Origin of the sequence: Bradyrhizobium sp. RT6a (genome assembly GCF_040547675.1) — a bacterium.
Classification (GTDB): Bacteria; Pseudomonadota; Alphaproteobacteria; order Rhizobiales; family Xanthobacteraceae; genus Bradyrhizobium.
In genome coordinates this window covers 1-114,875 of record NZ_JBEPQC010000007.1, presented here as the reverse complement: position 1 = coordinate 114,875, position 114,875 = coordinate 1, and the positions used below count along the sequence as shown (strand labels likewise).

At 64.1% G+C, this 114,875-nt stretch carries 98 protein-coding genes, 1 tRNA gene and 2 pseudogenes (1 of these 101 running past the window's edge); 47 read left to right on the top strand and 54 right to left on the bottom strand.

The window, feature by feature from the left end:
- The 4 genes from ABIC03_RS29850 to ABIC03_RS29835 all read right to left on the bottom strand — a co-directional run.
- Positions 1-582 carry the 5' portion of an EamA family transporter gene (locus ABIC03_RS29850; protein WP_354063386.1) on the bottom strand. Its footprint begins 318 nt before the window's first position, so only the first 582 of its 900 coding nucleotides appear in the window; the start codon lies at positions 580-582; its stop codon lies off the left edge, out of view.
- A gap of 268 nt (positions 583-850) precedes the next feature.
- Positions 851-1,132 (bottom strand): GIY-YIG nuclease family protein, encoded by a 282-nt coding sequence (locus tag ABIC03_RS29845; protein ID WP_354063384.1) that lies wholly within the window; start codon positions 1,130-1,132, stop codon positions 851-853.
- Between the two features lie 105 nt (positions 1,133-1,237).
- On the bottom strand, positions 1,238-2,011 hold the full coding sequence (gene ubiG / locus ABIC03_RS29840; protein WP_354063382.1) for a bifunctional 2-polyprenyl-6-hydroxyphenol methylase/3-demethylubiquinol 3-O-methyltransferase UbiG: 774 nt from the start codon (positions 2,009-2,011) through the stop codon (positions 1,238-1,240).
- Positions 2,012-2,026: 15 nt separating this feature from the next.
- Positions 2,027-2,494 (bottom strand): PH domain-containing protein, encoded by a 468-nt coding sequence (locus ABIC03_RS29835; protein WP_035973495.1) that lies wholly within the window; start codon positions 2,492-2,494, stop codon positions 2,027-2,029.
- A gap of 149 nt (positions 2,495-2,643) precedes the next feature.
- Here ABIC03_RS29835 and ABIC03_RS29830 point away from each other — a divergent pair, with 149 nt between their 5' ends.
- The 5 genes from ABIC03_RS29830 to ABIC03_RS29810 all read left to right on the top strand — a co-directional run bounded on the left by ABIC03_RS29830 (position 2,644) and on the right by ABIC03_RS29810 (position 9,724).
- Positions 2,644-3,900, top strand: a complete 1,257-nt coding sequence (locus tag ABIC03_RS29830; RefSeq protein ID WP_035973494.1) for an aspartate kinase — start codon at positions 2,644-2,646, stop codon at positions 3,898-3,900.
- Positions 3,901-4,169: 269 nt separating this feature from the next.
- Complete coding sequence (gene ptsP, locus ABIC03_RS29825; protein WP_275172707.1) at positions 4,170-6,437, top strand: phosphoenolpyruvate--protein phosphotransferase; 2,268 nt, start codon at positions 4,170-4,172, stop codon at positions 6,435-6,437.
- A 58-nt stretch (positions 6,438-6,495) separates the two neighbouring features.
- Positions 6,496-7,581 carry a peptide chain release factor 1 gene (gene prfA / locus ABIC03_RS29820; RefSeq protein WP_354063379.1) on the top strand — a complete coding sequence of 362 codons (1,086 nt, stop codon included), beginning with the start codon at positions 6,496-6,498 and terminating at the stop codon, positions 7,579-7,581.
- A 7-nt stretch (positions 7,582-7,588) separates the two neighbouring features.
- Complete coding sequence (gene prmC, locus ABIC03_RS29815; protein WP_354063377.1) at positions 7,589-8,470, top strand: peptide chain release factor N(5)-glutamine methyltransferase; 882 nt, start codon at positions 7,589-7,591, stop codon at positions 8,468-8,470.
- Positions 8,471-8,932: 462 nt separating this feature from the next.
- Positions 8,933-9,724, top strand: a complete 792-nt coding sequence (locus tag ABIC03_RS29810; RefSeq protein WP_063992452.1) for a DUF4167 domain-containing protein — start codon at positions 8,933-8,935, stop codon at positions 9,722-9,724.
- Positions 9,725-9,816: 92 nt separating this feature from the next.
- Here ABIC03_RS29810 and ABIC03_RS29805 read toward each other — a convergent pair whose 3' ends face one another.
- Positions 9,817-10,563, bottom strand: coding sequence for a class I SAM-dependent methyltransferase (locus ABIC03_RS29805; protein ID WP_354063374.1), 747 nt, complete (start codon positions 10,561-10,563; stop codon positions 9,817-9,819).
- Between the two features lie 108 nt (positions 10,564-10,671).
- Here ABIC03_RS29805 and gloB point away from each other — a divergent pair, with 108 nt between their 5' ends.
- Positions 10,672-11,439: a hydroxyacylglutathione hydrolase gene (gloB, locus tag ABIC03_RS29800; protein WP_354063372.1), complete on the top strand. Its 768-nt coding sequence runs from the start codon at positions 10,672-10,674 to the stop codon at positions 11,437-11,439.
- Between the two features lie 37 nt (positions 11,440-11,476).
- Positions 11,477-11,899 carry a cupin domain-containing protein gene (locus tag ABIC03_RS29795; RefSeq protein ID WP_275172702.1) on the top strand — a complete coding sequence of 141 codons (423 nt, stop codon included), beginning with the start codon at positions 11,477-11,479 and terminating at the stop codon, positions 11,897-11,899.
- Between the two features lie 34 nt (positions 11,900-11,933).
- Here ABIC03_RS29795 and yddG read toward each other — a convergent pair whose 3' ends face one another.
- The 3 genes from yddG to ABIC03_RS29780 all read right to left on the bottom strand — a co-directional run bounded on the left by yddG (position 11,934) and on the right by ABIC03_RS29780 (position 15,077).
- Positions 11,934-12,803 carry an aromatic amino acid exporter YddG gene (yddG, locus tag ABIC03_RS29790; protein WP_354063370.1) on the bottom strand — a complete coding sequence of 290 codons (870 nt, stop codon included), beginning with the start codon at positions 12,801-12,803 and terminating at the stop codon, positions 11,934-11,936.
- Between the two features lie 129 nt (positions 12,804-12,932).
- A complete protein-coding gene (gene phbB, locus ABIC03_RS29785) occupies positions 12,933-13,658 on the bottom strand; it encodes an acetoacetyl-CoA reductase (RefSeq protein ID WP_275172699.1) in 726 nt (241 codons plus the stop codon).
- Positions 13,659-13,898: 240 nt separating this feature from the next.
- Positions 13,899-15,077, bottom strand: a complete 1,179-nt coding sequence (locus ABIC03_RS29780) for an acetyl-CoA C-acetyltransferase (RefSeq protein ID WP_275172698.1) — start codon at positions 15,075-15,077, stop codon at positions 13,899-13,901.
- A gap of 304 nt (positions 15,078-15,381) precedes the next feature.
- On the opposite strand from ABIC03_RS29780, the gene phaR reads away from it, so the two are divergent.
- Entirely contained in the window at positions 15,382-15,978 is a 597-nt protein-coding gene (gene phaR, locus ABIC03_RS29775; RefSeq protein ID WP_354063367.1) for a polyhydroxyalkanoate synthesis repressor PhaR, read from the top strand.
- 42 nt (positions 15,979-16,020) lie between these two features.
- Positions 16,021-16,638, top strand: coding sequence for a class I SAM-dependent methyltransferase (locus ABIC03_RS29770; protein ID WP_275172696.1), 618 nt, complete (start codon positions 16,021-16,023; stop codon positions 16,636-16,638).
- 12 nt (positions 16,639-16,650) lie between these two features.
- On the opposite strand, the gene ABIC03_RS29765 is transcribed toward ABIC03_RS29770, so the two are convergent.
- Positions 16,651-17,538 carry a branched-chain amino acid aminotransferase gene (locus ABIC03_RS29765; RefSeq protein ID WP_354063365.1) on the bottom strand — a complete coding sequence of 296 codons (888 nt, stop codon included), beginning with the start codon at positions 17,536-17,538 and terminating at the stop codon, positions 16,651-16,653.
- Between the two features lie 117 nt (positions 17,539-17,655).
- Between ABIC03_RS29765 and ABIC03_RS29760 the strand changes: the two genes are divergently transcribed.
- On the top strand, positions 17,656-18,591 hold the full coding sequence (locus tag ABIC03_RS29760) for an alpha/beta hydrolase (RefSeq protein ID WP_354063363.1): 936 nt from the start codon (positions 17,656-17,658) through the stop codon (positions 18,589-18,591).
- A gap of 48 nt (positions 18,592-18,639) precedes the next feature.
- On the opposite strand, the gene ABIC03_RS29755 is transcribed toward ABIC03_RS29760, so the two are convergent.
- On the bottom strand, positions 18,640-18,885 hold the full coding sequence (locus ABIC03_RS29755) for a hypothetical protein (protein ID WP_354063361.1): 246 nt from the start codon (positions 18,883-18,885) through the stop codon (positions 18,640-18,642).
- A 311-nt stretch (positions 18,886-19,196) separates the two neighbouring features.
- Here ABIC03_RS29755 and ABIC03_RS29750 point away from each other — a divergent pair, with 311 nt between their 5' ends.
- Complete coding sequence (locus ABIC03_RS29750; RefSeq protein ID WP_354063359.1) at positions 19,197-20,780, top strand: sensor domain-containing diguanylate cyclase; 1,584 nt, start codon at positions 19,197-19,199, stop codon at positions 20,778-20,780.
- A gap of 13 nt (positions 20,781-20,793) precedes the next feature.
- Here ABIC03_RS29750 and ABIC03_RS29745 read toward each other — a convergent pair whose 3' ends face one another.
- The 3 genes from ABIC03_RS29745 to ABIC03_RS29735 all read right to left on the bottom strand — a co-directional run bounded on the left by ABIC03_RS29745 (position 20,794) and on the right by ABIC03_RS29735 (position 23,135).
- Positions 20,794-21,354 (bottom strand): carboxymuconolactone decarboxylase family protein, encoded by a 561-nt coding sequence (locus tag ABIC03_RS29745; RefSeq protein WP_354063357.1) that lies wholly within the window; start codon positions 21,352-21,354, stop codon positions 20,794-20,796.
- 107 nt (positions 21,355-21,461) lie between these two features.
- Positions 21,462-22,625, bottom strand: coding sequence for a PLP-dependent cysteine synthase family protein (locus ABIC03_RS29740; protein ID WP_354063355.1), 1,164 nt, complete (start codon positions 22,623-22,625; stop codon positions 21,462-21,464).
- A gap of 45 nt (positions 22,626-22,670) precedes the next feature.
- The gene (locus tag ABIC03_RS29735; protein WP_007599137.1) at positions 22,671-23,135 is read right to left on the bottom strand and encodes an Lrp/AsnC family transcriptional regulator; all 465 of its coding nucleotides are present in this window, start codon (positions 23,133-23,135) and stop codon (positions 22,671-22,673) included.
- Between the two features lie 163 nt (positions 23,136-23,298).
- Here ABIC03_RS29735 and ABIC03_RS29730 point away from each other — a divergent pair, with 163 nt between their 5' ends.
- The gene (locus ABIC03_RS29730; protein WP_354063352.1) at positions 23,299-24,312 is read left to right on the top strand and encodes a 1-aminocyclopropane-1-carboxylate deaminase; all 1,014 of its coding nucleotides are present in this window, start codon (positions 23,299-23,301) and stop codon (positions 24,310-24,312) included.
- Between the two features lie 226 nt (positions 24,313-24,538).
- On the opposite strand, the gene recQ is transcribed toward ABIC03_RS29730, so the two are convergent.
- The 6 genes from recQ to ABIC03_RS29700 form a co-directional block, all read right to left on the bottom strand.
- The gene (gene recQ, locus ABIC03_RS29725) at positions 24,539-26,404 is read right to left on the bottom strand and encodes a DNA helicase RecQ (protein ID WP_354063350.1); all 1,866 of its coding nucleotides are present in this window, start codon (positions 26,402-26,404) and stop codon (positions 24,539-24,541) included.
- Positions 26,405-26,653: 249 nt separating this feature from the next.
- Entirely contained in the window at positions 26,654-27,397 is a 744-nt protein-coding gene (locus ABIC03_RS29720) for a polysaccharide deacetylase family protein (RefSeq protein ID WP_354063348.1), read from the bottom strand.
- 104 nt (positions 27,398-27,501) lie between these two features.
- Positions 27,502-28,503 (bottom strand): homoserine O-succinyltransferase MetA, encoded by a 1,002-nt coding sequence (gene metA, locus ABIC03_RS29715; protein WP_354063346.1) that lies wholly within the window; start codon positions 28,501-28,503, stop codon positions 27,502-27,504.
- A 12-nt stretch (positions 28,504-28,515) separates the two neighbouring features.
- Positions 28,516-29,817 (bottom strand): O-acetylhomoserine aminocarboxypropyltransferase/cysteine synthase family protein, encoded by a 1,302-nt coding sequence (locus ABIC03_RS29710; RefSeq protein WP_275172685.1) that lies wholly within the window; start codon positions 29,815-29,817, stop codon positions 28,516-28,518.
- 363 nt (positions 29,818-30,180) lie between these two features.
- Complete coding sequence (locus tag ABIC03_RS29705) at positions 30,181-31,743, bottom strand: amidase family protein (protein ID WP_354063344.1); 1,563 nt, start codon at positions 31,741-31,743, stop codon at positions 30,181-30,183.
- A gap of 349 nt (positions 31,744-32,092) precedes the next feature.
- Positions 32,093-32,182 (bottom strand) — tRNA-Ser (locus ABIC03_RS29700).
- A 196-nt stretch (positions 32,183-32,378) separates the two neighbouring features.
- Between ABIC03_RS29700 and ABIC03_RS29695 the strand changes: the two genes are divergently transcribed.
- The gene (locus ABIC03_RS29695) at positions 32,379-32,720 is read left to right on the top strand and encodes a hypothetical protein (protein WP_354063342.1); all 342 of its coding nucleotides are present in this window, start codon (positions 32,379-32,381) and stop codon (positions 32,718-32,720) included.
- A 49-nt stretch (positions 32,721-32,769) separates the two neighbouring features.
- Here the strand turns inward: ABIC03_RS29695 and ABIC03_RS29690 are convergent, their stop codons facing one another.
- From ABIC03_RS29690 to ABIC03_RS29680, 3 genes are all read right to left on the bottom strand, one after another.
- The gene (locus tag ABIC03_RS29690; RefSeq protein ID WP_275172682.1) at positions 32,770-34,233 is read right to left on the bottom strand and encodes a trehalose-6-phosphate synthase; all 1,464 of its coding nucleotides are present in this window, start codon (positions 34,231-34,233) and stop codon (positions 32,770-32,772) included.
- Between the two features lie 238 nt (positions 34,234-34,471).
- Positions 34,472-35,293: a trehalose-phosphatase gene (gene otsB, locus ABIC03_RS29685; protein ID WP_354063339.1), complete on the bottom strand. Its 822-nt coding sequence runs from the start codon at positions 35,291-35,293 to the stop codon at positions 34,472-34,474.
- A gap of 3 nt (positions 35,294-35,296) precedes the next feature.
- Positions 35,297-36,796: an MFS transporter gene (locus ABIC03_RS29680; protein ID WP_275172680.1), complete on the bottom strand. Its 1,500-nt coding sequence runs from the start codon at positions 36,794-36,796 to the stop codon at positions 35,297-35,299.
- 182 nt (positions 36,797-36,978) lie between these two features.
- Here ABIC03_RS29680 and ABIC03_RS29675 point away from each other — a divergent pair, with 182 nt between their 5' ends.
- The gene (locus tag ABIC03_RS29675) at positions 36,979-37,317 is read left to right on the top strand and encodes a DUF3175 domain-containing protein (RefSeq protein WP_354063337.1); all 339 of its coding nucleotides are present in this window, start codon (positions 36,979-36,981) and stop codon (positions 37,315-37,317) included.
- Between the two features lie 155 nt (positions 37,318-37,472).
- Here ABIC03_RS29675 and ABIC03_RS29670 read toward each other — a convergent pair whose 3' ends face one another.
- Together ABIC03_RS29670 and ABIC03_RS29665 are read right to left on the bottom strand one after the other, a co-directional pair.
- Complete coding sequence (locus ABIC03_RS29670) at positions 37,473-39,506, bottom strand: methyl-accepting chemotaxis protein (RefSeq protein WP_354063335.1); 2,034 nt, start codon at positions 39,504-39,506, stop codon at positions 37,473-37,475.
- Between the two features lie 302 nt (positions 39,507-39,808).
- The gene (locus ABIC03_RS29665; protein ID WP_354063333.1) at positions 39,809-41,848 is read right to left on the bottom strand and encodes a methyl-accepting chemotaxis protein; all 2,040 of its coding nucleotides are present in this window, start codon (positions 41,846-41,848) and stop codon (positions 39,809-39,811) included.
- A 342-nt stretch (positions 41,849-42,190) separates the two neighbouring features.
- Here ABIC03_RS29665 and ABIC03_RS29660 point away from each other — a divergent pair, with 342 nt between their 5' ends.
- The 4 genes from ABIC03_RS29660 to ABIC03_RS29645 all read left to right on the top strand — a co-directional run bounded on the left by ABIC03_RS29660 (position 42,191) and on the right by ABIC03_RS29645 (position 47,223).
- Positions 42,191-42,676 (top strand): (2Fe-2S)-binding protein, encoded by a 486-nt coding sequence (locus ABIC03_RS29660; protein WP_354063331.1) that lies wholly within the window; start codon positions 42,191-42,193, stop codon positions 42,674-42,676.
- A gap of 84 nt (positions 42,677-42,760) precedes the next feature.
- Entirely contained in the window at positions 42,761-45,103 is a 2,343-nt protein-coding gene (locus ABIC03_RS29655) for a xanthine dehydrogenase family protein molybdopterin-binding subunit (protein WP_275172675.1), read from the top strand.
- A gap of 14 nt (positions 45,104-45,117) precedes the next feature.
- Positions 45,118-45,918: an FAD binding domain-containing protein gene (locus ABIC03_RS29650; RefSeq protein WP_354063328.1), complete on the top strand. Its 801-nt coding sequence runs from the start codon at positions 45,118-45,120 to the stop codon at positions 45,916-45,918.
- Positions 45,919-46,113: 195 nt separating this feature from the next.
- On the top strand, positions 46,114-47,223 hold the full coding sequence (locus ABIC03_RS29645; RefSeq protein WP_354063326.1) for a CaiB/BaiF CoA transferase family protein: 1,110 nt from the start codon (positions 46,114-46,116) through the stop codon (positions 47,221-47,223).
- Positions 47,224-47,419: 196 nt separating this feature from the next.
- On the opposite strand, the gene hppD is transcribed toward ABIC03_RS29645, so the two are convergent.
- Positions 47,420-48,535: a 4-hydroxyphenylpyruvate dioxygenase gene (hppD, locus tag ABIC03_RS29640; RefSeq protein ID WP_354063691.1), complete on the bottom strand. Its 1,116-nt coding sequence runs from the start codon at positions 48,533-48,535 to the stop codon at positions 47,420-47,422.
- Between the two features lie 121 nt (positions 48,536-48,656).
- Between hppD and ABIC03_RS29635 the strand changes: the two genes are divergently transcribed.
- Together ABIC03_RS29635 and ABIC03_RS29630 are read left to right on the top strand one after the other, a co-directional pair.
- Positions 48,657-49,136, top strand: a complete 480-nt coding sequence (locus tag ABIC03_RS29635; protein ID WP_007599049.1) for an Lrp/AsnC family transcriptional regulator — start codon at positions 48,657-48,659, stop codon at positions 49,134-49,136.
- 73 nt (positions 49,137-49,209) lie between these two features.
- A complete protein-coding gene (locus ABIC03_RS29630; protein ID WP_354063324.1) occupies positions 49,210-49,521 on the top strand; it encodes a DUF1272 domain-containing protein in 312 nt (103 codons plus the stop codon).
- 94 nt (positions 49,522-49,615) lie between these two features.
- On the opposite strand, the gene fahA is transcribed toward ABIC03_RS29630, so the two are convergent.
- The 5 genes from fahA to ABIC03_RS29605 all read right to left on the bottom strand — a co-directional run bounded on the left by fahA (position 49,616) and on the right by ABIC03_RS29605 (position 55,249).
- Positions 49,616-50,890, bottom strand: a complete 1,275-nt coding sequence (gene fahA, locus ABIC03_RS29625; RefSeq protein ID WP_354063322.1) for a fumarylacetoacetase — start codon at positions 50,888-50,890, stop codon at positions 49,616-49,618.
- A gap of 178 nt (positions 50,891-51,068) precedes the next feature.
- On the bottom strand, positions 51,069-52,415 hold the full coding sequence (gene hmgA / locus ABIC03_RS29620; RefSeq protein WP_354063320.1) for a homogentisate 1,2-dioxygenase: 1,347 nt from the start codon (positions 52,413-52,415) through the stop codon (positions 51,069-51,071).
- Between the two features lie 2 nt (positions 52,416-52,417).
- The gene (locus ABIC03_RS29615; RefSeq protein WP_275172669.1) at positions 52,418-53,374 is read right to left on the bottom strand and encodes an MBL fold metallo-hydrolase; all 957 of its coding nucleotides are present in this window, start codon (positions 53,372-53,374) and stop codon (positions 52,418-52,420) included.
- 19 nt (positions 53,375-53,393) lie between these two features.
- Positions 53,394-53,612 carry a DUF2783 domain-containing protein gene (locus ABIC03_RS29610; RefSeq protein WP_354063318.1) on the bottom strand — a complete coding sequence of 73 codons (219 nt, stop codon included), beginning with the start codon at positions 53,610-53,612 and terminating at the stop codon, positions 53,394-53,396.
- A gap of 8 nt (positions 53,613-53,620) precedes the next feature.
- Positions 53,621-55,249, bottom strand: coding sequence for an FAD-dependent oxidoreductase (locus ABIC03_RS29605; RefSeq protein WP_354063316.1), 1,629 nt, complete (start codon positions 55,247-55,249; stop codon positions 53,621-53,623).
- Positions 55,250-55,358: 109 nt separating this feature from the next.
- Between ABIC03_RS29605 and ABIC03_RS29600 the strand changes: the two genes are divergently transcribed.
- A complete protein-coding gene (locus ABIC03_RS29600) occupies positions 55,359-55,901 on the top strand; it encodes a MarR family winged helix-turn-helix transcriptional regulator (RefSeq protein ID WP_275172666.1) in 543 nt (180 codons plus the stop codon).
- On the opposite strand, the gene ABIC03_RS29595 is transcribed toward ABIC03_RS29600, so the two are convergent.
- Complete coding sequence (locus tag ABIC03_RS29595; protein ID WP_354063314.1) at positions 55,902-56,708, bottom strand: N-acyl homoserine lactonase family protein; 807 nt, start codon at positions 56,706-56,708, stop codon at positions 55,902-55,904.
- A 373-nt stretch (positions 56,709-57,081) separates the two neighbouring features.
- Between ABIC03_RS29595 and ABIC03_RS29590 the strand changes: the two genes are divergently transcribed.
- From ABIC03_RS29590 to ABIC03_RS29565, 6 genes are all read left to right on the top strand, one after another.
- Entirely contained in the window at positions 57,082-58,593 is a 1,512-nt protein-coding gene (locus ABIC03_RS29590; RefSeq protein WP_354063312.1) for a caspase family protein, read from the top strand.
- A 146-nt stretch (positions 58,594-58,739) separates the two neighbouring features.
- Positions 58,740-59,411 carry an OmpA family protein gene (locus ABIC03_RS29585; RefSeq protein ID WP_354063310.1) on the top strand — a complete coding sequence of 224 codons (672 nt, stop codon included), beginning with the start codon at positions 58,740-58,742 and terminating at the stop codon, positions 59,409-59,411.
- A gap of 158 nt (positions 59,412-59,569) precedes the next feature.
- Entirely contained in the window at positions 59,570-60,499 is a 930-nt protein-coding gene (locus tag ABIC03_RS29580; protein ID WP_275174385.1) for an RND family efflux transporter, read from the top strand.
- On the top strand, positions 60,499-63,648 hold the full coding sequence (locus tag ABIC03_RS29575) for an efflux RND transporter permease subunit (RefSeq protein WP_354063307.1): 3,150 nt from the start codon (positions 60,499-60,501) through the stop codon (positions 63,646-63,648). Before ABIC03_RS29580 ends, ABIC03_RS29575 begins: the two co-directional genes overlap by 1 nt.
- A 35-nt stretch (positions 63,649-63,683) precedes the next feature.
- Complete coding sequence (locus ABIC03_RS29570) at positions 63,684-63,992, top strand: hypothetical protein (RefSeq protein ID WP_354063305.1); 309 nt, start codon at positions 63,684-63,686, stop codon at positions 63,990-63,992.
- On the top strand, positions 63,989-64,273 hold the full coding sequence (locus tag ABIC03_RS29565) for a type II toxin-antitoxin system RelE/ParE family toxin (protein ID WP_354063303.1): 285 nt from the start codon (positions 63,989-63,991) through the stop codon (positions 64,271-64,273). Before ABIC03_RS29570 ends, ABIC03_RS29565 begins: the two co-directional genes overlap by 4 nt.
- A gap of 5 nt (positions 64,274-64,278) precedes the next feature.
- On the opposite strand, the gene ABIC03_RS29560 is transcribed toward ABIC03_RS29565, so the two are convergent.
- Positions 64,279-64,953 (bottom strand): Crp/Fnr family transcriptional regulator, encoded by a 675-nt coding sequence (locus tag ABIC03_RS29560; protein WP_007599026.1) that lies wholly within the window; start codon positions 64,951-64,953, stop codon positions 64,279-64,281.
- A 235-nt stretch (positions 64,954-65,188) separates the two neighbouring features.
- Between ABIC03_RS29560 and ABIC03_RS29555 the strand changes: the two genes are divergently transcribed.
- Both ABIC03_RS29555 and ABIC03_RS29550 read left to right on the top strand, forming a co-directional pair.
- Positions 65,189-67,291, top strand: a complete 2,103-nt coding sequence (locus tag ABIC03_RS29555; RefSeq protein ID WP_354063301.1) for an AsmA family protein — start codon at positions 65,189-65,191, stop codon at positions 67,289-67,291.
- A 273-nt stretch (positions 67,292-67,564) separates the two neighbouring features.
- Positions 67,565-70,012, top strand: coding sequence for an adenylate/guanylate cyclase domain-containing protein (locus ABIC03_RS29550; RefSeq protein ID WP_354063299.1), 2,448 nt, complete (start codon positions 67,565-67,567; stop codon positions 70,010-70,012).
- Between the two features lie 193 nt (positions 70,013-70,205).
- On the opposite strand, the gene ABIC03_RS29545 is transcribed toward ABIC03_RS29550, so the two are convergent.
- The 6 genes and pseudogenes from ABIC03_RS29545 to ABIC03_RS29510 all read right to left on the bottom strand — a co-directional run bounded on the left by ABIC03_RS29545 (position 70,206) and on the right by ABIC03_RS29510 (position 79,161).
- Positions 70,206-71,423 carry a GIY-YIG nuclease family protein gene (locus ABIC03_RS29545; protein WP_354063297.1) on the bottom strand — a complete coding sequence of 406 codons (1,218 nt, stop codon included), beginning with the start codon at positions 71,421-71,423 and terminating at the stop codon, positions 70,206-70,208.
- On the bottom strand, positions 71,416-73,593 hold the full coding sequence (locus tag ABIC03_RS29540) for a DEAD/DEAH box helicase (RefSeq protein ID WP_354063295.1): 2,178 nt from the start codon (positions 73,591-73,593) through the stop codon (positions 71,416-71,418). The genes ABIC03_RS29545 and ABIC03_RS29540 overlap by 8 nt, the downstream gene beginning before the upstream one ends.
- Positions 73,565-73,849: a BrnT family toxin gene (locus ABIC03_RS29535; protein WP_354063293.1), complete on the bottom strand. Its 285-nt coding sequence runs from the start codon at positions 73,847-73,849 to the stop codon at positions 73,565-73,567. The genes ABIC03_RS29540 and ABIC03_RS29535 overlap by 29 nt, the downstream gene beginning before the upstream one ends.
- An 85-nt stretch (positions 73,850-73,934) precedes the next feature.
- A pseudogene (locus ABIC03_RS39320) lies at positions 73,935-76,641 on the bottom strand (class I SAM-dependent DNA methyltransferase).
- Positions 76,642-76,751: 110 nt separating this feature from the next.
- Positions 76,752-78,071 (bottom strand): Spy/CpxP family protein refolding chaperone, encoded by a 1,320-nt coding sequence (locus ABIC03_RS29515; protein WP_354063289.1) that lies wholly within the window; start codon positions 78,069-78,071, stop codon positions 76,752-76,754.
- Between the two features lie 94 nt (positions 78,072-78,165).
- The gene (locus ABIC03_RS29510; RefSeq protein ID WP_354063287.1) at positions 78,166-79,161 is read right to left on the bottom strand and encodes a LysM peptidoglycan-binding domain-containing protein; all 996 of its coding nucleotides are present in this window, start codon (positions 79,159-79,161) and stop codon (positions 78,166-78,168) included.
- 180 nt (positions 79,162-79,341) lie between these two features.
- On the opposite strand from ABIC03_RS29510, the gene ABIC03_RS29505 reads away from it, so the two are divergent.
- The 7 genes from ABIC03_RS29505 (at position 79,342) to ABIC03_RS29475 (ending at position 87,259) form a co-directional block, all read left to right on the top strand.
- Positions 79,342-80,043 (top strand): hypothetical protein, encoded by a 702-nt coding sequence (locus ABIC03_RS29505; protein ID WP_354063285.1) that lies wholly within the window; start codon positions 79,342-79,344, stop codon positions 80,041-80,043.
- A gap of 104 nt (positions 80,044-80,147) precedes the next feature.
- Positions 80,148-82,811 (top strand): bifunctional diguanylate cyclase/phosphodiesterase, encoded by a 2,664-nt coding sequence (locus tag ABIC03_RS29500; protein WP_354063283.1) that lies wholly within the window; start codon positions 80,148-80,150, stop codon positions 82,809-82,811.
- Positions 82,812-83,024: 213 nt separating this feature from the next.
- A complete protein-coding gene (locus ABIC03_RS29495; protein ID WP_354063281.1) occupies positions 83,025-83,984 on the top strand; it encodes a helix-turn-helix domain-containing protein in 960 nt (319 codons plus the stop codon).
- A 98-nt stretch (positions 83,985-84,082) separates the two neighbouring features.
- Positions 84,083-84,373, top strand: a complete 291-nt coding sequence (locus tag ABIC03_RS29490; RefSeq protein WP_354063279.1) for a hypothetical protein — start codon at positions 84,083-84,085, stop codon at positions 84,371-84,373.
- Between the two features lie 102 nt (positions 84,374-84,475).
- Complete coding sequence (locus ABIC03_RS29485; protein ID WP_354063277.1) at positions 84,476-85,681, top strand: NAD(P)/FAD-dependent oxidoreductase; 1,206 nt, start codon at positions 84,476-84,478, stop codon at positions 85,679-85,681.
- 93 nt (positions 85,682-85,774) lie between these two features.
- Positions 85,775-86,692 (top strand): MBL fold metallo-hydrolase, encoded by a 918-nt coding sequence (locus tag ABIC03_RS29480; RefSeq protein WP_354063275.1) that lies wholly within the window; start codon positions 85,775-85,777, stop codon positions 86,690-86,692.
- A gap of 207 nt (positions 86,693-86,899) precedes the next feature.
- A complete protein-coding gene (locus tag ABIC03_RS29475) occupies positions 86,900-87,259 on the top strand; it encodes a hypothetical protein (RefSeq protein WP_473302867.1) in 360 nt (119 codons plus the stop codon).
- A gap of 72 nt (positions 87,260-87,331) precedes the next feature.
- Here ABIC03_RS29475 and ABIC03_RS29470 read toward each other — a convergent pair whose 3' ends face one another.
- Together ABIC03_RS29470 and ABIC03_RS29465 are read right to left on the bottom strand one after the other, a co-directional pair.
- Positions 87,332-87,454 (bottom strand): hypothetical protein, encoded by a 123-nt coding sequence (locus ABIC03_RS29470; RefSeq protein WP_354063273.1) that lies wholly within the window; start codon positions 87,452-87,454, stop codon positions 87,332-87,334.
- A 96-nt stretch (positions 87,455-87,550) separates the two neighbouring features.
- Entirely contained in the window at positions 87,551-87,727 is a 177-nt protein-coding gene (locus ABIC03_RS29465) for a hypothetical protein (protein WP_157233960.1), read from the bottom strand.
- 140 nt (positions 87,728-87,867) lie between these two features.
- On the opposite strand from ABIC03_RS29465, the gene ABIC03_RS29460 reads away from it, so the two are divergent.
- From ABIC03_RS29460 to ABIC03_RS29450, 3 genes are all read left to right on the top strand, one after another.
- Positions 87,868-87,999, top strand: a complete 132-nt coding sequence (locus ABIC03_RS29460) for a hypothetical protein (RefSeq protein ID WP_354063270.1) — start codon at positions 87,868-87,870, stop codon at positions 87,997-87,999.
- Between the two features lie 121 nt (positions 88,000-88,120).
- Positions 88,121-89,245, top strand: a complete 1,125-nt coding sequence (locus tag ABIC03_RS29455) for a lactonase family protein (protein ID WP_354063268.1) — start codon at positions 88,121-88,123, stop codon at positions 89,243-89,245.
- Between the two features lie 218 nt (positions 89,246-89,463).
- Positions 89,464-90,351, top strand: coding sequence for an efflux RND transporter periplasmic adaptor subunit (locus tag ABIC03_RS29450; protein ID WP_354063266.1), 888 nt, complete (start codon positions 89,464-89,466; stop codon positions 90,349-90,351).
- A gap of 238 nt (positions 90,352-90,589) precedes the next feature.
- On the opposite strand, the gene ABIC03_RS29445 is transcribed toward ABIC03_RS29450, so the two are convergent.
- Complete coding sequence (locus ABIC03_RS29445; protein WP_354063264.1) at positions 90,590-91,438, bottom strand: caspase family protein; 849 nt, start codon at positions 91,436-91,438, stop codon at positions 90,590-90,592.
- Positions 91,439-91,864: 426 nt separating this feature from the next.
- Between ABIC03_RS29445 and ABIC03_RS29440 the strand changes: the two genes are divergently transcribed.
- From ABIC03_RS29440 to ABIC03_RS29430, 3 genes are all read left to right on the top strand, one after another.
- Complete coding sequence (locus ABIC03_RS29440; RefSeq protein WP_354063262.1) at positions 91,865-93,592, top strand: hypothetical protein; 1,728 nt, start codon at positions 91,865-91,867, stop codon at positions 93,590-93,592.
- Positions 93,593-93,802: 210 nt separating this feature from the next.
- Positions 93,803-94,543, top strand: a complete 741-nt coding sequence (locus ABIC03_RS29435; RefSeq protein WP_354063260.1) for a thermonuclease family protein — start codon at positions 93,803-93,805, stop codon at positions 94,541-94,543.
- A 108-nt stretch (positions 94,544-94,651) separates the two neighbouring features.
- On the top strand, positions 94,652-95,839 hold the full coding sequence (locus tag ABIC03_RS29430) for a pyridoxal-phosphate-dependent aminotransferase family protein (RefSeq protein ID WP_354063258.1): 1,188 nt from the start codon (positions 94,652-94,654) through the stop codon (positions 95,837-95,839).
- Between the two features lie 112 nt (positions 95,840-95,951).
- On the opposite strand, the gene ABIC03_RS29425 is transcribed toward ABIC03_RS29430, so the two are convergent.
- Together ABIC03_RS29425 and ABIC03_RS29420 are read right to left on the bottom strand one after the other, a co-directional pair.
- Positions 95,952-97,088, bottom strand: coding sequence for a hypothetical protein (locus ABIC03_RS29425; protein WP_354063256.1), 1,137 nt, complete (start codon positions 97,086-97,088; stop codon positions 95,952-95,954).
- A complete protein-coding gene (locus ABIC03_RS29420) occupies positions 97,088-98,524 on the bottom strand; it encodes an MBOAT family O-acyltransferase (protein WP_354063254.1) in 1,437 nt (478 codons plus the stop codon). Before ABIC03_RS29420 ends, ABIC03_RS29425 begins: the two co-directional genes overlap by 1 nt.
- A 138-nt stretch (positions 98,525-98,662) precedes the next feature.
- On the opposite strand from ABIC03_RS29420, the gene ABIC03_RS29415 reads away from it, so the two are divergent.
- Positions 98,663-100,768, top strand: coding sequence for a S9 family peptidase (locus ABIC03_RS29415; protein WP_354063252.1), 2,106 nt, complete (start codon positions 98,663-98,665; stop codon positions 100,766-100,768).
- A gap of 192 nt (positions 100,769-100,960) precedes the next feature.
- On the opposite strand, the gene ABIC03_RS29410 is transcribed toward ABIC03_RS29415, so the two are convergent.
- The 5 genes from ABIC03_RS29410 to ABIC03_RS29390 all read right to left on the bottom strand — a co-directional run bounded on the left by ABIC03_RS29410 (position 100,961) and on the right by ABIC03_RS29390 (position 106,172).
- Complete coding sequence (locus ABIC03_RS29410) at positions 100,961-101,680, bottom strand: ribonuclease activity regulator RraA (protein ID WP_354063250.1); 720 nt, start codon at positions 101,678-101,680, stop codon at positions 100,961-100,963.
- Positions 101,681-101,785: 105 nt separating this feature from the next.
- The gene (araD, locus tag ABIC03_RS29405; RefSeq protein ID WP_354063248.1) at positions 101,786-103,525 is read right to left on the bottom strand and encodes an L-arabinonate dehydratase; all 1,740 of its coding nucleotides are present in this window, start codon (positions 103,523-103,525) and stop codon (positions 101,786-101,788) included.
- The gene (locus ABIC03_RS29400) at positions 103,522-104,379 is read right to left on the bottom strand and encodes an ABC transporter permease (protein WP_027515055.1); all 858 of its coding nucleotides are present in this window, start codon (positions 104,377-104,379) and stop codon (positions 103,522-103,524) included. The genes araD and ABIC03_RS29400 overlap by 4 nt, the downstream gene beginning before the upstream one ends.
- Positions 104,380-104,391: 12 nt before the next feature.
- Positions 104,392-105,153 (bottom strand): ABC transporter ATP-binding protein, encoded by a 762-nt coding sequence (locus ABIC03_RS29395; protein WP_354063246.1) that lies wholly within the window; start codon positions 105,151-105,153, stop codon positions 104,392-104,394.
- Positions 105,153-106,172, bottom strand: coding sequence for an ABC transporter substrate-binding protein (locus tag ABIC03_RS29390; protein ID WP_354063244.1), 1,020 nt, complete (start codon positions 106,170-106,172; stop codon positions 105,153-105,155). The genes ABIC03_RS29395 and ABIC03_RS29390 overlap by 1 nt, the downstream gene beginning before the upstream one ends.
- Positions 106,173-106,267: 95 nt before the next feature.
- Here ABIC03_RS29390 and ABIC03_RS29385 point away from each other — a divergent pair, with 95 nt between their 5' ends.
- The 3 genes from ABIC03_RS29385 (at position 106,268) to ABIC03_RS29375 (ending at position 111,189) form a co-directional block, all read left to right on the top strand.
- Positions 106,268-106,984 (top strand): GntR family transcriptional regulator, encoded by a 717-nt coding sequence (locus ABIC03_RS29385; protein WP_354063242.1) that lies wholly within the window; start codon positions 106,268-106,270, stop codon positions 106,982-106,984.
- Between the two features lie 202 nt (positions 106,985-107,186).
- Positions 107,187-107,615: a response regulator gene (locus ABIC03_RS29380; RefSeq protein WP_354063240.1), complete on the top strand. Its 429-nt coding sequence runs from the start codon at positions 107,187-107,189 to the stop codon at positions 107,613-107,615.
- On the top strand, positions 107,593-111,189 hold the full coding sequence (locus tag ABIC03_RS29375) for a PAS domain S-box protein (RefSeq protein ID WP_354063238.1): 3,597 nt from the start codon (positions 107,593-107,595) through the stop codon (positions 111,187-111,189). Before ABIC03_RS29380 ends, ABIC03_RS29375 begins: the two co-directional genes overlap by 23 nt.
- 110 nt (positions 111,190-111,299) lie before the next feature.
- Here the strand turns inward: ABIC03_RS29375 and ABIC03_RS29370 are convergent, their stop codons facing one another.
- Complete coding sequence (locus ABIC03_RS29370) at positions 111,300-111,935, bottom strand: response regulator transcription factor (protein WP_007604420.1); 636 nt, start codon at positions 111,933-111,935, stop codon at positions 111,300-111,302.
- A gap of 229 nt (positions 111,936-112,164) precedes the next feature.
- On the opposite strand from ABIC03_RS29370, the gene ABIC03_RS29365 reads away from it, so the two are divergent.
- Positions 112,165-112,374 carry a hypothetical protein gene (locus ABIC03_RS29365; protein WP_354063235.1) on the top strand — a complete coding sequence of 70 codons (210 nt, stop codon included), beginning with the start codon at positions 112,165-112,167 and terminating at the stop codon, positions 112,372-112,374.
- A gap of 56 nt (positions 112,375-112,430) precedes the next feature.
- Here ABIC03_RS29365 and ABIC03_RS29360 read toward each other — a convergent pair whose 3' ends face one another.
- The 5 genes and pseudogenes from ABIC03_RS29360 to ABIC03_RS29340 all read right to left on the bottom strand — a co-directional run.
- Positions 112,431-112,934, bottom strand: coding sequence for a response regulator (locus tag ABIC03_RS29360; protein ID WP_354063232.1), 504 nt, complete (start codon positions 112,932-112,934; stop codon positions 112,431-112,433).
- A gap of 141 nt (positions 112,935-113,075) precedes the next feature.
- Positions 113,076-113,393, bottom strand: coding sequence for a PilZ domain-containing protein (locus tag ABIC03_RS29355; RefSeq protein WP_275174420.1), 318 nt, complete (start codon positions 113,391-113,393; stop codon positions 113,076-113,078).
- A gap of 2 nt (positions 113,394-113,395) precedes the next feature.
- Positions 113,396-114,277, bottom strand: coding sequence for a CheR family methyltransferase (locus ABIC03_RS29350; RefSeq protein ID WP_275174421.1), 882 nt, complete (start codon positions 114,275-114,277; stop codon positions 113,396-113,398).
- 60 nt (positions 114,278-114,337) lie between these two features.
- Positions 114,338-114,724: a response regulator gene (locus tag ABIC03_RS29345; RefSeq protein ID WP_007598955.1), complete on the bottom strand. Its 387-nt coding sequence runs from the start codon at positions 114,722-114,724 to the stop codon at positions 114,338-114,340.
- Between the two features lie 29 nt (positions 114,725-114,753).
- Positions 114,754-114,875 (bottom strand): annotated as a pseudogene (locus ABIC03_RS29340) (chemotaxis protein CheW); the annotation flags it as partial.

Genomic DNA, 114,875 nt, shown 5'->3' with positions numbered 1-114,875 from the left:
GAATGATGCCGCCGTCACGAACGAGACATCAGGCACGTTGATGATGGCGCCGCGGAAGCCGACCGCTGACAAAGCGAACGCTGCCGCCGCGACCAGACCGGTGATGGTCGGCTTCAGTTCGGCAAAGCTCTTCTCGCCGCCGGGCCGCAGCGCGGTGATGACGACGCCGATTGTCGCGATCACGATCGCCAGCACCTTGAGCCATGTCAGATGATCGCCGAGGAAGACGAAGCCGAAGATGGCGGTCTGGATCGCCTCGGTTTTCAAATAGGCCGTCGTCACCACGAAGGAGCGGTCGTTCATGGCGAGCAGCATCAGACCAGTCGCGACGATCTGGCTGAGCGCGCCGAGCAGCAGCCACGGCCAGAACACGCCAGGCGGCATGCCGAGATGATCGCCGGTGGCGACCAGCACCACCGCCAGGAAAAGAAGCGAGAACGGAAAGCCGAACAGAAAGCGGATATTGGTCGCGCCCCAGGTCCCCAGCGGCTTTGTCAGCGACCGCTGCATCGCATTGCGCGCGACCTGGCCGAGCGCGGCAATGACGGTGAAGGGAATCCAGAGGCTGGCGATGGTGAACATGGGTGGGATGGCAGTGGGAGGAAGAGGACGTTGATGTCAACGTGCCGCTCGCGCTCAAGCAGGTCAATCACGCGGATGTCATGGGTGCGATGCTCTCGCAACAAGCACCCTGTCGTCCCTGCGAACGCAGGGACCCATAACCCCAGGGAGCAGTTTTGCGAAAGGTGACAACCCGCGCATCTAACACCATCCTCCTCCGATAGATTCCGCTGTATGGGTCCCTGCGTTCGCAGGGACGACAGTGGGAGGCTTGACCGCGTCCTTCCCTTCAAATCAGGAGATCGCTCAGATCGCGCCATTCCAGGTTTTCGCGCTCTATCAACTCGATCTTCCAGTCGCGCTTCCAGCGCTTCAACTGCTTTTCACGGGCGATCGCGTCTTCTGCCCGCTCAAAGGTCTCGGTGTAGACGAGCCGGTGCACCCCGTAGCGCTTGACGAATTTCGAGCCCTTGCCGCTCCGGTGCTCTTCCAAGCGCCTCTGGAGCGAGTTGGTGATCCCGATATAGAGTGTTCCGTGATGACCGCTGGCGAGGATGTAGACGTAATACATGCTCGGAACGCCTGTCTTGGCTAACGGCTCAGCCTGTGGTTATGGGTCCCTGCGTTCGCAGGGACGACACCGTTCGAAGGGCACGAGCTCGCACTTTACTCCCCCTCACACCATGCCTTCCGCCACCACCATGTAGTTCACGTCCATGTCTGACGAGAGGGTCCATTTGTCGGCGAAGGGGCTGTAGACGACGCCGGTCTGCTCGGTGATGACGAGGCGGTTGTCGAGCAGGTATTTCGTCAGCTCGTCGGGGGTGACGAACTTGTTCCATTCGTGAGTGCCGCGCGGCAGCCAGCGCAGGACGTATTCGGCGCCGACGATGGCGAGCGCAAAGCTCTTCCAATTCCTGTTCAGGGTCGAGACCACCATCAACCCGTTCGGCTTCAGCATCGCGGCGCAGCGCTTCAGGAAAACGCCGACGTCGACGACGTGCTCGACCACCTCCATCGCCAGCACGATGTCGAAACGCTCGCGCGGGTCGATCTCCTCAACCGTCGTGCAGCGATAGTCGATCGCGAGATGCGCCTTGTCGGCATGCAGCTTCGCGGCCGCGATGTTGCTGACCGACGGATCGACGCCGATGACTTGCGCGCCCAGGCGCGACAGCGGCTCGCAGAGCAGGCCGGCGCCGCAGCCGATGTCGAGCACGCGCAGACCGCCGAGGCAGTTGAGGCTGCGCACATTGCGCTCGAACTTGCGGCAGGCGGCATCGCGGATATAGCCGAGCCGCAGCGGGTTGATCCGGTGCAGCGGCGCCATCTTGCCGTTGGGGTCCCACCACTCGGCCGAAAGTTTTGAGAACTTTGCGATCTCGGCGGCGTCGACGGTCGAGCCCGGCTGCGGGCTTGCGGTGCCGGAAGTATTTTGCTGCATGCTCATGGGTTGCGCGCGGTCCTACCGCGTGGTGATCGAACTGCGGAAGGCGAGCGGCGAGGCGATGGTCCGGATGGTTTCGCGGCCTTCCCCCACGCCATTGATGGTGACGTCGCCATAGTTGAGAATACGTCCAAGAATGGTCTGATTCACATCGACGCTCTCGACCTTGTCCAGCGCCATCTCGAAGGTGCGGCGCTTGATGAAGCCGGTCTTGTGCACGATCCGCAAATTGGTCACGTCGGTCTCGGTGGTAAAGCGATGGAACCAGCCCTTCACGGTCCAGTACAGCGCCGCCAGAGCCACCAGGCCGGCCGCGACGAGGCAGAGCAGCACGAGCCCCTCGACGATGGTTTGCCGGGACAGGACGAACAGGGCCAGCGCCACGATCCAGGCCAGGATCGCCGGCAAATAGAAGATCCAGTGCGCATTGGTCGAATACAGCACCCGCTCGCCCGGTTGCAGGATCTCGTCGATATAACGCGCCATGACCTCGATTAACCCATTGCCCGGATTGGCCTGCGCAGGAACCCGCTTGCCCCCGGCCCCGCCCGTCTGTATACGCGCGGTCGGTATCGCAGGCACCCGTCCAGCGCGGGTCACCATACTTATCCTTATGAGGGAATGCACGCGTCGTCATGAGCCGCCTCGTGATGAAATTCGGCGGCACATCCGTCGCCAACATCGAACGTATCCGCAACGTCGCACGCCATGTGAAGCGTGAGGTCGACGCCGGCCATGAAGTGGCCGTGGTCGTCTCGGCGATGTCGGGGAAAACCAACGAGCTGGTGGCCTGGTGCACCGAGGCCTCGCCGATGCACGACGCGCGCGAATACGACGCCGTCGTCGCCTCGGGCGAACAGGTGACGTCCGGCCTGCTTGCCATCGTGCTTCAGGGCATGGGCATCCAGGCCCGCTCCTGGCAGGGCTGGCAGATCCCGATCAAGACCAGCGACGCCCATGCCTCGGCCCGGATCGAGGGCATCGACGGCAGCGAGATCATCAAGCGCTTCAGGGAGCGCAAGGAAGTCGCCGTGATCGCCGGCTTCCAGGGCATCAACCCCGAGACCAACCGCATCACCACGCTCGGCCGCGGCGGCTCCGACACCTCGGCCGTGGCGATCGCCGCCGCCGTCAAGGCGGACCGCTGCGACATCTACACCGACGTCGACGGTGTCTACACCACCGATCCGCGAATCGTGCCGAAGGCGCGCCGGCTCGACAAGATCGCGTTCGAAGACATGCTGGAGCTGGCCTCCCAGGGCGCCAAGGTGCTCCAGGTCCGCTCGGTGGAACTCGGCATGGTCCACAACATGCCGATTTTCGTCCGCTCGAGCTTCGACAAGCCCGAGGATATCGACCCGCATGCCAACCAGCCGCCCGGCACGCTGATCTGCAGCGAGGAGGAGATCATGGAAAGCCACGTCGTCACCGGCATCGCCTTTTCGAAGGACGAGGCCCAGATCTCGGTACGCCAAATCGAGGACAAGCCCGGCGTGGCGGCGTCGATCTTCGGCCCGCTCGCGGATGCCAACATCAACGTCGACATGATCGTGCAGAACGTCTCCGAGGACGGCAAGACCACCGACCTCACCTTCACGGTCCCGGCCGCCGACTACACCAGGGCCAAGGAGACCATCACCGCGGCCAAGAGCCAGATCAATTATGCCCGGCTCGACACCGCGACCGACGTCGCCAAGATCTCGGTGATCGGCAGCGGCATGCGCAGCCATGCCGGCGTTGCCGCCCAGGCGTTCTCGGCCCTCGCAGGACGGAATATCAACATCCGGGCCATTACAACCTCCGAGATTAAATTCTCGGTTCTGATCGACACCGCCTATACCGAGCTTGCGGTGCGCACGCTGCACACGCTCTACGGTCTCGATCAGGCTTAGGCTAATTTTCTCTTAGCGGTCGCAGCAAACGCTAAGGTCTCCACACTTTCGCGTTTGGCAGGCGTTTTGCTTGGCAAAACAAGCCCCAATTCGCTATACGGCGAACAGGGTGGGCTGCCGGAAACTGTGCCCCAGTTGAGGCGGCGCTGATTCGGCCCAGGCAACCGCCGGGGCCGGGGCCGGACGAGCAAATTTGTTGTTTTTCTGGATTTCTGGGCGAGCCGCCGCGGGTCCTTTCGGCCCCGGCAGACGGAGGAGATTGACGGTTCATGCGGAGCGCGTCGGGAGGTCCCCGCGTCTTGTTGAGACGGCTCCGCGAAACCATGGCGGAGCAGGTCTCGGCCCAGGAGCGGCTCGACAAGATCGTGGTGCTGATCGCGGCCAACATGGTGGCCGAGGTGTGCTCGGTCTATGTGCTGCGCGTCGACAACACGCTCGAACTCTATGCCACCGAAGGCCTCAACCGCGAGGCGGTGCATCACACCGTGCTCAGCGCTCATGAGGGCCTTGTCGGCCTGGTCGCCAGCGAAGCAACCCCTCTCAACTTAAGCGATGCGCAGAGCCATCCGGCCTTCTCGTTCCGCCCGGAGACCGGCGAAGAGATCTATCACTCCTTCCTCGGCGTGCCGATCCTGCGCGCCGGCAACACGCTCGGCGTGCTGGTGGTGCAGAACCGCGCCAAGCGCAACTATGTCGAGGAGGAGCTCGAGGCGCTTCAGACCACCGCGATGGTGCTGGCGGAGCTGATCGCCTCCGGCGAGCTGTCCGCGCTGGCCCAGCCGGGCCATGAGCCCGCGGCGCGTCATTCGGCCCAGAAGGTCGGCGCCATCCTGTCGGAAGGCATCGCGCTCGGCCATGTCGTGCTGCACGAGCCGCGCGTCGTCATCAAGGACTACATCGCCGAGGACCTGCCGAAGGAGATCAAGCGGCTCGACACCGCGCTCGCCAAGCTGCGCGCCGATCTCGACCGCATGCTGGAGCGCGGCGACGTCGCCGAGGGCGGCGAGCATCGCGAGGTGCTGGAAGCCTACCGCATGTTCGCCAACGACCAGGGCTGGTCGCACAAGCTGCACGAGGCGGTCGCCACCGGCCTGACGGCGGAAGCCGCCGTCGAGCGTGTGCAATCCGACACCCGCGCGCGCATGCTGCGCTCGACCGATCCCTATTTGCGTGACCGGCTGCATGATCTCGAGGATCTCGGCTATCGCCTGATGCGGCAGCTGGTCGGCCAGGATCACGCGCCTTCACGCGAACAATTGCCCGACAACGCCATCGTCATCGCGCGCGCGATGGGCCCGGCGGCGCTGCTCGACTATGACCGCAAGCGCCTGCGCGGCATCATCTTGGAGGAAGGCACCGCCAACTCCCACGTCTCGATCGTGGCGCGCGCGCTCGGCATTCCCGCGGTCGGCGAGGTCCCGAACGCGCCTGGTATTGCTGATCCCGGCGACGCCGTCATCGTCGACGGCACCTCCGGCATGATCTATGTGCGCCCATCGCAGGAGGTCGAGGCGGCCTTTGCGGAGCGCGTGCGCTTCCGCGCCCGCCGCCAGGCGCAGTATCTGGCGCTGCGCGACCTGCCCTGCGTCACCAAAGACGGCCAGAAGGTCGAGCTGATGATCAATGCGGGTCTCGCGATCGACCTGCCGCACATCGAAGACACCGGCAGCGCCGGCATCGGCCTGTTCCGCACCGAGCTGCAATTCATGGTCGGCCAGAGCCTGCCGCGTACCAGCGACCAGCTCGCACTTTATCGCACCGTGCTGGATGCCGCCGGCACGAAGCCCGTCACCTTCCGCACCCTCGACATCGGCGGCGACAAGGCGCTGCCTTATATGGAAGCGGTGATCGAGGAGAATCCCGCGCTCGGATGGCGCGCGATCCGGCTCGGGCTCGACCGTCCCGGCCTGCTGCGCGGCCAGATCCGCGCATTGCTGCGTGCCGGCGGCGGCCGCGCCCTGCGCATCATGTTCCCGATGATCTCCGAGGTGGGTGAATTCGATTCGGCGAAGGCGCTGGTCGAACGCGAGCTGACCTATCTGCGCCAGCACGGCCACACGCTGCCGGAAAGAATCGACATCGGCACCATGGTCGAGGTGCCGGCGCTGCTTTATCAGCTCGACGAGCTCCTGAAGAAGGTCGACTTCATCTCGGTCGGCTCCAACGATCTGTTCCAGTTCCTGTTCGCGGTCGACCGCGGCAACGCAAAAGTCTCCGAGCGCTTTGACACCATGTCGGCGCCGATCCTGCGCGCGCTTCGCGACATTGCGCGCAAGACGCAAGCCGCGAAGAAATCGCTGTCGCTCTGCGGCGAGATGGCCTCGAAGCCGATCGGCGCACTCGCCCTGATCGCGATGGGCTATCGCTCGCTGTCGCTCTCGGCCACCGCGCTCGGCCCGGTCAAGGCGATGGTGATCGATCTCGACGCCAAGAAGGCCGAAGCGATGCTCGGTCCGTTGCTGGACGCGCCCGCCGGCAGCGTCTCGATCCGGCAGAAGCTGACGGAATTTGCCGAGGCCGAAGGCCTGGCGTTGTAGCGGGCCTGTCGCCCCTTCCCGCCGCCTCGCCCTTTTCCGCATTTTTGAGACTGAACCGATGTCGTCACTCCCCGAAGCCAAACTGGACGTCCTGCTCGCGCATCACGCCTCGCTGGAGGCCGAATCGCTCGGTCAGCTCGCCTCCGAACGCTATGTGCAGATCACCCGTGAGCTCGCCGAGCTCACGCCGCTGATCGAAGCGGTCAAAGCCTATCGCTCGGCCGTCAAGGAGCTCGCCGACACCGAGGCGCTGATCGCCGACCCCGCGACCGATGCGGAGATGCGCGGCATGGCGGAAGCCGAGCGCGACGAGCTGACGCCCAAGATCGAGGAGCTGGTCCAGAAGATCCGCGTCGCGCTGCTGCCGAAGGACGCCATGGACGACCGCAACGTGGTGCTGGAAATCCGCGCCGGAACCGGCGGCGACGAGGCTTCGCTGTTCGCCGGCGATTTGTTCCGGATGTACGAGCGCTTCGCGGCCCTGCAGGGCTGGAAGGTCGAGGTGATCTCGGCGAGCGAGGGCAGCGTCGGCGGCTATAAGGAAATCATCGCCGAGGTGCAGGGCCGCGGCGCGTTCTCGAAGCTGAAATTCGAGTCCGGCGTACACCGGGTGCAGCGCGTACCGGACACCGAGACGCAGGGGCGCATCCACACATCCGCCGCCACCGTCGCCGTGATGCCCGAGGTCGAGGAGGTCGACGTCGAGATCAGGAACGATGATTTGCGTATCGAGACGATGCGCGCCGGAGGCGCCGGCGGCCAGCACGTCAACAAGACGGAATCGGCGATCCGCATCACCCACATCCCGACCGGCATCGTGGTGATGATGCAGGACAGCCGCTCGCAGCACAAGAATCGCGCTTCCGCCATGAACATCCTGCGTTCGCGCATCTACGACGCCGAGCAGCAGCGCCTCGACGCGGCGCGCTCGGCCGAGCGCAAGGAGAAGGTCGGCTCCGGCGATCGCAGCGAGCGCATCCGCACCTATAATTTCCCGCAAGGACGCGTCACCGATCACCGCATCAATTTGACGCTCTACAAGCTGCCGCAGGTGATGGCGGGCGAAGCGCTGGGCGAACTGACGGACGCGCTGACCACCGAGCACCAGGCCGCGCAGCTCGCCGCCCAGGGCGCGGCGGCGTGACCGGCGCGTGAGCAATCCCTTCACCGGATTATCCGTTGAGAGCGCGCGGCGCGCGCTGGCCGCGCAACTGAGATCGGCGCAGCTCGAAGAAGCCGAGCTCGACGCGCGTATCCTGCTCGGCGCGGCACTCGGCCTCGATCTCACAGGCCTCATCGCACAGGCCGCCCGCCTGCTCGCGGAAGTCGAGACGTCGCGGCTCGCGCAATATGGCGGGCGCCGCATCGCCGGCGAGCCGGTCGCCCGCATTCTCGGCACACGTGAATTCTGGGGCCTGCCGTTTCGTCTGTCGGAAGCAACGCTGGTGCCGCGTCCCGATACCGAGACCGTGGTCGAACTCGCGCTCGAAATCTTTCGCGAGCGGCAAGCCTCCCATCAGATCCGCATCGCCGATATCGGCACCGGATCCGGCGCCATCCTGCTCGCGTTGCTGCACGAAATTCCCGGCGCCTTCGGCGTCGGCACCGATCTCAGTCTGACCGCGCTCAAGACCGCCAGAGACAACGCCGCGGCTCTGGGGCTCGCCGACCGCGCCAGCTTCGTCGCGTGCTCCTACGCAGCCGCGCTCCGCGGCCCGTTCGATCTCATCGTGTCGAACCCGCCCTACATCCCGTCGGCCGAGATTCCGAAACTGAGCATCGAGGTGCGCGAGCACGATCCGCATCTGGCCCTCGACGGCGGCAATGACGGTTACGACGCCTATCGGGCCCTGATCCCGCAGGCGGCAGAACGTCTCGCCCCCGGCGGAGCACTGATCGTCGAGGCCGGACAGGGCCAGGCCCGGAATATTGAAACCTTGATGACGGCTGCCGCGTTGGTCGTGGACAAGCCGCCCAAGGCCGATCTGGCGGGCATCCCGCGGGCGGTTTCGGCCCGGAAAATACCCCCATAAAAGCCGGATTGGGCTGCAAAAAACCTCTTGGAATATCCCTTGGGAACGACTACCTTCCGATCAACACATCGGTGCCGGCCCCGTAGACCTACGGGCGAAAGCCGGGCTCTCGGGCGAGAGCTTACTGATAATGGTTCCAAGCCGCAGGTCCTGTTGAGCGCGATGGCCATTTGAGCTGCGCTGCTTACCGACCGCAACGTGAACGAAAGCCTGATATTGCGCTTGAAGACTTACGCAACAAAGCAGGGCTTGTTTCGGCAGGCGATATGAATGGGTTCGCTGGCGATGGATGCTGGCGGTGGGGAACGCGTCTTTTGTTGAACGCGACGGTCGACGAACATCGGCAGGGATCAATCCGCTCTTGCGTGCGGTTGCGCGCAAGCGATGTGAACCGCTGTCACCAGGTCACTCTCGGCAATCAGTAATGCGTGCAACCTTTAGGGCTGGAATTAAAGGCAGGACATGAGAAACGGTCAGAACAAGCAGCGGATGCGCAACCGCAACAATAATAATAACAATAACAACAATAATAACCGGCGCGGCCAGAACCCGATGACCCGGGTCTACGAGTCCAACGGACCCGACATCAAGATCCGCGGCACGGCTTCGCATATTGCTGAAAAGTATCTCCAGCTCGCGCGCGACGCGCGCTCCTCCGGAGACCCCGTTGCGGCCGAGAACTACTACCAGCATGCCGAGCATTATTTTCGCCTGATCGCGACGGCTCAGGAACAGTTCCGGCAGAACCAGCAGCCGCGCGGCGATGAGCCCATCAGCAATAGCAGCGGCGACGACGGCGAGGACGACGGCGAGAATTTCTCGAATTTCGGCCAGGAGCCGGGCTTTGTCCCACAGCCGCCGCCGCAGCCCTTCACGCGCGACCGCGACGGCCCGCGCGATCATCAACCGCGTGATCATCAGCCCCGCGACAACCACTATCAGCGCGACAACCAGCAGCCGCGCGAGCATCGCGAACGCGACCATCGTCCGCAGCCGCAATATCAGCCCCAGCCGCAACCGCTGCCGCTGAATCAGCCCCAGCCCGTCGTCGCCGACGCTGTCAGCGTCGATCGGCTGCCCTCTTTCATCACCGGCCCGCAACCGCAGGTGAGCGGTGGCGCGCCCGGCCAGGCCGGCTTCGAGGGTGGTGGTGGCGAGCGCTTTCCGCGGCGGCGCCGCCGGCCGAATGGCCCGCGCCCCGAGCGCGAAGCCGCTCCGGCCGCCTCGAGCGACGAAGTGGCCCCCGGCGAGTAAGCCTCAACGCTTTCGCAAGCTAACTTGCACAGGCTCTCTTGCGCCAGATACCCTGACCTGAATCGTCCCGGCATGTCCGGGACGATTTGTTTTTAGCTGCGCGTCGCCGTCGTCGAGGACGGTACCAGCACCGGCTTCGCCAGCGAGGGAATCAGCCGCGCCCGCTCGCGCTTGGCGGGGATCGCGCGGTAGACCTGCTTGGTCGCCTCGACGATGTGCACGCCGGCAAAGGGCAGCGACAGCGCGGCGCCGGCGCGCTCCCACATCTGCGCGGATTTCAGCACCCAGCCGCCGGCATAGGGCGGCATGAACAGCGCCTCGCCCCAGGTGGTCGGGGTGAACCAGGTCTGGCGCAACAGGTCGGTGATCTGCGAGCGCGAATAGGGCCGGCCGTGACCGAACGGCGTGCTGTCGGTGCGGGTCCACACCCCGCGCCGGTTCGGGATGACCGCAATCATGCGGCCGGACGGCGACAGCACGCGCCACACCTCGCGCAGCAGCGCGGCGGGATCGTCCGACATTTCCAATGCATGGACCAGCAGGATGCGATCGACCGCGGCGTCGGGAAGCGGCAGCGAGAACTCATCCACCAGCGAGGCGAGCGCCGGCCGTCCCGTCGGCCATTTCAGGACGCCCTGGGCCGACGGCATGAAGGCAATGCAGCGCTCCGCGTCCTCGCGGAACAACCCGAGATAGGGTGTGGGATAACCGAAGCCGAGCACCCGCTGGCCGTCGACGCGTGGCCAGCGCTCCCGAATGCCGCGATTGATCATTTGCCGCGCCACAATCCCGAGGCGACGGGAGTAGAACTCGCGGAGGTCGACGACATCAATGGTCATGATCGCAATGTAACATGCACGAGGCGGCCCCCGCGCGCGGAATATTGCATTGCCTGCGCAACGTTAACGCCATATTTGTCTGACGGAGCTGAGCGCGATGGAGATGACATGGCCGCCGAAATTCGTACTTTCACCTGTTTAAACGACAATTTCGGCTATCTGATCCACGATGTGGAAACCAAGGCGACGGCGTCGATCGACGCGCCGGAGGCCGGCCCCATCCTGAAGGCGCTCGAGCGCGAGGGCTGGCAGCTCACGGACATCCTGATCACCCATCATCATGGCGATCATGTCGGCGGGGTCGCCGAGCTCAAGCAGAAATACAATTGCCGCGTCGTCGCGCCGCATGACAAGACGACTAGGATCGCAGACGTCGACCTGCGCGTCGCCAATGCCGAAATCGTCAAGGTCGGCAGCTTGCTGGGACGCGTACTGGAGACGCCCGGCCACACGCTCGACCACATCTCCTACGTGTTCGACACCGAGAAAGCGCTGTTCGCCGCCGACACCCTGTTCTCGATCGGCTGCGGCCGCGTGTTCGAGGGCACCTATCCGATGATGTGGGATTCGCTTCTGAAGCTGCGTGCCCTGCCCGACGACTTCAATCTCTATTGCGGCCATGAATATACGGCGTCCAACGTCAAATTCGCGTTGACCGTCGACCCCGACAATGCGGCGCTGCAGGCGCGCGCGGCGGAGGTGGCGAAGCTGCGGGCCGAGAACAAGCCGACCATTCCCTCGCTGCTTGGCGACGAGAAGCGGACAAACGTGTTCCTGCGCGCCGACGAACCGTCGATCGCAGCCAGGCTGCACATGAAGGGCGCGGATGCCACCGCGGTGTTCGGCGAGCTGCGAGAGCGCAAGAACAAATCTTGAAGAACAAGTCCTGAAGAACAAATCCTGACGGGAATCGATGCCGACCGCAGCCGAGATCATCGCGCGCCTCGAACTCCGCCCACATCCCGAAGGCGGGCATTACCGCGAGACGTTTCGCGACCAAACCACGGACCTCAACGGCCGCGCGCGCTCGACGCTCATCTACTTCCTGCTGGCGCGCGGCGAGCGCTCGCACTGGCATCGCATCGATGCTGTCGAGAGCTGGCACTATTACGCCGGCAGCCCGCTGACGCTGCGCATCGCGCACGACGGCTGCTCGCAGCACGAGGTGCGGCTCGGCACGGATCTGTTGAACGGCGAGCGGCCACAGGCGATCGTGCCGGCCGATGCGTGGCAGACGGCGGAGACCACCGGCGAGTGGACCCTGGTCGGCTGCACCGTGGCACCCGCCTTCGAGTTCGCCAAGTTCGAGCTCGCGCCGAAGGGCTGGGAGCCGTGAGGCACCCTCGTTCCAGCCTGCGCCGGCAATGACGCTATCGCTTCCGCAGCACCATGTCCTTCGCGGCGATCAGGCCGCCGCCGGCGATCAGGATCGCGGCGATGGTGATGTTGGCACTCGCCTTCGCAAAGCCAGCGGCGATGAGGAAGCCGGTCGAGAGCAGCGGCGTCGCATAGGAGGCGGCGCCGAGCACGCGGATGTCGCCGCGCTTCATGCCGATGTCCCAGGCGTAGAACGCCGCACCGACGGGACCGATGCCGAGCGCGATGACGGAAAGCCATTGCAGTGTCGTGTCCGGCCATACCGTGGTTTCAAGCAAACCATGCATCAGCGCGGCAAGCACCGCGGTGGCGAGGCAGAATCCGGCGACCGCATCGGTCGGCACTGCCTTCAAGCGCCGCGACAGCACCGAATAGGTTGCCCAAACGAACGCTGCGATGAAGGCCGCGGCCAATCCCGGCAATTGCTCCGGCGTGAAGCCCAAGGTGTTGCCGGCGAACAGCAGCACGGTGCCGAAGAGGCCGAGCATGGCGCCGACGATGTGATGCGCGGCCAGCCGCTCGCCCGGCAGAAACGACGAGAACAGCACGATCAGGAGTGGCCACAGATAATTCAGCAGGCCGGCTTCAGCCGGTGGCGCAAAGCGCAACGCGAGGAAATACAGCGCGTGATAGCCGAACAGTCCGCCGACGCCGACGGTCCACACGACCAGCGGCTGACGCAGGCTTTTGGCCGCCTCGCCGCGGCCGATCCAAGTGAGCAGGCCGACCAGACCGCCGATCGCGAACGTCATCGCGGCCAGCTGGAACGCCGGGATTTTTCCGGTCGCCACCGTCATTACTGACAGCAGCGACCACATCAGGATCGCGGTCAATCCGATCAGCGTTGCCGTGCGGGGAGTCATCGATCAAAAGGCTCTGAGGACGTTTATGCCCGGCACAAGGCCGGGCATTTTCGTCTTCACTATCGCCTTGTCGCGCCTGAAGCTACAGGCATTTGGCTCAGCGACGTCCAGCCGAGAGAATTGGCGTCATCAGGCTTGGTATTGGCCGCCGTTGATGGTCAGCGTCGAGCCGGTCATGAAGCCGGCCTCGTCCGCCGCCAGGAACACGACCGCGCGCGCGATCTCTTCCGGTTCACCGAGCCGGTTCACCGGGATCTGCGGGATCACGTTCTTTTCCAGGACGTCCTTTGGCACGGCCTGCACCATTTCGGTGTTGATGTAGCCGGGACAGATCGCGTTGACGGTGATGCCGCCCTTGGCGTTCTCGAGCGCGAGCGCCTTGGTGAAGCCGATGTCACCGGCCTTCGCCGCGGAATAGTTGACCTGGCCGAACTGTCCCTTTTGGCCGTTGATCGACGAGATCGAGATGATGCGACCGAACTTGCGCGCACGCATGCCTTCAATGATTGGACGCGTCATGTTGAACAGCGAACCGAGGTTGGTATTGATGACGGCGTTCCACTGCTCGAGGGTCATCTTGTGGAAGGCGGTGTCGCGGGTGATGCCGGCATTGTTGACGAGCACGTCGATCGGGCCGACCTCGGCCTCGACCTTCTTCACGCCCTCGGCGCAGGCATCGAAATTGCTGACGTCCCATTTGTAGACCGCGATGCCGGTCTCGGCCTTGAACTTCTCCGCCGCCGCATCGTTGCCGGCATAGCTCGCCGCAACCTTGTAGCCAGCCGCCTTCAGCGCCTTGCTGATTGCAGCTCCGATGCCCCGCGTACCACCCGTCACCAATGCAACACGTGCCATATCGTATTTCCTTCCCTTGGACTCTTCGGACGTTTCTGAGTGATCGTTTTTAAGTATGGATTATGGGGGACGTTTGACGGACATCAAGAACAAAACGCCCGGCGTCGAGCCGGGCGTTTCTCTTTAGTCGAGGCTTGTACGGTTGCGAAGAATATTTGATTTGCAACCGCTGCCTTTTTAATCGCGTGCAACGCACTCAGCAACGCGTGCAGCGCACGCGCAAATGATGCGTCAACTATCTCAGTCGCGCGCCACACACATCGCGATACCCATGCCGCCGCCGATGCACAGCGTGGCGAGACCCTTCTTCGAATCGCGCTTCTGCATTTCGTGCAGCAGCGTCACCAGCACGCGCGCGCCGGAGGCGCCGACCGGATGGCCGATCGCGATCGCGCCGCCGTTGACGTTGACCTTTGAAGTATCCCAGCCGAGGTCCTTGTTGACCGCACAGGCCTGCGCCGCGAAGGCTTCGTTGGCCTCGATCAGGTCGAGATCGCCGACATTCCAGCCGGCCTTCTTCAGCGCGGCGCGCGAGGCCGGGATCGGGCCCGAGCCCATGATCTTCGGATCGACGCCCGCCTGCGCCCAGGACACGATGCGCGCGAGCGGCTTCTTGCCTTCTTTGGCGGCTTGCCTGGCGGTCATCAGCACCACGGCGGCAGCGCCGTCATTGATGCCGGAAGCAGAGCCCGCGGTGACCGTGCCGTCCTTCTCGAAGGCGGGACGGAGCTTCGCCATCGCGTCGACCGTTGCGCCATGGCGCGGATATTCGTCGGCGCTGACAACGACATCGCCCTTGCGTCCCTTGATGGTGACGGGAACGATTTCGTCGTTGAATTTTCCGGCCTTCTGCGCGGCCTCGGCCTTCTGCTGCGAGGCGACCGCGAACTCGTCCTGCTGGGCGCGGGTGATCTGCCACTGCCGCGCGACGTTCTCGGCGGTGTTGCCCATGTGATAGCCGTTGAAGGCGTCCCACAGGCCGTCCTTGATCATGGTGTCGATGAATTCGACTGCACCCATCTTGACGCCGCCACGCAGATACTGGGCGTGCGGAGCCATGCTCATGGATTCCTGCCCGCCGGCGACCACGATCTCGGAATCGCCGTTGAGCAGCGCCTGATAGCCGAGCGCAACGGTGCGCAGACCCGAGCCGCAGAGCTGGTTGACGCCCCAGGCCGGGCTCTCGACCGGAATGCCGGCATTGATCGAAGCCTGACGGGCCGGGTTCTGGCCTTGGGCGGCGGTCAGGATCTGGCCCATGATGACTTCGGAGACCCGGCCGGGCTCGATGCCGCCGCGCTCCAGCGCGGCCTTGATGGCGATGGCCCCGAGATCATGGGCGGGAAGGGTTGCGAACGCTCCGTTGAAGCTTCCGACCGGGGTGCGGGCGGCGCTGACGATGACGACATCGTCTGACATGGGCATCTCCTGGGTTGTATGGGGGCAGACGGGGCTGGGGAAACGGCTCGCCAGTCTCGGACGGCATCCTGTTAACGTCGTTGAGGCATGTCAATCGGCCGGCGGCCGAATTCATCCCGCAGCGCATTCAAAATAGCGTTCTTGGCGCTTTCGCAAGCACGTTTTTGCTGCCCGATTAACCGTGGCGCACAAAACGGTAGCGTGACCCCTTTGAAAATGCTTATTTTGTTGCGTTGCGTACTCTTCCCGCCCTGCGGCATAGCCCGACAGGTTCCCGTTCTCCGCGTCTTGCAAGTGAGAGCCCATGGCGAAATCAGACCAACCCACCACCATCAAGAAATACGCGAACCGCCGGCTCTATAACACCGGAACGAGCACTTACGTGACGCTGGAAGACCTCGCCGCCATGGTCAAGGACGGCGAAGATTTCCTGGTCTACGACGCCAAGACCGGCGACGACATCACCCGCTCCGTGCTTGCCCAGATCATCTTCGAGCAGGAGAACAAGGCCGGCCAGAACCTGCTCCCGACCACCTTCCTGCGCCAGCTCATCCGCTTCTACGGCGACAGCATGCAGATGGTGGTGCCGAAATATCTGGAGCAGGCCATCGCGTCGCTCACTCAGGAGCAGGAGAAGTTCCGCAAGCAGATCGCCACCTCCCTGTCCGGAACCCCGTTTGCGCCGCTGGAGGAACAGGTCCGCCGCAACATGGAGCTGTTCCAGCAGACCTTCTCGATGTTCAAGCCTTTCGCGCCCGGCGCGGCACGCCCCGCAGGCTCCGCGGAGCCGGCCCCGGAGGCGACCGCCGAGGCGCCGAAGGACAGCAACATCGACGATCTGCGCCAGCAGATGAAGGACATGCAGGAACGCCTCGAGCGGATGTCGAAGAAGGACGAGTAGATCGTCCCTCTGCGCCGGCTCCCGGCAAGCCGGAGGACGCGCATGTCCGACCGAAGCACCCATTGGGACAATGTTTACGCCACCAAGGGCGAAGCCGAGGTCAGCTGGTTTCAGAACAGTCCGGCGACTTCGCTCGCGATGATCCGGGCGGCCAATCCGGACCGCGCGGCCGCGATCATCGACATCGGCGGCGGCGCATCGCGACTTGTCGATGCTCTCCTGCTGGACGGATATCGCGACGTCGCCGTGCTGGATCTCTCAGCCAATGCGCTTGATGCTGCAAAGAAGCGAATCGGCGCAGCCGCTTCGAGGGTCGACTGGATCGTTGCCGACGCCACGACATGGCGCCCGACAAAGGCATACGATCTATGGCACGATCGCGCGGCGTTTCACTTCCTGACCGATTCCGGCGACAGGACCGCTTACATCGAGCGGCTGCGGTCGGCGGTTGCGCCCGGCGGCCACGTCATCATTGCGACGTTTGCACTCGACGGCCCCGAGAAATGCAGCGGCCTGCCGGTGCAGCGTCATGACAGCGCGAGTCTTGCGGCGGAGCTCGGGCCGGGGTTCGAGCTGGTCGAAACGCGCAACGAGGCGCACCACACGCCGTGGAATTCGACGCAGGCGTTTCAGTTCAGCCGGTTCAAGCGACACAGCTAAGGGCAGCGCGAATCAGGCCGCCAGCTTCACCGCGTGGGCAAAGTCCCAATAGAGCTTGCGCGCGCGAATGTAGAGCGGGCCCGGCTTCAGCTCGCGGTCGTCGATGCGGATCACCGGCGCGACTTTTGCGAAATTGCCGGTCGAAAAGATCTCGTCGGCGGCGAGGAAGTCGGCATAGCGTAGCGTCTTCTCGACCACGGTGACGCCGTCGGCGCGAAGCAGGCTGATGACGCGCTGGCGGGTGATGCCATTGAGGAACGTGCCGTTCGGCACCGGCGTGTAGACCAGGCCGTCCTTGGCCATGAACACGTTGGAATTGCCGAACTCCGCGACGTTGCCGAGCATGTCGAGCATCAGCGCGTTCTGGAAGCCGCGCGAGGCGGCCTCGGCAAGCGCGCGCGAATTGTTCGGATAGAGACAGGCGGCCTTGGCCTCGACCGGGGCGCATTCGGCGGTGGGCCTGCGGAACGGCGACAGCGTGATCGCGCTGCCGACGGGTTTTGGCATCGGCGCCTCGTAGATGCACAGGCACCAATCGGTAGTCTCGGGATCGAACAGCACGCCGCCGCCCGAGCCGTTCCGCGCCCAGTACATCGGACGGACGTAGAGCTCGGCATTCGGCGCGAAGCGTGCGATGCCCTCGTTTGCGAGCGTCATCCAGGTTCCGGTATCGACCACCGGCTTCAGGCCAAAGTTGATCGCGGATTGATTGGCGCGGGCGACGTGGCGGTCGAGATCGGGCGCGACGCCTTCGAACGCACGCGCGCCGTCGAACACGACCGAGCCGAGCCAGGCCGCATGCGTGCGCGGACCCATGATCGGCACATTGCCGTCATGCCATTTGCCCTCGAAGAAGGTCCAGCTCGGCGAATATGCGATGGGCTTTTTGATCTCGGCCATGACCGGCCTCCCCCTTGGCGTGGTGCCGCATTATAGCGCCACTATTGGGCGCAATTTCTAAATGATTCCCTGCGGGAAAATGGTGAGTTACCCTCCCGGAAGGGGAAAGGAAGCACCATGCCGCTCGATCCGCTCGCAAAGCGTTTGTTGACCATGATGGCTGCGGCTGCGCCGCAGGCACGGAGCCGGCCCAGCGTGGAGGCACGGCGGCAATCATTGGCAAAGCTGATGCAGTTTGCGCGCGCCGATGCGCCTGACGTGACGACGTCCGACGGCATGCTGCCTGGCCCCGGCGGCGCGCTGCCCTATCGCCTCTATTCACCGGCAAGCGCGGCTGATCGCGCGCCCGGCTTCGTGTTCTTTCACGGCGGCGGGCTCGTTGCGGGCAGCATTGCCACGCATGACCGCATCGCGGCGGCGCTGGCACATGCGACCGGCTGCCGTCTCGTCTCGGTCGATTACCGGCTGGCGCCCGAGCACAAATTCCCCGCCGCCGTGGACGATGCGATCGCAGCCACCGAATGGGTGGCGCGCGAGGCCGCATCGCTCGGCATCGACGCCGGGCGTCTGGTGCTCGGCGGCGATTCCGCGGGTGCAACGCTCGCTGCGATCGTGTGCCAGGAGGCGGCGCAGAGCGCAGGCCTTTCCATCGTCGCGCAATGCCTGATCTGTCCGGTGCTGGATTTCGAGGAGGCCTCACCTTCGCGCGAGGCGTTCGCCGAGGGCCACCTGATCGATCGTATCACGATCGAAGCCGATCTCGCCGACTATCTGCCCGAAGCCCTGGATGCCGCCGATCCCCGCATCTCGCCCTTGCGCGCGACACGGCTTGCGGGCCTGCCGACCGCCATCATCCACACCGCCGAGTTCGACCCGATGCGCGACGAGGGCAATGCCTATGCCCGCAAGCTGCTCGCCGCGGGCGTTGCCGTCGAGCACGTCTGCCACGAGGGCATGGTCCACAATTTCCACGCCATGGGCGCAATTCTGCCGCAGGCGCAGCTCGTGCTGTCGCAGATCGGTGAGCAGGTCAGGCGGGCGGTGGGGACGTGAAGCACCTCGTTTTGCCATCTCCAAAGACAGGAGAGGGAAGAGAACGCCTCACGCTCTCGCCTCGATGACGGAACGCGCTGCCGCGACGTAGTTTGGCCAATGCGCGTCCGCGTAGCGCTCGGCCTGTCGCGCGCAGGTGACGTCGGGCGCATGCGCAGCCGCAATCATGCGCGCAAAGCGCTCTTCAGCGACCGTCACATCGTCGGACGCGGCCGACGGCGCGGCTCCTGCGGCGGTCGGCGCAACGGCGAGTCCCGCCAGTCCGGCGAGCAGGATGCGGCGTGACGTGTCCATGGCTGTCGTTCTCCATTGTCCGGCCTGCACTCTGGCGGGGGACTGTGTCGGTGCGGTCACGGCAAGGTACCTGCGTGCATTCGCACCGTCCACCGATTGCGGACACCGCGTGACCACACGGGCGATCACAATCCAGCAGGCAGTTCCGCCATCAGACGCGTCGGATTGTCACGACAGCGGCCGCTCCCCTCATCAGACGACGGCCGAATGCGTGAACCAATTATTAGCCCTCTCGCAAAATCGCGCACCAGCTTACCCTTCTGCAAGTAAGCTTCGGGCAAACTGGGCCGCTTTCGCCTGGGAGGTTGGGAATGCCCCGCTTGGTATCGGAACGAACGTTCCTCGCCGGCCAGATCTTCTTCAACTTCGGCCAGTCGACGATCGATTGCGTCGTGCGCCGGATGTCCGAAGACGGCGCGATGCTGGAGATGCAGAGCAGCCTCGGCGTGCCCGATCGGTTCCAGCTCCGGCTCGCAGGCCAGGAGGTCCTCTCCTGCCGTGTGCTCTGGCGGTCGGACCGTCAGGTCGGGGTTGCGCTCGGAGCGGAAAATCATATCGAGCCGAAGGCCGTCGACGAGCAGGAGCGGCGAACCGATTCGCTGATACGCGGACAGATGCTAGCGCTTCGCGCGGCTCTCGATTTCGTTCCGCTGGGCATCGTGCTGCTGGACGCCAATCTCCGCGCGCAGTTGATCAATCGGGCGTTCCGGCAGATGTGGCTCCTGCCGGAGGAAGTCGCCAACAGCAACCCGTCATTTGCGACGCTGATGCATCATGGCCGCGATACGCTCGCCTACGAGATTCCGCCGGCCGAGCTGGAGGCTTATGTCGCCGAGCGCGTCCGTCAAATACAGGCAGGCGATGCGTCTCCGCGCGACCTGCGCCGTACCGGCGGCGACGTCGTTCGGATGCAATGCACGCCTCTGCCCGACGGCGGGCGGATGCTGACCTATACGCCGGTCACCGACATCGTGCGCTATTCCGACGAGCTGAAATTGCTGCGCGACGCCCTCGAGAATGTCGAGGACGGCGTGCTGCTGCTCGACCGCGATCTCAATGCCAGCTTCATGAACCGGCGCATGCGACGATTCTGGGAGGTAAGCGAACAGGATGCCGCCGCCCGCCCGACCTATGCATCGTTGGTGAGCCGGGTGCACCGTGCGAGCGCGCCGGATCTGCCGGCTAACGAACTGGCGAAATTTCCCGTCAAGCGCGTCGCCGAGGTCAAGGCGGGCGATCATGTGCGCGACCTCCAGACACCGGATGCTCGGCGGATCAGGGCCCACTGCACCACGATGTCGAACGGCGGCCGCATGCTGACCTATGTCGACATTACCGATCTCACCAACAAGGCCAACATGCTGGAGCGTCTGGCCACCACCGACCCGCTCACGGGCCTCTATAACCGCCGCCATTTGCTCGGCTCGCTCGAGGCCGAATGGAGCCGCTTCCAGCGCTACTATCGCTCTGTTTCGGTCCTGATGCTCGACATCGACCATTTCAAGTCGGTCAACGATCGCTATGGTCACGCGGTCGGAGACGAGGCGATCAAGGCCGTGTCGGCCGCATGCCTCGATGGCAAGCGCAAATCGGACGTCGTCGGCCGCTTCGGTGGCGAGGAGTTCGCGATTCTGCTGCCGGAGACCAGCCTGTCGCGTGCAAGGATCGTCGCCGAGAGAATCCGCAAGCGCGTAATGAGCTCGCAGATCGTTGCCAATCAGGTTCAGTTCGGCGTCACCGTGAGCATCGGCATTGCGGAAGCCAGTGTCAGCATGTCCGGCATCGACGCCTTGATGAGTGCGGCCGATCACGCGCTCTACCAGGCGAAGGCCGAAGGTCGCAACCGCTGCATGGCCTGGTCGCCCCCGCCGCCCATGAACAAGGCGGCGGAGTGATCGCACCGCGGATCTATTCCGGCACCGGCACGTCGAACGTGTTCAGCGTGACCGACACCATGCAGTAAACGCCAACGAGATAGGACAGTTCGGCCGCGCCGTGCTCGCCGAATTCCTTGACCGCGGCCCGATAAGTCAGTTCCGGCAGCACGCCGCCGCTGACCAATGCGGACGCCACGTCGTAGGCGACGGCCTCCTGCTTTGTGAGATCCACCGGGCGCTGTCCGGCGACGATGGTCGCGAGCTTCTCGTCGGAGAGGCCGCGCTGCTCGGCGACCAGCACATGCGCATAGAGTTCGTAGCCGGAGCGGAAATGCGAGCCGGTGACGAGTATCGCGACCTCACGCACCGGCGCCGGCAGCAGCGGGTTCGCCGCGATCGCCTTGACCAGCTCCCACACGGGCTTGCCGAAGCGCGGCTCACGGATCCAGGGATTCCAGGGACCGAGCAGCGCGCCATCATCGCGCATGTTCACAAAGCCCTTGAAGTGGTCCTTGATGCCGGCTCGCATGTCATCATAGAGCGGCTTCTGTTCGGCACTCAGGTCTTTCGGATCGAGAATGGGAAGGCGCACGGCAGGTCTCCTCGTTGAGAGGCGCGAGGCTCGCCCGCGCGACGGCGCAAGGCAAGTGAAGTTGCCGTGACGGCCGTGCAATTTTGTAAATGGCAGGGAGGCGCCAGCTATAAGGCCTCAGGATTTCGCAAGTTCTGCGGATTCGTTACGTCTTCGACCTCAAGCGCCAGTGGCTCCGCTGTATCGAGGAATGACGACAGGGCCGCCTCGAACGGCTCTGGATCGAGACCGCGCGCTTTCAGCCAGGCGGGCTCATAATAGGTCTGCCGGTAGCGCTCGCCGGAATCGCAGATCAGCGTCACCAGCGACCCCGTCTGATTCGTCTTTCGCATCTCCGAGGCGAGCCGGCACAGCGCCAGGAAATTGGTGCCCGTAGAGCCTCCCACCGGGCGGCGCAGCCGGCGCGACAGCACGTTCATCGCCGCGATCGTCGCCGCATCGGGGATCTTCATCATGCGGTCGACCACGCCCGGCACGAAGGAGGGCTCGCAGCGCGGCCGGCCGACACCTTCAATCAGCGAGGGGCGGTCGCAAACATGGGAGCGGTCCTGCGAGCTGAAGCAGTCGAAGAAAGCGGAATGCTCGACATCGGCGACGCATAGCCGTGTCGGGTATTGGCGATAGCGCAAATAGCGTCCGATGGTGGCCGAGGTGCCGCCGGTGCCCGCGCCCATCACGATCCAGTCCGGCAGCGGGCGCGGCTCTCCCTGCAATTGGGTGAAGATGGACTCGGCGATGTTGTTGTTGCCGCGCCAGTCGGTGGCGCGCTCGGCGAAGGTGAACTGGTCCATGTAGTGGCCGCCCAGCCGCTCGGCCAGCGCGCCGGCCTCGGCATACAGCGCACGGCCGTCGTCGATCAGATGGCAGTTACCGCCGTAATGCTCGATCGCGGCGATCTTCTCCGCCGAGGTCGTGCGCGGCATCACGGCATAGAAGGGCACGCCGATCATCTGCGCGAAATAGGCTTCCGATACCGCGGTCGATCCCGACGAGGCCTCGACGACAGGCGTACCTTCGCGGATGTGGCCGTTGCAGAGCGCGTAAAGGAAGAGCGAGCGCGCGAGCCGGTGCTTCAGGCTGCCGGTCGGATGCGTCGACTCATCCTTCAGGTAGATGTCGATGCCCGATAGCGCCGGCACGATCAGCCGGATCAGATGCGTGTCGGCCGTGCGGCACTGGTCGGCCTCGATCGCGGCGACGGCTTCGTCGACCCATCCGCGCCGATAGGCCGGCCCGGCCGGATTGAGGTGGCGGAAGGGGAATGACTGCATCAGCTGAATCTCTCATGATGCGGATCGCGCATCAATAGCTCCCGCTCAAAACTCCAGCGGCGCGTTGTCGACGACTTCCTTCATCACGAAGAAGGTGCGGGTCTGGCGCACGCCGGGCAGCGCGATCAGTTGCTCGCCGTGGATACGGTTGAAATCCTCCATGTCGCCGACGCGGATCTTGAGGAAATAGTCGAAGTCGCCGGCGACGAGGTGACAGTCGAGCACGAATTTCAGCCTGGTGATCGCCTGCTCGAAGATCGCAAAGCTCTCCGGCGTCGAACGGTCGAGCACGACGCCGACCATCACCAGCGTGCCCTTTGCCACCTTCTTCGGCGCGACCATGGCGCGGACGGCGGCGATGAAGCCGTGCTCGAACAAGCGCTGGGTGCGGCGATGGCAGGTGGCCGGACTGATGGCGACGGTTTCGGCCAGCTCCGCATTGCTGAGCCGGCCGTTATTTTGCAGCAATCGCAACATCTTAAGGTCGATACGATCGAGACGGGCGGACATGGAAGAAGCTTCCGTAAATGACATCTACTGCGAAAGGAATAGCACGCATTGGCCTCAATATCGCAAGATCGGCCGCAATAGAGGCGCAATATTTGAAAGCACCTTTTGGCAGCCTGATGCTAGCGTTTTCGCAGACATTAACGCCAATCAGGATGACCTGACGATGCTCGAAAAATTCGCGCGCTATCCGCTTACCTTTGGTCCGACACCCATCGAGAAGCTGGAGCGGCTGTCAAAGCATCTCGGCGGCAATGTCGAGGTCTATGCCAAGCGCGAGGACTGCAATTCCGGCCTCGCCTATGGCGGCAACAAGCTGCGCAAGCTCGAATACATCATCCCCGACGCGATCGCCTCGAACGCCGACACGCTGGTCTCGATCGGCGGCGTGCAGTCCAACCACACCCGCATGATCGCGGCGGTCGCGGCCAAGATCGGCATGAAGTGCCGCCTGGTGCAGGAGGCCTGGGTGCCGCACGAGGACGCCGTCTATGACCGCGTCGGCAACATCATGCTGTCGCGCATTATGGGCGCCGACGTGCGCCTGGTCGACGACGGCTTCGACATCGGCATCCGCAAGAGCTGGGAGGAGGCGATCGAGGAGGTGAAGGCGGCGGGCGGCAAGCCTTATGCGATTCCCGCCGGCGCCTCCGTGCACAAATTTGGCGGGCTCGGCTATGTCGGCTTCGCCGAGGAAGTGCGCAAGCAGGAAGCCGAGCTCGGCTTCAAGTTCGACTACATCGTGGTCTGCACCGTCACCGGCTCGACCCATGCCGGCATGCTGGTCGGCTTCGCCGCCGATGGCCGCGCGCGAAAGGTGATCGGCATCGACGCGTCCTTCACCCCGGCGCAGACCAAGGCGCAGGTGCTCTCGATCGCACAGAACACGGCCAAGCTCGTCGAGCTCGGCAAGGATCTCGTCGCCGACGACGTCGTGCTGATCGAGGATTACGCCTATCCCGCCTATGGCGTGCCGTCGGAAGAGACCAAGGAGGCGATCCGCCTCACCGCGCGTCTCGAAGCCATGATCACCGATCCCGTCTACGAGGGCAAGTCGATGCAGGGCCTGATCGACCTCACGCAGAAGGGCTATTTCGAGAAGGGCGCAAAGATCCTCTACGCCCATCTCGGCGGCGCGCCGGCGCTGAACGGCTATGGGTATGCGTTCCGGAACGGGTGAGGTTGCCCGCCTCGCGCCTCATTTACCGCTGTCGTCCCGGCCTAGTGCGCAATTGCGCACGGGGCCGGGACCCATAACCCCAGGGAGCAGTTTGGCGAGGAGCGCCGTCGCGCGTGCCCCAAGACAGATCACGCGGTATGGATCCCGGATCTGCGCTCCGCTTCGCTGCGCTTGTCCGGGATGACGATGTGGAGAGAGTTGGGGCGCTAACAACCGCCACCGCGCCCTACCGCGTCCTGACGATCTGCAGCAGCTCGTCGCCGTAATGCTCGAGCTTCTTGTCGCCGATGCCGGGCACGTTGCGCAGCTCGTCCAGCGTGGTCGGCCATGCGCGAACGATGCCGTCGATGGTGGCGTCATGCAGCACGACGTAGGCCGGCACGCCACGTTCGCGGGCAATGTCCGAGCGCCACGCTCGTAGCCGCGTGCGCAATTCAGGATCGACATCGCCCTGCGGCGCGCCGGGCGCCGGCGCCAGATCACCGCGGCGGGACTTGGCGCGGCTCGAACGGATCCGGGCGCCGGGCGCTTCCTCGCGCAGCCACACTTCCGTTTCGCCTCGCAGCACGCCGCGCGACGAATCCGTCAGCTTCAGCGCGCCGAAAGCTTCGCTGTCACTCAACAAATGTCCCATCGCCACGAGCTGCCGCAGCACCGTGCGCCACTGCTTCTCGTTGAGCTCGCGTCCAATGCCGAACACCGTCAGCTTGTCGTGGCCGAACTGCGTCACCTTCTCGGTCAGGCGTCCGATCAGCACGTCGATGAGATGCATCGCGCCGAAACGCTGCCCGGTGCGATAGGCACAGGATAGCAGTTTTTGCGCCAGCACCTTGCCGTCGCGCATTTTCGGCGGCGTCAGGCAATTGTCGCAATTGCCGCAGCCCTCGCCCATCACGATCTCGCCGAAATAGGCGAGCAGCCGCCGACGCCGGCAGTGCGGCGTTTCGGCAAGGCCAACGAGCGCATCGAGCTTGCCGATCGAGACCCGCTTGAATTCCTCGGAGCCGCTCGACTCGTCGATCATGCGGCGCTGCTGCACGATGTCCGAGAGACCGTAGGCCATCCAGGCCGCCGACGGCTTGCCGTCACGGCCGGCGCGTCCTGTCTCCTGGTAATAGGCCTCGATGCTCTTGGGCAGATCGAGATGCGCGACGAAGCGCACGTCGGGCTTGTCGATGCCCATGCCGAAGGCAATGGTCGCGACGATGACAATGCCGTCCTCGTTGAGGAAGCGGTCCTGGTTGCGCGAGCGCACGCTGCTGTCGAGCCCGGCGTGATAGGGCAACGCCGCAATGCCGGCGTCGTCGAGCGCGGCAGCGACCTCCTCCACGCGTTTGCGGGACAGGCAATAGACGACGCCCGCATCGCCCGCGTGACGATCCCGAATGAAATCCTTGAGCTGCGACACCGCATTGCGCTTGTCGACGATCTCATAACGGATGTTGGGACGATCGAAGCTGGAGACGAAGTGCGGACTGTCTGCAAGCTGAAGCCGCTCGACGATTTCCTTGCGGGTCAACTCGTCGGCCGTCGCAGTCAGCGCGATGCGCGGCACGTCGGGAAAGCGCTCGGCGATGATCGACAGGCCGACATATTCGGGGCGGAAATCATGCCCCCATTGCGAGACGCAATGCGCCTCGTCGATCGCGAACAGCGCCACCTTCGCCCGCGCCAGCAGCGCCAGGCAGCGCGGCGTCACCAGTCTCTCCGGCGCGACATAGAGCAGGTCTAGATCACCCGCGATCAGGCGCCGCTCGATATCGGAGGCTTCCTGCGGGGTCAGCGACGAGTTCAGCGCGGCGGCGTTGACGCCTGCTTCGAGCATGGCGGCGACCTGGTCGCGCATCAGTGCAATCAAGGGCGACACTACGACACCGCAGCCTTCGCGCAGCAGCGCCGGCAGTTGATAGCACAGCGACTTGCCTCCGCCGGTCGGCATCAGCACCAGGCAATTGCCGCCGTCGGTGACGTGCCGGATGATCTCGCCCTGCGCGCCGCGGAACCCGGGCAGGCCGAACACCGAACGCAGCACCGACAGCGCATCGCGGCCGTTTTGGAGCGCAGGAAGCGGAGCGGTGGAAGGAGGGGACATGGAGTGGCGGACCTGGGATTCGTCCCAAGGCCAGTCGCATGACCGCGCAGGCGTGGCAAGACTGTTTGCGGAGCGAGACGCGAGTCTTCCCCTCTCCCCCTGTGGGAGAGGGTGGCTCGTCGCGTAGCGGCGAGACGGGTGAGGGGTACCTCTCCGCGCGTGAGCCTGCTGCAGTTGAATTCGCGGAAACAACCCCTCATCCGGCGCTTCGCGCCACCTTCTCCCACAAGGGGAGAAGGGAAGAAGTCGCTACGCCCCTATCCTTCGCAACGCTTCCGCGACCGTCACGATTGGCATGTCGCGCTTCCCGGCGGCCTGCAGCGCATGGCGCATCAGGTGCGGCGTGCAGCCATACGGGCTCGCCGCGTTGGCGACGTCATGACCGTAGAAGATCAGCCATCCGCCGCTCTCGACCGCCTCGTCGAAATAGCGATCGACACCGGCAATATCGATCTCGCAATCGACCAGGGGCGAGGCCCTCAGGAACTGGAGATCGATGACGTCGCGATTGACGCCGGGAAGGATGCCGCGCGCCGAGCGGAAGGTCTTGGCGAGCTGCGGCTTGCGCCACACCGACGCGATGCCATAGGGGTAAGCGAAATTTTCCAGCGTGATCGAGGAATCGATGGCGCGAAAATGGCTGCGGTTTCGCTCGATCTCGCGGGCCATGGCGGCCTCGTCGAGATTGACCGCACTCAGGTGCGAGAAAGTATGGCAGGCAATCTCGTGTCCGGCCCGGTGAAGCCGCACCACGGCGTCGTTTGACAGCCCGTGCCAGTGGTCCGAGGGACGATCGACCAGGCTGCCGGCGAGATAGAACGTGCCGCGGCCGCCATGCTGCTCCAGAAGCCCGGCCCCCTCGCCTGCGGCGCTATCGGGGGCATCGTCGAAGGTAAAGCTCACCATGGGCGCATGCGCGGGCAGCCGGTGCGGCGCGGCGCGGAAATGCCGGGCCAGCCGATTGCTCACGCGTCCCTGGAGTGCCGACCACACGACTCGCATTTCCTGTCTGCCCCGCCCCTCACTGAAGCATTCGTGCGCTGCTCGAGGCAAGCTTCACACTTCGTTAGTCCTAACATCGACCCCGCCGTCCTGACCTATCGTGCAAGCACCGACGCGTCGGTCTCCGCACCGAGATATTGCAGCCAGTTCCGGAACAATGCCGCCGCGGCGCTGCCCGCGGCGATATCGGCACGCAAATTCAGCGCCGGCAGTTCGTTGCTGAGCGCGGGGTGGCGCTGGTGCCTTGCCTGCTTCTCGAAGCGCACCAGCTTCTCTTCGCTCGCAGCGTCAAAATAGCTCACGGGCAAATGCGGATAATTGTCGCGCTCACGCGCGAGGTAACGGCCGACGTCGCGCAGATATTCACGCTGAAGCGACAGCGCGTCATATTCCGGATGGCCCTGGAAGAACACGAAGCGGCTGGCATATTGCCGGACGAAGATGTCGACGCCGGCCTTTGCCGAGCGCGTCAGCACCTGGTAGCCGGCCTGCGCGAGGTCGCTCTCGGCGATCTCGTTGAGACGCGAATGCGGGACCTTGAGCGGCGCAGGCGCGGCCCGCGTCAGCGGATCGCTGGTCACGGCCTCGCAGTCGAAAATGCCGTGACATTTGGCCGACAGCGGCCGCCTTTCGATGCGGTCGAGATGCAGCACCGCGGCATGGGCAGCGAGGCACGACCAGATCGTGGAGCGCGTGTTGACCTTGGCCCAGTCGATCAGCTCGGTGAGGTCGCGCCAGTACGGTTCCTGGTCGAGCTCGGGCGCGATCGGCTCGGCGCCGGTCACGATCAGACCGTCGAACTTGTGGCGCCTGAGTTCGGTGAGTTCCGAATATTCGCTCTCGACATGCCATCTCGCTTCCGGCGAGCGCTTGACCGAGGGCAGCGAGAAGCATTGAAAGCGGACGCGGCGCGGACCTGCTGCGGCTTGCAGCAGCTTCATGAACTGCCGCTCGGTCGCCTTCAGCGCGGGATCCGGCATGTTGTTGATCAGGCCAATGGTGAGCTCGGTGCCGCCGGGCTCGCGCGCCAGATCACCCGCTCGCGGCACCAGCGTCGGGCTCGATATGGCTTGATCCCTGTCGATCAGGATCGTCATCGGCGCGGCCGCCTACTCCGCGGCCTGGAGGCGCGCGGACGGGCAGGCCTTTTCCAGCGCCTGGTCGAGGTCCTCGATGATGTCCTGGCAATGCTCGATACCGATCGACAAGCGGATCGTTTCCGGCAAAACACCGGCGACCCGCTGCTGCTCCGCCGACATCTGCCGGTGCGTCGTCGAGGCCGGATGGCAGGCCAGCGACTTGGCATCGCCGATATTGACGAGACGCGTGATCAGCTTCAGCGCATCATAGAAGGACTTGCCGGCTTCCATGCCGCCCTTGATGCCGAAGGTGAACAGCGACGACGCGTTGCCGTCGAGATATTTCTGCACCAGCGGATAATAGGGGCTATGCGGGAAACCGGTGTAGTTGACCCAGGCGACGCGCGGATCCTTGCGCAGGAATTCGGCGACCTTGCGGGCATTCTCGCAGTGGCGCTCCATGCGCAGCGCGACGGTCTCGATGCCCTGGAGCAGCAGGAAGGCGTTGAACGGCGACAGCACCGAACCCATGGTGCGCTGATAGATGCTGCGCGCGCGTTCGATATAGGCCGTCTTGCCGAAGCGCTCGGCATAGACCAGGCCATGGTAGGAGGCGTCCGGCTTGTTGTAGCCCGGGAAGCGATCGGCGTGCTTGGCCCAGGGGAAATTTCCGGAATCGACGATGGCGCCGCCGAGCGTGGTGCCGTGGCCGCCCAAAAACTTGGTCAGCGAATGCACGGCGATGTCGGCGCCGTAATCGAACGGCTTGAGCAGGATGGGGGTTGCAACGGTATTGTCGACGATCAGCGGCACGCCATGCGCATGCGCGATCTTCGCCAGTGCTTCGATGTCGCAGACATTGCCGGCGGGATTGCCGATGGTTTCGGCGAACACGGCGCGGGTGTTCTCGTCGATCAGCTTTTCGATCGCCTCGGGCTTGTCGCTCTCGGCGAAGCGGCCGGTGATGCCCTGCCGCGGCAGGATGTGCGAGAGCAGCGTGTGCGTGGTGCCGTAGAGCTGCGGCACGGAAACGATGTTGCCGCCGTGATCGGCGACATTGACGAAGGCGAAATGCAGCGCGGCCTGCCCGGTCGCGACCGCAAGCGCGCCGACGCCGCCCTCGAGCTCGGCGATACGTTTCTCCAGCACCGCGCTGGTCGGATTGGCGATGCGGCTATAGCGATAGCCTTCGGTCTCGAGATTGAAGAGCGCCGCGCCGTGATCGGCGCTATCGAAGGCGTAGGCCGCGGTCTGGTAGATCGGCACGGCAACCGCGTGCGTGGTGGCTTCGGGCTCGTAGCCGGCGTGAATAGCGATCGTCTCGTTGCGCATCGTGCCACCTCCGCGTGGAGCGGGCCGCACTTATTGGCCTGTATGAGGCATGTGCGTTGTCCGCCGTCCCTCTGTTAGAGGCGGGTGGTAAAGCGGACAATAATTCGTCTAGAGATCGAGGAAGTAACCCTAACACTTGTTGGGGAATTGGCTAAAATTCAAGTCAAATTGTTAATGAAGGCAGCGACCACGCTGCACTCCCTTCTCCCCTTGTGGGAGAAGGTGGCGCGAAGCGCCGGATGAGGGGTCTCTATCCATACGGCCAAGCTTGCGTTAGCGGAGAGAGACCCCTCACCCGTCTCGCCGCTGCGCGGCGAGCCACCCTCTCCCACAAGGGGAGAGGGAAACAACTTCGCTGCCCTGTCAGTCCATCTGTTCCCACAGCCGATGGGCGAGCACGCCGGCGCGTTTCTCGATCGCGGTCGCCGCATCGAGCGCGAGGTCCTCGCGATAGCGCCCGGCAATGAGCTGCACGCCGATCGGCTTGCCGTCGTGCAGCGCCACCGGCACCACGGCGCCGGGCAAGCCCAGCACGTTGATCGCGGAGATGAAGCGGATTTCGCCCCAGAAAATCTCGCGCACGCGCTCGGGGCTGACAGTATCCTCGCGCGGGCCCGGAATCGGCTTCACCGTGGTCGGTGCCAGCACCACCGGATACTCCTCGAAGAACAGCTGCCAGGCGCGGATATGGCCGTTGCGCGCGGCGGTCGCCTGCATCCAGGCTTTGAGGTCGAGCACGTTGGCCTTGGCTTTCATGCCGCCCCACGCCTTGTGAAAGTCTTCGGACGTCACCTTCAACATGCCCGCTTCCTGCATCACCATCGTCTCGTTGGTGATGATGTCGCACCAGGTCTGCCAGACGCCGTCGATGTCGGGCACCTCGACCTCGCTGACCCGATAGCCGGAACGCTCCAGATGATCGGCGGCCTGGCGCAACGCCGCCGCGACGTGCGGATCGACGTCCATGTCTTCAGGAATCCTGGCGAGCGCGACCTTGATCGGCCCCTTCGGCTTCGGTCCGACCAGCGGCGCCGGCACCCACCAGGGATCGCGTGGATCGCGCTGGCTCATCACCTCCAGCCCGAGCCTGACGTCGGCGACGTGGCGGGCGAGCGGCCCCTGCGCCGACATCAGATGCGCCAGCATCGGCCGTTCGGCGGTTGCGCTTGCGTTGAACGCCGGGATACGCCCCTGCGTCGGCTTGATGGTCGCAACCCCGTTGCAATGCGCCGGCCAGCGCAGCGAGCCGCCGATGTCGTTGCCGTGCGCGATGGTGCCGATGCCGGCGGCGACCGCCGAACCCGCACCGCCCGAGGAGCCACCGCAGGTGATATCCGGATCCCAGGGATTGAGCGTCAGCCCGTGCAATGGATTGTCGGTGAACCCGCGGAAGGAGAATTCCGGCGTGTTGGTGAGGCCGATGACAATCGCGCCAGCTCTCTTCAGGTTGCGCACCACCGGCGAATCCGACGGCGCGATGAGGTCCTTGTTCGCCGGCACGCCGTTGAAATTCGGACGGCCTTCGTAATCGACATTCTCCTTGATCGTGATCGGTACGCCATGCAGAAGGCCGAGCTCGCCGCCCTTCGCGCGCCGCTTGTCGGCCGCATGCGCCGCAGCCAGCGCCTCCTCCGAGAGATCGACGACGACGGCGTTCAGCCTCGGGTTGACGGCACGCATCCGATCGAGATGCGCCTCGACGGTCTCGACCGCGGAGATGGCGCCGGAGCGGATTGCGGCTGCGGTCTCGACCGCCGACCATTGCCAGGGGCGGCGCGGTGCGGACGATTTGCGCGGGGCTGCCTGCTTGACCGGCTTCGTTGCAGCCTTCGCAACCTTGCCCTTGCGAACGGCGCTTGTCTTGGTGGAGGTCTTCGCTGCTTTCTTCGCAGCAGTTTTCTGCCTGGTCGCCGTCTTATTCGCCACGTCGCATCTCCTCACATTGCGCCGCGGAAGTTATGGAGGTCACGCGACCGTGTACAGGCGCGTTTCTGCATGGCGAGCCGTCGCGACGCATTGTGGCGGCCGAAGCACGCGGCAGCGCTCATGCACCTTTGGTTCTTTTCCAACGACGCATGTACTGGTTGAATGATGGAATAAACTGCCGCCAGATTGCCGCATCGCGCCCGGGTTTTGACGCCGCCATTTGGACAGCGACAATTGGAGCATTTGCCTGCAGCTGCATAGCATCGCCATGTCAGCAGCGATCGCCGATGGAAGGGTGTTGCGGACGGGCGAGAGGGACGCAAGGTATAGATTGGCCGGATTGGGCTGATGGCGGAGAGAGTGGGATTCGAACCCACGGTACGGTTTCCCGCACACACGCTTTCCAAGCGTGCGCCTTAAGCCACTCGGCCATCTCTCCGGAGCGCACTCTCTTGAAGGGGCGCCGATGATTTTGCAAGGGATCGCGGGGAAATCGGGTGATTTTTCCGTAAGATGTTGTATTTTATAGATAATATCAGGCGCGGCGCCACCGCTCGGAACCGCCCGCCAACTGAACCGGTGGCGGGTTTGGCGCGACGATTCACTCAAGACCGTCAAACACGTCCGGGGGCACCATGACCATCCGCAACACCATCGCTGCGCTGAGCCTGATTTCGGCCCTTGCCGCCGCCTTCGCCGGACCGGCCGCCGCACAGGTCTGCACCCGGCAAGGGCTCGACGTCAGCTGCGACGACGGACGGCGCGGGATGCTTTCGGGAGACTCCATCCTCTGGCCGGACGGCACGCGTTCGAGCTCGACGCCGCATCAAAGCGTCATCATCGGCAACAAGAGGTCGGTGCATGTCGGGCCAGGCGTGTTCGGCGGCCAAGGCAAGGGCATGGTGCCGCTCGACGATCCGAACGCGCCGAACAAGCGGCAGTGCGCGATTCTGGAGGGCGTGTCGTATTGCTATTGAGGTTCTCGTGTTCGCCCCTGCCCTCCCCGAAAAAACGGGGAGAAGAAGACTAGATCAACCGCACACCTGATATCGCCGACTTGAGCCAGCGCAGCGCTTGCGGCGGCTGGTTGGCGAGCGGCGCGACCGCGGCCTTCTCGGTCCGGCACTTCTCCAGCTCAGCGACGAAATCCGCAGACCATTGCTGGATGGTGTGGCCGCGCAGCTTCTTCATCATCGCATCCCAGCGCATCTTGCGCTCGGTGAGCGGCATCGCGGCAGCGACCGCGATCGCGCGCGCCATGCCGTCGATGTCGTGCGGATTGACCAGCAGCGCGGCGTCGAGTTCGTTGGCCGCGCCGGCGAATTTCGACAGAACCAGCACGCCGGGATCGGCCGGGTTTTGCGCGGCGACGTATTCCTTGGCGACAAGGTTCATGCCGTCGTGCAGCGGGGTCACGACGCCGATCTGCGCGGTGCGGTAGAGACCCGCCAGCACGGCCTGGCTAAAACCCTTGTTGAGATAGCGGATCGGTGTCCAGTCGGCCTCGCCGTGGCGGCCGTTGACGTCGGACACGAGCCGCGCGACTTCGTTCTGCAAATTGCCATAGGCTTCGATGGCACCGCGCGAGGGATTTGCGATCTGCAACAGCGAAATGCTGCGCGCAAATTGCGGATGATCGGTCCAGAGTCGATCGAACGCGCTGATGCGGTTGACGAGGCCCTTGGAATAATCGAGCCGGTCGACGCCGATCGCGAGCCGCTCACCGTTGAGGCTGCGGCGCAGCCGCGACACGTCCGGATGCGACGCCGATTTCGCCGCGTATTGCGCGAACTTCTCGGCGTCGATGCCGATCGGAAACACCTCGCAGCGCGTTCGGCCATGCTGCGAGATCGCAACACCGTCTTCGACGGCGAGGCCGAGTTCGCTCGCGACATAGCCGAGAAAATTCTGGCAATCGTCATGGGTCTGGAAGCCGATCAGATCGTAGGCCAGCATCGCCGTGATCAGCTCGCGATGATTGGGCACGCCCTGCATCACCGCGGCGACCGGCCATGGCGTATGGAGGAAGAAGCCGATCGGATCGTCGACGCCGAGGTCGCGCAGCTCCGCGCCGAGCGCGAGGAAATGATAATCCTGCACCCAGAACGCGGTTTGTGCTTTCCGGAAACGCATCAAGGCGCGCGCCATGAAGGCGTTGACCTCGCGATAGCTGACGTAGTCGTCGCGCGAGACGCGGATCAGATCGCTGCGCGAATGCAGCGCCGGCCACAGAGCCGAATTGGCAAAGCCTTCGTAATAGCCGCCATAGTGCGCCGCCGGCAGATCCAACGTCGCGATCGCGCCCGAACCCAGTGCTTCGATCTCGGCGAACGGCTCCTTTTGATGACCGTCACGCACACGGCCCGAGGAACCTACCCAGATCGCGCCCGAATGTTCTACGACAGGTAACAAGGCCGCCGCGAGACCGCCCGTCATGGGCTCGTTGGGTTTGCCGCGCGCGACGCGATTCGAAACGACGACTAAGTTCACAGGTCGTCCCCTCCTGTTTCATTCCACCCCATTTAACTGCCGTTCATCAATATGGTTCCTGATCATCCTTTGCACCAATTGAAACCAAAATCGGGCGAGCGCGTTGGAACCGGTTTACCTCCAGGGAACCTGACGTTTTCGCTGCACAAACTCGGTTTCGGAACCGTCGGCGCGCAGCACGAAGCGAGCGCGCCAGGGGATTGCGCGCGCGATAATGTGGCTTCGCGATGTCGGCGCCTTATTCCAACCGTGAGTCGTCGAGCAGCTGCGCAAGGAACGCGCGCACATCGTTCGGCGCGTCGAAGTGCCCGTTGACACCCCTGGCGCGGCGACCGACCGAGAAGGCGAGCCCGTCCATGTCGGGCATGATCGCGAACACGGTTTCGTCGGTGACGTCGTCGCCGATGAAGATCGGACGGCGTCCCTTAAAAGGCTCGTGCTTCATCAACTCGCGCACCCCGGTCGCCTTGGTGAAACCGGAATGCTTGATCTCGCAAACGAACTTGCCGGGCAGCACCTCGATCGGCGCATTGGGCAGGTCGGCGCGGATCAGCGAAACGGCTTCATAGATCGCCTTCTCCGCATGCGGCGCAAGGCGGTAGTGCAGCGCCAGCGAATAGCCCTTGTCTTCGAGCAGAATGCCGGGACTGAGCTTGGCAACCGCCGCGAGCCGCCGCTTCAGCTCCTTGTCCAGCGGCGGCGCACCGATGGCATCGGCTTCATTGTCAATGGAAAGCCGCATTTCCGCGCCGTGGCCGGCGACGGCGCGAAAGACATCGGGCGCGAAGATCAGATCGATGTCATTGAGCGAACGGCCGCTGACCATCGCCAGCGCGCCCGAGGTGCGCTCCGTCAACCGGTTCAGTGTTTCCGACAGGCCTGGCGGCACCCACACCTCACGCGGCGTCGGCATCAGGTCGAGCAGCGTCCCGTCGATGTCGAGCAGGATCGCTGTTTCATTGAGATGCGGCACGAGCGCGTGAGGCACCGGCACCGCATCGGGCGCTTCATCGTCGACCATGGTGCGCTTTTGATCCAATTCAGCCAGTTCCGATTTCATAGTCTACTCCATGGAAGCAAGCGGCCGTGCGATTTCTTCGAGCGATCTGCGTTCCGCCGAGACGGCATAGCGCCACGCCACGATCGCGGCCGCGATCATCAGGAATGCCCCCAGCAGATAGCCTGCGAACACGCTCGTGCGTGATCCCGTGTCGATCAGCGCACCGAACAACGCGGGGCCGATCACGCCGCCGATGCCGGTGCCGACCGCATAGAACACGGCGATCGCGAGCGCGCGGACTTCCAAGGGAAAGGTCTCGCTGACGGTGAGATAGGCGGCGCTCGCAGCGGGCGAGGCGAAGAAGAAGATCACCATCCAGGCGATGGTCTGCCCCTGCGCGCTCAAGGCGCCGATCGAGAACAGATAGCCCGACAGCGCCAGCAACAGGCCCGACGTCCCATAGGTGAACATGATCATGGTACGGCGGCCGAGCGTATCGAACAGGCGACCGAGCAGCAGCGGACCGAGGAAGTTGCCGGCCGCGAAGGGGAGCAGATACCAGCCGACGTGATCGGCGCTGATCCCGTAAAAGTCGGTCAACACCAGCGCAAAGGTGAAGAAGATAGCGTTGTAGAAGAAAGCCTGTGCGATCATCAGCACCAGGCCGACCATCGCCCGCTGTCGATAGACCGAGAACAGCGTGTGCACGACCTCGCGGATCGGCGTGTGACTCCGCATTTTCAGGCGAATCTTGGCGAAGCGCGCCTCGCTCGTATCCTGGTCGTGTCCGATCACCGAGCGTTCGATCTCGTCGACGATGGCGTGGGCCTGGTCGGGACGCCCGTGGATCATCAGCCAGCGCGGACTCTCCGGAATCCACATCCGCATCAAGAGCACGACGAGGCCGATGGCCGCGCCGATGAGATAAGCGAGACGCCAGCCGAGATCGGGGCCGATCACCGCGGGATCGAGCAGCACGATAGCCGCCACCGCGCCCATCGCGGCACCGATCCAGAAGCTGCCGTTGATGACGAGATCGGTCCAGCCGCGATAGCGCGCGGGCACCAGTTCCTGGATGGTCGAATTGATCGCGGTATATTCGCCGCCAATGCCGGCACCTGTGAGAAAGCGAAACAGCGCGTAGCTCGCGACATCCCATGACAGAGCGGTCGCGGCCGTCGCCGAGAGATAGAGCGCCAGCGTGATGAAGAACAGCTTCTTGCGGCCGATGCGGTCGGTCAGCCAGCCGAAACCGAGCGCGCCGAGCACCGCGCCCGCAAGATAGGCGGAATTGGCAATGCCGAGATCGAGATTGGAGAAATGCAGGGTGGGACTCTGCTTCAGCGCGCCGGAGAGCGCGCCGGCCAGCGTCACCTCGAGGCCATCCAGAATCCAGGTGATGCCGAGCGCGAGCACGACGCGGGTGTGAAAGCCGCTCCACGGCAGCGCGTCAAGTCGTGCGGGAATGCTGGTTTCGATGATGCGATCGGCCGCGGCCGCCTTCGCGACCGCCTTGGAGACCACAGGTCCATCGTTCGGCGCTGGGCTTCGCTGCAATTCCATCGCGTTGTTGCATCTGACCAATGGACATGGCCCCGGTTCACATGACGTGGACGGGGGCGATCCGATCAAGGGGGTGCGGCATTCCGCCTGCCACCTGCGACAACGTCTGCGGTTAGGGCAGGTTCCCCGTGGAACGACTGTTCGCGCCGCCGGTTTTCGCCGGAGCCGCAAGGAGTTGACGCATGGCTCATGCCAGAAAGACGACACATTCTCGCAGAACAGCGGCGCGCAAGAGCACCAAACGCACCGCACCGAAGCGCTGGTCACAGCGCGTGACGAAGGACAGCGACGCGCTCGACCTCAAACAAGGCGTGTTCAAGCTGACCAGCGCAAAGAAGATCGCGGCTTCGCTGAAGCGCTCGGCCGAGCACAGCGCGCGCCGCAAGACCGGCGCTTACCGCTCAGCGCTGTCGATGCTGACGTTCTACATCAACCGCGCCGGCAAGACGCTGCCGCAGACGCAGCGCACGCTGCTGGAGCGGGCAAAGGTGGAGCTGAAGCGGGCGTTCGGGAGGGAGTGAGCGCTAGGTCGTCCTGGACAAGCGAAGCGCTGATCCAGGACCCATGACCCCAGGAAGCAGTTGGGCGATGACTCGGAGTGGGCAGTTCGCCCGACAACTCCGCCTTGGGGTCATGGGTCCTGGCTTTCGCCAGGACGACATTGGCGGGATTGCCCCTACGCCGCCCGGATATTCCCCATGAAGCGGTCGAGCTCAGCGCGCAGGCGGGTGCTTTCGGACGACAGCGTCTTGGCCGAATGCAGCACCTCTTCCGAGGCCGAGCCAGTTTCGGCAGCGCCGCGGTTGACCTGACCGATGTCGGTGGCGGCGGTCTGAGTACCCTGTGCGACGGTCTGGACACTGCGTGCGATTTCCTGCGTCGCCGCGCCTTGCTGCTCTACTGCGCTCGCAATCGATGTCGAGATCGACGAGATCTGGCCGATGGTCGCGCCGATCTCCTTGATCGCCGCAACCGACTCGGCGGTGGCGCCCTGCATGCCCGTGATGTGCGAGGAGATCTCGTCGGTGGCCTTCGCGGTCTGGCTCGCAAGCGACTTCACTTCGCTGGCGACCACTGCAAAGCCGCGGCCGGCTTCGCCGGCGCGTGCCGCCTCGATGGTCGCGTTCAGCGCCAGAAGATTGGTCTGCTCGGCGATCGCGGTGATGAGCTTGACGACTTCGCCGATCTGCTGGGCGGCATGCGAAAGCTTGCCAATGCGATTGTCGGTCTCCTTTGCCTGCACCACGGCAGCTTCGGCAATGCGGCTGGAATCGCGCACCTGGCGCCCGATCTCCTCGACCGAGGCTGAAAGCTCTTCGGTCGCGGTCGCGACCGACTGCATGTTGCTGGAGGCCTGCTCGGAGACGTCGGCGACCTGGCTCGACAGGCTCTGCGTGGTCTCGGCGGTGCGGGTCAGCGTCGAGGCCGCCGATTCCAGCTGCACGGCGGAGGCCGAGACGTTGGAGACGATGGCGCCAACCGCGCTCTCGAAATCGTCGGCGAAACGGATCAGCTCGGAACGACGGCTTGCGGCCTGCTCCCTGTTCTGGAGTTCGTTGGCGGCAGCATCGCTCTCGGCCTTGGCCACGGCCTGGACCTTGAATTCTTCGACGGCGCCGGCCATCTCGCCGATCTCGTCCTTGCGGCCCAGGCCCGGCAGCACGACGTCGAAATTGCCCGAGGCAAGCTCGCGCATCGCCTTGCACATCGCGATCATCGGACGTGAAATGCCATTGCCCAGCATCCAGGCCAACGCGGCACCAATGGCGAGGCCGCCGAGCGCCATCATCAGCATCGTCCGCTCGGTGTCGCCAATGGTGGCATTGGCGCTCACTTCGATGCGCTGCTGATCCGCCGTCAGCTCCGACCGCAGCTCACCCGAGAGCTTGAGAATGGACGCGGCCGTCTTGGTCATCTCGCCGTTCAGCTTGACGATGACCTTCACGTTCTCGGTCAGCTTTGAAAAGGAGGTGCGGTACTGCTTGAGGAGATTGCTGATCTCGGTAACGCGGTCGGTGATCTTCTGGTCGTTGGCATAGATCGAGACCAGCAAGGTCTCCAGGAATTTGATGCGGGCGATCACGCCGTCGGCGGTCTTCGGCTCCGGCTTGGCGACGAAGGCGCTGACCGAGGTGGAGACCGCCAGATATTGCGATGTGATGTCCTTGGCCGTGCTCTGAACCGAATTCAGGCCCGCCAGTGCCGCGGTATCGGCGAGGTCGTCGAACTTGAACCGGATCTTGTTGCCGACGCTGTTGAGCTCATCGGTCGCGATCTTGCCGTTCTCGCGCGTCAAACCGATGATCTCGCCGAACACCTTGGTAAAGCTCTTGAAGTCGGCCTCGAGCTTGCCGACCTGCTCGCGGCGCGCCGCGCCCGTGGTGGCCGCCGCCGACTTGGCGATCGCGGCCCTCAAATTCTCTTCGGCTGCTTTGGCAGCGGTCTCATCATCGGCCGCGCCGGTCAGCGTGTAGGCCCGCGCCAGCCCCTGGTAAGCGATCAGCTCGCGATCGACCGTCCGCGCAAGGTCCGCTTCGGCGACGCTAGTGCGGTAGGAGGCCACGGCGGCCTGAATCCGCTCGAAGCCGAAATACGCGAAAGCCATGCTGACGGCGAGGATGGCGAGCACCGCCACGAAGCCGAGGATGATTTTTGCGCGAAAACGCAAGGTGAGCAGCTTCGATGTGGTCGGCTTCGACTTGACGGGCATTCCCCCACCCCATTCCATTCGCGGAAAAACCAGGCGCAGCCCGGAAGCAGCCCGCTTCCTGACGCGTGAGCACGGTAAATGGCAAAGGATAAGCGGCGGTAAATTTGTGGCGCCGCAACCGACGGTTAGGTGACGCAGGGTCTGGTCGTCCTGGACAAGCGAAGCGCTGATCCAGGACCTGTTACCCCGGGGAGCAGTTTGGCGATGACTCGGAGTTAGCAGTTCGCCCGACAACTCCGCCTTGGGGTCATGGGTCCTGGCTTTCGCCAGGACGACGGCGGAGTGCGTGACGCGCTTCGAGCTTACGCTGCCCGGATATTCCCCATGAAGCGGTCGAGTTCGGCGCGCAGGCGGGTGCTTTCGGACGACAGTGTCTTGGCCGAGTGCAGCACCTCTTCCGAGGCCGAGCCAGTTTCGGCAGCGCCGCGGTTGACCTGACCGATGTCGGTGGCGGCGGTCTGAGTACCCTGTGCGACGGTCTGGACACTGCGTGCGATTTCCTGCGTCGCCGCGCCTTGCTGCTCTACTGCGCTCGCAATCGATGTCGAGATCGACGAGATCTGGCCGATGGTCGCGCCGATCTCCTTGATCGCCGCAACCGACTCGGCGGTGGCGCCCTGCATGCCCGTGATGTGCGAGGAGATCTCGTCGGTGGCCTTCGCGGTCTGGCTCGCAAGCGACTTCACTTCGCTGGCGACCACTGCAAAGCCGCGGCCGGCTTCGCCGGCGCGTGCCGCCTCGATGGTCGCGTTCAGCGCCAGAAGATTGGTCTGCTCGGCGATCGCGGTGATGAGCTTGACGACTTCGCCGATCTGCTGGGCGGCATGCGAAAGCTTGCCAATGCGATTGTCGGTCTCCTTTGCCTGCACCACGGCAGCTTCGGCAATGCGGCTGGAATCGCGCACCTGGCGCCCGATCTCCTCGACCGAGGCTGAAAGCTCTTCGGTCGCGGTCGCGACCGACTGCATGTTGCTGGAGGCCTGCTCGGAGACGTCGGCGACCTGGCTCGACAGGCTCTGCGTGGTCTCGGCGGTGCGGGTCAGCGTCGAGGCCGCCGATTCCAGCTGCACGGCGGAGGCCGAGACGTTGGAGACGATGGCGCCAACCGCGCTCTCGAAATCGTCGGCGAAACGGATCAGCTCGGAACGACGGCTTGCGGCCTGCTCCCTGTTCTGGAGTTCGTTGGCGGCAGCATCGCTCTCGGCCTTGGCCACGGCCTGGACCTTGAATTCTTCGACGGCGCCGGCCATCTCGCCGATCTCGTCCTTGCGGCCCAGGCCCGGCAGCACGACGTCGAAATTGCCCGAGGCAAGCTCGCGCATCGCCTTGCACATCGCGATCATCGGACGTGAAATGCCGGTGCCGAGCAGGAAGGCGAGGACCGCGCCGAGCAGCGTGCCGCCGACGGCCAGCATCAGCACCAGTTGCTCGGTCTTCCCGATGGTCGCTTCCGATTCGGACTCCAACCGCTGCTGTTCGGCAACGAGGTCCGCCTTCATGGCGGTGGCGCCCTGAAGGATCGCGCCGGCCGAGCCGCTCATCTCGGTGACGAGAGCATCGACCATCTTGGCGTTGGCGATCAGCTTCTCCAGCGATTCCCGATAGGCACCGAGCAATTCCTTGGCGTCCTTCAAGCCGGCGACGATCTTGTCGTCCATGGAATAGACCGCGTTGAGCGAGTTCTCGACGAATTTCAGCCTCGCGAGCGCGCTGGTCGCGATCGCCTGGTCGGATGTCAGCACGAAATTGGTCGCGGCCGCGTTCGCGGTCTGGAATTGAGCATTGACCTGCTTGGTCCCGAACTCGATCGCCTGCGCCTCGGAATCGGAGGCGTTGTTACCGATGTCGTCGAGCTTGTATTTCAGGAGGTTGGCGTTGCGCGTGAGCTGGTTCTGCACCAGCAGCGCGCTGTCACGCTTGGCCTGGAGGACCTTTGCGAAGGTCGCGGAGAAGTTGGAAAACTCCTTGCCGAGCTTGCCCAGGCTCTCCTGGCCCGCCGGCTTCTTGGCGCTCTTGACGGCCTGGTCGATGGCGCTCTTCAGGCCGGTCTCCGCGTCCAGCGCCGCCTTGGCGTCGTCCTCCTTGCCGGTGACGACGAAATATTTGACGGCCGAGCGATAGGCGAGCAGCTCCCGGTCGATGTTGCGGGCGAGATCGGCCTCGGTGACGCTGCTGCGGTAGGACCCGACCCCGGACGAGACCCGTTCGAAGCCAAAATAGGAGAAGGCCATGCTGCCGGCCGAGATCACCAGCACGGCGGCAAAGCCCAGAATGATCTTGGCGCGGAACCTGAGGGTCGGCATTATTGTGCGCTTCGAGGACGACGCGATACGCCCGGACATTCCCACCCCCATTTTCATTCAGCCGAGATCCGGTGGCGCCCCGCCCCCTGACCTGACTGCGCAAAACTAAGGCAGAATCGATAAGGGGCGGTAAATTCGGTGCGCCCACAGCATTTCCGGCTCTATCGGCCAAGGCGGACCCCTTAGACATATAGAGGCTGGCATCCCAGCTGCGGCCCGCCGCCGCGCCCGATCCGGCCGACTCGGCCTCCTCAATCAGTGCTGGCCATTCTGAATCAATGACTTTTCCATGACGCAGGCGACCAAAATCGTAGTTGCAAAGTTCCGGGTCGCTGTCTCTAATTAGAAACAATCAAAATCGATCCCGGGAGGAGTTCAACCGTGTCTACAGTCAAACTGACCGTGAACGGCAAGGCTGTTGCCGTTGACGTCGAGGACCGCACGCTGCTGGTTCAGCTGCTGCGCGACCACCTCAACCTCACCGGAACCCATGTCGGCTGCGACACCAGCCAGTGCGGCGCCTGCGTCATCCATATGGACGGCAAGGCGATCAAATCCTGCACCATGCTGGCGGGACAGGCCGACGGCTCCAGCATTACCACGATCGAAGGCATCGCCAAGGGCGACGAGCTGCACCCGATGCAGGCCGCCTTCCGCGACAATCACGGCCTGCAATGCGGCTATTGCACGCCGGGCATGATCATGTCGGCGATCGACATCGTGCACCGCTATGGTGGCCAGCTCGACGAGGCCACCGTCCGGCACGAGCTCGAAGGCAATATCTGCCGCTGCACCGGCTACCACAACATCGTCAAAGCCGTGCTGGATGCGGCAGGCCGCATGAAGGTCTCGCAGGCGGCCGAGTAAGCGGCCCGCCTCGAAATAAGAACCATCGCCGCCGCTTTCGAGGGAAAGCGCGGTCAAGACAAATTCCGGTCGGGAGGACCAGACATGGGTGTTGAAGGCATTGGCGCGAGCGTCGTGCGCAAGGAAGACAAGCGTTTCATTACCGGCAAGGGCCGCTACGTCGACGACATCAAGTTGCAGGGCATGACCCATGCCCATTTCATCCGCAGCCCGCACGCGCATGCCAAGGTGAAGGGAATCGATTCCTCCGCCGCGCTGAAGATGCCAGGCGTGGTCGCGGTGCTCACGGGACAGGAGATCGTCGACGACAAGGTCGGCAATCTCATCTGCGGCTGGGCCATCACCTCCAAGGACGGCAGCCCGATGAAGATGGGCGCATGGCCGGCGATGGCGCCGGAGACGGTGCGCTTCGTCGGTCAGGCCGTCGCAGTCGTGATCGCCGAGAGCAAAAATCTCGCACGCGACGCGGCCGAAGCCGTGGTCGTGAACTACGAAGAGCTGCCCGCGGTCGCCGATGTCCACGCCGCGATCAAGTCCGGCGCGCCGCAGCTGCATCCCGAAGCTCCCGGCAACCAAGTTTATGACTGGGTGATCGGCGACGAGGGCGCCACCGATGCCGCCTTCGCCAAGGCCGCCAACGTGGTGAAGCTCGACGTTACCAACAACCGTCTTGCGCCGAACGCGATGGAACCCCGCGCCGCGATTGCCGATTACGATGCGGCGGAAGAGCATTTCACGCTCTACACGACGTCGCAGAACCCGCACGTCGCCCGCCTGGTGCTGTCGGCGTTCTACAACATCGCACCCGAGCATAAGCTGCGCGTGATCGCGCCCGACGTCGGCGGCGGCTTCGGCTCGAAAATCTTCATCTATCCCGAAGAGATGGTGGCGCTGTGGGCCTCAAAGAAAGTCGGCCGTCCCGTCAAATGGACCGGCGACCGCACCGAAGCCTTCCTCACCGATGCGCATGGCCGCGACCACGTCACCCATGCCGAGATGGCGTTCGACGCCAACAACAAGATCACCGGCTTGAAGGTGAAGACCTACGCCAATTTCGGCGCCTACATGTCGCTGTTCTCGTCGTCGGTGCCGACCTATCTCTACGCGACGCTGCTGTCGGGCCAGTACAACATCCCGGCGATCCATGCCGAGGTGGTCGGGGTCTACACCAACACCACGCCGGTCGACGCCTATCGCGGCGCTGGCCGCCCCGAAGCGAGCTATCTGATCGAACGTCTGATGGAGACGGCTGCGCGGCAGTTGAAGGTCGATCCGGCCGCGTTGCGCCGGACCAACTTCATCACCCAGTTCCCGCACCAGACGCCCGTGATCATGGCCTATGACACCGGCGACTTTAACGCCTCGCTCGACGCCGCGATGAAGGCGATCGACTACGCCGGCTTTGCCGGGCGCAAGGCCAAGGCGAAAGCCGACGGCAAGCTGCGCGGCATCGGCGTGTCCTGCTACATCGAGGCCTGCGGCATCGCGCCGTCGAAGGCCGTCGGCAGCCTGGGCGCCGGCGTCGGTCTTTGGGAGTCCGCCGAAGTCCGCGTCAACCCGGTCGGCACCATCGAGGTCCTGACGGGATCGCACAGCCACGGCCAGGGTCACGAGACCACGTTCTGCCAGCTCGTCGCGGAACGCCTCGGCGTTCCCATCAGCCAGGTCTCGATCGTCCATGGCGACACCGACAAGGTGCAGTTCGGCATGGGCACCTACGGCTCGCGCTCCGCGGCCGTCGGCCTCACCGCGATCCTGAAGGCGATGGAGAAGATGGAATCCAAGGCCAAGAAGATCGCCGCCCATGCGCTTGAAGCCTCGGAAGGCGACATCGTCATCGAGAACGGCGAGTTCAAGGTGGCCGGGACCGACAAGGCGATCGCCTTCCCGATGGTCGCGCTCGCGGCCTACACCGCGCACAATCTGCCTGACGGGATGGAGCCGGGTCTGAAGGAGAGCGCTTTCTATGACCCGACCAACTTCACCTTCCCGGCCGGCACCTATATCTGCGAGCTCGAGGTCGATCCCGGCACGGGCAAGACCTCCTTCGTCAACTTCGTCGCGGCCGACGATTTCGGCCGGCTGATCAACCCGATGATCGTCGAGGGCCAGGTCCATGGCGGTCTTGTGCAAGGCATCGGACAAGCGTTGCTCGAGCACGCGATCTACGACGCCAGCGGGCAGCCGGTCACGGCCTCGTTCATGGACTACGCCATGCCGCGCGCCGACGACGTTCCCTCGTTCAACCTCTCCCACACCACGACGCTGTGCCCGGGCAATCCGCTCGGCATCAAGGGTTGCGGTGAGGCCGGCGCGATCGGGGCGTCAGCGGCCGTGATCAACGCGATCACGGACGCGATCGGCAAGAACAATCTGGAAATGCCCGCAACGCCTGACAGGGTGTGGCGCACCATCCACGCGGCTTAAGGAGAGGAACGAAGATGTACCAGACCATTTATCATCGCGCGTCCTCGGTTGACGAAGCCGTCGCCCTGTTCTCCAAGAGCAGCGAAGCAAAGTTCCTCGCCGGCGGCCAGACGCTGCTGCCGGTGATGAAGCAACGCCTCGCCAGCCCCTCCGATGTGATCGACCTCGGCAAGATCAAGGAGCTGCAGGGTGTCGAACTCTCGGGCGACGTGTTGACCATCAAGGCCGGCACGACCTATTTCGACATCATGCAGAATGCCGATGTGAAGAAGGCGATTCCTGCAATCGCCTATCTCACCTCGGTGCTCGGCGACCCCGCCGTGCGCTATCGCGGCACGATCGGCGGCTCGATCGCCAACAACGATCCCGCGGCGGATTTTCCCGCCGCGCTGCTCGCGCTCGGTGCCACCGTGAAGACCAACAAGCGGTCGATTACGGCGGATGACTTCTTCCAGGGCATGTTCACGACGGCGCTGGAAGACGGCGAGCTCATCACCGCCGTGTCGTTCCCGGTTCCGGCGAAGGCAGGCTATGAAAAGATGCGCCACCCTGCGTCTCGCTTCGCGCTGACCGGCGTGTTCGTTGCGCAGACGAAGTCGGGCGAGATTCGGGTGGCCGCCACCGGCGCCTCGCAAAGCGGCGTGATGCGGGTCCCTGCCATCGAGGCGGCGCTGAAGGCGAATTGGTCACCGTCGGCGATCGACAGCGTGAGCATTTCGGCGAGCAATCTGCTGGCCGACATCCACGGCACGGCGGAGTACCGCGCCAACCTCATCAAGGTGATGGCGCAGCGCGCGGTGGCTGCCGCACGCTGATAGCGCCTCGACGCAAATTTTCCGCGGCGCGCACTTCGGTGCGCGCCGTTTTTATTTGGCCGTGCGGATGAAAGCGCTTGCCTCACTGGCGTGAAGGCGAGAAAAGTTAATCAGCCAATTAACTCGCCCACAGAGGAATGTCCGAGGCGATTGCCGAACAATCGGCATCCGCCCACGACCCGAGGAAACAACAAATTGCTCGACAAATCAGCCCCCACCTCCTCCGTTCGCGCCTCCGGCCCGCTCGCAGGCTTCCGCATCGTCGAATTCGCCGGCATTGGACCGGGCCCGTTCGCCTGCATGATGCTGGCCGACATGGGTGCTGAAATCGTCACGCTCGATCGGGTCGGCGCCAGGAAGAACATGAAGTCGGTCGCGGGCCGCGGCCGCAAGGTGATCGAGCTCGATCTCAAGGACAAGGCGGCGATCGCAGAGGTGCTCGATCTGCTTGCGAATGCCGACGCGCTGGTCGAGGGTTTCCGTCCCGGCGTGATGGAGCGGCTCGGCCTCGGCCCTGACGTGGTGCTCGCGCGCAATCCAAAGCTGGTCTACGGCCGCATGACCGGCTGGGGCCAGCAAGGCCCGCTCGCCAATGCCGCCGGCCACGACATCAACTACATCTCCATCACCGGCGCGCTTGCCGCGATCGGCACGAAGGAAGCGCCGGTGCCGCCGCTCAATTTGGTCGGCGATTTCGGCGGCGGCGCGCTCTACCTCGTCGTCGGCGTGCTTGCGGCGCTGCTGGAGGCCTCGCGGTCAGGCAAGGGTCAGGTCGTCGATGCCGCGATGTGCGACGGCGCGGCATCGCTGATGTCGTTCTTCTTCGACATGACCACGCTCGGCCGCTGGACCGAAGGCCGCAATGAAAATTTCCTTGACGGCGGCGCGCATTTCTACGGCGTCTACGAATGCGCCTGCGGCCATTTCGTCTCGATCGGCTCGATCGAGCCGCAGTTCTACGCGCTGCTGCGCGAGCACGCCGGCCTGACCGACGCCGATTTCGATGCGCAGATGGACCGCAACGCATGGCCCGCGCTGAAGGAAAAACTGAAGACGGTATTCAAGAGCAAGACGCGCGAGGACTGGTGCAAGATCATGGAAGGCACCGACATCTGCTTTGCGCCGGTGCTGACCATGTCGGAAGCGACCGAGCATCCGCACATGGTCGCCCGCAACGTCTTCGTCGAGCGCCACGGCGTGAAGCAGCCGGCGCCGGCGCCGCGCTTTTCGCGGACGCCATCGGCGGTGCGCGAGCCGGAAGCGGCGGAGATCGGCGCGGTGACGAAGGCGTGGGCGGAGCGTTAGGAGCTGCAAGATCTCCGCTGCCGCACCACACTCCGGGTCGTCCCGGCGAAGGCCGGGACCCATAGCCGCGACATTTGGTTTGGCGAAGACTCGGGGTTACCGCCTGCGTGCAACAGCCACTCCCTGGGGGTATGGGTCCCGGCCTTCGCCGGGACGACAGCTGTTTTGACGCGGCAGTCTGCCAAAAAGCCGCGGCCTACGCGGCATCCACCTTCAGCACCCCGCGCCGGATCTGATCCTCCTCGATCGATTCGAACAGCGCCTTGAAATTGCCTTCGCCGAAACCGTCGTCGCCCTTGCGCTGGATGAACTCGAAGAAGATCGGGCCGATCGCGTTGGCCGAGAAGATCTGCAGCAGCACCTTGGTCTGGCCGCCGTCGACCACGCCTTCGCCGTCGATCAGAATGCCGTTGGCCTGAAGTCGCGCGACGTCCTCGCCATGCTTGGGTAGGCGCGCGTCGATCCGTTCGAAATAGGTCTCGGGCGGCGCCGGCATGAAGGGCAGGCCGGCTTCGCGCAGGCCCTCGATAGTGCTGTAGATATCGCGGCAGCCGCAGGCGATGTGCTGGATGCCTTCGCCGCGATAGATATTGAGATATTCCTCGATCTGGCCGGAATCACCGGCGTCCTCGTTGATCGGAATCCGGATCTTGCCGTCGGGGCTTGTCAGTGCCCGCGAGAACAGGCCTGAGGCGCGGCCCTCGATGTCGAAGAAGCGGATCTGGCGGAAGTTGAAGAGCTTCTCGTAGAAGCCGGTCCAGACGTCCATGCGGCCGCGGTGGACGTTGTGGGTGAGGTGATCGAGATAGAAAAGGCCGGCGCCGGCGGGACGCGGATCGCGCACGCCGAGCCATTCGAACTCGCTGTCATAGGCCGAGCCTTTGGCGCCGTAGCGATCGACGAAGTAGAGCAGGCTGCCGCCGATACCCTTGATAGCGGGGACGTCGAGCGTCTTCTGCGCAGAGGACACATCGGCAGGTTCGGCACCGAGCGAAATCGCGCGGTCATAGGCCTTCTTCGCATCGACGACGCGAAACGCCATCGACGGCGCGCAGGGGCCGTGCGCGGCGACGAAATCGTGACCGTGCGTGCCGGGCTCCTCGTTGACGAGGTAATTGATGTCGCCCTGGCGATAGACCGTGATCTTCTTCGTTCTGTGGCGCGCGACGGGCGCATAGCCCATCAGCTTGAACAAGGCGTGCAGCTGTTCCGGATCGGGATGCGCATACTCGACGAACTCGAACCCGTCGGTGCCCATCGGATTGTCGGCGCTGATCGTGGCCGGCGGTGCATCGTGCGGAAACGGACCCATGGTGCTCTCCCAAATTGCTGCTGCCATGAATTATCCTTCACAGGGCCCGCAATGAACGTGCAAATGGGACGTCATTTGGCTATATTGTGCACGATCTGTGTATAAAATGGACAAACTGCGCATGACTTTGGTGGATGCCTTCGACCTCAAGATCCTGGGCGCGCTCCAGGACGACGGCCGCCTCACCAACCAGGAACTGGCCGACCTCGCAGGCCTCTCGGCCTCGCAATGCTCGCGCCGGCGGATGCGGCTGGAGGAGGAGAAGGTCATATCAGGCTACCACGCCGATCTCTCCAGCGAGGCCCTGGGCTTCGGCGTGGTCGCCTTCATCCAGGTGACGCTGGCGACCCACTCGCCGGACAACTCGAAACGCTTCCGAACGCTGGTCAATCGCATCGACGAGATCCAGGAGGCCTATTCGCTCACGGGCGACGCCGACTATGTGCTGAAAGCCGTGCTGCGCGACCTGAAGGGTCTCTCCAATCTCGTCAACGACGTGCTGATGCCGCACCAGAGCGTGGCGCATGTGCGCTCATCGATCGTGCTCGACAGGCTGAAGGAAAGCACGCGTTTGCCGCTGAAGGAAATCAAACCCGGCTGAAATCGAGGGAAATCCGGCATTCGCCCTGCGCGCGCGATCTGCGATGATCCCGGCCAATCTGCAGAGACTGAGCATGGCCCTCCAGCTTCGACCGAACTGCGAATATTGCGACCGCGACCTGCCCCCGAACGCAACCGATGCGCGGATCTGCTCCTATGAATGCACCTTCTGTGCGGACTGCGTGGAGACGAAACTCTCCAACGTCTGCCCGAACTGCGGCGGCGGTTTTGCGCCGCGCCCGATCAGGCCAACGCAGGAATGGCGACCGGGCGTGTGCACGACCAAGCAGGCGCCGTCGGACAAGCGGGTGCATCTGAAGTACAGCCTGGAGGACGTCGCGGCGCATTGCGCGCGGATACGCGAGGTCCCGTCGGAGAAGCGATAGGCTTAGGGAGTCATTCCGGGGCGATGCGTAGCATCGAACCCGGAATCTCGAGGTTCCGGGTCTGGTCCTACGGACCATCCCGGAAGGACTGAGATTACTCCGTCGCCAGAATCGTCCCTTCGACCTCGCCAAAGCCGACGCGATAGCCCTCGCCCTGACACCAGCCGCGCATGACGAGGCTGTCGCCATCTTCCAGGAACGTGCGCTTCACGCCGCCGGGCAATTCGACCGGCTCGGTGCCGTTCCAGCTGATCTCCAGCAGGCTGCCGCGCTGGTTCTTCTCCGGGCCGGAAATGGTGCCGCTGCCGAGGAGGTCGCCGACATTCATGGCGCAGCCGGAGGAGGCGTGGTGCATCAGCTGCTGCACCGAGGACCAGTACATGTACTTGAAATTGGTGCGGCTGATGCCGGACGGCGCGTTGGCTCCGGCTGCGCGCAAGGAGACGTCGAGTTCGAGATCGTAGTTCTGCGGCTTGCCCTGCTTGAGGTAATCGAGCGGCACTGGCTCTTGCTGCGGCCCGTTCAGCCGAAACGGCTCCAGCGCCTCGCGCGTCACCACCCACGGGCTGATCGAAGTCGCGAACGCCTTGGCGAGGAACGGGCCAAGCGGCACATACTCCCATTGCTGGATATCGCGCGCGCTCCAATCATTGAGCAGCACGAAGCCGAAGATCATCTCCTCGGCTTGTTGCTCCGTGAGCATGCCGCCCATCGGCGAGGGCTGCCCGACCACGACACCCATCTCCAGCTCGAAATCGAGCCGCTTGCACGGTCCGAAGCTCGGCGCCTCCACATTCGGCGGCTTGAGCTGCCCGCGCGGACGCTTCACCTTGGTGCCCGAGACGACGACGGTCGAGGCACGGCCGTTATAGGCGATCGGCATATGCAGCCAGTTCGGCTGCAGCGCATTGTCCTTGCCACGGAACATCACGCCGACATTTGTGGCGTGCTCCTTCGACGAATAGAAATCGGTGTAGCCGGAGACCGCGAATGGCAGATGCAACCTCGCATCGCGCATCGGCACCAAGGCCAGCTTGCGCAGCTCCTCGTTGTCGCGCAACTCGGGATGATCGGCACGCAGCAGCTCGCTGATCCGCGCCCGCGTCTTCGCCCAGACCTTTGGCCCCAGCGTCATGAAAGCATTGAGCGACGGCGTCGAGAACACGCCGAGCGGGCCGACGTCGAGCCGCGAGTCCTGCTCGAGCTCCCAGAGATCGAGGACGTGATCGCCGATCGCCACGCCGACGCGCGGCGTCGGATTGGCCGCGGTCGAGAACACGCCGTAAGGCAGGTTCTGGATCGGGAAATCCGAGGCGGGATCGACGTCGATGAAGGAGCGGAGGCTGGGATCGTTGGGGTGTGTGGTCACTTTTTCACGCTGTCCTTTTTCCTTCTCCCCTTCTGGGAGAAGGTGGCGCGAAGCGCCGGATGAGGGGTTCTATCTGCGTGTCCGAATGAGAGAGGCTTGTTCGCGGAGACAGACCCCTCACCCGTCTCGCCGCTGCGCGGCGAGCCACCCTCTCCCACAAGGGGAGAGGGCAAGAGCGCTACGGCTGGCTCGGATCGAACCGCTTCTCGAGGCCCTTCCAGCAATCCGCGTAGTCGTCCTGCAACGTCGCGGAATTCGCGGCGTGCGCGGTGACGCGCTGCGCGTAGCGGGTCTCGAACATGAAGGCCATGGTGCCGGTCAGCTTGACCGGCTTCAGCTCGCCGTTGCTGGCGTGCTCAAAGGCATCGCGATCGGGGCCGTGCGGCAGCATGCAATTGTGCAAGCTCATGCCGCCCGGCACGAAACCTTGCGGCTTGGCGTCGTAGACGCCGTAGATCAGGCCCATGAACTCGCTCATGATGTTCATGTGATACCACGGCGGGCGGAAGGTATTGTCGGCGACCATCCAACGCTCTGGGAAGATCACGAAATCGATATTTGCCGTGCCCGCGGTCTCCGACGGCGAGGTCAGCACGGTGAAGATCGAGGGATCGGGATGATCGAAGCCGATCGCACCGACCGGCGAGAAGCTCCGCAGATCATATTTGTACGGCGCATAATTGCCGTGCCAGGCGACGACGTCGATCGGCGAGTGGGGCAACTGCGTCTTGAACAACGATCCGCCCCATTTCACGAACAGCTCGGTCGGCGTGTCCTTGTCCTCGTAATGCGCGACCGGCGTCAGGAAGTCGCGGGCATTGGCGAGGCAATTGGCGCCGATCGGCCCGCGCTCCGGCAGTGTGAAGGCGCCGCCGTAGTTTTCGCAGAGATAGCCGCGCGCCGGTCCGCTCGGAATCTCCACGCGGAATTTGACGCCGCGCGGAATCACCACGATCTCGCCGGGCTCGGCGTCGATGCGACCGAATTCGGTGACGATACGAAGATTGCCCTGCTGCAGCACGAACATCAGCTCGCCGTCGGCATTGTAGAAGTGCTGGTCCACCATCGACTTGGTGATGAGATAGACATGGGCGGCCATGCCGGCCAGGGTGTTGACGTCGCCCGCGGTGGTCATGGTCTGCACGCCCTGAAGGAAAGTCATGTCCTCCTTCGGGATCGGCGCCGGATCCCAGCGCAATTGCGCGATCGGCAGATCGTTTTCATGGCACGGCGCCGAACGCCACAGGCCGCCGTCGGCCTTCTCGAAACGACCCGAATGTTTCACCGACGGGCGAATGCGATAGAGCCATGAGCGCTCATTGCTGCCGCGCGGCGCCGTGAAGGGCGAGCCGGAAAGCTGCTCGGCATAGAGACCGTAGGCACAGCGCTGCGGCGAGTTGCGCCCGATCGGCAGCGCGCCTGGCAGCGCCTCGGTCTCAAAGCTGTTGCCGAAGCCGGACATGTAGCCCGGCGTAACCTGCGCCGAACTGCGGATGATCTGATCGGGCGAGGTGTTGATGTTCATTTCTATCCTCCTCCTTGCAGGGCCGCCCACATTTCCTGGTCGCGCTTGTCGGTCCAGATCACGGGATCGTCGATCCCCGACGCCTCGTCATAGGCGCGCGACACGTTGAACGGCAGACAGTGCTCGTAGATGGCGAAGCTCGAAAATTTCGGATCCATGACCTCGCGCGTCGCGGCCATCGATTCCTTCAGCGTGCGGCCCTTGGCGACCGAGATTTCGGCGGCGCCGTAGAGCGAGGTGACGAAGTCGCGCGTCATCGCGATGGCTTCGCGCACCGTGGCGACACCCTTCAACGCATCGCCGCGGCCCGGCGCAATCGCCTTAGGATTGAAGTTGCGGATTTCGTTCAGCGTCAGCGGCCATTCGCGCAAGTGCGCATCGCCGCAATAGCAGGCCGAGTGGTATTCGATCAGGTCACCGGAGAACATCACCTCGGCATCAGGCACCCAGGCGACGATGTCGCCGGAGGTGTGGCCGGCGCCGAGCTGCATCAGGCGCACCTCGCGCTTGCCGAGATAGATCGACATTTCGCCTTCGAAAGTCAGCGTCGGCCAGGTCAGGCCGGGAATGCTCGATGCGTCCTGAAACAGGCGCGGGAAGCGGCCATATTCGGAATCCCAATCCTGCTGGCCACGCTCCTCGATCAGGCGATAGGTCTCCTGCGAGGCGACGATGCCCTGCGCCTTGTAGGCGGAGGCACCGAGCACGCGCACGGCGTGATAATGCGACAGCACGACATATTTGATCGGCTTATCCGTGACGGTACGGACGCGCTCGATCACCTTGTTGGCCATCGCCGGCGTCGATTGCGCGTCGAACACGAGGCAACCGTCGTCGCCGACAATGATCGCGGTGTTCGGATCACCCTCCGCGGTGAAGGCGTAGAGATCGGTGCCGATCTCGGAGAAGGTGATCTTCTTCTCGGAGAGGTCGCCGGTGGATGCGAAATTCTTCGCCATCAGTTCGTTCCTTTGGACATTATTGCTGTTGTTGCTGTTGACCGTCGATCATGCGCCGCCTGGCGAGGAGGATCGCCTCCCGCAGCACGTCGATATCGCCGATATGGTTGGCGAGGATCAACACCAGCGCCGCGTCGAAATCGGCGCTCTGCTCGTCGGTGAAGCCACGATGCGCCTCCATGATGGCGCGAAAGGCGTCGTCAGGTCGCGCGAAGTTGGAGCTGGTCGAGAGCGGCATGCGAATCCTCAATTCAATCCTTGGGCCCGCGACAGCGCTGCCGCGACGCCGGCACGCGTCGGCTGGCGAAAGCGCGCCGCGACATAGCCGTCCGGCCTTAGCAGGTAGGCTGAGCCTGGTTCCGCATCATATCGCTTTGCGGTGAGCCCCGCCGGATCTGCGAGCCCGTCCTCACCGCCGATGCAGATGTCCTTCACACCAACGGGCGCATCGATCGCCGCGCCATTGCTGAACGACAGCAACGTGAAATCCGTTCCGCCCTGCCGGAACGCATCCGTCAAATAGCTTTGCTCGCCCGCGCGCATCGTAACGGGGGCATCGAGCATCGAACAACCCGGGAGTGGGCCAGCGCGCCACGCATCCGCATCGGGCGATGACAGCGACGAGTCATAGCTGCACGGCACCGAGAGCCGCCCGCCATTGACCATGCGCTTGCCGAACTCCGTTTCCTTGGCCAGCGACAGCACCGCCTTCCGCAGCCGCGCTTCCTGATGCGAGTTCGGCGCCATGAAATCGGTCGAGCGGGTGGATTCGCGGATGTTCTCGTCGGCCGCCCCACTGCGCTCGACATGATAGCTCTCGAGCAGGCTCGCGGGTGAGGCGCCGCGCAGCACGCGGTCGAGCTTCCAGGAGAGGTTCTCGGCGTCCTCGAGTCCCGAATTGGCGCCGCGCGCGCCGAAGGGCGAGACCTGGTGCGCGGAATCGCCCGCAAAGATCACGCGGCCATGGACGAAGCGGTCCATCCGCCGGCACTGGAATTTGTAGAGCGAGATCCACTCGAACTCGAACTCGTCGTGGCCGAGCATGCGCGCAATCCGAGGCCGCACGTTCTCGGGCTTCTTCTCAACGACGGGATCTGCATAGCGATTGAGCTGGAGGTCGATGCGCCAGACGTCGTCAGGCTGTCGGTGCAACAACGCCGAACGTCCCGCATGAAAGGGCGGATCGAACCAGAACCAGCGTTCGGTCGGGAATTCCGCGGTCATCTTCACGTCGGCGATCAGGAACTGGTCCTCGAACACCTGTCCCGCGAAATCGGCGCCCACCATCTGCCGCAGCGACGAGCGCGCGCCGTCGCAGGCGACGACATATTGCGCGTGCAGGCGATAGGCGCCCTCCGGCGTCTCGATCGTCAGCGCAACGGAATCGTTGCGGCTCTCCAGCGCCGTCACCTTGTTGCGCCAGCGCAGGTTGATCTCGGGCAGATCGCTGATGCGGTCGACCAGATAGGCTTCGGCGTAATATTGCTGGAGATTGATGAAGGCCGGCCGCTTGTGACCGTCCTCCGGTAGCAGATTGAACTGGTAGAGCTGCTGCTCGCCGTGGAAGATGCGGCCGACGCTCCAGACCACGCCCTTGTCGACCATGCGGTCGCCGACGCCGAGCCGGTCCCAATATTCCAGCGAGCGTTTCGAGAAGCAGATCGCGCGGGAGCCCTCTCCGATGCGGTCGGCGTCATCCAGAAGGACGACGCGCTGGCCGCGCTGGGCAAGGTCGATCGCCAGCGACAGCCCGACCGGGCCCGCGCCGACGACCACCACGGGATGCTCGGCCGCGCTCTGGCCGGGACGATCCTGATCGGGGTGGCGGCGATAGCCGAACTGGGTTTTAGCCTGATGCGTATTGGCCTTCGCCATGCGCTAACCTCGGCTCTGGTCAGGAGAGGCCTGATCTGCTAATAGTCTCACGTGCAACTATTTTGGACCGGAGCCGGCCGGCCGTCAACTGGAATTCGGAGCGCTCTCCTTGGCGAGGACATCCAGCGACATCGCGCTGAAGACACGCGAGGCCGATGAGGCCTCAGCGCGGCCAAAAACACGGCTCGACCTGTTCAGGTTCGTGCCGTTCCGCCTCAACCGGCTCGCGGCAGAGGTCAGCGCCGCGCTTTCGGTCGAATATCAGGAACGTCACGGCCTCGACATCCCGGCCTGGCGCGTGATCGCGACGCTCGGCTTCCGCAACGATGCCTGCAGCGCGCAGTACGTCGCGCAATGCACCCGCACGCACAAATCCACCATCAGCCGCGCGGTGACCATGCTGCTGCAACAGGGTTTGATCGAGCGCGTCGAGAACGAAGCCGACCGCCGCGAATTCCGCCTGCGACTGACAAGGAAAGGCCGCACGCTCTACGAGGAGCTGTTTCCGCAATTGCTGCGACGGGAAGACGAGATCCTCGCCTGCCTCTCCGCGCAGCAGCGCAAACAGCTATCGACGCTGCTCGGCAAGATCGAACAGAGCCTCGACCTGATCCAGACCAGCGAAGAGGCCGACGCCAAGCAGGCGTATTGATCACTTTGCAAATGACCGCGATGGCGGCAAATGCAGGGCCCAGACATCGCTCTCGTTGCTGGCACGCGGATAGATCTCCGTCACGATCGGATCGTGGCCGGGAATGAACCGGTCAGGATGGCCGGCGAGACGTTCGATCGTCTCCCAGCCGACCGCCATGTCGCCGACATTGTAGACGATCGGGAACGGGCTCCTCCGCTGGAGATTGGCGTAATAATGCGCGGCGTCGGACGCCAGCACCACGGGCCCGCGCGCCGTCTCGACCCTCACCACCTGCAGGCCGTCCGAATGGCCGCCGACGCGGTGCACGGTGACGCCGGGCGCGACCTCGCCGTCGCCGGAATAGAAAGTAACGCGCTCGCCATAGACATGGCGGACCATCTGGGTGACGTGCTCGACCGAGAACGGATGTCGCAGCAGTCCGTTGCACATGCAGCGCCCCGTCGCGTAGGCCATCTCGCGCTCCTGGACATGGAAGCGCGCGTTCGCGAAGCGGTCGAGATTGCCGGCATGATCGTAATGCAGATGCGTCACGATGATGTCGCGAATGCTCGCTGCCGCCACACCAAAGCGCTCCAGCGCGTCGACCGGATTGAGCGTCAGCTTGCGCGCGCGCAAGCCCGCCTCCTCGGCATTGAAGCCGGTATCAACCAGGATGTCGCGGCCGTTGCCGCGGATCAGCCAGACGAAATAGTCGAGGTCCTGCGCTGCGCTGTCATGCGGGTCGGGCGCTAGGAAGTTCATATTGGGGGTGCGCGGCGACATCGTCGCATAGCGCAGGGCGTAGATTTCGTAGGCGTTTCCCATGGTTTTGATCTTGCTCTTTTGTGGATGCACCTTCAGTGCGATCGACCGCACCAAGCCATCGTCCACCGCAAAGGTCAAACACCGGAGGTTGCGGAGAAGGCCCGTCCGCAATGTGAGACCAATCACATTCTTGTCGCCATGGCTGCCCTAACGTGCAGACGCAATGACAACCAGAATGCATCGCGTGCAATCGTGACCGCCCGTTTATTCCCCCCGCCACATGCCCATGCGTCGCGGTCAATTGTCGCGATAGCGCCGAATCTGCAAGCGGTTGACGCCCCCCCTTCCCCGGTTTGATAATGCACATTGCGTAAGTTAAGGTCGCCGCGGCGCAAGCTGGAAACGGCGCCTTTTTGGCTGGATCGCGCTAATTATGAAAATTCGCCTGCTTTTCGTTCTGTCCTTGCTCGTGTCGCTCATCCCGACCGCTCCGTCACTTGCGGCCGGCGATCGCTTTGCGCTGGTGATCGGCAATGCCAAATATCCGGACGCCGACGCTCCCCTGAAGGAACCGCTCAACGACGCGCGCGACGTCGCCGACGAGCTCAAGCGCGACGGCTTTTCCGTGGAAACCGGTGAGAACCTGACCGGCGACGGCATGCGCCGCGCCTTCGACAAGCTCTACGGCAAGATCAAGCCGGGGTCGGTGGCACTGGTGTTCTTCAGCGGCTTCGGCATCCAGTCCGCGCGGCAGAGCTATTTGCTGCCGATCGATGCGCAGATCTGGACCGAATCCGACGTGCGGCGCGACGGCATCAGCCTCGAAACCGTGCTCGGCGAGCTCAACACCCGCGGCGCCGGCGTCAAGATCGCGCTGGTCGATGCCTCCAGGCGCAACCCGTTCGAGCGCCGGTTCCGCAGCTTCTCAGCCGGCCTCACCCCCGTCATCGCGCCGAACGGCACGCTGGTGATGTATTCGGCGGCGCTGGCCTCGGTGGTCTCGGACGCCGGGGGCGAGCACAGCCTGTTCGTCCAGGAACTCCTCAAGGAAATCCGCGTCCCCGACCTGATGGCCGAGGAGACGCTGAACCGCACCAAAATGGGCGTCACCCGCGCCTCCCGGGGCGAGCAGGTGCCGTGGATATCCTCGTCACTGGCCGAGGATTTCTCGTTCATTCCAGGGGCCGGCGGGTCGCGCCCGACAACGACCCCGCCACCCCCGCCTCCCGCTCCGCCGCCGGTCGTCGCCAACAACCCGCCGCCGGCTCCGCCCGCGCCACCGCCACCTGTGCTGCCGAAACCAGCCGACGCAGTGGCAGCACCGGCTCCGTCACCGAAGCCGCAGGTCGAGGCTGCCTTGCCGCCGGTACCGCCGCCACCGCCTGTGAAACCGGCCGATCCCGTCACCGCTCCGAGCATGGAGAGCGGACCGAGTGCGGCCGTCCTGGCCGAGGACCCCACCATCAAGGGGCTGACCGCCAAGATCGCGGCCAATCCGGACGACGTGAACGCGCTTTACCGGCGCGGCCAGGTCTATGCCAGCAAGGGCGCCTACAGCCTGGCCATCAAGGATTTTGACGAGACGCTCCGGATCAACCCGAAGGACGTCGAGGCTCTGAACAATCGCTGCTGGACCCGCACGGTGGTCGGTGACCTCCAGGGCGCGCTGAAGGATTGCAACGAGGCCCTGCGGCTACGGCCGAACTTCGTCGACGCGCTGGACAGCCGGGGACTCGTCAATCTGAAATCGGGGGCGGTCAAGAACGCCATCGCCGATTTCGAGGCAGCCCTGAGGATCAATCCGCGCCTGACCTCCTCGCTGTTCGGACGCGGGATCGCCAAGCAGCGCAACGGCTCGGCCCAAGAGGGTGCGCTCGACATCGCCAACGCCAAGGCGATGGACCCGAACATTGTTCAGGAATTCGCAAGCTACGGAGTGCGTTGATATTTTTTTGAATTGGGGCCGATGTGCCTCGAACCCGCGACGGCCCGGCGAAGACTAATCGAACGGATGCCGCAGGCCGTCCTTTCGAGGGGCTTATTGCAGGGATTTTGGAACTACGCGAGCTGGCTGCGCAGGAGGGACTGGCTATGAGATTGGCTGCAAAGGGACTTACCGCAATCCTGTCCATCATCACCGTTGGCGCCGCGCTGTCGCTGACGATCCCGCTGGCATTCGCGGGCGACGACGGCAACAGCAAGAACGTCACCGAGGACGAGATCGTCCGGGCGCTGGCGCCGCCGCCGAAGAAGCCGCTGACCCGGGGTCTGTCGATCGCTCCGCAGGCCGATCCCGCACCGAGTGCGACGGAGACCAAGCTGATCCAGTCCGTGCGCGGCCGCTCGACACGCTCGCTGTCGTCGACCGAGCGTGAAGAAATCGCGTCGGCGGCCAAGGACAAGCCGAACATCGATCTGGAAATCACGTTCGACTACAACTCGGCCAATATCAGCGCTAAATCGCTTACCTCGGTCCAGGCGCTCGGCCGCGCGCTGACCAGCCCCGACCTGAAAGGCTCGACCTTCGTGGTCGCCGGCCACACTGACGCCGCCGGCGGCGAGAGCTATAACCAGGATCTGTCGGAGCGCCGCGCGGATTCGATCAAGCGCTACCTGGTCGACAAATACAGCATCTCCGCGACCGACCTCGTCACCGTCGGCTACGGCAAGAGCAAGCTGAAGGACCCGGCCCAGCCGATGGCGGAGGTCAATCGTCGCGTGCAGGTCGTCAACATGGAAAACAAGACCACCGCATCGAAGTGAGCACGACGTAATCCTTTGAAGTGACAAGTCGTGATGTGGTGTAAAGTCTCGCTTCCAGCGCGCGTCCCGCAGGCTTGCGGGACGCTGCTTTATTTCAGGGAAACGCTCTCCATGGGCCGCGCGCGGATGGCCGTGAGCCAGGCCAGGACGATCCGGCAATGAACCTCTCCCAATATCTCAAGCCAGCCGGAACGGTGGTGTTCGTCGTCGCGCTCGGCGTCGGCTATTACCTGTTCGAGCACCGGCACCGCGCCGAGCCCAAGGAAACGCCGGGCGAGGCGCTGGTCATCGTGACCAAGTCGACCAATGCCTGCTTCTCCGACCTGGTCCGGGTGACCGGCTTCTTCGTGCCGCGCCGCGAAGCGGTGGTCGTCGCCGACCAGGAGGGATCCAGGGTTACCGACCTCTTCGTCACCGAGGGCACCCTCGTCACCGACAATCAGGAGCTGGCGCGCCTGACCGCCCCGCCCCAGATCCCGGGCCAGCCGCAGCGGCCCGGCCCGCAAGGTCCGGTGTCGCTGAAAGCCTCTGCGCCGGGCCTCATCACCGAGGTCCGCACCATCGTCGGCGCGCCGGCCTCGCCGCAGGCCGGCCCGATGTTCCGTATTGCCGTCAACAATGAGATCGAGCTCGACGCGCAGGTCCCGGCGGTGCACATGGCCAAGCTCAGCTCCGGCGCGACCGTGCGCATCAGCCGCGACGACGCGCCCGATCTGATCGGGCGGGTCAGGCTGGTCGCCCCCGAAATCGATCGCGCCACCCAGCTCGGCCGCGTGCGCATCAGCGTCACCAACAATCCCTCGCTGAAAGTCGGCGTGTTCGCCCGCGCCTCCATCGATGCCAAGCGAAGCTGCGGCGTCGCGGTTCCCAAGACCGCGATCGACCATCTCACCGTGCAGGTCGTCAAGGGCAACATTGTCGAGACGCGCAAGGTACGGGTCGGGCTGTCGTCGGACAGCGCGACGGAAATTCTGGAAGGCCTCAACGTCGGCGAAATCGTCGTGGCCGATGCCGGCTCTTCGCTGCATGACGGCGACCAGATCAAGACCATGTTCGCTGATGAACTCGATCGCACGCGGGTACGCTGATGGCTCTCAATATCTCGGCATGGTCGATCCGCAATCCGCTGCCGTCGGTCGTTTTTTCCATCATCCTCCTGATCCTCGGCTGGGTGTCCTTCACCAAGCTCGCGGTGACGCGGCTCCCCTCGGCCGACATTCCCGTGATCTCGGTCGCGGTATCGCAGTTCGGCGCGGCACCCGCCGAGCTCGAATCCCAGGTCACAAAGACGGTTGAAGACGCCGTCTCCGGTGTCGAAGGCGTCAGGCACATCACCTCGCAGATCACCGACGGTCTGTCGGTGACGACGATCCAGTTCGCGCTGGAAACCAACACCGACCGCGCGCTCAACGACGTCAAGGACGCGGTGACGCGCGTGCGCTCCAACCTGCCGCAGAACGTCACCGAACCGCTGATCCAGCGCGTCGACGTCATCGGCCTGCCGATCGTCACCTACGCCGCGATCTCGCCCGGCAAGACGCCGGAGCAGCTCTCCTATTTCGTCGACGACGTGGTCAAGCGCGCGCTGCAGGGTGTGCGCGGCGTCGCCCAGGTCGAGCGCATCGGCGGTGTCGAGCGCGAGATCCTGGTCTCGCTCGATCCCGACCGCCTGCAGTCGATGGGGCTGACCGCCGTCAACGTCAGCCAGAGCCTGCGCGGCACCAATGTGGACGTCGCCGGCGGCCGCGCCGAGATCGGCAAGAACGACCAGGCGATCCGCACCCTCGCCGGCGCCAAGACCCTGAGCGACCTCGCCGGCACCATGATTCCGCTGTTCGGCGGCGGCGAGGTCCGGCTCGACGATCTCGGCACCGTGACCGACACCATCGCAGACCGCCGCACCTTCGCCCGCTTCAACGGCGAGCCGATCGTCGCGCTCGGCATCAAGCGCTCCAAGGGTGCCAGCGACGTGAAGGTCGCCGAGGCCGTGCAGAAGCGCATCGACACTCTCAAGGCGACCTACCCCGACGTCGATTTGAAGGTGATCGACACCTCGGTCGAATATACCAACGGCAATTACCACGCGGCGATCTCGACCCTGTTCGAAGGCGCCATCCTCGCCGTCGTCATCGTGCTGCTGTTCCTGCGTGACTTGCGCGCCACCATCATCGCCGCGATCTCGCTGCCGTTGTCGATCTTCCCGGCGTTCTGGGCGATGGACCTGCTCGGCTTCTCGCTCAACCTCGTCAGCTTCCTCGCCATCACGCTGTCGACGGGTATTCTGGTCGACGACGCCATCGTCGAGATCGAGAATATCGTCAGGCACATGAACATGGGCAAATCGCCGTATCGTGCCGCCCTCGAAGCCGCCGACGAGATCGGCCTCGCGGTGATCGCGATCTCGCTGACGATCATCGCGATCTTCGCACCCGCGAGCTTCATGTCGGGTATCGCCGGACAGTTCTTCAAGCAGTTCGGCATCACCGTCTCGGTGCAGGTGTTCTTCTCGCTGCTCGCGGCGCGCTTCGTCACGCCGGTGCTCGCCGCCTACTTCCTCAAACATAGCAATCATCAAGAGCCGCCGCCCGGCCGCGTGCTGCGGTCCTATCACAGGCTCGTGGCCTGGTCGGTGAAGCACTATTTCATCACGGTGCTGGTCGGCTTCGGCGTCTTCGCCGCCTCGATCTGGAGCATCACGCTGCTGCCGCAGGGTTTCCTGCCGGCGCAGGACAGCTCGCGCTCGCTGGTTGCCCTCGAGCTGCCGCCGGGCACGCAGCTCGCCTACACCGAAAAAGTCACCGAAGACATCGTGGCGCGCCTGCGCAAGCGGCCCGAGGTGAAGAGCATCTTCGTCGACGGCGGCCGCGTTCCACCGGGGACCCAGGAAGTCCGGCGCGCCGCTTTGATCATCAACTACACGCCCAAGGACAGCCGCGACATAACCCAGCGCGAGCTCGAATTCTCGATCAGCCAGGAGCTGGAGAACATCCCGGACATCCGCTTCTGGTTCCTCGACGAGAACGGCCTGCGCGCCATCTCGCTGGTCGTGACCGGCGCCGACGCCAACATCGTCAACAACGTCGCCAGCGAGCTCGCGACGCAGATGAAGCGGATTCCCACCATCTCCAACGTGATCTCGGAAACCACGCTGGAGCGGCCCGAGCTGCGCGTCGAACCGCGCGCTGATCTCGCCGCACGGCTCGGCGTCTCGACCGAAAGCCTGTCGCAGACCATCCGTGTCGCCACTATCGGCGACGTCGGCCCCGCGCTCGCCAAGTTCGACGTCGGTGACCGTCTGGTGCCGATCCGTGTGCAGCTCGAGGATGCCGCGCGCGGCAATCTGAAGACGCTCGAACAGTTGCGCGTGCCGCTCGGCGAGCACGGCGAGAAGGGCGGCGTGCCGCTCTCCGTCATCGCCGATGTCAAGCTCGACCAGGGTCCGACCAGCATCAACCGCTACGATCGCGAGCGACAAGCGACCGTCGCGGCCGATCTCGTCGGCTCCGCCGCGCTCGGCGACGCCACCAAGAAGATCTACGACCTTCCGGTCATGAAGAGCCGGCCGAAGGGCGTGAAGGTCTCCCCCTCCGGCGACGCCGAAAGCCTGAACGAACTGTCCGAAGGCTTTGCCACTGCGATCACGGCGGGCCTGATGATGGTCTACGCCGTGCTGGTGCTGCTGTTCGGCACCTTCCTGCAGCCGATCACCATCCTGTTCTCGCTGCCACTCTCGATCGGCGGCGCGATCGCGGCCCTGCTGATCACCGGCAAGCAGCTCACGACACCGGTGTGGATCGGCATCCTGATGCTGATGGGCATCGTCACCAAGAACGCGATCATGCTGGTGGAATTCGCCATCGAGTCCATTCACGCCGGCACACCGCGCGAAGAAGCCATGATCGACGCAGGCATGAAACGCGCTCGCCCGATCGTGATGACCACGATCGCGATGGCCGCGGGCATGATGCCGAGCGCGCTCGCGGTCGGCGCGGGCGGCGAGTTCCGCTCGCCGATGGCGCTCGCCGTGATCGGCGGCCTGATCTTCTCGACCATCCTGTCGCTGGTTTTCGTGCCCGCGATGTTCATGGTGATGGACGATCTCGGCGCCCTGATATGGCGCTTCGGCAAGCGGCTGGTCGTGCACAGCGAAGACGCGGAGGACGCCGGTCATCATGAAGCGGCGCCGGCGGGAGCGATGCCAGGGCCGAAGAACATCGTGCACCCTGCGGCGGAGTAGTTATTGCCTCCAGATCTCGGGCTCGACATCGGTAAGTGAAGTGCTATCTTTCGGGAATGAACCTCATAAGCCGAACGCTTGAGATCGACGCCGACACCGATGCTCGTCTCCGGGAGATCGCGTCCGAGCGGGGAAAGGACGTCGCAACGGTTCTCGCAGAGGCCGTCGCATTACTCGATTCAGTGATCGACGTTTCTAGTCCAGATCTCGCAGAGGACCGCAGTCGCTACGACGAATTCAAGCGCACCGGCATGGCTGTCCCACTCGACGACGTTAAAGCGTGGGTGGCAAGCTGGGGCTCGGCAGACGAGCTGCCCCGTCCCCAGCCGCGCAAGGTGAAATGATCCAGCTTTCGCCAGCCGCTGTCGAAGACATTGAGCGGCTGCGAACATTCCTCGACACTGTTAATCCTGGCGCCGCGAAACGCGCCTTGGCCTCGATCTGGAAGGCAATCGATCGGCTGCCGGAATTGCCGACGCTGGGCAAACCGACTGAGGATGCCGTCATCCGCCAAATCATCGTCCGCTTCGGCTCGTCAGGTTACATCGTGCGATATGTCATCGCTCCCGAGACAGGCGATATTCTCATTACGAGAATCTGGCATGGCCGTGAGGCACGGACCTGACGCCCCTACTCGTTGCGCGCGATCGCCGTCAGCTTGGTCATGTTTCGCAGCAGGATGCGGCCGCGCTGGAGATCGAGGATCGCTTCCTTGCGCCAGGCCTGAAGCTGGCGGTTGACGCTCTCGCGGGCGGCACCGACGAAGACGCCGAGTTGCTCCTGCGAGATGTGCACCTCCGAACCGAAATCGGCGGCGAGCGCGCAGAGACGCCGCGCGAGGCGAACCGGCAGCGGCTGGAGCATGGACTCTTCCATGCGTTCGCTCTGCCAGCGGATGCGCTGGCACAGCAGCGCGATGATCTTGATCCCGACCTTCGGCTCGCGTTCGAGGAAAGCAAGAAAGTCTTCGCGCCGCAGCACGAACAGCTCGCTGGCTTCGCCCGCGGTCGCGTCTGCAGTGCGGCTCTGGCCGTCCAGCACCGCAACTTCCCCGAACAGGTCGCCGGGCCCCATGAAGTTCAGGGTCAGGCGGCTGCCGTCTGAGGCGCCGGTCTCGATGCGGACCTGGCCTCGGCGCACGCCGAACAGCGCATCGCCCGCGTCGCCCTTCTGGAATAGCACCTCGCCGTTCCCCAGATGCTGGGTGTGGCAGAGATTCGCCAGCCGCTGGAGCTCGTCTGCACCGAGATCGGCGAACATCGCATTCATCTTGAGGATGACCGCAAATTCGGCCTGCTTGCTCATTTCAATGTCCTTGTGAATTTGGTTGGCAAATCGCTTGGAACCATCGACATCAGGATCGCGTAAAACCGCGCCGGGGAAGTGTGCCATAAGTCACATAACTTTGCAGCACCCCCAGACTATTTTTACGTACTTGGAGCCGCTTCCCGTCCCGGGATAAACTCAGGCGCAAAGGACGGGTGCAAATGACGGTCATGTGCCGGATTCGACGCCGATCGTTCGCCGCTGGAAAGTCGACATGAGAGCCGTAAAATTCGCCGGCGCGGCGGTGGCCGCCGTCGTCATCGTGATCGCACTCCTGCTGGTGGTCGGGATCCCCTCGGGCTTCCTGACATCGACGATTGCCTCGCGGGTCGAGAGCGCGACCGGTTATCGCCTGTCGATCGACGGCACGACCCGAATCAGCCTGTGGCCGACGCTGAACGTGACGCTGAACGACCTCACGCTTTCCGACCCCAAGGATCGCAGCGGCATCACGCGCCTGACCATCGACAGCGTGCAGGCCGACATGTCGCTCTCGAGCGTCTGGTCGGGCCGCCCGAAGATCAGCGAGCTCGTCGTCACCCATCCCGTGCTCTACCAGCCGTTGCTGCGTGAGCGCCTGCCGAATGCCGGCGGCACGTCGAAGCCGGCCGCGCTCGATACCGATGGCGCCGCCATCGACCGCATCAAGGTCACCGATGGCGAGATCGCATTCGCGCGCGTGCGCGATCGTGTCGAGAGCCGCATCAGCGCCATCAATGCCGATGCGATCGTCGGCCGCGACCGCAAGATCAACATCACCGGCACCGCACGGGTCGGCGAGCATCCAACCAAGTTCGACATCAAGGCCACCACGCCGGCGCCGCCGGCCGACCGGCCGACCATTCCGGTGGATTTCGCCATCGACATGCCGGACGTGCTGAAGTCCCGGCTCGCAGGTCATGCCGAGATGCGGCTGAGCGGCGATGTGATGATGATCAACGGCGTGAGCGGCACGCTCGGCGATGGCGCGTTCAACGGCTGGGCCTCGATCGATATCGCGAGCAAGCCTCTGGTCAAGGTCGATCTCGACTTCCAGCAGCTCGCGATTCCGCTGGCGAAATCGCCGGAAGGCGCGTCCGGGCAGCCCTGGAGCGATGCGCCGATCGACGTGTCCGGGCTCAACTATGTCGATGCGCAAATCAGGATCTCCGCGCACGAGGCAGTGATCGGCGATGCACGCCTCGCGCCGCTGGCGGTCGATGCAAAACTCGCCGGCGGCGTGCTGAAGGCCGGAACCGCCAATCTCGGCGCCTATGGCGGCCAAGTCACGGGCGAATTGATCCTTGATGCGACCAGCGGCGCGCCGAGCTTTGCCATGCATTCCGACCTCGCCGGCGTGCGGGCGCTGCCGCTGCTGCAGGGCCTTGCCGAATTCGACCGGATCGACGGCAAGCTGCAGGCCAAGCTCGCGCTGCGCAGCGCCGGCACCAGCCAGCGCGCGCTGATGGCGAACATGCAGGGCACCGCCTTCGTCAATTTCCAGGACGGCGCCATTCGCGGCATCAACGTCGCACAGATGATCCGCTCGCTGACCTCGGGCACGCTGTCCGGCTGGCAGGCAAACCAGGACAACAGCCGGGAGCAGAGCACGGATTTGTCGCAGCTCTCGGCATCGTTCCGGATCGACAAGGGCCAGGCGGTGACGACCGACCTCAGCTTGACCGGACCGCTGGTCCGCGTCACCGGCGCCGGCACGATCGCCCTCGACACCAAGATGATGGGCTTCCGCGTCGAGCCGAAGCTGGTGATGACGACCGAAGGCCAGGGCCGCGCCGCCGAGCCGGTCGGCTTCGGCATTCCCGTGATGATCCAGGGCACATGGTCGCAGCCGCGGATCTATCCTGACATGGCGGGCATGCTGGACAATCCGGACGCCGCCTATGCCAAGCTGCGCGAGATGGGCAAGGGGCTGTTCGGCGCAGATGGAGCCGGCCTCGGCAACATCTTGGGCAGCCTTGGTAGCAACCTTGGTCTCGGAGGGACCACCGCGCCAGGTGGCGGCAATGCGGCCGGCAATGCCAATCCGCAAAGCCAGCAGCCGGGACAGAACAATTTGCTCGGCGGCCCCCTGGGCGAGGCGCTCGGCAATCTGATCCAGCAGGGACTTTCCGGCGGCGCCGGAAACGGCACTGGGACCGCCACTGGGAGCGCCCCCGGCACCGGCACTGCCACCGGCCGCAGCCGCAGCCTGCCCGCAGCGCCATCCACATTGATGCCGCAAGCCTCGCCGGCATCCCCCGGCCTGGAGGACCCGCCGGCGGCGCAGCAGGACAGCCAGCCGATGAATGACGTGCTGCGGCAGCTCTTTAATCGATGATTGCAGGACCAAAGCGCTGGACTCCAAGCCCTCCCTTGCCAAGCCCATCCCCTTACCTCGGCTGGCCCGGCCGCGGCTTCCTCCAAATGGATGAGACTCCGACAATTCACTGTCCTTCCGCCTGCCCCAACGTCCACAGCGGGTAACCACACCGGCCGGTCACGCGGCCCCGACCGGTCCCTTCACAGTCCCTTGGACCAAATTGTGCTAGAAGGCTCGCAGGGTCCGTAAGGCCCGTAGCGCCGGCGCCGATGGCGGCGCGAGAGGATCGGGATGGCAGGAGCGAACGACAAGACACGGTTTCTGCGCGAGGGTCTGTTCGCCAAATACGTCGTCTCTCTCGTCGGCCTGGTCGTGTTCGTGCTCGCCGTCAACGGCGCGATGGAGACCTGGATCTCCTACCGCGCCACCAAGACCCAGCTGACCGACGGTCTCGAGGACAAGGCGCAGGCTGCCGCGCGGCGGATCGAGCAGTCGATCTCGGAGCTCGAGCGCCAGATCAGCTGGGTGACGCGGGCGAGCCAGGACACGCTCGAGAAGCGCCGCGCCGACTACGCCCAGCTGCTGCACCAGGTCTCGGTCGTCAACCAGCTGTTCCAGCTCAACGGCGACGGCCGTGAGGTGCTCCGCGTCTCACGCCAGTCGACCACGACCGGCAGCAATGCCGACCTCTCCCGCGACATGCGCTTCACCGACACCGTCGCCCGCGGCGTCAGCTATGCGCCGGCCTGGTTCTCCGACCGAACGCCGTTCATATCGATCTCGGTGGCGCATTCCGGTTTCAACGCCGGCGTCACCGTGGCCGAGCTCGATCTCAGCTTTCTCTCCGAGTACCTCTCCGACGCCCAGGTCGGCAAGGCTGCCTTCGCCTATGTGGTCGATCCGCGCGGCCGCGTGCTGGCGACGTCCTCGAAAGGGCCCGAGATCGGCAAGGACCTCTCGAAGCTGCCGCAGGTCGCGGCCGCGGTCGCACCGGGACACGAGCCCGACAGTTCGGGCACCGACTTCAACGGCCATGCGGTCATGAGCGCGGCGAGCACCGTGCCGAAGCTCGGCTGGAGTGTGATGTTCGAGCAGCCGGCCACACAGGCCCTGATGCCGATCCGCGACCAGCTGGTGCGCATTGCGCTTTTGATCGGCATGGGCCTGCTGGTCGCGATCCTTGCCGGCACGCTTCTGGCGCGCCGCATGATCATTCCGATCACCGCGCTGCGCGACGGCGCCCATAAGCTCGGCGAGGGCGATTTTAGCCATCGCATCGAGGTGCACACCTCGGACGAGCTGGAAGATCTCGCCGGCCAGTTCAATCGCATGGCCGGCCAGATCCAGGAGACCTATTCGGACCTGGAGACCAAGGTCGAGGAGCGCACCCGCGATCTCGCGCAGTCTATCAACGAGCTCAAGGTGCTGGAGGAGGTCGGCCGCGCGGTCGCCGCCTCGCTCGATCTCAACGCCGTGCTGCCGACGATCGCCGCGCGAGCGATCGAGATCACCCATGCCGACGCCGTGCTGATCTACGGTTATGACGCGCAGGCGCGCCGCTTCCATCTGGTCGAGGCCAACGGCATCGACAAATCCGCCGACGGCGCCCATGTCACCATCGACGAAGGCGAGAATATCCTGAGCGATGCGGCCGGGAGCGGCGAGCCGATCGTGATTGCCGATCTCGACCAGGCCTCCGAGCAGCCGCTGCGCGACGTCGCGATCGCTGCCGGCTTCCATTCGGTGCTGGTGGTGCCGCTGGTCGACCAGCAGGGCACGCTCGGCTCGCTGGTGGTGCTGCGCCGCGCCAGCGGCGAGTTCGCCCCCAGCATCATCGGCCTGATGCGCACTTTCGCCAACCAGGCCGTGCTGGCGATGCGCAATGCGCGGCTGTTCACCGAGGTCGACCACAAGGGTCGCGAGCTCGCGGCTGCGCACGAAACCGTGCAGCAGCAGGCTGCAAAGCTCCAGGAGCAGACCGAGCAGCTGCGCAACTGGAATCGCTCGCTGGAAGAGCGGGTCGAGAAACAACTCGGCGAGATCGGCCGCATCAAGCGGCTCGAACGTTTCCTCGCGCCGCAGGTCGCGCAGCTGATCGCCTCGTCCGACGGCCACGACGCGCTGCTCGACAGCCACCGCCGCGAAGTCACCGTCGTGTTCTGCGATTTGCGCGGCTTCACCTCGTTCACGGAGGCGACCGAGCCGGAGGAGGCGATGAATGTGCTGCGCGAATATCACTCCGCGCTTGGCGAGCTGATCCACCGCTATGAAGGCACGCTCGACCGCTTTGCCGGCGACGGCGTGATGATCCTGTTCAATGCGCCCATTCAGTTCGCCGACCACACCAAGCGCGCGGTGAAGATGGCGGTCGAGATGCGCGATGTGATTGGCCAATTGACCGAGAAGTGGAAGAACCGCGGCCACTCGCTCGGCTTCGGCGTCGGCGTCGCCATGGGCTACGCCACGCTCGGCCAGATCGGCTTCGAGCAGCGGCTCGAATATGCCGCGATCGGCAGCGTCACCAATCTCTCCTCCCGCCTCTGCGACGAAGCCAAGGCCGGTCAGGTCGTCGTCAGCCGCCGCGTCTACGGCATGGTCGAACCCTGGGTCGAAGCCCGCGCGCTCGACGATCTCGTGCTCAAGGGCTTCAACCACCCCGTGCTCGCGATGGAGATCCTGTCGTGGCGCGAGGAGGTGGAGAACGTGGTGGATGCGGCCGCGGCAAGGCGAAGAGGGTAGCCAAAAAAACGCGAAAACAACCCCATGCACAGTAGCCAGGGGCTGCAAGATCAATGGGTTACGCGGGTACGGAATCGGCTGGAATTGGTTTGACTCGTCGGGCAAAACACCGGCAGGATGGTATCATCGGGCGATTAGGCGGGACTCATCCGATCCCGCTTTGGTGCGATTTGCCCAATACTGTGAGGTCTCCTTACTTCGAGCCTCTTGGCAAATTACCCCCGCCTACCTTCACCAAAGCGGCCTTCTTCGGATCGTAGCTGTAGTCCGTGATCGTCCCGTCCTTGATCCGGTCCACGGCCTCGTCGATGACGAAGAGCGGCACCAAGAACCACTCACGGGGAACGACGGGATGTCCGAAGCGATCCTTGATTTCGAGATCGAGTTGGGCGCGGCCAAAAACACGATGGATCAGGTTTTCTAGTCGAGTGCGGTTGATGTTGTAGAGGTTGTAAGTTGCGACGATTTCGACGTCGGCCATCAGATAGGTCGCGTCGAGCTTGGCATTGGCGATACGCTTAGCAACGTCGCCGCCAGTGACCCCAATCTTGTGAAGAACTTCGCGATTGGCCACAACGGCAGGATGATCAGACTTGCTCCGCAGGACATAAATCGTTCCGCTCGCGAGATCGCCGTCCTCGCTCTCCTCGGCGAACAGCGGCCCGGCGCTGGGATCGGTTATGCGGCGCCCCGCATCGTCACGGTGCAACGCACGCTGGAGCGAGCGGAGCAGCACGTCGCTCTCCGTCGCGTTGTCATAGATCACACGCAATCGGCTGTCGCGGCGATCGTATTGTGAAATGAACTCCTCGCCGACCCCCGCAACGAAGGCGATTTGTCCGCCAACGATAAAGAACTCGCCTTTCTTGATTTCGGCCATGGTCTGAAACGGGCGTGTTTCGCGGATGCCCATGTCAAGCTCACGCTTTACCTTCGCGAACAGGGGCTGAAACTGATCGAAATCCTCGCATTTCGTCCGGTTTGCGATCTCCTCGGCGGCGCGCTTTTCTGCAGATGAGCGGACATGACGGAGTTCGGTGATGTCGGCCGGCGCGTCGGCGCCGACTCCAAGCTGAGACAGGAGGGCATCATCATCGAGTTCTTCGGCGAAACCCATCGGCGAAGACGCTGTGCTTTCCAGAAGTCCTTGGCGATCAAGCGGCTCGAGTAAGGCGCGGCAGTCGGCGAGATTGCGCAGACGATCCAGGCGCACCGCATACAACCGCTCGAAAATATCGCGGTCTTCACCGTGCTGGGGCGGGTGACTATGTTGGTCGACGAAACGCTGAATCTCCTCGAAGCCGGCAATGATCCGCTCTTCGCGCGGTGTCCGGCTCGCGTCCTTTTTGGTCTCGACCTCGACGCCCAACTCTTCGAGAAGTGCGTCGTCCTCATCAGTAAAGTCAGCCACGCGCAGCCTCAGCCTTCATACGGGCCAGGAAGGCGACGCCTTCGGCCATGCGCTTCTCCCAGGCGTCGGCAGCCGTAATCGAGGGCAACCGGCCGCGTTCAAGCTTGAATTTCAAGGCCCGCTTGGCCAGGTCACGCGCTTCGTCGATCGTCATGCTGACACGTTTGGCCGAAATCGCTGCCTGAACCTGCTTCAGGCTCTCTTCGCTCATAGTCTTGGCGAGGATGGCATAGGCCTCCCCGAACGGATTGATACTGTCGATCAGGTCGATGTCCAGTTCGCGCACGTCCATCGCGTATTTGCGCACACCATCCACAAAAGCCCTGTTGGGGCTGGACTCATCCGAACCTTCGGCCCCACCCAAAGCGACCTTCTTCGCCATTTGCGTCAGATTGAGAGCAGCAATTGCGTGCTGGCGCACCGCTTCCTGATCTCCCTCATCCAGGTCGGGGTATTTATCCTTGATGATCTTCCCTAACCGAAGCTGCGTCAGTTCGGCGGGGACCACCTCGGGATCGAACAGCCCGCGCTCAATGGCCGTCTTGTCCTGAACGAACGCGGCAATCACTTCGTTCAGATCCTGCTGGCAAATACGTTGTGCTTCCTCGCTCTTCGGCGTGACGAGGCCCTTGATCTCGATCTGGAACTGGCCGGTCCCTTCGTTGAAGCCGACATTGCACTTGGTCGGGTCGTAGCCTCCCTCGCCATAGTGAAATCCCTCCTCGGGGCTACTCGCCGGGTTCTTCGGCTTGAATTCGAAGCGCGGCGCGAGCACCTGCTCCATGAGCAGGCTGGCGGCAATGGCCTTTAGCGTGTCGTTCACCGCTTCATTAACGTTCTCCGGCGACGCATCGGGCTCGGCGATCAAGTTAGTGAAGCGCGTGCGGAATTTGCCGGGTGCGTCACGGGTGGCGCGGCCGATGATCTGCACGATCTCCGTAAGGCTCGATCGATATCCCACAGTGAGCGCGTGCTCGCACCAGACCCAGTCAAAACCCTCCTTCGCCATGCCGAGCGCGATGATGATGTCGACATGATCACGATTGGTCTTTTGCGCGGGGTCCTTGAGCGCGGCAGACACCCGGTCGCGCTTGGCAGGATTGTCGTCGACGAGATCGGCGATCCGGAGGACACCTCCCGTGGGGGAGCTCACCAGCTGGAAACCAGTGGCCGGATCAATCCCCTGCCATTCGCCTAGCTCCTCGATGATGTGCTCGACCTCCTTGATCTTATCCTTCGTGCTTTCGCGGGCATTGACGCTGGGAATGTGGATGATGGTTTTTTCGGCGGGGTCAAGCACCTTCATGATGTCCTCGGCATAGGACCCCGAATAGAAGAAATAGCCGATGTCGAGTTCTTTGAGATACTCGTAACCGTTGAGCTGCTCATAATAAGTGTAAGTCACTTCATCGAACTTCGCTTCATCGTGCGGCCCCAGGACGGCCTCGGCGTCGCCCCTGAAGTAGGAGCCGGTCATCGCGACGATGTGCACCTTGTCGCGCGCGATGAATTGACCGAGGTGTTGGCCAAGCCTGTTGTCGGGATTGGCGGAGACATGGTGAAACTCGTCCACCGCGATCAATCGGCCGTCGAACGCCTCGACCCCAAACTTGTCAACAGCGAAGCGAAACGTCGCGTGGGTACAAACCAGCACCTTGTCGCTGCCTTCGAGGAAGGCGCCAACGGCATTGACCTTGCCGCCATTGTCGGCCCCCGGTGCGTCGCAGAGATTCCATTTTGGCGCGACGGTCCAGTCGGCCCAGAACCCGTATTGGATCAGCGGCTCGTCATGGAAGCTCGCGCCGATGGATCTTTCCGGCACGACGATGATGGCCTGCTTGATGCCCTGGTTGTGGAGCTTGTCGAGGGCGATGAACATGAGCGCCCGACTCTTCCCCGACGCCGGTGGCGACTTGATCAGAAGATACTGTTCGCCACGCTTCTCGAATGCTTTCTCCTGCATAGGCCGCATCCCCAGCGCATTCGCGCGGGTCGCCGCTCCGGTCCTGGCATACCTGACGGCGACCGACGGGACGCCGCTCAATGCGTTCGGTCGCCGCAGTTTGGCCGCGCGAAAGAACGCCTCGTCCGCCTCCGCAATCTCGGTGGTATCGGTGGCGTCGTCTGGCAAGGCCGCCAACTCAGCTAAGCGCTTTTTTGAGATAGGCATCGAAGTACTTTCTTTCTCTCGCCGTCGCCTTCCGGGCGCTGATGATGCGAATCTTTCCCTGCCGTTCGGTATGGATGACGCAAACCACGACCACACCACCCAGCAGGCCGAAGCTCTTCTCCCGAACCTCGCCAGCGCTGTTATCCGGGCCGGTCAGGACCGGTCCGTTGAACATCGTGGCGGCTTCCTCGAAGGACAGCCCGTGCTTTTGCCGATTCGCAATGTTCTTCTCGGGGTCCCATTCGAACCCTTGCATGGGCGCTCCCCCTCAGCGACGTTCATCATATGTTCTAAACCAGGGGTCGTCCAGCGCCATTCTCGCTACTCACGAAGCTGCGCGCTCAGGCTTCCTGTAACGCCTTCTTGGGCAGGCTCTTGGTGTAGAGCTCGAACAGCTTTTCCATCCGTTCAGTGTCGTTGCGAAAGCGACGGCCGATGTAGATGCGCTCCAGCACCTCGTCGTTGCGGTCATGGACTTCGCGCAGATCGGCGGGCATCTTTTCGGGATCGTAGAGTTCAGCAATCGTTGCTGGGAAATGCGACTCTCGCGTCAGAAGGATGTCTTCGGCGCAACGGGTCAAATCAGCCGTATTTTTGTCCGTGAGCGTTGGAATTGGAAAAGTATTCCAACCGAGTGCGTTCGAGTACCGAAAGTCGGTTTTCATTTTGCCGCAAACGGTCGCAATCCAAACCAGATGGAGACGGGAGGATAGGATGCTCAGGCACCAAACGGGCGCGCCATAAAGAACTTGGTTGGGCGCAACAATTACAGTCCGCTCATCAAAGAGTCCGCACGGCAAGTAATGCCTGCGTTCTGATGATACGAATGGAATTAGAAGAGCAGTGCCTGCTCGATGGGGAGCGAATACAAAGCGGTGAGGTGAATTGGCGGCATCATTGGCTTGCTTACCTCTACTTTCCTCTCGCACTCGTCGCGTAGCATCGATGCGGCTCTGCAGATCTGGAACTTTTGAGACGGCCTGCAGATCGTCAGAACCCAGCCAGAGGCACCATCTTAGGGAGCCTTGGATAAACTCCTTTGCGCCCTCCAGCCGGCGGAAGAATTGCATGGTCTCTGGAAACCGTTCGATTACTTGATCGACCTCATTGCGGGAGAAAATCAAATTGCCGCCATCTGAGGCTTTGTTCCCCGAAACCATCTCAGGCAATCCTGAGAGCTGCTTATTTGATTTCGAAACGATCACGTCCGTGGAGGGTATCAAATAAGGACCGATGCTAGGCGCCGCCCTACTTATTTCCCCCTCATAAAGTTGAGCTCGTGAGACGGGCTCTCGGCGCAAACCAAGAACTATACATGTAACGCCTGCGTTGTTAGAGGCGTTGTTGGCCCACCTAAAGGAGGCATGGGCAAAGAATATTCTTTGCCCATGCTTGAAAAGGATGGGCCAAAAGCATACCAACCTGCTCTCCTTGGCAGACTGAATTGGTGGTTACAAACCCACTGCAAGCATCCGCAAATTGGGAATACTCAGCCGCCTTGACGAGCCAACTCGCAACATAATCTAGATCCTTATATGTTTTTAGATAGCGGCGAAATACATGAGCCATATCTTGTTTCTGGCCAGGCGATTGATTCATGCTGCCTTGATAAGGCGGATTTCCGCAAATGTAAGTTTCGCCACCCTCATTCTCGAAGTCGATCACAGGCTGGTCAAGCGACGATCGAAATGAGTCGCTTGCATAATGAGTCGGTCCAGTGCCCGCAGGTGGACAGACAATTGACCAATCCAATCTCAAGGCATTGCCGCATGTAATCCAATTTTCGGAATCAAGCGGCAAAAAATCCTTCAGCGCCTCTTTCTGACCTCGATAAAGTACGTCGCACTGGTACTCCGTGATAATCAGAGCGAGGCGCGCGATCTCGGCAGGAAAATCGCGCAACTCAATGCCACGGAAATTGGTGAGCGGGATTTCTGTGCGACGCTCAGGCTCGCCGCGCAACCGATTGATTCGCGCCTCGATCTCGCGCATTTCCTTGTACGCGATGACAAGAAAATTTCCTGACCCACATGCCGGATCGAACACCCTGATCCGCGACATGCGATTGCGAAGATTCAGCAGCTTGCGCGAATTGCTCTCCGCTTCCGCAAGGCGCTCACGCAGATCGTCCAGAAACAGCGGATTGAGCACCTTCAGGATGTTCGGGACGCTGGTGTAATGCAGCCCTATCGCGCCGCGCTCCTCGTCTTCCGCGACAGCCTGGATCATCGACCCGAAGATGTCAGGATTGATCTTCCGCCAATCCAGACTGCCGATGTGCAGCAGATAGGAGCGTGCGATCCGGCTGAAGCGCGGCACGTCGAGGCCGCCGGAAAACAGACCGCCGTTGACGTAGGGAAAGGCGTCGGCCCAACGCGGTAGCTTCGCGATCGATCGATCCGCGATCGCCGTATTCATCGCCCGGAACGCAGCGCCGATCACCTCGTGCGCGTTGGTCGCATCGCTCATCTGCGCGACTGTCGCGGTGAACAGATCATTGCCGTTGAAGATGTCGGTGCTCTCGGCGAAGAAACAGAAGATCAGCCGCGCCATGAAATGGTTCATGTCGTGGCGGCGCTCGGACGTGCCCCATTCCGGGTTGGTCTTGAGCAGCTCGACATAGAGCCGGTTGAGACGGCCGGTGGCGCGGATGTCGAAGGCATTCTCGCGAATTTGCTTGACAGTGGTGATGCCGGCCAGCGGCAGGAAGAAACCGAAGTGGTCGGGAAACTCGGGATAGGTGCAGGCGACGGTCTCGCCGCTGGTCAAGTCCTCGGCCTCGAACGTTTCGCCATCGGTTGCGAGGACAAATTTTGCTTTGGCAGTAAGCGTTTTCGTAACCTCGCCGGACGGAGCAACGCCGATGTGGATATTGCTGGTCTGAAGCACGCCGCCCAGATCGGACTTGTTGGTCTCGCCTTTGCGCAGACGCTTGAGCGTCGTCTCCTTGTTTCCAAAGGCCTGGAGGAAAGCGAAGGGAAACTCTGCGGCGTCAAAGGGTTGTTCGGCCAGCGCGGAGATGGCCTCTTCAATTTCAACGGCGTTCATAAGTCCCTGGCCCGGCGGATATCCGGGCACAGGAGTGCCTCAGAAGGCAGGCCGTGGCAACTCCCTCAAGAGGGGGCTCATGGAAAGGAAAGGCACTGCGGGCGCGAGCGTCACGCCCCGCGCTTCGACCCCATCGCCTCGAACCCCGCCTTCTGCTCGTCGCTCAGATCGGCCTCGAAATCGTCGAGCGCGTCGCTGACGCCGTTCACGGCTTGCAGCATCGTCTCGAGCCGCGCCTTCACATCGGAAAGACGGGCCTGCGGTGTCGGTGCTGCCTGTGATGGACAGGCGCTCAGCGTTTCCATGGTGCGCAGCGTGGTGTCCTGGAGCACGTCGAGGCGGGCGCGGCCGGTGTCGTCGAGCTTGAGCGTTGAGGCGATCTCGGCCGCGGGCCATTGCTGCTGAATGAGCTGCTCGTATTGGCGCTGCAGCTTCTCGTCGTAGCGGGGATCGCTATTCGCCTGGCAGGCCGATGCCGCCTGGGGATTCTTTTGCTGGATGGCTGCGAGCGCGGCGCGGCGCTCCTTGGCGAGGCCATCGAGCTTGGCCCTCTGGTCGTCGTCGAGGAGATCGACGAATTTTGCGAGCGACGGCGCGACCGCGTCCGTTGCCTTGATCATGGCCTCGATGCGCTCGCGCATCAGGCCGAGGCGCTCCATGGCCGTCGCCGGGACCTGCGTTGGACAGGCGGCGCGGATGGTGTCGCGCGCAGATAGCCATGCGGTCGCGAGCTCGTCGAGCGCTGTGCGCTGCAATTCATTCGGCTGCACGGCAGCGGCGATGCGATCGACCGGCAGGCCCCCGGTGTCGCTGGCATCGCAGACCGTCTCCGCGGTCGGGACTCGCCGTCCGCGCCGGCCGTGCGGCGCGGTGTAGGCGGCAAGCTCGGTGGCCGCATAGGGCGCGAAGATCGCGGCATAGATGTCGCCATAGCCATAGAGCGAGAGGCTGGTCGCATCGCCGAGGATGATTGCGGTGGTGAGATCGTCATGCGCGAACGGCCAGAACACCGGGCCTACCCAGCCGTAGTTGCCGTCGGGGTGGCGCCACCAGCCCTGCGGACGGCGGCCGCCATGCCAGCCCGACAGCGCGGCCTGCGCCGTCATCGCGGCACGCATGACGTAGGGATTGGCAGGCTGCCCTCGTTCAACACCGCGAGGATCTTGCGACCTCAACGCTGCGGAGCGATATCGGCCGCCCCGCACCGCCATCCGGGCATGGCGCAGGCGCGACATGCCGATCATGTGGCCGACGGCAAAGCGCGCGACACCGAGCGGGCCGCCGCGGAAGCCGAACTGCGCCTCGGCCCGACCTGACAACAGCGCCGCCAGAATCACGAGGGTTGCGCCTGATAGCGCCAGCCCCAAGCGTGATCTCGACTTGACCACTGACCTGTCCACCTTGGCCCTCCTCCGGCGCCAAGCGCGCATCGCGTCGCATCACAACGACGCGCGAGGGAACCAAATGTTCCGGAAGCGTACAGGGCAAAGCGTCGCAACGCGCACCGGCAGAGCCGATGCGGTGTCACTCCGTCTTCTGCGGCACCACGAAGGTCTGGCCGGGATAGATCAGATTGGGATTGTGGATCTTGGCGCGGTTGGCGTTGTAGATCACGGCAAAGCGGGCGCCGTCGCCATAAGCGAGCCGGCTGAGCGCCCACAGGCTGTCGCCGCGGGAGATCACCCGGCTGCCGCCTGCTTCCGCCGGTGCACCGCCGACGATTTCCGCCGGTGAGGCCGATGCAACGGTCGTGGCCGCGGGAGCCCGCGCCATCACCCTGGGTTTCGCTGCGCCCATCACTCGGGGCCGGACCGCGGGCCTGTCCGATACCGATGCCACGACGTCCGACTTGTCGTCAGGCTTGTCGGCCTTCGCTTCCTGCTTCGTCTCTTGCCTCGCGACCAGTGCAGGCCGCGCGGGCGGCGGCGCGGCTTCGGCGATCACCACCGGCATGCTGCGGCCGGATTGCGTGACGGTGCCGTCAGGCGATTTCGCCCGCAGGGTCAGCTCATAGGAACCGGCAGGAAGCTGCGGCGGCATCATCACGAATTGGCCCGAGGCATCCGCAACCACCGTGTCGAGCGGCTTGCCGTCGCGCAACAGCTCGACCTTGGCGCCCGGCGTCGCCCGGCCAGCGATCACCGCCGCCTCGCCGTGATCGTCGACGCGCGCGACATCGAAACGGGGCCCGGTATCGGCAACCGCCGCCGGCGGCTTGACCGGTGCGAGATCGGCAAGCGCGGCCGTGACCTGCTTTTGTGTCTCGGCCAGCGCACTCGTCTTCGTTTCAGGGGCGGGGGACGCGGCCGGCGCCGGCGGCGCGTTTGCGGCTAGCTTGGGCTCTTCCGGCTTGAGTTCCGGCTTGGGTTCGACCTTGGCCTCCGGCTTGGCGGCGACCACGCTGTCGGTCTTCGCCCCGTTCGGCAGCAGGCGACGCAGCTCGTTGGGGCCGACCACCAGCACGGCACCGCCCACCGCGAGCAGACAGAATGCAATGAAGGCCTTGGATGCGGTCACCATCGGAAACGAACCTTGATCAGGAAGAACCTTGCAAATCAATCTAGCCGGCAAGTTGCGCCGTTTTGGCCACGGCAGCAAGACGGTCGATAGGATGATGAGCCGGCACGGGGATGAACCGACGCACCCCCGCCGGGGTCAAATGCTCAAGGCCGCATCGCGGCATTTTCTTGGGAATTGTCCGTGAACGCATTTTTCCGTCCCGCACAATGGCCTGTTGGGCTCGTGCTTGCCCTCACACTGGCCGCAACTCCGGGGCTCGCCGCTTCCAGCCCGCCGCCGGAGTACATCCTCACCGACAATGCCGATCTCGCCTTCACCTCGCCCGACGGCGCCACCAGGATTGAGCAGTACATGAAGGACGGCGGAGATTTCGAAGTCAAATGGCAGGTTTGGGCGAGGCGTGGTGAACAGATGACGGAGCTGAAGCCCGAGCAGGGCTACGGGGCCAGATTCCGCTTCACGCCCGACTCGCAATGGCTGCTCCGGATGCAGAAGACCGGTTCCGGCGAGCAGGATCTCTATCTCTATCATGTCGAGAAGGGCGCCTTCGTCAGCGCGACGAAGACCTCGCTCAGCGATTTGGCCTGGGCCTATTTCCACAGCCGGCCGGACACAAGGAAGATGAAGCTCGACTACCACATCTCGGCCAATCTCGTAAAAGGCACCGAAGAGGCCTATCGCGGGCTCGGCGTGCACTGGCCCGACAACCGTTACCTCGTGATCTCGCTGTCAGGCGAAATGGACAAGCACCCGAAGACCGTCGCCGTGAAGGGATTGGCCGACTGGCGCTGCCGCTATGATCTCAAGACCGGGACCTTCGACGTGCCGGCGATGTTCGCGAAGGCAAATGCAGAAGCGCTGAGATGGGAGATCCGACGCTGAGGGAACCAACCCTCTGATTCCGTTCCGATTCATGCTTTCCTAACCCTCGCTGGTAACTGGCTCTTGTCAGTTTTGCTGCATCTTGCATCCCACGGGAGGGCTGCATGGGCACATCTATCCGGTGGAGCGCGCGCATGCGCGCGTCGCTGCGCCGTTGGCGCGGCGCGCCACTGACATGGCTGATCGCAGGCGGTTTCGTGCTGATGGCCGCAATGGCGATCGGCACCGCGCTCACCGTCGACCGCTTCCGGCAGAATGCCATCGAAGGCGGCCGCGACAGCCTGGAGAGCGCGGTCCGGTTGCTTGCCCGCCATTTCGACCGCGAGTTCGAAGACTTCGCGGTGCTGCAGAAGAGCATCATCGCCGAGCTCGAAAGCCACGGCATCGAATCCGCCGACGTCTTCCGCAGCGAGATGGGCACGCTCGCCGTGCACGAGGTGCTGCGCGCCAAAGCCAGCGGCTGGTCGGACGTTGCCGGCGCCAATGTGTTCGACGCCAAGGGCGTGCTGATCAACTCGTCGCGGCGCTGGCCGGTCGCCGATGTCTCGGTCGCCGACCGCGGCTATTTCAATCGCCTCAAGAACGATCCGGCTTCGCAGGAAGAGGTCGAGGTGGTGCCCGGACGGTTGGGCAGCGGACCGGCGATCGTGTTCGCGCGCCGCGTCTCCGGCCCCCACGGCGAATTCCTTGGGCTGGTCTCGCGCGCGATCACGCCGGACCAGCTCGAATCCTTCTTCGCCTCGAGCGGGCTCGGCGAGGAATCCTCGATCGCGATGCACCACCAGAACGGCCAGTTGCTCGCGCGCATTCCGCACGTCGACGCGATGATCGGGCAGAACTTCCGCAACGGCACGCGCGAGCAGATGGCGGTGTTCGAGCGCACCTTCGTCACGACCCAGCTCGCAAGCCCGATCGACGGCAAGGACCGCATCGTCGCCGCTCGCCTCCTGACCGGCGAGCCGCTGGTGGTGGTCGCGACCAAGTCGCTGGATGCGACGCTGGCGACATGGCACACCCAAACGAAATTCTTCGTGACCGTCGCCGTGCTGTCGATCGGCCTGCTCGTGCTGACGCTCTATTTGATCTTCCGACTGATGACGCGCAGGCTCGCCGTGGAGAAGCAGCAGCTCGACACCGCGATGAACACGATGACGCAGGGCCTCCTGATGTTCGACCAGGATGAGCGGCTGATCGTCTGCAACCGGCGCTACATCGAGATGTACGGACTATCGGCCGACGTGGTGAAGCCCGGCGCGTATTTCCGCGACGTGATCCAGCATCGCCACGACACGGGCTCGTTCCACGGCGACGTCGATTCCTATTGCGACGGCATTTTGGGCAATGCCGGGCAGACGCAGAGTACGATCGTCGAGACCTCCGATGGCCGCCTGATCGAGATCAAGAACCAGCCCGGCGCCGCCGGCGGCTGGCTCGCGACCCATGACGACGTCACCGAGCGCATTCGCGCCGACGAGCGCATCGCGCATATGGCGCATTACGACGCGCTGACCGACCTGCCCAACCGCGTGCTGATGCGCGGCCATCTGGAGCGGCGCGTCGCGGAGCTTGCCCAGGGCAAGCCGTTCGCGATCCTCTATATCGACGTCGACGAGTTCAAGGGCGTCAACGATTCGCTGGGACACGAGGTCGGCGACGAGCTGCTGCGCCAGGTCGCGAACCGCCTGCGAGCCTGCATCAGCGGCAACGACATGGTGGCACGGTTGGGCGGCGACGAATTCGCCATCGTCAAGGCCGGCACCCGCGATGAGGCCGAGCTGACGGCGCTGGCCGAGCAGATCCTGAAGGCGCTGCGCGCGCCCGTAAACTACAATGGCCAGGAAATCCCGACCGGTGCCAGCATCGGCATCGCGATCGCGCCCGACCACGGCGACAATCTCGACGATCTGCTCAAGCGCGCGGATCTCGCGATGTATGCGGCGAAATCCGAGGGCCGCCGCACCTTCCGCGTCTTCGCGCCCGAATACGACGCCAAGGCGCGGCTGCGCCGCCAGCTCGAGTTCGATCTGCGGCAGGCGCTGCCCCGCGGCGAGTTCGAGGTGCACTACCAGCCGCTGGTCGATCTCGCGGCCAATGTCGTCACCGGCTGCGAAGCGCTGCTGCGCTGGCACCATCCGGAGCGCGGCATGGTCTCGCCCGCCGACTTCATCCCGGTCGCGGAAGAGACCGGATTGATCGGCGAGATCGGCGAATGGGTGCTGAGGCAGGCCTGCCTCGAGGCAGCCTCCTGGCCCGGCCAGATCCAGATCGCGGTCAACGTCTCACCGGTGCAGTTCCGCTCGCGGACGCTGGCGCTGAAGGTCGCCGCTGCGCTCGCCGAGTCGGGTCTCGCGCCCGGACGGCTCGAGCTCGAGATCACCGAGACCGTCCTGATCCGCGACGACCAGGAGGCGCTGACGATCCTGCAGCAGCTGCGCGAGCTCGGCGTGCGCATCGCGCTGGACGATTTCGGCACCGGCTATTCGTCGCTGAGCTATTTGCATCGTTTCCCGTTCGACAAGATCAAGATTGACCGCAGCTTCATCAGCGACATCGGCCAGTCCGAGGATTCGTCGCCGATCGTGCAGGCGGTGGTGCACATGGCCGCCGCCCGTCACATGGCGACGACCGCGGAAGGCGTCGAGACCGAAGCCCAGCGCGAAGTGCTGCTCCAGCTCGGATGCAGCCAGATGCAGGGCTGGCTGTTCAGCCCTGCCGTGCCGGCGGCGAAACTGAAGCAGCTGTTGCTGGCACAAGCAGTGGCGGCTTAGCCGCGCACTGCCGCACGCTTTGGCATAAAGCATTTCCCTCCACTCCCGCCCGCCGTGCGTTCGCGAAAGCGCCGGCCGGCTTGGAGCAGGATCAGACAAAGCATGGCGGGTTCAGGAAATACGCCCGGCAATCGCGGCGCCTAGAACACGCGCAGTTCCGTACAAACACGGACGACTGATCGAAACCCCGAGCTGATCAGGAGGCGCCACACCATGACCGGGAACACCGCACTCATGCGCAATCCCTCGCACAAGGGCTTGCCGCCCGCACCCGACGCACAGCCTGACGACCGCTCGACGTCCGAGCGGCGCGCCGCCGACGCGGAGATGGCGCGCGTGCTCAGGACCGAGCCGTTTCGCATGGCGCTCGACTCCTCCGGTGCCGGTATCGCGCACTGGAAGCATGATCCGCTGCACGACGTCGTCGAGCCCATGCGCCACCACGTGATCATGGCGCATAAAGGCGTGATGCAGCGCATGGAGCGGCGCTCGGGAAGATCGATCGCGATCGGCACGTTTCGTCCGGGGGTCGTGAACATCGTTCCGGAAGGGTCGAGCTCCCGATGGGACATTCCGAAGCCCGTCGACGTCGTGCAGCTTTACCTTCCGGACGCAACGCTGCAGCGCATCGCCGGCGAGGCCGGGACCGCCGGGCCCGCCGAATTGATTGAGCGAACGGCGCATCCCGACACGATCACGTCCCGACTGCTCCTGAGCGCGGCGGATTCGCTGGAGAGCCATGGCGTCCTTGATACGCTATTCCGGCATCAGCTCACGGATCTTCTGGCCACGCGCCTTTTGGCTGCGCATGCGGGCTCGCCAACCACGTTCCAGCCGACCATGGGCGGACTGGCGCCGAAGGTCCTGCTCCGTGCGATCGAACGATTGCGCTCCGATAGCGAAGCGGACGTCTCGCTCGATGCGCTGGCGTCCGATGCCGGTCTGTCGCGCTTTCATTTCTGCCGGTCCTTCAAGGAGAGCACCGGGCTGTCGCCGCATGCCTGGCTGCGCCAGCACCGGCTCGAGCAGGCCATGAAGATGCTGCGGGAGAGCGACGAATCGATCGTCTCGATCGCCGCGGCGCTTGGTTACTCCTCGCAGACCGCCTTCGCCGCGGCATTCAAGAAGCTGACGAGCGAGACGCCGAGCGATTGGCGCAGGCGCGTGCGTTAGCAGCAATCTCTCGACAGCGACGGCAATCGCGCTGGGGCAACGGCAAATCGGGTCGGCTACATCATGGCCATGTCCAGACCAATCGAGGGAGACCAGAGATGACCTGGAAAAACTTCGTCAGCCGACGGTTGATTGCCTCACGCCGCCGAAGCCTCGCGACCGCGACCTTGTACGGACTCTCGCTGGCCGTTCGCTTCACGTCGGCGACGGGCGAGGAAGTGGAAATTCCGGCTTACACCATGCACCCGGCACAACCGCCCGTTTCCATCATGATCCGAAATTGCCCCGGTCTTCCCTATCAGAACTGGAGTCGAAGTGAGCTGCAGCCCGTTGTCTCAGGCTACGGCCAGCCGCCGAGATCGCTGCTGGCACGCTGCATGGCACCCTAAGACCAGCGATCCAACCACCCCACGCGCCGACGCCGGACGCTGACCTCAACGCAGCAGCGCGGTCGCGCGCGGTCTTTCGAACAGCAACCAAGGAGAAAATCCATGCGACTCGTCATCATCGGGGCCGGCTTCGCCGGCATGTACGCCGCCCTTTCCGCAGCCCGGCTGCGCGACATCCGGGGCGCCTCGCCGCAGGATCTGCAGATCGCGCTCGTCTCACCGGAGCCGACGCTGGTGGTCCGTCCGCGACTCTACGAGTCGAAGCCGGAAACCCTGACGGCCCCGCTGCTCGACGTCCTCGAGGCGATCGACGTCGACTACATCCAGGGTAGCGCCGAGACGACCAACACCGAGGCCAGAACGGTGCAGATCACGCCCGCGAAGGGCCCGCGCAAGACGCTGTCCTACGACCGCCTCGTCGTGACCACCGGCAGCCGGCTCTTCCGTCCGAACATTCCGGGCCTCGCCGAGCACGGCTTCAGCGTCGATTCGCTCGACGATGCCGTTGCGCTCGACAAGCATCTGCATGGCCTCGCGAAGCGGCCCGCCGCGAACGGACGCGACACGGTCGTCGTCGCCGGTGGTGGCTTCACCGGGATCGAGGCCGCCACCGAAATGCCGGCGCGGCTGCGCGAAATCCTGGGCACCGACGCCAAGACTCGCGTCGTCATCGTCGAGCGCAACACTGCGATCGCACCCGACATGGGCGCGGGCCCCCGCCCCGTCATCGAGGAAGCCCTGCGCAAGGTTGGCGTGGAGACACGGCTCGGCGCCGGTGTCGCCGCGCTCGACGCGGCCGGCGTCACCTTGTCCAGCGGTGAGCACATTGAAACCGAGACGGTGATCTGGGCAGCGGGCATTCGTGCGGCGCCTCTGACCGGGCAGATTCCCGCCGAGCGCGACAATTTCGGACGGTTGCTGGTCGATCGCTGCTTGCAGGTGCCAGGCGTTCAGGGTGTCTTCGCGGCCGGCGACGCAGCACGCGCCGCCTGCGACGACGAGGGCAATTACGCACTGATGTCGTGCCAGCACGCCACGCGGATGGGCGCCTTTGCCGGCAACAATGCCGCGGCCGAATTGCTCGGCGTTCCGACCAGGCCCTACCACCAGAAGGCCTACGTCACCTGCCTGGACCTCGGTGAAGCCGGCGCGCTGTTCACACGCGGATGGGAGCGCAAGGTCGAACTGGTCGGCGACGTCGCCAAGAAGACCAAGCGTGAGATCAACACCGTCTGGATCTATCCGCCGAAGGCGGAGCGCGCCCTGGCGCTCGCGTCGGCCGATCCGGAACGGGTGACGAGCCTCTAACCCACCAAGCGATCAGGGCCGCGCTCTCCCCGGCGGCGCAGCCCGTTCAACAGGACCAGCCGGAAGCCTCAACCCTCGAACAGGAAGACCAACATGAATCTGCACAACACCTCATTTCCCGTGTCGTCGGGACCCGAAGAGCTCGTTCCGTCGCGCTACGCGCTGAAGATCGGCGAGATCGACGTGCTGGTGGTCAGCGACGGCGTGCTGCCGCTGCCGACCAAGATGCTCGCGCACAACGCCGACCCTGCGGTGCGGGCGACCTGGCTGCACGACATGTTCCTGCCGCAGGACGCTTTCGACTGGGCGCTGAACGCCGTCATGGTTCGCAGCGGCGGCAAGACCATCCTCATCGACGCCGGACTGGGCTCGGACCCGAACCTGAACTTGCCGCGCGCCGGGCAGTTGATCAGGCGACTGGCGGCCGCCGGCATCGATCTTTCGGCGGTGACCGATCTGGTGCTGACCCATCTGCACATGGACCACATTGGCGGCCTGCTGGTCGACGGCGTGAAGCAGCAGCTGCGCAAGGACCTGCGGATCCACGTCGCCGCCGCCGAGGTCAAGTTCTGGGAAAAGCCTGATTTCTCCCGCACTGCCATGCCGGAAGGGTTTCCGGACGCGCTTCGATCGACCGCCAAGCGCTTCCTGAAGGAGTACGGCAGTCAGCTGCGGTTGTTCGATGACAAGCACGAGATTGCGCCTGGCGTCGTCGCCCTTCGCACCGGCGGTCACACCCCCGGACACAGCGTGGTTCGCATGGCGGCCGGCGACGACGCGCTGACATTCGCCGGCGATGCCGTGTTTGCCGTCGGGTTCGAACAACCCGACTGGTTTAACGGTTTCGAGCACGACCCCGAGGAAGCGGCGCGCGTTCGCATCCGTCTGTTGCGACAGCTTGCCGAGACCGGCGAGATGCTGGTGGCGACGCACCTGCCGTTCCCGTCCGTGGGCCGCGTGGCAGCCGACGGCGACGCCTTTCGTTGGGTGCCGGTGTTCTGGGACTACTGACCGCTTGCCGGGTGAGAGCTGAAGCAGGGCGCGGACTCGTGGCACCGATGAGTTCGCGCCCTTGAAAATAGGATCAAACATCGACCCTCGCGGTTGCCCCGCTGAGACGGCTGGAACCCGATCGGCGGGCGCCAGCCGGCATTGTGTCACGTGCAGCGGGCGGCTGTTCGTCTGCGCTCGTGCGCGCACGAGATCGAGCGAGGCGATATGGCGATCACGGCATTCAGGATGATCACTCTCGTAGCGGTTGCTGCCATGATCGGCCCATCCGTGCAGGCCCGCGACGACGGTCGCTACGCGAACTCTCCCCTCAAGGGCTGGTTCGAGAGCCTGCGCAGCAAGGGCGGCGGTCCCTGCTGTGCCGACGCCGACGGCACGGCGCTGGACGACGTCGACTGGGACACGAGAGATGGACACTATCGCGTCCGACTTCTGGGCGACTGGATCGAGGTACCCGACGACACCGTGATCACCGAGCCGAACCGCGCCGGCCGCACCATGGTCTGGCCGTACTACATCAACGGCCGCGCCATGATCCGCTGCTTCATGCCCGGCAGCATGACTTGAAATTTTGACTTCTGATGTCCCCGGGCTCGGCGCAGCATGCGATGATGCGCCGTTGAAGCGGCCGGCGTGGGTTCACTTCACTTGCTTGGCCGCGTGGATCTCGACGAACTCGGAGTCGGGATGGGCGACGATGGTGGCGAACATGATGCCGCTGATGATCAGCGACCAGGCGGTGTTCCAATAAATCCAAAACACGTGCCAGCCTCCGTTTCGATCTGCTCCGCCCGCGGGATCAAGGTAACGGCAAGGCGAGGCTGCCGTTCCCGGTGCGAGTGCGGCGCGGGCGAGGTGCTATTTTGGTTTGGTCGGCGCGGAGTCGGGATCGGTTTGGCCGGTGTGGCGCTTTGCCACGACGTCCTCATCGCGCTCGCCCTGACGCGGGCGCGGCGGCGACTTGGGCTGGCCGGCCTGACCGCCATGCTTGCCGCCCATGTCGGGCTTACCTTCAAGATCGTTTTCACGGGGCATGCCGGTTCAATGCGCTCGCGCGGCATTGGTTCGCTTCGCCTGTGAACGAGTTCATAGGATCGCCGCGATTTGCAGTGCACGATCGCCAGGCGCCCCCCCCGGGGAGCATTCTCATTCATATGACTGACGGATTCGGCCTGATGCGGAAACGACTCGTCGCCTGGACGATCCTGACCTGCGCGCTGCTCGCGGTCACCGTGTGGACCGTGCTCGGGCCGCCCGACACCCCGCCCGGGCCTCATCTGCCCTCCCGCACGGCGGCGATACGGTAAGCCTCCGACCGATACCATTTCGGCATCGATCGATCCCAATTGGAATTTGGTGCGGCGGGGCGGCTGCCGCTATCCTCGCCGGCAAAACGACAAATGCCGCACCGGCATCCAGGAGGACCCCATGTTGAGACCGACCCGACGCATCAGATCCGGCGTACCCCGCGCCGCGATCGCCGCCACGCTTGCTTTCCTTACCCTCATTTCTGGAGTCCGCGCCGGCATGGCCGACACCTTCGCCTATATCGGCAACGCCGACAGTAACGACATCAGCGTGTTCAAGATGGCCGAGAGCGGCGAGATGACGCCCGTGCAGACGGCCGCCTTCACCGGCGTCGAAAAGCCCGGCTCCTCGACGCCGCTCGCGATCACGCCCGATCATCGCATGCTGATCGCCGGTGTCCGCTCGCAGCCGTTTCTCGCGGTGAGCTTTGCGATCGATCCCAAGACCGGCCAGCTCAGCCATATCGGCAACGGCCCGCTCGCCGACAGCATGGCCTATATCGCCTTCGACCGCGGCGGCAAATTCCTGTTCAGCGCCTCCTATGGCGGCAACAAGGTCGCGCTGAATCCGCTGCTTGCCAACGGCGTCGTGGGCGAGCCGAAGCAGGTGATCCCGACCGGGCTGAACGCGCACGCCGTCCTGCCCTCGCCCGACAACCGCTTCGCGTTCGCGACCAATCTCGGCTCGGACCAGATCCTGGCCTTCGCGTTCGATGCCACGACCGGTACGCTCACGCCGAGCAATCCGCCGGCTCACAAGGTGCCGGAGAAATCGGGGCCGCGGCATTTCGTGTTCCACCCCAACGGCAAGTTCGTCTACCTCCTCCACGAACTGAATGGCGACGTCGCGGCGTTCGCCTATGAGGCGAAAGGCGGCGCATTGGACGAGATCCAGCGCACCACCGCGCTGCCGGAAGGATTTACCGGAAAGCCCTGGGCCGCCGACATCCACGTCACCCCCGACGGCCGCTTCCTCTACGCATCCGAGCGCACCACCAGCACGCTCACCGCCTACAAGATCGATGCGACAACCGGCAAGCTGACCACGATCGGCAGCGTCCCGACCGAGAAGCAACCGCGCGGCTTTCATATCGATCCCGGCGGGCGCTACCTCGCCGCGGTCGGCGAGCTCTCCGACAGCATGACGGTCTATGCCATCGACCAGAGCAGCGGCGCGCTGACCAAGCTGAAATCCTACGCCACCGGCAAGAAGCCGAACTGGGTGGAGTTCTTGAGCCTGCCGTGAGGGGGAGCTGATACCTCCTCGTCGTCATGGCCGGGCCGGACATGACGAGTTGATTGGGCGGCGACCACCGGCGAACCTCTTTGCTTGTGCGGCGACTAATTCAACGGGCGGTATCGCGCCGCCCGTGCTGCTGCGGCATTCTCATCCGGCCGGCCCATGGTCCGCCGCAATTGCTTCTGCTAACGATGAGGCCGTCAAGGCCCCAACCGGAATGATCCATGCGTTCATTGCCTGCGCGTCCTGTTTCCAGATATCTCGTTGCGCTCACCGGACTGCTGTTGCTGTCCGCCCAGCCCGTTGCCGCCGCCGATGACGACGCGCCCAAGGGGCCGGCGGTCACGGTGCTGAAGGTCGCAAAATCCTGTTTCTCCGACATCGTCGAGGGCACCGGCACCATCATCGCACGCGAGGCAAGCTCGGTACGGCCGGAGCGGCCCGGGCTGAAGGTGACGGAGGTGCTGGCGGAAGCCGGCGACACCACCACCGCAGGCCAGGTGCTGGCGCGGCTGGCGCTGCCCGAGGGCGGCACGCTTCAGGTCACCGCCCCCGTGGCAGGCGTGATCGCCACATCGACCGCGCAGATCGGCAACCTCGCCTCCGCCAAAGGCGAGGCGCTGTTCACGATCGTGGCGCGCAGCGAGTACGATCTTGTCGCCCTGGTCGCGACCAGCGATATGCGCAAGCTCGCGGTCAACCAGGTGGCGACCGTGCGCATCGCCGGCGCCGGCGATATCGACGGCAAGGTGCGCCGCATCGGCCCGACGGTTGAGCCGAATATCCAGCAGGGCATGGTCTATATCGGCATCTCCTCACAGAAACGGCTGTTGCTGAATGCGAGCGGCCGCGCACTGATCAAGTCCGGCCAGAGCTGCAACGTCGCGGTGCCGCTGACCTCGGTGCAGTATTCCTCCGCGGGCACCGTCGTGCAGGTGATCCGCCGCAACCGCGTCGAGACCAAGCGCGTCGAGGTCGGACTGATGTCGGGCGGCAATATCGAGATCCGCGACGGCCTCAATGAAGGTGATATCGTCGTCGCCCGCGCCGGCGCGCTGCTGCGCGAAGGCGATCCGGTGCGCACCGTGATGGCCGCGGAAGCGGCGAAGTAATCTCTACGATCGTCATTGCGAGGAGCAAAGCGACGAAGCAATCCAGACTCTTTCCGCGGGAAAATTCTGGATTGCTTCGCTGCGCTCGCAATGACGATGTGATTGCAGATGTGCGCTGAGCACGTAGATCGTAGGGTGGATTAGCCGAAGGCGTAATCCACCTATTTGCTTTCCACGCTGAGGAGAGAGAGGTGGTGGATTACGCTTCGCTAATCCACCCTACCAGCGCTAAGAAAAACTAGCCGCCGGCTTCGCCGAAATGGACGTCCTCGAGCAGCGAGGAAGAGACGGACGGGACCTGGTCGCCTTCGCTGGCGCGGGAGATGGCAAGGCGGGTCTTGTTGAAGACGCTCTCGGCGCTGCCCTGCGCATTGAGGTTGTTGAGGAACTCGCTGACCAGCACGCTGTGCTCGCCCTTGCCGTCGTCGACGACCTTGCCCGGCGAGGCCGAGGAGAGGATCAGCGCATTGTCGGAGGCGCTGATCGGCGCGAGGCCGTGGCTGTAGGAACGGAAGCGGCGCTCATAGGGATTGCGGCGGGAGGCGTCGACCACGACGAGCTTGGCCTTGGCGCCCTGCTCCTTCATCATGTCGAGCACGCCCTCGATGGAGACGCCCTGGCGGCGGACATCGTTTTCCTTCCAGATCGCGGCATCGACCGGCAGCATGTAGCTCTCGCGGCCGGCCTGCACGCCGTAGCCGCCGAAGAACAGCATGACGACGGTGTCGCGCTTGATCCGGGACTTCAGGCGATTGACGGCGCGGACCATGTCGTCCTTGGTCGCGTCTTCCACCATGTCGACGTCAAAACCGTTCTTGCGCAGCGACGAGGACAGCGCGCGGGCGTCGTTGATCGACTGCGTCAGCGGCGCGGTGGCGTCGGGGTAATGTCCATTGCCGATGACGAGGGCGAGACGCGAGGCCTGGCCGATCGAGCCGGTGACCTGGTCGGTCGAAACGGCCTTGGCGGCATCGAGCGCCCGCATGTTGAGGGCAGCATGGGCGCCGATCACGAGCGAGACCGTGCCGATGAGGGCTGCGGCCACCGCGATCGTGCGTCGGGAAATGTCGAGCTGCGTTACATTCATCTCGCGTCATTCCTGTCAGTGCCAAAGACCAGCCAAGCACGCGCACACTGTTTGAGTAGCGCGATAGCGTCTTTGGGTTTGAGGGATTGGCCGGGGGTGTGCCCCCGAATTGCGCGCAATTTGCGGCGCCGCACCAAACAAACCCTTAACCGGATATCGCCTCCCCCGCAATAGATCGTCGAAAATTTGAGCTAAGCCACTGGAAACATGAGTTAATTTTCACTGCCCAATGTGTGATTTTTTTGCGTCCCCGTAGCCTTCCGGAGCCTGATTATGCAGGCTTCGTGCCGGCTTTTTCTGTGACCATCACCACATTTGTATTTCCTGCGAATCCGGGTAGCTTTTTCAACGACTTGCAGGGGGTGGCGCGCGGCTGGGAGCGTGCCGGCCGGCGCCCTCGGCCAAATTCCCGCGACCAGGTATTTCATGAGCTTCCAATATTTTGCCGGCGCCGCCTGCCGGGCGCTGACGGCGCGGAAGGACGGCCCTTCGCTTTACGACGTTTGCGATCCCGTATTGACCGCTGCGGCCAGCGGCGATCCGCATCTGGCCAAGTTCTACAAGACCGCGCTCGGCAATCCCGCATTGCGGGTGCTGCTGCGCCGGGCCGGACTGCCCGAGCTGCGCGACGAAGGCAAACTGGCCCGGCTGCGCCAGGCGCTGGTGCGCGCCCGCGACGAGGCCGAGCCCGATTGGGCGGCGGTCGGCCAGCCCGTCGCCGATCTCGTCGACAGCATCGCGCTGGATCATCCCAAGCCGCCGCCGGCCATGTTCACCGGCGCCACGCCGCAACAATCCCAGATCGACGGCGTGATCCGCGACTGCGCGCAGCATCTGCTGGGCTCGTACCGCAAGAATGGCTTTCTGCCGACCTACGCCGCGTTCAACCTGATCGGCGACCCCGATTTCCGCGGGCGCGAGCTGACCATGGCGCTCACGGGTCTCAACGCGCGCGGCTACAAGAACTCCTCGCTGCTGTTCAACCTCGCCCGTGTCTTCATCGCGCGAACGCCGGCGCGCGCCGTCGTCAATCCGCCCTGGCGAGGGGTTGCCGAACCGATGTGGGAGCCGGTGCAGATCCGCCACCGCTCGGCCTATTACGACGCGTTCTTCATCGAGGCGCTGTTGAGCTACGTCGAGACAGGGCTGGCCTCGCTCGCCGACAAGATGGCGGCGGAGCGCGCGGTCGCGGACATGGTCGATTTCTGCGTCAACATCAGCCGCGAAGAGGTCGAGGGCATCGACGGGGCGCGGTTCAACGTCATCACCGCGCTCGCGCCCGCACCGCATCCGCGCTTCTCGCGCTACTTCGCCCAGATCAAGCAGGACCTCGGTTTCGGCGTCTACGTGCCGGATTGCGACACCACGGCGTGCTCGATCTCCGCCGCGACGCAGGCCGGCTGCACCGATCCGATCCTCGACCAGCCGCTGCTGGATTTCTATGCGGGCTATCAGGTGCGCGCCGGCGTCAACGAGCCGCGCGTGACCGTGCCGCTCAACGACAATATCGACTACGAGGGCGGGGTTGCGACCTGGATCGACAACCTCAAGGGCGAGCGGCCCTATGGCAACGATCTCGATCCGACGCTCAATCTCGACATTCTCGAGGTCAGCTTCCGCAACCTCGCGCGCTGGAAAGTATTGGAGACACCGGCGCGGCTCGCCACCGTTCATCGCATCATCGGCTTCCAGAAGCGGCTGGCGGCGAGCGGCGCCTTCGCCAATCCGCGCTCGCACATCTATTATCTGCCGGAGCTCTACAGCGCCTATTTCGGCCGCTGCTATGCTGCTTTCCTGGCGCTGCCGCTGGCGGCGCAGGCGATCATCGATCCCGACGGCGATTTCGATTTCATCCGCCACCGCGTGCTCGCCTACGTCAAGGGCGAGCTGATGGCCGCCGAGATGAACGTGTTCGACGCAGCGCTCGCCCTGATCGCGCTCGGCCATCTCGGCGCCGACCCGCGCGCCTTTGCGCCGGCGCTGAACGTGATCGTGGCGAGTCTCGGCGAAGGCGGCCGCCGCGGCCCGTTCCGCGCCTATGAATGGAACAAGATGAAGACGCCGACGCGGATTTTGGTCGGCGGTCCGGAGGTCACGTCGGCATTTGTGCTGATGGGCCTAGCGGTGGCCAAGCGGGCGATGACGCGGGGATAGGTTTGGTAGGGTGGGTTAGCGAAGCGTAACCCACCACTTCTGCCGCCGTGGAGGCGAAAGAGGTGGGTTACGCCTTCGGCTAACCCACCCTACAAAACTTCGCTGATGACAGTAAGTTGAAAGCCGAACTGTCAGGCATATGCTGGCCGGGCGGACAAAAGCCGACCACAATTGCGCGGTCTATCGCAATTTCATCACACGCGGACCGGCATGTTGCGAAAATTCCTGATTGCGCTGTCATTGCTTGGCTTCTCCTTGCCCGGCTTGCCGTCGCCGGCTGAGGCCGCCGACATCACCGGCACCGCAAAGGTTCGCGCCGGCGACGCGGTGGTGATCGGCAACACGCGGATCAGACTCGGCGGCATCGACGCGCCCGCGGTCGACCAGCTCTGCCTCAACAACAAGGGCGAGCGCTGGACCTGCGGCATCGCGGCCCGCGACGAGCTCGCCAAATATGCCGACGGCAAGAGCTGGGTCTGCCATGCGAGGTCGATCGACCGGCGCGGCCGCACCGTGGCGCGCTGCGATGTCGGCGGCGAGGACATCCAGAAATGGCTGGTGCACACAGGCTGGGCGCTGGCCTACACCCGCATGTCGCACGACTATGAGGCGGACGAGAAGGCCGCACGGGAGGCCAAGGCCGGGATGTGGCAGGGCGCCTTCATCGCGCCCTGGGACTGGCGCGTGCGCAACAAGAAGACCACCATCCTCGGCGCCACCAAGCCGCCCGACGGCGCGCATGCGATCCTGCTCGCTTCGGCCTCGGGCCCGGTCGCGCCCTCGCCGGACTGCACCATCAAGGGCAATGTCAACACCGCCGGCGAGTGCATCTATCACCAGCCGACCAGCCGTTGGTACACCCAGATCAAGATGAAGATCAGCAAGGGCACGCGCTGGTTCTGCTCGGTGGAGGAAGCCGAAGCTGCGGGCTGCCGCGAGACTAAGAGATAGCCCACGTCAGACCTGCGTTTTCCGGCCTTTTCTTGCACCGCAGCGCCGCGTAAAAGTGTAAATCAGCGACCCACCGATCCTGTTCTCAGGCAACAAGGACCAACAGCAATGACCGTTCGCGCGGGCCGGGAATTTCTGGCCATCCCCGGGCCCACCAATATGCCCGACGAGGTGCTGCGGGCGATGCATCGTCCGGCGATCGACATCTACTCCAAGCAGATGACCGATCTGACCGAGAGCCTGCTCAGCGACATCTCGAAACTGTTTGCGACCAAGGGCAAGTCCTACATCTACATCGCCAACGGACACGGCGCCTGGGAAGCGGCGCTGAGCAACGTGCTGTCGCGCGGCGACAAGGTGCTGGTGCTCGAAAGCGGACGGTTCGCGATCGGCTGGGGCAATGCGGCTTCCCTGATGGGTGCCGAGGTCGAGGTGCTCAAGGGCGACTGGCGCCGCGCGGTACGGCCGCACGAGGTCGAGGAGCGCCTGCGCCGCGACAAGGAGCACACCATCAAGGCCGTCGTCGTCGTCCAGGTCGACACCGCCTCAGGTGTGCAGAACGACATCGAGGCGATCGGCAAGGCGATCAAGGCGAGCGGCCACCCGGCGCTGTACATGGTCGACACTGTCGCCTCGCTCGGCTGCATGCCGTTCGAGATGGACAAATGGGGCATCGACGTTGCGATGTCGGGCTCGCAAAAGGGCCTGATGACGCCGCCCGGTCTCGGCTTCGTCGCGGCCAACGCGCGCGCGCTCGAGGTCCAGAAGACCGCCAACATGAGCACACCCTATTGGAGCTGGAGCGAGCGCGAGGGCAGCGAGCACTATCGCAAATATGCCGGCACCGCGCCGGTGCATCTGTTGTTCGCGCTACGCCAGGCGATCGACTTGTTGCACGAGGAAGGGCTTGAGAACGCCTTCCGCCGCCACAGCCTGCTCGGCGAAGCCGCGCGCCGCGCCGTCGGCGCGTGGTCCGAAGGGCAGGTGCTTGGCTTCAACGTCGCGGAAGCCAGCGAACGCTCCAACACCGTGACCACGGTGACCATGAGCAACGGCCACGATCCGGCAATCCTGCAACGCTATTGCAAGGAGAAGTGCGGCGTCGTGCTCGGCACCGGCATCGGCGATCTCTCGGGACAAGCCTTCCGCATCGCCCATATGGGCCACGTCAACGCTCCGATGCTGCTCGGCACGTTGGGGGTGATCGAGGTCGGGCTGAATGCGCTGAAGATCCCGCACGGCAAAGGCGGGCTCGAAGCGGCAGTTGCGTATCTCGGCGAAGAGGTGGCGGCGTAAACCTGTCGTTCCGGCGAAGGCCGGGACCCATACCGCGTGATCTATCGACAGAGCGCGGTCGCAGTACCGAGGACCGTTTCACTCCGAGTCTTCGCCAAACTCCTCCCTGGGGTTATGGGTCCCGGCCTTCGCCGGGACGACCCGGTTGCTTTAGCCGATACGCTTCAACCTGCGCCTTCAGCTCATCCAGCGACGCAAGTGGCGCCTTCGGATCGACCCGATATTCCCCGTGCGCCAGCCACGACAGCACCTTCGCATCGACGATCGGCGAATGGTGGATGACGTCGCCGTAGTTGCCGAGGTCGTGCGTCACGTCCTTGATCGCCCGGAAATCGTACAGGCGCACATTGGGAAGCTGGGTCAGGCGCTGCGCCATGACGGCGGTGAGGTCGGTGACGATCTTCAGCGTCGCAGGCGAAGCATCGCGCATCGCGACGAATTGCAGGATCGAATAGGGCGGGAAGTAGATGTCGAAGGTCACGTCCGGATGGCGCGCGATCAGGCCGACGGCGTCATGCTCGAAATGCCGCACCATGGCGTCGTAACGATAGCCTTCGCCGAGAAATCGGCTGCGTACGGGATCGGTGATATAGGCGAAGGCCGCGAGCGTCCTTTTCGCATTATAGGCGCGCGCGACGTCGACATCCCGCGGCAGCGCATAGATGTCGTCGACGTCTTCAAGCGCAAACTTGATTGGCAGAAAAGGCGCCGCCCGGGTCAGCGGCTGCCGCAACGGCGGAACCGACCGGAGCAATGCGAACAGGGATTCCTTCGCCATGGCCGCACTGAACAGATACGACGCGATGCCTTTTGCTGTCCCGCGATAGAGATCGGCAGAGAGATAAGGATCCGTCTCGATGTCGGCCGCATCGACAAAGATGAAGTCGTCCATCTGCCAGATCACGCGCTTTGCGCCGCGGTCGATTGCCTGCTCCAGCACAAAACCCTGCTGGCGCGAATTGGACCCGGTCATCGCCAGCTTCAACGAGTGCACGCCAAGCGCATGGTCGATGTCGCTCTGACGGAAATGGATCGCGAGCGAGGTGCCCATGAAGGCGGTGTCGAACGACTGGCTGCGGATCAGCCCAACATTCTGCACGCGCGTGTCATCGGAATAGAACGGCGCGACGAGACGCGAGGGCCGAAACAGCTGCAGCGGATCGACGACATAGGTGAGCGCCGCCGCCCCGAGCACGCACGCGATGCTCGCGAGGAGAAGACGCCCTGGATGTGTGAACGCGCCGCGCATCAGAACCGGAAATAAATGAATTCGCTGTGACTCTGGATACCCAAAATCCCGAACGCAAGCACCAGCGACGCACCATAGAGAACCAGCGGCCGCATCCGTCCGGCCATCAGACCCTCGCCGACCCTGCGGTTGGCGTGGTCGTATTCCATGATACCTTGCGTGTTCGGCGCGAGCCACACCAGCGCGGCGTAGATCGTGACCATCACCAGCGCCGCAATCTCCTCGCGACCGAAGACGATGTTCGAGGGATCGGCCATGGCGTGAAGAACCCGCATGGCCCAATCGACCCGTTCGGCACGGAAGAATACCCAGGCCACAACGACGGCGAGAAATGTCAGCACGGCCCCGGCGACGCGAGTTGGGCTCGCGAGCAACTTCGGAACATTCGGCACCAGCGCGTTGAAAGCGTGATTGACGCAGAGATAGGCGCCATGCAGCGCGCCCCAAATGACAAAAGTCCAAGCCGCGCCGTGCCAGAGCCCGCCGAGCAGCATCGTCAGCAGCAAATTGACATAACGGAGCACGCGGCCGCGCCTGTTGCCCCCGAGCGGGATGTAGAGATAGTCGCGCAGGAAGTGCGACAGCGTCATGTGCCAGCGCCGCCAGAATTCGACGATGCTGGTGGCCTTGTAGGGCGAGTTGAAATTGACCGGAAGGAAGATGCCGAACATCAGCGATATCCCAATCGCCATGTCCGAATAGCCGGAAAAGTCGAAATAGAGCTGGAAGGTGTAGGCGAGCGCGCCAAGCCAGGCCTGATCAAAACTCGGCGCGCGCGCATCGAAGGCGAGCGCGACCAGCGGCTGGATGCCGTCGGCAAGGCACGTCTTCTTGAAGAGGCCGATTGCGAAGATGATGAGGCCGCACAGGATCAGATGCCCATGCGGACGCTTGGTTTCCTCCCGTTCGAATTGCGGGATCATGTCCTTGTGGTGAAGGATCGGCCCCGCGATCAGATGCGGGAAGTATGTCACGAACAGCGCGTAGTGCGGCAGCGCGTAGGCCGCGACCTGCCCGCGCCATGCGTCGACCAGGAACGCGATCTGGGTGAATGTGTAGAAGGAGATGCCGACCGGCAGCAGGATGTGGACCGCAAAGTGCGTGCCGGCCAGCGCGTTGATGTTCTCGGTGACGAAGCCGGCATATTTGAAGATGCCAAGCACGAGGAGGTCGCCGGCGACGCCGAAGGCAAGTGCCGCCTTTCGTTGCGACGGAGCAAGCTTCGCCACGATCAGGAGGTGGCCTATGCCGTAGTTGAAGGCGATCGATATCAGCAACAGGGCGACGAACTGCCAGTTGCCGATGGCATAGAAGGTGAGCGAGGCCACCGCCAGCCAGATCACCGGGGCCAGATTGCTGCGCAGCCCGAGCCAGAAATAGCCAGCCAGCGCGGCCGGCAGGAACAGCAGGATGAACGGGTAGGAATTGAACAGCATCAGGCTGGACCGGCGGCGGGGATAGGAAGCCTAAAGCATAGAAGAGACCGATCAACAACCCGGCGAGTTGGCGCTGTAGCGCTGGCAATTCGCGGAATCGGGACGATATAAGGCAGGACGCATCTGAATGAGGATCGAGTGACACAAGCCAGAACACCTTCCCAGCCTCCCGTCGCCCCGCGCCGGCCGCATTCCTTCACGCGGCACGGCATTACCGTGACCGACGACTATGCCTGGCTGAAGGACGAGAAATGGCAGGAGGTGCTGCGCGACCCCGCGGTGCTCGATCCCGACATCCGCAAATATCTCGACGCAGAAAATGGCTACACCGAGAGCCTGCTCGGCCACACCGCAGCCCTGCAGAAGACGCTGGTGCGCGAGATGCGGGGGCGGATCAAGGAGGATGATTCCAGCGTGCCGTCGCCGGATGGTCCCTTCGCCTATTTCCGCAAATTCCGCGAAGGCGGTCAGCACGAGCTGTTCGGCCGCATGCCGCGCGATGGCGGCGAGGGCCACATCGTGCTCGACGGCGATGCGCTCGCCAAGGACCATACTTATTTCAAGTTCGGCGGCAGCCGGCACTCGAACGACCACAGGCTGCAGGCCTGGAGCGCCGACACCAAGGGCTCGGAATATTTCTCGATCCGCGTGCGCGACTGGGCGACCGGAAAGGACCTCGACGACGTCGTCGAGGAGACCGACGGCGGCGTGGTCTGGAGCAAGGACGCCACGTCGTTCTTCTACGTGAAGCTCGACGACAATCACCGCCCCATGCAGGTGTGGCGGCACAAGCTCGGCACTCGGCAGGCCGACGACACGCTGGTCTACGAAGAGCAGGATTCCGGCTGGTTCACCCATCTCCAAGAGAGCACCAGCGGCCGCTTCTGTGTCATCGCGGGCGGCGACCACGAGACCTCCGAGCAGCGGCTGATCGACCTCGCCCATCCCGACGCACCGCCGCGTCTCGTCGCGGCACGCGAGGAAGGCGTGCAATATTCGCTCGCCGACCGCGCCGACGAACTCTTCATCCTCACCAACGCGGACGAGGCCATCGACTTCAAGATCGTCACCGCACCGCTGGCTTCACCCGAGCGCAAGAACTGGCGCGATCTGATCCCGTCTCGTCCGGGCATCTACATCATCGATCTCGATCTCTATGCCGGCCACATGGTGCGGCTGGAGCGCGCCAATGCGTTGCCGTCCATCGTGATCCGCGACCTCGCCTCCAACGAGGAGCACGCCATCGCCTTTGACGAAGCGGCCTATTCGCTGGATACGATGGGCTCCTACGAGTTCGACACGACGAACTTGCGTTTCGCCTATTCGTCGATGACGACGCCGTCGGAAGTCTATGACTACGACATGGTCAAGCGCACGCGCACCCTGCGCAAGCGGCAGGAGATCCCGTCCGGCCACAATCCTGCCGATTACGTCACCACGCGCATCATGGCGAAGGCGCATGACGGCGCCGAGGTGCCGGTCTCGATCCTCCATCGCCGCGGGCTCACGCTCGACGGTGCGGCGCCGCTGCTGCTCTACGGCTACGGCTCCTACGGCATGGCGATGCCGGCTTCGTTCAGCGCCAACCGGCTGTCGCTGGTCGATCGCGGCTTCGTCTATGCCATCGCCCATATCCGCGGCGGCGCCGACAAGGGCTGGGGCTGGTATCTCGACGGCAAGCGCGAGAAGAAGACGAACTCGTTCGACGATTTTGCCGCCAGCGCACGCGCGCTGATCGATACGAAGTACACCAGTGCAAAGCGCATCGTCGGCCACGGGGGCTCGGCTGGCGGCATGCTGATGGGCGCGGTGGCGAACCGCGCTGGCGAATTGTTCGCCGGCATCGTTGCCGAAGTGCCGTTCGTCGACGTGCTCAACACCATGCTCGACGACACGCTGCCGCTGACGCCGCCGGAATGGCCGGAATGGGGCAACCCGATCGAGAGCGAAAAGGATTTCCGCACCATCCTGTCGTATTCGCCCTACGACAATGTCGCGGCGAAAGACTATCCCGCCATCCTGGCGATGGGCGGGTTGACCGATCCGCGCGTCACGTACTGGGAGCCAGCCAAATGGATCGCGCGCCTGCGCGCAACCATGAGCGGCGGCGGCCCGGTCCTGCTCCGCACCAACATGGGCGCCGGCCACGGCGGCGCCTCGGGACGCTTCAACCGGCTCGATGAAGTCGCGATCGTCTATGCGTTCGCGCTGTGGGCGGTGGGAATGGCGGAGGCGGGGGTGTAGGCGCTCATATGCCTCCCCATCGTCGTCCTGGCGAAAGCCAGGACCCATACCGCGTGATCTATCCGATAAAGTCGGTGTCAATACCGCGCGAAAACACGACGACTCCGAGTCTTCGCCAAATTACTCCCAGGGGTAATGGGTCCTGGCTTTCGCCAGGACGACGACGGAGATTGTGAGACGAGTTGTCGTCCTTTACCTTCCGTTCGCCTTCCGCCATGCGGCAAAGTCGGTCAGCGTCTGCGGGTCCGTCGCCGGATAGAGACCGAAAATGCCGCGGCCCTTGTTGACTTCCTCGGTGACGAAGTCCTCGAACGCGGTCATCTCGAAGGTCTCGTTGGCGATCTCCTCAGTGAGATGCGCGGGAATCACGATCACACCGTCGCTGTCGCCGAGAATGACGTCGCCAGGAAACACCGGCGCGTCACCGCAGCCAATGGGAGCGTTGATCTCGATGGCGTGATGCAGCGTCAGATTGGTCGGTGCGCTCGGGCGGTGGTGGTAGGCGGGGATACCCAGCTTGGCGATCTCGGCCGAGTCACGGAAACCGCCATCAGTGACGACACCGGCGACACCACGCTTCATCAAGCGCGTGACCAGGATCGCACCGGCGGAAGCGGCGCGCGCGTCCTTGCGGCTGTCCATCACCAGCACGCTGCCTGGCGGGCAATCCTCGACCGCCTTGCGCTGCGGATGGGAGCGATCCCTAAAGACGTCGATGGTGTTGAGATCCTCGCGGGCCGGCATATAGCGCAGCGTGAAGGCTTCACCGACCATGGTTGGCTGGCCGGCACTGAGCGGGTGCACATCCTGGATCATCTGGATGCGCAGGCCACGCTTGAATAACGCGGTGGCGACGGTGGCGGTGGAGACGGATTTGAGCTTGTTGCGGGTGGCTTCGGTGAGTTTGGTCATCTCGTGCTCTTTCATGGTCGTCATTCCGGGGCGATGCGTCAGCATCGAACCCGGAATCTCGAGGTTCCGGGTCTGGTCCTTCGGACCATCCCGGAACGACAGAAACTAGTAAATCGAGGGCTCGCCGATCGGCCCGCCGAAATCGGTCTCGAGGAAGTCGAAGTCGCAGCCGTCATTGGCTTGCTTGATGTGCTTGGTGAACATCCAGCCATAGCCGCGCTCGAAGCGACGCTCGGGCTGCTTCCACGCGGCGCGGCGCTTGTCGAGCTCGGCTTCCGACACATCGAGATTGATGGTGCGGGCGGCGACATCGAGCGTGATGCGGTCGCCGTTCCGCACCAGCGCCAGCGGCCCGCCGACATAGGATTCGGGGGCGACGTGCAGAATGCAGGCCCCGTAGCTGGTGCCGCTCATGCGCGCATCGGAGATCCGCACCATGTCGCGGACGCCCTGCTTCACGAGCTTGGTCGGGATCGGCAGCATGCCCCATTCCGGCATGCCCGGCCCGCCCTGCGGCCCCGCATTGCGCAGAATGAGGATGTGGTCTTCGGTGACGTCGAGATCGGGATCGTCGACCGCCTTCTTCATCGAAGGGTAGTCGTCGAACACCAGCGCCGGGCCGGTGTGCTTGAGGAAGCGCGGGGCGCAGGCGCTCGGCTTGATGACGCAGCCGTCGGGCGCGAGATTGCCCTTGAGCACGGCGAGTGCGCCTTCCTTGTAGATGGGATTGTCGATCGAGCGGATCACGTCGTCATTGTGGACCTCGGCGTGCGCGATGTTCTCGCCCAGCGTCTGGCCGGTGACGGTGATGCAGTCGAGATGCAGATGCGGCTTGATCTGCCCCATCAGCGCCGGCAGCCCGCCGGCATAGAAGAAGTCTTCCATCAGATAGGCATCGCCGCTCGGCCGCACATTGGCGATAACGGGCACCTTGCGGCTCGCAATCTCGAAATCGTCGAGGCCGATATCGAGACCGGCGCGGCGAGCCTGCGCGATCAGATGGATGATCGCATTGGTCGAACAGCCCATCGCCATCGCCACTGCGATCGCGTTCTCGAACGCCTTGCGGGTCTGGATCGTCTTCGGCGTCAGATCTTCCCAGACCATATCGACGATGCGGCGGCCGCATTCGGATGCCATGCGGATATGGTTGGCATCAGCGGCGGGAATCGAGGAGGCGCCCGGCAGCGTCATGCCGATCGCCTCGGCAATCGCGGTCATGGTGGAAGCCGTGCCCATGGTCATGCAGGTGCCGTAGCTGCGCGCAATGCCGGCTTCGATGTCGAGCCAGTCCTTCTCGGAGATTTTCCCGGCGCGCCGCTCGTCCCAGTATTTCCAGCCGTCCGAGCCGGAGCCGAGCGTCTTGCCCTTCCAATTGCCGCGCAGCATCGGGCCGGCCGGCAGATAGATCGCCGGAATGTTCATCGAGGTCGCGCCCAGCAGCAGCGCGGGCGTGGTCTTGTCGCAGCCGCCCATCAGCACCACGCCGTCGACCGGATGGCTGCGCAGCAGCTCCTCGGCGTCCATCGCCAGCAGATTGCGATAGAGCATGGTGGTCGGCTTGAGCAGCGATTCCGACAGCGACAGCGCCGGCAGCTCCAGCGGCAGGCCACCCGCCATCAGGATGCCGCGCTTGACGTCATCGACGCGCGACTTGAAGTGCATGTGGCATGGCTGCGCGTCCGACCAGGTGTTGAGGATCGCGATGATGGGGCGGTCCTTCCACTCCTCCGGCGCGTAGCCCATCTGCATGGTGCGGGAGCGATGGCCGAACGAGCGGAGATCGTCGGGTGCGAACCAGCGCGCGCTGCGGAGCTGGTCGGGCGTCAGTTTCTTCTTGGTCATGATTGGGTGCCCCATTTCTGCACGGTGTTCCGCTCGATGGCGCGGAAGATCAGGTTTTCGACAAAAAGCCCGATGATGATCACCGTCAAGAGGCCGGCGAAGACCGCAGGTATGTCGAGGAGGTTGCGGTTTTCGAAGATGAACCAGCCGAGCCCGCCCTGCCCCGACGATACGCCGAACACCAGCTCGGCCGCGATCAGCGTGCGCCAGGCAAAGGCCCAACCGATTTTGAGACCGGTCAGGATCGAGCCGAACGCCGCGGGGATCAGGATTTTCGCCACGTAGGGCAATCCGCGCAGGCCGTAATTGCGGCCGACCATGCGCAGCGTGTTGGACACGCTCTTGAAGCCGGAATGGGTGTTGAGCGCGACCGGCCACAGCACCGAATGGATCAACACAAACACCAGACTGCCGTTGCCGAGACCGAACCAGATCAAAGCGAGCGGCAACAGGGCGATCGCCGGCAGCGGATTGAACATCGCCGTAACAGTCTCGAGGAAATCGGTGCCGATGCGGGTCGAGATCGCGAGCACGGTGAAGATCGCGGCGAGCGCGATGCCGGCCGAATAGCCCATGAACAGCACTTTCAGCGACGCCCAGGCCCGCATGGGAATCGTGCCGTCCTTGACGCGGTCGTAGAGCGTAAGGATCGTGTCGTGCAGGGTCGGAAACAGCAGGGGATTGTCGAGGGTGAGGCCGTAGGCCTCCCAGACCGCCGCGAGGAACAGGATGATGACGGTCTTGCGGACAAAACCATCGTTCCACAACAGCTCGAGCACGCTCAGCTTGCGCTCGACTTCGGCTGCGCTACCGGCGACCGGCGCCTCACGTAGCAGAATCCTGGCTTCGCCCATGAAAGGCTCCCCTCAATGCGCCGTTGCTTCGGCGGCGAACAGGAGATCATGAATCTCCTTCTCGAGCCGGCCGGCACTGCCGTCGTCATTCGAGACCTTGTCGACGTCGACCACCTCGGCCTTGACGCGGCCGGGGTGCGGCGACAGCAGCAGGATGCGGTTGCCGATGCGGATCGCTTCCGCAATCGAGTGGGTCACGAACAGCACGGTAAATTTGGTCTCGCTCCAGAGCTGGAGCAGCTCGTCCTGGCAGGTTCGGCGCGTCAGCGCGTCGAGCGCGGCGAACGGCTCGTCCATCAGCAGGATGTCCGGCTCCATCGCCATGCCGCGCGCGATCGCGACGCGCTGCTTCATGCCGCCGGAGAGCGTGTGCGGATAGGCATCGACCACGCGGGTCAGGCCGACCTTCTCGATATAGGCCCGCGCCCGCGCTTCGGCGTCCTTACGCGACAATTTTCGCGCGGTCAGCAGCGGAAACATCACGTTGGCCAGCACGCTCTTCCAGGGCAGCAACTGGTCGAACTCCTGGAAGATCATCATGCGATCGGCGCCGGGACCGTGGATCTCGCGGTCGTTGATGGTCATGCGGCCTTCGCTCGGGCTCATATAGCCGCCGACGGCCTTGAGCAGGGTCGACTTGCCGCAGCCGGACGGCCCGAGCAGCACGAAGCGATCGGACTTGCCGACCGTAAAGCTCACCCTTTCCGTGGCGGTGACGACTGCGCTGGAGGTCTTGTAGCGCAGCGTCACGGAGCTGACGTCGAGCAGCGCCATCAGTTGCCCTTCAGATCATGGGCAACGGGGAGATAGTAATCAGTCCAGGCCTTGGGCTGGGTCTTCAGGGTCCCGGTCTTGAACAGATGGGCGGCGAATTTCATGGTGCCCTGCGGTTCGAGGTTCCACTCCATCATGCCGGGCTCCTTGAGCAGATCGAGCAGCTCTTCCACCGAGGTCTTGTCGCCGGTGATCTCCTTGTAGATTTCGACCGCCTGTCGGGTGTCGCTGCGGATCAGATCCTGCGCTTCCTTGGTCGCATCGCGCACGGCCTGGGTGATTTTCGGGTTGGCATCGGCGAACTTCGTGGTGGTGAAGAACTGCGCCTGGCTGAGCGGGCCTCCCATCACGTCAGGCGACGACAGCACGACATGCGCACCCGGCACGTTCTTCAGCTCGAGGAAGGTGAACGGCGGAATCGAGAAATGGGTGTGCACCTCGTGCTTGGCGTTGGACAGCGCCGCATAGGCGTCGGGATGGCCGAGCTGCACCGTGTTGACGTCCAGCTTCGACCATTGGTCGGCGCCAAAGGCTTCGGCGGCGGCGATCTGGAGCACGATCGCCTGGGTCGAGACTTTTACGGTCGGCACGGCGATCTTGTCGCCGGGGCCGAAATCCCTAATCGACTTGATGTTGGCGTCGCGGCTGATCAAGGTCATCGGCTGCGCCGAGGTCGCGACGATGCCCTTGACGCCGCCGCGGGTGCGGTCCCACAGCAGCAGCAGATTGCCGGTGCCGGTGTTGAGGATGTCGACGCCGCCCGCGAGCAGCGCGTCGGTCTGCGCACCGCCGCCGGAGAAGGTGACCCATTTGGTGGTGACACCGGCCACCCCGAGCTGGGCTGCGTGTTTCTCGATCAGCTTCTGCTTTTCCATGATGTGGCTCGGCATGTAGAAAATGCCGGGCTGGCGCGACAGCGAGATCTCGGACTTTTGCTGCGCCTTCGCGGGCGAGGACGTCAGCGCTGTTGCGGCGATCAGGGCGATGGCCGTGAGGCCGCACTGCAATTGCTTGATCATTGTTGTTCGTTTCCTCCGGCCGCCATTGACGAGCGATCTCACTGATGCGCTAATGCATTAGTGCATCAAAGGCAAGGCCGGCCGGAGCCCTTCGCATGGAAACAGCCCAATCCGCTCCCCGCGCGGCTGCCCGCCCGGGCGCGCGGCTCGACCGGGCCCGGCAGGCGGCACCGCAAGTGTTCGAGCGGCTGCGCAACGCCATCCTCGCGCTCGAACTGCCGCCGGGCTCGCCGCTGTCGCGCACGGATCTCGCCGCACAGTTCGGTGTCAGCTCGACGCCGATCCGCGACGCCTTGATGCGGCTGGAGGAAGAAGGGCTCGTCGACGTGTTTCCGCAGCACGCCACCGTCGTCAGCCGGGTCGATGTCGGTCGGGCCGAGCAGGCCCATTTCCTGCGCCAGGCGCTGGAGCTCGAAATCGTCCGGCTGCTTGCGCAGCAGCACAACGAAGCCCTGGTCATACGCCTCGACCACACGATCGCGCTCCAGCAGCAATTCGCCAAGGCCGGAGACTTCCAGAGCTTCATCGCCGGCGACAATGATTTTCACGCGCAGCTTTATGCCGCGGCCGGCAAGCAGGAGCTCTGGACGCTGGTGCGCAGTCGCAGCGGACATATCGACCGGCTGCGCCGGCTGCATCTGCCCTCACCCGGCAAGGCCCAGAACATCGTCCGCCACCACAAGCTGATCACGCGCGCGATCGAGGCCGGCGACGCCGATACCGCGCAACAGCATCTGCGCAAGCACCTGTCGGGCACGCTGAGCGAGCTCGACACGATCCGAAGCCACTATCCGGAATACCTGAGCGACTAGCCTATGGGGCCCGATTGTCGCGAGCGAGCGCTTGTGCACGTCACCGTGCATAACTTGGCGCAACCGATTCGCCTTTTGCGAGCAATTGTCGGATCTATGGCGAAGTGCTTGCAGGCCGGATGCAATCCGCGCAACAATTTCAGAGTTGATGGTTTGATTTGCGGTCGCTGGGAAACCCCATCCGGCCCGGAGGATACCAGACGTGGCCAACATCCTGATCGTGGATGACGACCCGGCCGTGCAGATGACGATTCGGCTGCTCCTGGAGAGGGCTGGTCATCACATCACCGTCGCCGGAGACGGCCGCAAGGGACTTGCGCTGTTCGAAGCCAGCCAGTTCGACCTGCTGTTTCTCGACATCTTCATGCCCGGCATGGACGGCCTGGAGACGATGCGCCACATCCGGGCGCTGCAGCCGGCGATTCCGATCGTCGTCATCTCCGGCCGTTCGTTCACGCCGGATGCTCATGCGGAGCCGGACTTCCTCAAGATGGCGACCAAGCTCGGCGCGGTGGCGAGCTTGCAGAAGCCGTTCCGGGCCGACGCGCTGCTCGCCGCGGTCGCTGGCTGCCTGGACGCGGCGCGGGCGGCATCGGTGAGGAATCCGGATGTCAGCACCGGCCGCCGATGACCAGAACCTTCATTCTGTTCCAACCGAGCACGGGCACGGCCTTTCGGGAAGCGGTGCAAATATCACCATGACGCTCGCTACGCGGCTCGCAATCGCGATGATCCTGCTGGTGGCGGTCACCGTGGCCGCAGTCGGCTGGCTCGGCTATCGCAACATCACCCAGGCCGTCATTCCGCGGGTCCTGGAGCGGATCGAAGCCCAGTCGAGCCTGCTGGCCACCCATCTTGAATCCTACGTTGCCGGCGCTCGTGGCGATCTACTCGGTTATCGCTCCGCCGCTGCCATCAATGGCCTGATCCGCGCCCATGTCGGTGGAGGCATCGATGCCGTCGACGGCGTTTCGGAGCAAACCTGGCGCGAGCGCATCGCAGCGCGGTTCGCAGCCGAGATCGACGCGAAACCGAGCTACGGGCAATTTCGAATTATCGGCCTTGACGACGACCAGCGCGAGCTGGTCCGCGTCGATCGCGCCGGCCCGAACGGAGCAGCACGGATCGTCCCCAACGGCGAACTCGAACGCAAGAGCGAACGAACCTATTTCCAGGAGACGATTCGATTGGCGCCGGGCGACGTCTATGTTTCGCCCCTCGATCTCGCCACCCGGCAGGGAGGAACCACGGACCCTCACATTCCGACGTTGCGCGTCGCGACGCCGCTGTTCACGCCGGATAGCAAGCCGTTCGGCATCATCATCGCCAATATCGACATGCGTCCCGCGCTCGATCGAATCCGCTCGACCGCGAGCGCCGGGGGAGAGATCTATGTCGTGAACGCGCGCGGCGACTATCTGGTCCATCCCGATCGCGCGCGGGAATTCGGCACATTGCGCGGCAGCGCAAATGACTGGCGCCGTGACTTTCCGTTCTTTGCAGCGCGGGCCGGCCTGCCGCAAGGATCGGCGCAGCTTACGAGCGACGGGTCGGGCCGGCCGAGTGGAGCGGCAATCGCGCCCGCGCTGCTTGCCGGCAAGGAGTGGTTGGCAGTCATCGAGACGGCCCCCTCCTCCGTGTTCAGCCGCGTTCCGGCGGCCATTCAAAAAACCTCCTCGCTGGTTGGCCTGCTTGCCGTCCTTGCCGCAGCTTTGCTTGCGATGCTGCTGGCGCGCTCATTGACGCGGCCGATCGGGCGTTTGACCGCGGCAGTGGAGGCGATCGGCAGCGGACGGCGCGCCGACATTCCCGTCGATGCGAGCGGAGAGACAGGCGTGCTGGCGCGGGCCTTTGCCCAAATGGTCGAAGAAACGAGAGCGAAGACGGCCGCTCTTGAACGCGAGGTCGAGGAACATCGCCGCACCGAGGCCGCGCGAAGCCATCATGAAGCGCGCGAGCGCTTGTTCAGCGCCGCCGTCGAATCCTCCGACGATGCGATCGTGATGCAATCGCTCGACGCCATCATCACCGGCTGGAATGCCTCCGCCGAGCGCCTCTACGGCTATCCGGCGAATGAGGCGATCGGGCAATCCACCTCGATTATCGTCCCACCCGACAGACGCGAGCAAGGCAAGGACTATTTGCGGCGGATCGCCGGAGGCGAGCCGATCGAACGCTTCGAGACGGTGCGCCTGCGCAAGGATGGCACGCCGGTCGAAATCTCACTCAGCCTGTCGCCGATCAGGGGCCCATCGGGCGAGATCGTGGGCGCCTCCGGCACCGCGCGCAGCCTGACCGAGGCGCGTCGGGCCGAGCGGGCGCTGCAGCAGCAGCTTGAGGAACGGCGACAACTTTTCGACACCTCGCAGGATCTGATCATGGTGATGGACGCGCGCGGCCACATCGCGCAGATCAGTCCGAGCAGCGAGGCCATTATCGGCTACCGGCCGGAGCAGATGATCGGCCGCAGCGGCGCCGATTTCATTCATCCCGGCCATCTCGACCAGTCGCGCGACGAGATGCGCGCGCTCAGGCGCGGCGAGCGGCTGAAGCTCGCCGACACCCGCTGCTTCCACAAGGACGGACGCGAGGTCTGGCTGTCCTGGCTCGGCAGCTGGTCCGACCACGCCCAGCGTTACTTCTTCGTCGGGCGCGACATGACCGAGGCGAGGCTCGCACAGGAATCCTTGCGGGAGAGCGAGCAGCTTGCGCGCAATATCGTCGAGACCTCCCTCGACGCCTTCACCCAGACAGACCACACCGGCGCCATCCTGAGTTGGAACTCGCAGGCCGAGAAGCTCTTCGGATGGACGCGTGAGGAGGCAATCGGCAAGAATGCGATCGAGCTTTTCGTCGCCCCCAGTGAGCGCGAAAGCGTCAGGGCCAGACTGAAGCTCTTTCTCGAATCCGAGCAACAATCGCTAGCCAATCCACGGCGCGAACTTTTGGTGCGGCGGCGCGACGGTAAGGAATTCAGGGCCGAGCTCAGCGTCACGGCGCTCCGGCGACGCGAAGGCGTTCTCCTCAATTCGTTCTACCGCGACCTGACCGACAAGATCGCGGCCGATGAACGCATCCGTCATGCCGAGAAGATGGAGGCGGTCGGCCAGCTCACCGGCGGCGTGGCGCACGACTTCAACAACATCCTCACCGTCATCACCGGAACGATCGAGATCCTGGCCGACGCGGTGGCCAAGGAGCCGGAGCTCGCGGCGATCACGAAGATGATCGACGAAGCCGCCGGCCGTGGCGCCGAGCTGACTCAGCATCTGCTGGCGTTTGCGCGCAAGCAGCCGCTCCAGCCGCGCGAGATCGACGTCAACGCGCTGATCATCGACACCGCGAAATTATTGCGGCCGACGCTGGGCGAGCAGATCCATATCGAATCGGTGTTCGAGGACGAGAACTGCGTCGCGACCGTCGATCCGAGCCAGCTCACCACCGCAATCCTCAACCTCGCGCTCAATGCCCGCGACGCCATGCCCGGCGGCGGCAAGCTGATCGTGGAGACGGGCGCGGCCTATCTCGACGAGGTCTATGCCAGCGTCAACGACGTCCCGCCGGGCCATTACGTGCTGATCGCCGTGAGCGACACCGGCAGCGGAATTCCCGCCAACATGCTGGCCCGGGTGTTCGACCCCTTCTTCACCTCGAAGGGACCGGGCAAGGGCACCGGCCTCGGGCTTTCGATGGTCTACGGCTTCATCAAGCAGTCCGCGGGCCATATCAAGATCTACAGCGAGGAAGACCACGGCACCACGATCAAGATGTATCTGCCGCCCGGCAAGACGCCGACGGCGGTCGGCGAGAGCGTGACGCCGGCGACCATCGAGGGCGGACACGAGACGATCCTGGTGGTCGAGGACGACCGGCTGGTGCGCGACTACGTGCTGGCACAGCTGCATTCGCTCGGCTACGTCACCTTGCAGGCTGCGAACGCCGCGGAGGCGCTCGCAATCGTCGCCGCCGGAAAACCGTTCGACCTCCTGTTCACCGACGTCATCATGCCCGGCAAGATGAACGGACGACAGCTCGCCGATGAACTGCAGAGGACGCGTCCCGATCTCAGGGTGCTCTACACGTCCGGCTATACCGAGAACGCGATCATCCATCACGGCCGGCTGGATTCGGGCGTTCTGCTGCTGGCGAAGCCCTATCGCAAATCGGATCTGGCGCGGGCCATCCGCAAGGCATTGAGCAGTTGATGTGAGGGGCCGTAGCCCGGATGGATCGCAGCGCAATCCGGGACGTGTCTTGCCGTGGACACGGATCCCCGGATTTCGCTACGCTCCATCCGGGCTACTGACCGATAAATTTACGACGCGCGCTGGGCCGCGGTCATCACGATCCGGATCAGATCGGCGGCATTGCGCGCACCGAGCTTCTTCATGATGTTGGCGCGGTGGTCCTCGATGGTGCGCGGGCTGATGCCGAGCGTGCGGCCGGCCTCCTTGTTGGAGGCGCCGGCGGCGAACTGCTCGAGCACCTCGCGCTCTCTGCGCGTCAACGGCTCGCGTCCGGGGAAATGCAGCGAACCGAACTTCGGCGCCGCGTTCTCCGACTGCCTGCGTGCATAGGCACCAATCGCCTCGTCGAGCCGGCCGACGATCTCGCTGCCGCGGAACGGCTTCTCGATGAAGTCGAGCGCGCCGCTCTTGATGGCCCCTACCGCCATCGCGATATCGCCCTGCCCGGAGATCATGAAGATCGGTGCCGGATAGTCTTCGCCGTGCAGCTCATTGAGAATGTCGAGACCCGACTTGCCGGGAATATGCACGTCGAGCAGGACCGCTGCAGGTGTGCGGCTTCGCGCGACGGAGAGCAATGCTGCGCCGTCCGCAAAACAGATCACCTCATAGCCCGCCGCCTTCAACACCATCGACAAGGTGTCGCGAACGGCAGCGTCGTCGTCGACCACGAAGATTTCACCGCGAGAGCTTTGTTCGGCCATGTGCCACACATCCGGTTGGCATGAAGGACTCGCGTCCGCCCCAACCGTTATGGCGTTCGGCGCGGATTCGGCCCACCGTATTTGTACGGGACATGGACATAACGCACAAGTAGCGGCAAGGCGCCTAATTGCAGAGGACGGAGAATATCCATGCTAAATTGGCGCTACGCCGCCTCTCGTCGCAATGCCCGAAATCGAGAGCCGTGAGCTGATTGCGGCTCACCTTCGCATGCTGATCTCGCAGATCGAGACCAGTATGCGCCGGACCGCCACAGCCATGGATCAAGAACACGGCAGCGATCCGGAAGGTTCCGCCGACGTCTTCGTGCTCGACGATGTCACACCCCGGCATGCCACGGCGATCGCCGCTCTCGATGGCTGCCGGGCCGGCCTTGGCAACGCCCTGGAATGCCTGTCGGAAGCCGGCAGCACGGTGTAGATCGCGATCGCTGCGACGCGGCAACCGCATTCTTTCATCGCATGGCGGCCCGCGGCTCAGGCGCGGTGCCGCTCCACGATCGCGTCGGTGGCGACGCCACCCCAGGTGTGCATCGCCGGCAGGCCCATCGCGGTCTTGCCGAGATTGGCGAGGCTGATGCGCAATGCGGCCAGATCCAGCGGCTTGGGCAGGCTCTGGAGCTCGATCCCGACGGAACGGGCGAAGCTGCGGGCGGCGCTGCGGCGCTTGCCGTCCATGCCGCTGATGACGATCACGGCGCCGCCAAATTTCGCCTTGGCCATCTCGCCCAGCACGTCGATGCCGTCGCCATCCTCCAGCACGAGATCGAGTGTCACGCAGTCGAAGCGCGAAGTGCGGAGTTTGTCGATCGCTTCGGCCACGGACGGCGCCACGGTGACTTCGTGGCCGGCCTGCTTGGCCGCGACCGTGATCAGGCTGCGCTGCGTGGCGTCGTCGTCGACCACCAGAAGCTGAAGTGCGCGCCGCTCGGCGCCGTCGGGCAGGTTTGACGGGAGAGGTGAGAAAGAGCTTCTGGGCATTACCGTATCCTGAGATTGAGACCGGCAATGGATACCCGGTTCGCGCTTAGGCGACGTAAAGCCGCGACGGCAAATTCAGTCGGATGTTTCAGCAAATGTGAACCAATGTCGCGGAGCACGGCGACGAGAAGCACGTGAAGATCACGCCGCCTCGTCACGGCCACCGGCGGCGCCGCGCTTCTTCCGGTTCTTGCCACGCAGGAATTGGATGTCCATTTCGACGCCGTTGACGCGCACCAGTTCGCAGCGGCGATAGGCAAGGCCGGTGGACGACAGCAGCAGGAAGAACTCTTTCAGGTTCAGGCCCTGAATCGAGCCTTCCACCGTCAGGACGGCGTCGGTGTCGGAGATCGCGTTGAGCTTGCAGTCGCGGCGCCAAGTGCCGTCGATGGCCATGATGCAGACATCATAGCCGCGACTGAATGTCACGCGTTCCGCGCCCTTGCCATCCTCGGCCATGCCTATCGTCCTGCCATGACCGCTACGCGCGGCGCGGCGCCGGCGAGAGCCGGCTTGGCGGCCGCGGCACGCGGATCGTTCGGCTTGTAGAGACCGCGCCGCTCCGGAATCGGTCTGAACGTGTCGGTCAGTCCGACCACCGTTTCGGCCGCGCCCAGCACCAGGAAGCCGTCTCCCTCGATCTGACGAGCCAGGCGGTTGAAGATGTTGATCTTGGTGTCCTGATCGAAATAGATCAGCACGTTGCGGCAGAAGATGACGTCGAAGGTGCCGAGCTGAGCGAAATCGTGCAGCAGATTGAGCTGCCGGTGCTGGATCATCGCCCGCAGCTCGGGATTGATCTGCCAGGTCTCGCCGGTCTGCTTGAAATATTTCATCAGCATCTGGATCGGCAGGCCGCGCTGCACTTCGAACTGGCTGTAGATGCCGGCCTTGGCCTTCTCGAGCACCTCCTGCGACAGGTCGGTCGCGATGATCTCGACGCGCCAGCCGGTCAGGGCCGCACCCATCTCCTTCAGGCTCATCGCCAGCGAATAGGGCTCCTGCCCGGTCGAGCCGGCGGCGCACCAGATGCGCACGCTGCGGCGGCCGGCGCGGGCCTTGATGATCTCCGGCATGATGGTGTCGCGGAAATGATCGAAGGGGACCTTGTCGCGAAAGAAGAAGGTCTCGTTGGTGGTCATCGCCTCGACCACGCTGGTGACGAGCGCGCCCGAGCCAGCGCCTTGCAGCTTCTGCACGAGCTCGCCGATGCCGGAGATGCCGGCCTTGCGCGCCAGCGGCAACAGCCGGCTTTCAATCAGATATTGCTTGTCTGCGGACAGATCGAGCCCGGAATGATCCCTCAGGAACTTACGCAGATACTCATACTCGGTCGGGGTCACGGATAGGCCTCTCGGAAGCTGTACTGGGAACACTCTGGCTGGAACACTCGGCCAGATAACTCAGACCATGGCTTGTCCGACCGGGATCAAGCCGACTTCAGCGAATTTGTCGGCGATGATGTCTTTGTCGAAGGGCTTCATGATGTACTCGTTGGCGCCGCCGCTGAGCGCCTGAGCGATATGAGCCACGTTGTTTTCGGTGGTGCAGAACACGACCTTGGGCTGGTCGCCGCCCGGCAGGCGGCGCATGTGGCCCATGAACTCGAAGCCGTCCATCACCGGCATGTTCCAGTCCAGCAGCACAGCGTCGGGCAGCTTGTGCTGACAGACCTCGAGCGCTTTGGAGCCGTCCTCGGCCTCCGTGACTTCGAATTCCAGGCCTTCCAGGATCCGGCGTGCGATCTTGCGCACGACGCTTGAATCATCGACCACCAAACACGTCTTCATTTCGGTTCTCCGGCTTCGATGTTTTGGGCTCACGCAGCCATCTGCACTTCGGTTTTGAGCTCGAGGACGCGGTCGACGTCGAGGACGACCATGAGCTGGCCGTCGAGACGGTGGACACCGCCGGCGAGCTTGGCCATGCGGGGGTCGAGAT

Coding starts and splice junctions, on each gene's coding strand:
- ABIC03_RS29410 (WP_354063250.1), bottom strand. CDS start 101,680: ATGACCAAACTCACCGAAGCCACCCGCAACAAGCTCAAATCCGTCTCC.
- ABIC03_RS29795 (WP_275172702.1), top strand. CDS start 11,477: ATGCCGACCGCAGCCGAGATCATCGCGCGCCTCGAACTCCGCCCACAT.
- ABIC03_RS29555 (WP_354063301.1), top strand. CDS start 65,189: ATGAGAGCCGTAAAATTCGCCGGCGCGGCGGTGGCCGCCGTCGTCATC.
- ABIC03_RS29575 (WP_354063307.1), top strand. CDS start 60,499: ATGGCTCTCAATATCTCGGCATGGTCGATCCGCAATCCGCTGCCGTCG.
- ABIC03_RS29605 (WP_354063316.1), bottom strand. CDS start 55,249: ATGGCGAAGGCCAATACGCATCAGGCTAAAACCCAGTTCGGCTATCGC.
- ABIC03_RS29755 (WP_354063361.1), bottom strand. CDS start 18,885: ATGGACACGTCACGCCGCATCCTGCTCGCCGGACTGGCGGGACTCGCC.
- ABIC03_RS29420 (WP_354063254.1), bottom strand. CDS start 98,524: ATGCTGTTCAATTCCTACCCGTTCATCCTGCTGTTCCTGCCGGCCGCG.
- ABIC03_RS29455 (WP_354063268.1), top strand. CDS start 88,121: ATGTTGAGACCGACCCGACGCATCAGATCCGGCGTACCCCGCGCCGCG.
- gloB (WP_354063372.1), top strand. CDS start 10,672: ATGGCCGCCGAAATTCGTACTTTCACCTGTTTAAACGACAATTTCGGC.
- ABIC03_RS29490 (WP_354063279.1), top strand. CDS start 84,083: ATGACCTGGAAAAACTTCGTCAGCCGACGGTTGATTGCCTCACGCCGC.
- phbB (WP_275172699.1), bottom strand. CDS start 13,658: ATGGCACGTGTTGCATTGGTGACGGGTGGTACGCGGGGCATCGGAGCT.
- ABIC03_RS29695 (WP_354063342.1), top strand. CDS start 32,379: ATGACCATCCGCAACACCATCGCTGCGCTGAGCCTGATTTCGGCCCTT.
- recQ (WP_354063350.1), bottom strand. CDS start 26,404: ATGTCCCCTCCTTCCACCGCTCCGCTTCCTGCGCTCCAAAACGGCCGC.
- ABIC03_RS29735 (WP_007599137.1), bottom strand. CDS start 23,135: ATGTCCGCCCGTCTCGATCGTATCGACCTTAAGATGTTGCGATTGCTG.
- ABIC03_RS29750 (WP_354063359.1), top strand. CDS start 19,197: ATGCCCCGCTTGGTATCGGAACGAACGTTCCTCGCCGGCCAGATCTTC.
- ABIC03_RS29465 (WP_157233960.1), bottom strand. CDS start 87,727: ATGCCCCGTGAAAACGATCTTGAAGGTAAGCCCGACATGGGCGGCAAG.
- ABIC03_RS29345 (WP_007598955.1), bottom strand. CDS start 114,724: ATGAAGACGTGTTTGGTGGTCGATGATTCAAGCGTCGTGCGCAAGATC.
- ABIC03_RS29670 (WP_354063335.1), bottom strand. CDS start 39,506: ATGCCCGTCAAGTCGAAGCCGACCACATCGAAGCTGCTCACCTTGCGT.
- ABIC03_RS29430 (WP_354063258.1), top strand. CDS start 94,652: ATGACCGTTCGCGCGGGCCGGGAATTTCTGGCCATCCCCGGGCCCACC.
- ABIC03_RS29635 (WP_007599049.1), top strand. CDS start 48,657: ATGACTTTGGTGGATGCCTTCGACCTCAAGATCCTGGGCGCGCTCCAG.
- ABIC03_RS29480 (WP_354063275.1), top strand. CDS start 85,775: ATGAATCTGCACAACACCTCATTTCCCGTGTCGTCGGGACCCGAAGAG.
- ABIC03_RS29615 (WP_275172669.1), bottom strand. CDS start 53,374: ATGGCGAAGAATTTCGCATCCACCGGCGACCTCTCCGAGAAGAAGATC.
- ABIC03_RS29495 (WP_354063281.1), top strand. CDS start 83,025: ATGACCGGGAACACCGCACTCATGCGCAATCCCTCGCACAAGGGCTTG.
- ABIC03_RS29390 (WP_354063244.1), bottom strand. CDS start 106,172: ATGATCAAGCAATTGCAGTGCGGCCTCACGGCCATCGCCCTGATCGCC.
- ABIC03_RS29680 (WP_275172680.1), bottom strand. CDS start 36,796: ATGGAATTGCAGCGAAGCCCAGCGCCGAACGATGGACCTGTGGTCTCC.
- ABIC03_RS29510 (WP_354063287.1), bottom strand. CDS start 79,161: ATGGTGACCGCATCCAAGGCCTTCATTGCATTCTGTCTGCTCGCGGTG.
- ABIC03_RS29665 (WP_354063333.1), bottom strand. CDS start 41,848: ATGTCCGGGCGTATCGCGTCGTCCTCGAAGCGCACAATAATGCCGACC.
- ABIC03_RS29535 (WP_354063293.1), bottom strand. CDS start 73,849: ATGCAAGGGTTCGAATGGGACCCCGAGAAGAACATTGCGAATCGGCAA.
- ABIC03_RS29425 (WP_354063256.1), bottom strand. CDS start 97,088: ATGCGCGGCGCGTTCACACATCCAGGGCGTCTTCTCCTCGCGAGCATC.
- ABIC03_RS29475 (WP_473302867.1), top strand. CDS start 86,900: ATGGCGATCACGGCATTCAGGATGATCACTCTCGTAGCGGTTGCTGCC.
- hppD (WP_354063691.1), bottom strand. CDS start 48,535: ATGGGTCCGTTTCCGCACGATGCACCGCCGGCCACGATCAGCGCCGAC.
- ABIC03_RS29540 (WP_354063295.1), bottom strand. CDS start 73,593: ATGCCTATCTCAAAAAAGCGCTTAGCTGAGTTGGCGGCCTTGCCAGAC.
- ABIC03_RS29830 (WP_035973494.1), top strand. CDS start 2,644: ATGAGCCGCCTCGTGATGAAATTCGGCGGCACATCCGTCGCCAACATC.
- ABIC03_RS29610 (WP_354063318.1), bottom strand. CDS start 53,612: ATGCCGCTCTCGACCAGCTCCAACTTCGCGCGACCTGACGACGCCTTT.
- ptsP (WP_275172707.1), top strand. CDS start 4,170: ATGCGGAGCGCGTCGGGAGGTCCCCGCGTCTTGTTGAGACGGCTCCGC.
- araD (WP_354063248.1), bottom strand. CDS start 103,525: ATGACCAAGAAGAAACTGACGCCCGACCAGCTCCGCAGCGCGCGCTGG.
- ABIC03_RS29810 (WP_063992452.1), top strand. CDS start 8,933: ATGAGAAACGGTCAGAACAAGCAGCGGATGCGCAACCGCAACAATAAT.
- ABIC03_RS29770 (WP_275172696.1), top strand. CDS start 16,021: ATGTCCGACCGAAGCACCCATTGGGACAATGTTTACGCCACCAAGGGC.
- ABIC03_RS29370 (WP_007604420.1), bottom strand. CDS start 111,935: ATGGCCGAACAAAGCTCTCGCGGTGAAATCTTCGTGGTCGACGACGAC.
- ABIC03_RS29655 (WP_275172675.1), top strand. CDS start 42,761: ATGGGTGTTGAAGGCATTGGCGCGAGCGTCGTGCGCAAGGAAGACAAG.
- yddG (WP_354063370.1), bottom strand. CDS start 12,803: ATGACTCCCCGCACGGCAACGCTGATCGGATTGACCGCGATCCTGATG.
- ubiG (WP_354063382.1), bottom strand. CDS start 2,011: ATGAGCATGCAGCAAAATACTTCCGGCACCGCAAGCCCGCAGCCGGGC.
- ABIC03_RS29385 (WP_354063242.1), top strand. CDS start 106,268: ATGGAAACAGCCCAATCCGCTCCCCGCGCGGCTGCCCGCCCGGGCGCG.
- ABIC03_RS29400 (WP_027515055.1), bottom strand. CDS start 104,379: ATGGGCGAAGCCAGGATTCTGCTACGTGAGGCGCCGGTCGCCGGTAGC.
- metA (WP_354063346.1), bottom strand. CDS start 28,503: ATGACGATCCTGATCGACAGGGATCAAGCCATATCGAGCCCGACGCTG.
- ABIC03_RS29355 (WP_275174420.1), bottom strand. CDS start 113,393: ATGGCCGAGGATGGCAAGGGCGCGGAACGCGTGACATTCAGTCGCGGC.
- ABIC03_RS29780 (WP_275172698.1), bottom strand. CDS start 15,077: ATGTCAGACGATGTCGTCATCGTCAGCGCCGCCCGCACCCCGGTCGGA.
- ABIC03_RS29805 (WP_354063374.1), bottom strand. CDS start 10,563: ATGACCATTGATGTCGTCGACCTCCGCGAGTTCTACTCCCGTCGCCTC.
- ABIC03_RS29675 (WP_354063337.1), top strand. CDS start 36,979: ATGGCTCATGCCAGAAAGACGACACATTCTCGCAGAACAGCGGCGCGC.
- ABIC03_RS29375 (WP_354063238.1), top strand. CDS start 107,593: ATGTCAGCACCGGCCGCCGATGACCAGAACCTTCATTCTGTTCCAACC.
- ABIC03_RS29445 (WP_354063264.1), bottom strand. CDS start 91,438: ATGAATGTAACGCAGCTCGACATTTCCCGACGCACGATCGCGGTGGCC.
- ABIC03_RS29460 (WP_354063270.1), top strand. CDS start 87,868: ATGCGGAAACGACTCGTCGCCTGGACGATCCTGACCTGCGCGCTGCTC.
- ABIC03_RS29550 (WP_354063299.1), top strand. CDS start 67,565: ATGGCAGGAGCGAACGACAAGACACGGTTTCTGCGCGAGGGTCTGTTC.
- otsB (WP_354063339.1), bottom strand. CDS start 35,293: ATGAAATCGGAACTGGCTGAATTGGATCAAAAGCGCACCATGGTCGAC.
- ABIC03_RS29760 (WP_354063363.1), top strand. CDS start 17,656: ATGCCGCTCGATCCGCTCGCAAAGCGTTTGTTGACCATGATGGCTGCG.
- ABIC03_RS29365 (WP_354063235.1), top strand. CDS start 112,165: ATGCTGATCTCGCAGATCGAGACCAGTATGCGCCGGACCGCCACAGCC.
- ABIC03_RS29585 (WP_354063310.1), top strand. CDS start 58,740: ATGAGATTGGCTGCAAAGGGACTTACCGCAATCCTGTCCATCATCACC.
- ABIC03_RS29500 (WP_354063283.1), top strand. CDS start 80,148: ATGGGCACATCTATCCGGTGGAGCGCGCGCATGCGCGCGTCGCTGCGC.
- ABIC03_RS29835 (WP_035973495.1), bottom strand. CDS start 2,494: ATGGCGCGTTATATCGACGAGATCCTGCAACCGGGCGAGCGGGTGCTG.
- ABIC03_RS29710 (WP_275172685.1), bottom strand. CDS start 29,817: ATGCGCAACGAGACGATCGCTATTCACGCCGGCTACGAGCCCGAAGCC.
- ABIC03_RS29650 (WP_354063328.1), top strand. CDS start 45,118: ATGTACCAGACCATTTATCATCGCGCGTCCTCGGTTGACGAAGCCGTC.
- ABIC03_RS29590 (WP_354063312.1), top strand. CDS start 57,082: ATGAAAATTCGCCTGCTTTTCGTTCTGTCCTTGCTCGTGTCGCTCATC.
- ABIC03_RS29730 (WP_354063352.1), top strand. CDS start 23,299: ATGCTCGAAAAATTCGCGCGCTATCCGCTTACCTTTGGTCCGACACCC.
- prfA (WP_354063379.1), top strand. CDS start 6,496: ATGTCGTCACTCCCCGAAGCCAAACTGGACGTCCTGCTCGCGCATCAC.
- ABIC03_RS29595 (WP_354063314.1), bottom strand. CDS start 56,708: ATGGGAAACGCCTACGAAATCTACGCCCTGCGCTATGCGACGATGTCG.
- ABIC03_RS29580 (WP_275174385.1), top strand. CDS start 59,570: ATGAACCTCTCCCAATATCTCAAGCCAGCCGGAACGGTGGTGTTCGTC.
- ABIC03_RS29395 (WP_354063246.1), bottom strand. CDS start 105,153: ATGGCGCTGCTCGACGTCAGCTCCGTGACGCTGCGCTACAAGACCTCC.
- ABIC03_RS29565 (WP_354063303.1), top strand. CDS start 63,989: ATGATCCAGCTTTCGCCAGCCGCTGTCGAAGACATTGAGCGGCTGCGA.
- ABIC03_RS29765 (WP_354063365.1), bottom strand. CDS start 17,538: ATGGCCGAGATCAAAAAGCCCATCGCATATTCGCCGAGCTGGACCTTC.
- hmgA (WP_354063320.1), bottom strand. CDS start 52,415: ATGAACATCAACACCTCGCCCGATCAGATCATCCGCAGTTCGGCGCAG.
- ABIC03_RS29435 (WP_354063260.1), top strand. CDS start 93,803: ATGTTGCGAAAATTCCTGATTGCGCTGTCATTGCTTGGCTTCTCCTTG.
- ABIC03_RS29485 (WP_354063277.1), top strand. CDS start 84,476: ATGCGACTCGTCATCATCGGGGCCGGCTTCGCCGGCATGTACGCCGCC.
- ABIC03_RS29845 (WP_354063384.1), bottom strand. CDS start 1,132: ATGTATTACGTCTACATCCTCGCCAGCGGTCATCACGGAACACTCTAT.
- ABIC03_RS29560 (WP_007599026.1), bottom strand. CDS start 64,953: ATGAGCAAGCAGGCCGAATTTGCGGTCATCCTCAAGATGAATGCGATG.
- ABIC03_RS29515 (WP_354063289.1), bottom strand. CDS start 78,071: ATGCGCGCTTGGCGCCGGAGGAGGGCCAAGGTGGACAGGTCAGTGGTC.
- ABIC03_RS29630 (WP_354063324.1), top strand. CDS start 49,210: ATGGCCCTCCAGCTTCGACCGAACTGCGAATATTGCGACCGCGACCTG.
- ABIC03_RS29360 (WP_354063232.1), bottom strand. CDS start 112,934: ATGCCCAGAAGCTCTTTCTCACCTCTCCCGTCAAACCTGCCCGACGGC.
- ABIC03_RS29440 (WP_354063262.1), top strand. CDS start 91,865: ATGAGCTTCCAATATTTTGCCGGCGCCGCCTGCCGGGCGCTGACGGCG.
- ABIC03_RS29740 (WP_354063355.1), bottom strand. CDS start 22,625: ATGCAGTCATTCCCCTTCCGCCACCTCAATCCGGCCGGGCCGGCCTAT.
- phaR (WP_354063367.1), top strand. CDS start 15,382: ATGGCGAAATCAGACCAACCCACCACCATCAAGAAATACGCGAACCGC.
- ABIC03_RS29450 (WP_354063266.1), top strand. CDS start 89,464: ATGCGTTCATTGCCTGCGCGTCCTGTTTCCAGATATCTCGTTGCGCTC.